This window comes from Kitasatospora sp. NPDC096140, from assembly GCF_040303045.1.
Taxonomy (GTDB): Bacteria; Actinomycetota; Actinomycetes; order Streptomycetales; family Streptomycetaceae; genus Kitasatospora.
On record NZ_JBEOUW010000006.1, the window covers coordinates 154,953 to 270,295 of the forward strand.

Here is a 115,343-nt window from a genome sequence, read left to right on the forward strand (position 1 = left end):
GCGTCTGCGTAAGGAGTTGGAGCTGGACCTGCCGTTGTCGGTGTTCCTGCAGGCCACGTCCGTCGCCGATCTCACGGCGCGGATCGAGGAGCTCGGTGGCCCGGGCGGCAAGGCCCAGGCGCCGGCGCAGCCGGTGCCCCTCGCGGTGGCGGGCTGTGAGGGCCCGCTGAGCTTCGCGGAGGAACGTTTCTGGCTGGCCTACACGCTGGAGGATCGCTCCCCGGCCTACCACGTCCCGCTCACTCTGCACCTCAGGGGAGACCTGGACGTACCCGCGCTGACCGAGGCCCTCCGGACGCTGATCGACCGGCACGCCATCCTGCGCACGCGCTACCCGTTCGACGCCGAAGGCGACCCCGTCGCGGTCGTGGACGATCCCGAAGGGTTCCACCTCGACGTCGTGGACCTCGACGGGGACCTGCGGGCCGTCCTCGACCGCCTCAGCGCGGAGCCGTTCGACCTGGCGGACGGCCCCCTGTTCCGGCCCGTGCTGTTGAAGGCCGGGGACGACGAGCACTACCTCAGCCTGTTGATGCACCACATCATCACGGACGGTTGGTCGATCGGGACCCTCCTGCGGGAGTTTGCGGCCGCGTACACCGCGCTGGCCCGCGGCGGGCGCCCATCCTTCCCCGGGAGCGCCCTCCAGTACCGCGACCACGCCCGAGCGCAGCGCGGCCGGGCCGACCGGCTCGCCGGGCAGTTGGAGTACTGGGAGCGGACCCTGGAGGGGGCGCCGGCCGAGCTCGGACTGCCCACTGACCGGCCCCGGCAGGAGAGGTCGGAGGGACGGTTCTTCACCGTCGTCTTCCCCGGCCGGGATGCGCGCGAGCTGGCCCGGCGGACGGGATCGACCCTGTTCATGGTGCTGCTCGCCGCTTACTCGGCGGTCCTGGGCGGGGCCGCGGGCAGCGAGGACGTCGTCGTGGGCACGCCGGTCGCCGGCCGGGACGACCTCGCGACGGAGCCGCTGCTCGGTTGCTTCATCAACACCCTCGCCATGCGGACGGACCTGTCCGGGGACCCCACCTTCGAGCAACTGCTCGGCCGGGTGCGGGAGTCGACCCTGCGGTCGTACGACCATCAGGAGGTCCCGTTCCAGCAGGTCGCCGAGCGGGTGGTGGAGCGGGTAGAGGGTCGCAGCTCGCTGTTCCGGGTCTGGCTGGAGCTCCAGAACTACCCCGACTCGCCGCTGGACATGGCAGGGCTGAAGGCCGAGGAACTGGCCGAGGACTTGGAGACGGCCAAGTTTGACCTCGCCTTCCACCTCGCCGAGACCGGCGAGGAGCTGGAGCTCAAGGTCAAGTACGACGCCCTGCTGTTCGACGAGCGGACGATGCGCCGTTACGCCGACCGGTTCGTCGCCCTGTTGTCGGCGGCGGCCGGAGACCCGGCCCGACGGCTCTCCGGCCTGGCGGGGTGACGGCGCCCCGATGACCCCAGCGATATCAGCCGCAACGCTCATGCAACCGCAAGGGAGCCACATGTCCTTCCCCTACACAGCGTCGCTGTGCGCACGTCCGTTGGAGTGCCCGTGACGACCGCCGCGCAGAAGTCCCTGTTCCGGCACCGGAGCTTCGCCCTGCTCTGGTCCAGCCAGTCGATATCGATGTTCGGTACGCAGATCACGTACGTGGCGCTGCCGCTCACTGCGGCCGTGGTCCTGCAGGCCACGCCGATGCAGTCCGGTCTGCTGGTCGCGCTGGAGCAGTTGCCGTTCCTGCTGTTCGGTTTCGTCGTCGGCGTCTACGTCGACCGGCGGGCGCGCCGGTCGATCATGATCGGGGCCAACGCCGTCCGGTTCGCCACCCTCGCGTGGATCCCGGTCGCCTACTGGCTCGACGTCCTGTCGATCTACCAGCTGCTCGTGGTCGTCTTCGTGGTCGGGACGATGACCACGTTCTTCGACCTGGCCTACCAGTCATACATTCCCGGCCTGGTCGGCCGGGACCGGCTGATGGACGCGAACGGCAAGCTCCAGGTGTCCGAATCGGTTGCGGAGGTGGCCGGGCCCGGTGCCGCCGGGGCGCTGATCGGCGTGCTCGGAGCCCCGGTGGTCATCGCGCTGGATGCCCTGAGCTACGTGATCTCCGCGCTGGCGCTGCTCCGGATGCCCCCGGACGAGGCACCCGCCGCGCCGCCGGTCCCGGTCGGCTCGGGGGAGAAGGGGCCCTCGGTCTGGGCGTCCATGCGTGAGGGCTTCCGCCTGATCGGGCGGCACACCCTGCTGCGCTGGTGCACGGTCGCCGCCGTATCGGCCAACCTCTTCTACAGCGCCCTGATGGCCGTGTTCTTCCTGTTCCTCCTCCGGGAGGCCGGGATCGGGTCGGCCGAGGTCGGTGTGATCGTCGCGGTCGGCAGCGCCGGCGCACTCATCGGAGCGCTGTCCGCCGAGCGGATCACCGGCCTGCTCGGTGTCGGGCCCACGCTGGTGCTGTCGCTCGTGCTTCCGGGAATCGGCTACTTCGCACTCTCGACCGTTCACGGCAACTCACTGGTGGCCGTGGTCGCCGCGGGTGCCGCGACCTTTGTCGCCCTGTTCGGCATACCGGTCTTCGACATAACCGTCATCAGCTTCCGACAGATGGTGACGCCGGACCACCTGCTGGGCCGGGTCAACGCCACCGTGCGGACGCTCGCCAGGGGCAGTCTGCCGCTGGGCGCGCTGATCGGCGGTGCGCTCGGCTCGGCGCTGGGTCTGCGGACGACCATCCTCGTGGCGGCGGTCGGTCTGCTCCTCCCGGCGGTGATCCTTTTCCTCTCGCCGGTCCGCTCCGTCCGTCAGCTCGACGGTCTGGCCGCGGAGAGCGCGTCCGAGGAGTCCGCCGGCTTGTCGGAGGACGCGCCGAGTCTGCCGTCCGCCCACTGAGACAACCAAGGAGCGTCATGACAATCCCACCGTCCTCGGGTGTCCGGGCGATGCGTCGCCGGGTCGCCGTCACCGCCCAGCAGGACCTGGTTTCCGTCACGGACAGTCCGCACTCGATCTTGTCCGTCGTCCGACCGGCGGCCCCGTCGGTCGACCTGGAGCACTGGATGCGGTCCAACCGCACGCGCATTGAGGAACTGCTTCGCGACCGCGGTGCGGTGCTCTTCCGGGGCTTCCAACTGTCGTCGCCGGAGGAGTTCCAGAGCGTCGTCAAGGCCTGGTCGCCGCAACTCCTCAACTACACCTACGGATCCACGCCGCGCAGCCGCTCCTCAGCGGCGGGCGTCTACACCTCGACCGAGTACCCGGCCGACCAGACGATCCCGCAGCACAACGAGATGGCTTACGCGCGGATCTGGCCGGAGCACCTCTGGTTCTACTGCCACCAGGCGTCGCCCGAGGGCGGCGCGACGCCGCTCGCCGACAGTCACCTGGTTGCACAGCGGATCGACCGCGCGCTGCTCGACTCCTTCGCCGAGCGCGGTGTGCGCTACGTCCGCCACTACGGGACCGGCTTCGACCTGACGTGGCAGCAAGCGTTCGAGACCGACAGCCGGGCAGAGGTGGAAGAGCTCTGCCGTGCGCAGGGGATCGAGTACACCTGGTACGGCGAGGACAAGCTGAAGACCTCGCAGGTGTGCCAGGCCGTGATCGAGCATCCGTCGAACGGCAAGGAGCTCTGGTTCAACCAGGCCCACCTGTTCCACACCTCCGCGCTCGCCCCCGAGGTGCGTGACGAACTCCGCAGCGGCGGTACGGAGATTCCGCGCGAGGTCTTCTTCGGCGACGGCGAGCCGATCGCGGACGCCGTCCTGGAGGATGTCCGGGCTGCCTTCGTCGCCGAGACGATCCGGGAGCCGTGGCAGGACGGCGACGTCATGGTCATCGACAACATGTCGGTCTCGCACGGGCGGGACCCGTACCAGGGCCCGCGCCGCGTACTGGTGGCGATGACCGACGAGCGCAGCGGACACGTGGGAGGCCCCCGATGACCGAGCCCGAGCAGATCGAGGGCTACCAGCTCTCGCCCCAGCAACGAGCGGTCCACCTCCGCGAGGACGCGCAGGGCCGCGCCACCCACCGAATCTCCACCCCTTCGGTGCTCACCCCGGGTGAGCTGGCGGACCGGATGGAAGCCCTGGTGGCGGAGCACGAGGTCCTCCGCACCCGGTACTCGGCGCTCCCCGGCCTGCGCCTGCCCGTGCAGGTGGTCGACCCGGCCGGCCCCGTCATGGTCGAGGAGGACACCGACGGCCGCACCTTGCTGCGAGCCGGCGAGCTGACCGTGGAACACACCCGGAGCCAGGACGGCACGGTCCTGCTCATCGGACTGCCGCGCCTCAGCGTGGACCGGGAGTCGTGGAGCATCCTCACCGGCTTCCTGCTCGGCGAATCCGCGGAGCCCGGACCGGTGGAGGAAGAGCCGCTCCAGTACGCCGACGTGGCGGCCTGGCTGTGCGAGGAACTGGAGAACGCCGGATCCGCCGCTGCCACCGCCACGGATGAGGAGACCCGGACCGCCACCGGACTCCCGTTCCTTCTGCCGGCAGGCCGCCGGGACCCGGAGGCCGGACCCGTGACCGTTGTGACGACGCTGGACGGCCCGGTGCCGGCCAGGTTGCGCGCCGTCACCCGCGAGCTCGGGGTGGGCGAGGAGGCGGTGCTGCTCGCCGCCTGGCGGGCGCTGCTCGCGCGGTACAGGGGGAACGCCGACGACCGGGTGCTCGTGGTCACCCAGGGCCGCTCCGCCGAGGGATTGGCCGGCGCTCTCGGGCTGCTGGAGCGACCGGTGGCTGTGCGCCTGTCGTCCGAGCCGCAGACTCCGTTCGCGCAGGCCGTGCGGGACGCCGAGGAGGCACTTCGGGCCGCGGGGGAGCGGGAGAACCACGCCGATCCGGAGGCTCTCTCCACCACGGACGCCGTCTCCTTCCGCTACCTGGAGGACCGGTGGGGCGCCCTGGCCGAACCCGGTCCGGCGGGCGCGTACGAGCGCCCCGGCGTCATTCATCTGGACTGCGTGCTGGGCCCGGAGACGCTGCTCCTGACCTTCGCGTGCCACGGCGGCCAGGTCGCCAAGCCGGACCTGGCCGCGCTCGCCGAGGCGTTCGGGAACCAGCTGGCCGACGCGCTCGCCGGCCCCGCGCGGGCCGTCGGCGTGCTGCGCCTGCTCACCCCGGCCGAGCCGGCGGACGAGCCGGACGAGCGGCACGAGAGCGTGCTGCACCGCTTCCTGGAGCACGCCGAGCGGAACCCTGACCGCCCCGCTGTCCGCAGCGGGGACCAGGTCCTCACCTACGGCGAGCTGGCGCGGCGGGCCTCGGCCACCGCGGGGCTGCTGCGCCGCCAGGGCGTTCGCGCGGGCGACTACGTCGGCGTCGTGGTTCCGGCGGTGGCCGACACCCTGGTCGCCCTGCTCGGCACCTGGCTGGCCGGTGCGGCCTTCGTCCCGGTCGACCCGGCTTGGCCGCAGGAGCGCATCGAGACCGTCCTCGGCCTGGCCGAGACCGCGTACGCGCTCGTGCCGCAGGCCGCCGCCAGCCTCGGGCTGCCCGTCACACCCCTGCCGCTGCCGGCGGCCGACCCGCAGCCCGAGCAGGAAGCCGAGCTCGCGCTCGCCGGGGCGGGGGACGCCGCGTACGCCGTCTTCACTTCGGGCACCTCGGGGACGCCGAAGGGCGTCGTCATCGGTCACGGGCAGCTGGCCCACTACGCCGCGGCCGTGCTGAAGCAGCTCGGGCTCGGCGAGGGCGCCGAGTTCGCCGCCGTCTCCACCCTGGCCGCAGACCTGTCCTACACCGCCGTCTTCCCGACGCTGGCTGACGGTGGCTGCGTCCATCTGGTCGACGCCGACGTGGCGACGAGCCCGCAGGCGCTCGCCGACCGGTTCGCGGCGCACCCGGTGAGCGCGATGAAGCTGGTGCCCTCGCACCTCTCCGCGCTGCTCGCCGAGGCCCGTGACCCGGCCGCCCTGCTGCCGAGCCGGGTGCTGGTGCTCGGCGGCGAGATCCTGCCGCCGACGCTGCTCACCCGGCTCCGTGAACTCGCCCCGCAGCTCAGGGTGTTCAACCACTACGGCCCGACCGAGACCACCGTCGGCGCGTCCGTCCTCCCATTGGACGGCGGGACCGACGAGCGCTGCGCCTCGGTGCCGGTCGGCACCGGCATGGGGGACAACCTCCTCACCGTCGTCGACGGCGAGGGCAACCCGCTGCCGCCCTGGTGCCCGGGCGAGGTAGTGATCAGCGGACCGGGCGTGGGGCTGGGCTACCTCGCGCAACTGCGTGAGGGCCGCACCGGATTCGGGGAGCGCGGTACGACGCGGCAGTACCGCTCGGGTGACCTCGGCCGACTCGTGCCCGGCGCGGGTGTGGAGATCCTCGGACGCCTCGACGACCAGGTGAAGCTCCGCGGCTACCGGGTCCAACTCGGCGAGATCGAGGGTCTGTTGCAGCAGCAGGCCGGTGTGGCGGCGGGCGCCGTCGTGGCTCGGACGGACGACAGCGGCCTGGTCTCGCACCTGGACGCCTACGTCGTACTCACCGGGGATGCGGACGCCCCCTCGGTCAAGGACCTTCAGACGGCCCTCGGCCGCCGACTGCCCACAGCCCTCATACCGACCGGGTGGCAGGTGCTGGACCGGCTGCCGCTGACGCGCAACGGAAAGCTCGACCGGAAGGCCCTGGCCCCCGTCGAGACCGTCCGCGCCGAGGCTGCCCGGCCGCGCGACTCCGTCGAACAGCGGCTCCTGGTGCTCTGGGCCGAGGTCCTTGGACTGGACGCCATCGGACCGGACGACGACTTCTTCGAGCTCGGCGGGCACTCCCTGAGGGCCATCAAGCTGATGTCCCGCACCAATAGTGCCTTCGGCTGCAAGCTCCCGATGTCGTCGATCTTCAAGGCCCGGACCGTGGCGGCCATGGCCCGCCTGATGCGCGACAGCGAGACCCGGGACTCGAACCTCGTCCCGTTGCGTCCCGCCGAGGGGGGCTCGTCGGTGTTCTGCATCCACCCCGGTGGCGGCAGCACGCTCAGCTACTGGGAGCTCGCCCGGTTGCTGCCGACGGACCGCCCGGTTGTCGGCGTCGAGTCCCTGGGCCTGCACGGTCAGGAGCCGCAGCGAAGCTTCGCTGAGATGGCCGAGGGCTACGCGGCGGAGATCGCCGCCGCGACGGACGGGCCCGCCGTGATCATCGGCTGGTGCTTCGGCGGGATCATGGCACTGGAGACGGCCCAGGCACTGCGCCGGACCGGCCGTGAGGTGGCCAGGCTGATCATCGTCGACTCCTTCGCCCCCGGGTTCGAGGACGAGGAGGACGACGGGTCACAGGACGACCTGCTCTCGGAGTCCGTCCTGATCGGCCGTTTCGCCTGGCACTACGAGCTGGATCTGCCCGAGCCCATCCCCTCCGGGAAGGCTGCGTTCGACCTCCTGCTGGCAGAGATGCAGAAGCACGGGCATCTGCCGCCCACCGCGGGAGAGGACGACCTGCGGAAGCTGCTGGACGTCTACACCTGCAACATGACCGCGATCCGGCAGCACGCCGAGACCACCGACCCGGCGGGCTCGACGCCTGATTACCCCGTGCTCCTGGTCCGCGCCGAGCCGGCGGGTGTGCCGCTGGAGTCGGACCGCACCTGGGGCTGGCGCAAGCTGGTGGGCCCTGGCCTCGCCTTCGCCGCCGTGGAGGCGGATCACCACAGCATCATGCGCCCCCCGGCCGTCGCCGAGCTCGCGGAGCTGGTCTCCCGGGTCCTCGACGCCCCGGCGTAGCCGTAGCGGCTGTCGTCGAACACCACCGCTCCGGCCACTGCTCGGCGCGCACCCGGGCTGCCGGCCGGTACCCGCGTGCGCGCCGAGCGGATTGCACCCGGCCGACGTCGCCGCGCTCGGCCGGCAACAGCACCGCTGAAGACATCACCGAACGAATGGCTCGTGACATGGACGACGTGAAGGAATCCTGCCTCTTCCCCGAGCGGGACCGGGTGGCCCTCTACGAGGCCACCGCACCGGGTGTGAGCCCGGTGGAGTGGGCGACGGCGAACGCCGAACGCCTAAACGAGCGGCTGCTGACCGCGGGAGCCGTCCTCCTGCGCGGTTTCGACGTGCCGGACGCGTCAGTGTTCTCCGGCTTCGTCAAGGTCTTCGGCGAGGAGCTCGCCGAGTACACCTACCGGTCGACGCCCCGCAGCAAGGTGGGCGACGTCTACACCTCGACGGAGTACCCCGCCAGCGAGGTCATCCCGCTGCACAACGAGAACAGCTACACCAGCCGCTGGCCGCAGCGGCTCTGGTTCTACTCGGCGGTCGCGGCGCGGTCCGGGGGCGAGACCCCGCTCGCCGACAGCCACGCGGTCTACCAGCGCATCCCGGCCGACGTGCGCGAGCGCTTCGAGCGCCACGGCGTGCGCTACGTCCGCAACTACCGTGCGGGGATGGGCATCTCCTGGGAGGAGACGTTCCCCGGCATGGACCGCGCCGCCGTCGAGAGGTTCTGCGGCGAGCGGGGGATCGTCGTCGAGTGGCAGTCGGACAACGGGCTGCGGACCACCGAGACCTGCCAGGCGGTCGCCACCCATCCGGTCACTGGCAAGCAGGTCTGGCTGAACCAGGCGCACCTGTTCCACGTGTCGAGCCTGAACGAGGCGACCCGCCTCGCCCTGCTCGAACTCATGGCGGAGGAGGAGCTCCCGCGCAGCGCGTACTTCGGCGACGGCAGCCGCATCGACGACGCGGACCTCGCCGCGGTCCGCGACGCGTACGAGGCGGAGACGCTCGCCTTCCCGTGGCAGACCGGCGACCTCCTCACGGTCGACAACATGGCGATGGCCCACGGCCGGAACAGCTTCGAGGGGCCGCGCAAGGTCCTGGTGGCGATGACCGGCTCCCACGGCAGCCAGCAGACCGGCTGAGGACAGCCGCGCCGCCAGCCGTGCCCGGGACCGCCCTTCACCGGGCCGCTCCAACCCCCGGTCGATGCCGCGCTCCGGGGCTGACCGTACCGGAGCGCGGCAAGGGACAACGGAACGAGATGAATCAAAACATGCACCGTGGTGTGGACCTGACCGGCCCTCATGGCCGACTCTCCTACTGGAAAGACCGCCTGGCGGGGGCCCCGCCCGCGCTCGAACTCGTCACTGACCACGTGCGCCCTGCGGTCCGCCGCGCCGCCGCGGACGCGATCCCCTTCGCGCTCGGGGCCGGCCCGGCCGGTCGCCTCGCCGACCTGGGCCGCGAACACGGCGTGAGCTCGTTCACGGTGCTCGTGGCGGCGCTCCAGCTCGTGCTGGGTCGCTACGCGGGCGCCACCGACGTCAGCCTCGGCACCCTGGCGCCGGACGCCGGCCTGGTGGTCCTGCGCACGTCCTGGGAGGACGCTCCAGCCTTCGCCGACCTTCTGACTCGCGTGCAGGAGGCCGTGTCGGGCGCATGCGAGCACGGGGACGTGCCGTTCGAGGAGGTCGTGGCGGCCCTAGCGCCGCCGCGCGACCCGAGCCGCGCGCCGCTGGTCCAGGTCGCAGTGGCCAAGGGAGAGGCGGTGCCGCTGGCCTTCGCGCCCGCTTCGGAGGAGCCGAGCCACGCTGCCGTCCTCGACCTGTCGGTGACGTGGGAGGAGCGCGCGCGCGAGACCGGCGAGCTGTGCGGTTCGGTGGAGTACGACACCGAGCTGTTCGACCGGGCGACGGTCGAGCGGCTGGCGGGGCACTACCTGACGCTGCTGGAGTCCGCGCTCGCCGACCCCGGCGCCCGGGTGACGGACCTCGGGCACACCACGCCGGAGGAGCTGGCCCTGGCGGCCGCGTGGGGGACGGAGGGCGGCGAGGCCCGGATCGGCAACCTCGTCGACGCCTTCCGCGCCCAGGCGGCCCGGACCCCGGACAGCACCGCGCTGGTCTTCCCGGACGGCGCCTACACCTACGCCGAACTGCTCGCCCGCTCGGAGTACTTGGCGCACGCACTGGTCGAGCGGGGCATCACACCGGAGACCGTGGTCGGGCTGGCCATGGACCGTTCGGCGGCGCTGGTTGTCGCGATGCTCGCCGTCCTCACCGCCGGCGCGGTCTACCTGCCGCTCGATCCCGGCCACCCGGAGGCGCGACTCGCGTTCATGGTGGCGGACAGCCAGGCGTGCCTGGTGCTCGCCGACCGGGAGCTCGGCTTCGCCGGCGACGTGCCGCTCGTCCGGATCGAGGAGTTGACCCAGCGGTCCGGACCGGCCGTGGGGCCCTTCCCCGGGATCCACCGGGACCAGCGCGCCTGCGTGCTCTACACCTCGGGCTCCACCGGGCGGCCCAAGGGCGTCGAGACCACGCACGCCGGGATCGTTCGGTTGGTGCACGGCGCGGCCTACCTCGGTTTCGGCCCCGAGGACGTGGTGGCGCAGGCGGCGAACGTGTCTTTCGACGCGGCATCGCTGGAGATCTGGGGAGCGCTTCTCAACGGCGCCCGCCTGGTCGGCATCCGCAAGGAAGAGGTGCTCTCGCCCGAGCTGCTGCGCGCCCGGATCGAGGAGCACGGCGTGACGGCGATGTTCCTCACCACCTCCGTGTTCCACCAGTGCGCGGATGTCTCGCCCGCCACCCTGGCCTCGCTCCGGACGGTCTTCTTCGGCGGCGAGGAGGCGGACGCCCGGAGGGTCGCGTCGGTGCGTCAGGTCGCCCCGGACCTGCGCCTGGTGAACGGGTACGGCCCGACCGAGGGCACCACCTTCGCCAGCACCTTCGACCCCGTGGACCAGCAGCCGGACGCGGCCCGGGTGCCCATCGGCCGGCCCATCGCCGAGACCCGGCTGTACGTGCTCGACGCGTCCGGCCGGGAAACCGGCATCGGCGTCCCCGGCGAGCTGTACCTGGCCGGCACCGGTCTTGCCCGCGGTTACACCGGCCGGCCCGACCTCACCGCCGAGCGCTTCGTGCCGAGCCCGTTCGGCGTCGGCGAGCGTCTCTACCGGACGGGCGACCTGGCCCGCTGGCGCGAGGACGGACTGCTGGAGTGCCTGGGCCGGGCCGACACGCAGGTGAAGATCCGCGGCGTTCGGATCGAGCCCGAGGAGATAGCCAGCGTCCTCGGGACGTGCCCCGGCGTGCGCGCGGCGGTCGTCGACGTCCAGGGCGAGGCCGGAGACCGGCGCCTGGTCGCCTACGTCGTGCCGGAACCCGGCCAACCACCTTTCGTGGCAAGCAAGTTGCGCGCGTTTTTGGCCACCCGGATGCCCGAGGCGATGGTGCCCGCGTGGTACGTCGCGCTGCCCGAGCTGCCGCTCACCCCGAACGGCAAGGTGGACCGCCGCGCGCTCCCCGCCCCGACCGGGGCGGACGGGGTCCAGGCCGAGAACCACGTGCCGCCGACCGGTCCGACGGAGGAGCTCGTCGCCCAGGTGTGGGCGGAGCTCCTGGGCGTTTCGAACATCTCCGCGCACGACGACTTCCTCGCGCTCGGCGGCCACTCGCTGCTGGCCACGCAGGCCATGGCGCGCGTCAGCGCCCGGCTCGGGGTGGAGCTCGGCGTCCGGGACCTGTTCGAGGCGCCGACGGTCGCGGCCCTGGCGGCCCGCGTCGCCCACGCGCGGCGGGCGGGCGCCGCCGTCCCGGTCGTCCCGGCCGGCCCCGGACCGCACCCCCTCTCCTTCGCCCAGCAGCGGCTCTGGTTCCTCGACCGGCTGGCCACGGGTAGCCCGCTCTACAACGTGCCGCTGGTCCTGGCCGTCGAGGGAGCCCTCGACGAGCAGGCGCTGACCGAGAGCGTACGGGCGCTCGTCCGGCGCCAGGCGTCCCTGCGCACCCGCCTGGTCGGGGACGGGGACACCGCCCGGCAGGTGATCGACGACGACCCGGACGTTCGGCTGACGACCGTCGACCTGACGCACCTGTCCGAGGCCGAGCGGGCGGCGGAGGTGGAGGCCCAGGCCCTGCGCGAGGCGGAGTACCCGTTCGACCTCGCCACCGGCCCGTTGGTCCGGTTCGTCCTGCTGAAGCTCGCCCCGTCGCGCCACGAGCTCCTGCTCACGATGCACCACGCGATCTCCGACGGCTGGTCCGTCGGCGTCCTGGTGCGCGACCTGGGCGCGTTCTACGCGGCAGCTGTGCGCGGCGAGCACCCGGCTCTCCCGGCCCTCCCGGCCCAGTACCCTGACTATGCCGCGTGGCAGCAGCGCCTCCTCGACGGCGGCGCCCGCGACGAGCAGTTGGGTTACTGGAAGGAGCGCTTGCACGGCGCACCACCCGTGCTGGAGCTGCCCACGGACCGTCCGCGCCCGCCGGTGCCCCGCTACCGGGGCGAGGTCTTCCCGGTGCGGCTCTCCCCGGAACTCACCCGTCGGCTCGGCGAGGTGAGCCGCGAGCACGGGGTGACGCGGTTCATGACGCTCCTGGCCGCGTTCCAGCTCGCGCTGGGCCGCTATGCGGGCGTCCGGGACGTCAGCGTCGGCTCGCCGGTCTCCGGGCGCACCCGGCCGGAGTTCGAGGGGCTCGTCGGCTTCTTCGTCAACACGCTCGTCCTGCGCTCCCGGTGGGAGGACGACCCGACCTTCGCCGAACTCCTGGCCCGTGTGCGGGAGACCACGATCGGCGCGTACGACCACCAGGACGTGCCGTTCGAGCAGGTCGTGGCGGAGCTCAAGCCGCCGCGCGACCCCAGCCGCACGCCGCTCTTCCAGGTGATGCTCGCGATGCAGAACATCCCCGGCGGCACCACCGTCCTGCCGGGGCTGTCGGTGGCCGCAAGGGAGTCGGTGAGCCGGGTCGCCAAGTTCGACCTGACGGTCGTGTGGGAGGAGGCGTCCTTCGACGCGGACGAGCTGCGCGGCTCCGTCGAGTACGACACCGACCTGTTCGACCGGGCGACGGCCGAGCGGATGACGCGCCACTACCTGACCTTGCTGGAGTCGGCGCTCGCCGACCCCGGCGGCCGGGTGTCCGGCCTCACCATGACGAGCCCGGAGGAAGCTGGCGTCACCGCCGGCGGCCGGGCGGCCCCGGTCGCGCCTGCCACGACCCTCGACGGACTCGTGACCGCCGCGGCCCGGCGCCACCCGGACCGGCCGGCGATCCTACAGGGCGGCCGGACGCTCACGTACGCCGAGCTGGAGGCACGTGCCGACGCCGTCTGCGCCCACCTCCGCGCCCGCGGGGTGCGTACCGGGGACACCGTCGTCGTGCGGATGCCCCGCGTTCCGGAGTGGCCGGTCACCCTGCTCGGCGTGCTGAAGGCCGGCGCCGCGTACGTTCCGGTGGACGTCGGCGCGCCGCGCGAGCGGTTCGAGTACGTGGTAGGCGACTCAGGCGCCGTCCTCGTCCTGGGATCGCGCACGGACGGCCCGCCGGCGGGCGGGGGAGTGCCGTGGGCCGCCGTCGAGGACGCTCTGGAGAGTCCTGCGGCGGAGGTCGTGCCGGTCCACCCGGCGGCCCTGGCCTACGTCCTCTACACCTCCGGAACGACCGGACGCCCCAAGGGAGTCGGCGTCAGCCACGCCAACCTGGTGCACACCCTCACGGCCGTTGGGGAGCAGTACGGGCTCGGCCCGGACGACCGCGTCCTCCAGTTCGCCGCCCTCACCTTCGACGTGGCCGCCGAGGAGCTCTTCGCGAGCCTGGTGCGGGGCGCCGGCGTCGTCCTGCTCCCGCCAGGGCCGGTGCCCGGCATCGATGAGCTGATGGAGCTCGTCCGGGCGGAACGCCTGTCGGTGCTCAACCTTCCGGCGTCCTACTGGCACGAGTGGGTCTCGATGCTCGACCGCCATCCGGTGTCCGCCTGCCCCGCGTTGCGGCTCGTCGTGGTCGGCAGCGAGCGAGTGGACGGCGCGAAGCTCGCCGACTGGCAGGCCGCCACGCCGGACCGGGTCCGGTGGCTCAACGCCTACGGCCCGACGGAGGCCACCGTCACGGCGACTGTCCACGCGCCGACGAAGGCGGCCCCGCCCGGGTCGGCCATCGGGGCCACCGTCCCGATCGGCCGGCCGCTGCCAGGGGTGCGCGCCTACGTGCTCGACGACGCGCTCAACCCGGTACCGCCGGGCGCTGCGGGCGAGTTGTACGTAGCGGGCGGCGGCGTGGCGCGCGGCTACCTCGGGGACCCGGCGCGCACCGCTCAGAGCTTCCTCCCCGACCCCTGGGGCGGGCCCGGCGAGCGCATGTACGCGACGCGGGACCGTGCCCGCCGGATGGCCGACGGGGTGCTGGAGTTCCTCGGCCGGACCGACGACCAGGTCAAGCTGCGGGGCTTCCGCATCGAGCTCGGCGAGATCGAGGCGGCGCTCGGCTCGCACCCCGCTGTGCGTGAGGCTGTGGTGGTCCTACGCGAGGACACCCCCGGCCGGCCGCAGCTGGCCGGGTACGTGGCACTCGCGGGCCAGGCTTCGTCGGCCGATCTTCGGGCGCACGCCGAGGAGTGGCTGCCGGGATACATGGTGCCGGCCGCGATCGTCGTCCTTGACGAACTGCCGCGCAGCGAACGCGGCAAGCTCGACCGGCGCGCCCTGCCCGCACCCGGCCGTCCGGCCGGCGCGGCTGCGGCCCGGTTGCTGCCCACCGGCGAACTCGAAGTCGAGGTGGCCGCGATCTGGCGCTGGATCCTTGAGGTCGAGGACATCGGCGCCGAGGAGAACTTCTTCGAGGCCGGTGGCCATTCGCTTCTGATGGTGCGGATGCAGAACCGGCTGTCCGAAGTACTCGGCCGGAATGTCCCCGTGGTGGACCTCTTCCGCTTCCCGACGGTGCGCTCGCTCGCGCGCTACCTCGCCGCGGGCGACACGTCGACCGCCGGGGCCCGGGGCCGCAGCCGGGCCGAGGCACGAAAGACCCTGCAAGGGGCGCGAGCGCCGAGAAGGCGAGCGGGCGGCCCCACGACGTTGGAGACGAAGAACGATGACTGATGAGACGATGACCGACGAGAACGACCTGCCCGACAACGCCATTGCCGTCATCGGCATGGCCGTACGCGTCCCCGGTGCCCGGACCCTGGAAGGCTTCTGGCAGAACCTCCGCGACGGGGTGGAGTCCATCGCGACCTTCACGGACGAGGAGCTGCTCGCCGCCGGCGCCACGCCGGAGGAGATCGCCCGCCCCGGGTACGTCCGGGCGCGTGGCGCCCTCGACGGCGTGGAGGGCTTCGATGCACGGTTGTTCGGCTTCTCCCCGCGTGAGGCGCAGCTGCTCGACCCCCAGCACCGCCTCTTCCTGGAGTGCGCGTGGGAGGCGCTTGAACACGCGGGCCGCCCGTCGGAGGCTACCGACGCGGTGACCGGGGTCTTCGCGGGCGTGGGCGAGAGCTCCTACCTGGTGAACAACCTGCTTCGCCGTCAGGACCTGGTCGCACGGATCGGCGAGTTCCAGACCTCGCTCGGCAACGACAAGGACTTCGCGCCGACCCGCGTCTCCTACAAACTGGACCTGCGCGGCCCTAGCGTCAGCGTGCAAACCGGCTGCTCCACCTCTCTGGTGGCAGTGCACACCGCGTGCCAGGCCCTGATCAACGGCGAGTGCGACGTGGCCCTCGCGGGCGGTGCGACCGTCACCGCTGCGCAACGTCGGGGCTATCAGTACGAGGAAGGCGGCGTCCTCTCTAGGGACGGCCACTGCCGGGCGTTCGACGCCGACGCGTCGGGCACTGTCCCGGCCAGCGGCAGCGGCGTCGTGGTGCTGAAGCGCCTGGAGGACGCCGTCGCGGACGGTGACGCGATCCATGCGGTGATCCGCGGCTCCGCGATCAACAACGACGGCGCCCGGAAGGCGGGCTTCACCGCGCCGAGCGTCGAGGGACAGGCCGACGTCATCGCCGAGGCCCTCGGCGTCGCGGACGTGGATCCGTCGACCGTGACGTACGTGGAGGCCCACGGCACCGGCACGCCGATCGGCGACCCGATCGAGGTGGCGGCCCTGAAGGCCATCTTCGGCGATGCGCCGCAGCGTGTTGCCCTCGGCTCGGTGAAGACCAACCTTGGCCACCTGGACACCGCCGCCGGAGTCGTCGGGCTGATCAAGACAGTCCTCGCGCTGACGGCGCGCGAGCTGCCGCCGTCGCTGCACTTCAGCCGGGCGAACCCGCAACTCGGCCTGGAGGAAGGCCCGTTCCACGTAAATGCGGCCCTTGTGCCGTGGTCCGGCCGGGTGCTGCGCGCCGGCGTCAGCTCCTTCGGTATCGGCGGGACCAACGCCCACGTGGTGCTGGAGGAGGCGCCCGCACGCGTGTCGACGGTGGGCGGACGCCGTCTGCACGTACTGCCGCTCTCCGCCGCCACGGCGACGGCTCTGCGGGCCACCGGAACGCAGCTCGCCGCGCACCTGCGCGCCCGCCCGGAGGAGGGCGAGGGCCTGGCCGACGTCGCGTACACCCTCCAGCGCGGTCGCTGGACGCTGGAGCACCGCGGTTTCGTCGTGGCCGGCGGCACGGAGGAGGCTGCCGACGCCCTGGCCCTGCCGGCGTTCGACCGGTCCGCCACGCAGGAGACCGCGAAGGACCGTGAAGTCGTCTTCCTGTTCTCGGGCCAGGGCGCGCAGCGGATTCGGATGGGGCAGGCCCTCTACGAGAACGAGCCGGTGTTCCGCACAGAGGTCGATTTGGCGGCCGATGTCCTCGCGCCCGTCCTCAAAGAGGACGTCCGCCGTCTGCTGTACCCCGGGGCGACGGAGGCGGAGCCGACCGAAACGATCCACCAGACCCGTTTCGCTCAGCCTGCGCTCTTCGTGCTGGAATACGCGTTGGCCCGGCTCTGGATGTCCTGGGGCGTCCGCCCGGCGGCGATGCTCGGTCACAGCCTCGGTGAGCTGGTGGCCGCTTGCCTGGCCGGGGTCATGTCGCCTGAGGACGCGCTGAGCCTCGTCGCGACGCGCGGACGGCTCATGCAGGACGCCGCGGCCGGCGCCATGGTCGCCGTGCCGCTCCCGGAGAACGAGGTTGCGTCGCTGCTCGACGGCGAGTTGGACCTCGCTGCGGTGAACGGGCCCCGGGCCTGCGTGGTGTCCGGCCCCTTTGACGCGGTCGTCCGATTCGAGGCGCGCATGGCAGGACAGGGCGTGGCGACCAAGCGCCTGCGGACCTCGCACGCCTTCCACTCCCGCATGATGGAGGCCGCCGCGGCGGCGTTCGAGGCCGAGGTCGCACAGGTCCGCCTGTCGGCCCCGCAGATTCCGTTCGTCTCCAGCGTGACCGGCGTCTGGATCACTGACGAGGAGGCCGTCAGCCCGGCCTACTGGGCCCAGCAGATCCGTGCCACGGTCCGTTTCGCCGACGGTCTGCACACCGTGCGCCGCCCGGGCACGCTGCTGCTGGAGGTCGGCCCGGGCCAGAGCCTGGTGCGCCTCGCGGGCGCGGGCGAGGACGGCCGCGGAGCCGTCGCGTCGCTGCCGTCGAACGGACCGGACTGCGACGCCGAGGCCGAGCTGCTGGCCGCCGTCGGCGAAGTGTGGTGCCGGGGCGCCTCGGTGGACTGGGAGGCCCTGCACGGTGCCGAGGTCCCGCGCCGGACCGTGCTCCCCACCTACCCCTTCGAGCACGAGCGGTGCTGGGTCGACGCTCCCAACGGCACGGCGGCGGCCCCGGTCGTCCCCGGCGCACTCCTGGCGCGCGGCTTCCGTAGGCTGGGCCCGGTTGGCGTGCTGCGTGGCGAGGAGGCCCGGGGGGCGTGGCTCGTGGCCGCGGATCGGACGGACACCGTGGACGCGGTGGTGGACCGGCTGCGCGCCCATGGCAAGACGGTGGTCACCGCCGCGTCTGCCGCGGCCGGTGCGGACGTGCTGGCCTCGAAGGTCGAGGCGGGCGTGCCGGTCGAGGGCGTGCTGGTCGGGATGCTGGACGCACAGACGCTCGCCCCGGCCAGCCTGAGCGCCTGGGAGCAAGCACTGACGGAGCGCGGGGACGCGGACGCGCGGATCGTGGCGGTGACGTCGGGCGCGCTCGACGTCACGGGCGAGGAGCCCCTCGTACCGACTCGGGGAACACTGGCCGCTTGGGCGCAGGGCGGTCGCCGGCGGACCCTGGTCGACGTCACTGTGTCGGGCACAGCGGCCGCGGCGCGCCGCCTCGCCACCGCGCTGCTCGGGGAGCTGTGCGGCGCGGCCCACGCACCCGTGGTCGCGCTGCGCGGCGGGCACCGGTTCGCGCCGGTGCTGGAGCCCCTGCCGGATGCGCCTCGGGAGCCGAACGAGCGGCACCGAGGCGCCCACTTCACGCTCTGGGGCGACGAACCGCAGACGGCCCCGTTCGGCCGCGCGCTGACCCGGGTCGGCGCCTCCGTGCGGACCGGCCCCACCGCCGGCACGGACCTCGCCGGGCCGGCGACCGCCGTGGTGGTGCTGGCCGCGGATGCTGCCGAAGACGACGCCCTCGCGCTGCTCGGGAACGTCGCCTCCGCCGTGGCCCACGGGCACCGGGCGGTCGAGGTTCACCTGGTCGGCCGCACGGGGACCGAGGTGGGCGAGCCGCAGCTCGCAGGTGTGGTCGAAGCCTTCCTCGCGCTGGCCGCCCGGGAGTGCGAGACCCCGTGGACGAGCTACACCTGGCTGGTCGGCGACCCCGCGAGCGTCGAGCGCCGTGCGGCGCGCGTCGTGGGTGCGGTGTCGGGGTGCCAGGTCGTCGTGACGCCGGAGGACGAGCCCGCGCAGTCCCTCCCTTCCGGCGGCGAGGATGTCGCCGACGGTGAGCCGGCGTACGAGGACGAGACCGAGCGCGAGGTCGCGGTGATCTTCGAAGACCTGCTCGGTGTCCGGCACATCGCGCCCACCACCGGGTTCTTTGAGCTCGGCGGCCACTCCCTGCTCGCCGCCCAGTTCGCGACCCAGATGCGCGAGGTGTGCGGAGTCGAGCTGCCGCTGAGCACCCTCTTCACGGACCCGACGATCCGGGGCATTGCCGCTGCCCTGCGTGCCGCGCGCGTCCGGCCCGACGCTGCCGTCGAGCTCTGGCCCACCGTCGTGCCCGACCCCGCCGCCGCGGCGGAGCCCTTCCCCCTCACCGACGTGCAGCAGGCGTACTTCGTCGGCCGGACCGGCGTCTTCGAGCTCGGCAATGTGGGTATGCACGGCTACGAGGAGTTCGACGTCCCGGACCTGGACGTGCCCCGGATGGAGCGCGCGTTCCGGCGCCTGATCCGACGTCACGGCATGCTGCGCGTCATCGTGCTCCCGCAGGGCGAGCAGCAGATCCTCGACGACGTCCCCGACTACGCCATCGCGACCGAGGACGTGCGCGGCCTGACCGAGGAGGCGGCGCGGGAGGTTCTGGAGCGGACCCGTCAGGAGCTGTCGCACCAGGTCTTCGTCCCCGACTGCTGGCCGCTGTTCGACCTTCGCGCCACCGTCATGGACGGCGGCCGGGGCCGGGTGCACTACAGCGTCGACGGGCTGATCACCGACGCTTGGGCGTACGGCCTCCTGATGCGGGAGCTCGTCGAGCTCTACACCAACCCCGACGCCGAGCTTCCCGAGCTCGAACTCACTTTCCGGGACTACGTGCTGGCGGAGCACAGCCTGGAGTCGGGCGAGCGCTTCCGACGGGCCGAGGCCTACTGGCAGGAGCGCATCCCCGAACTGGCTCTCGCCCCCGAGCTGCCGCTGGCCCGAGACCCGCGCACCATCGACACCCCTCGCTTCCACCGCACGGGCGGGGAGCTGCCACAGGAGTCCTGGGCCCGCGTCAAGGCATCGGCCTCGCGGCGCGGCCTCACCCCCACGGCGCTGCTGCTGACGGCATACAGCGAGGTGCTCGCGACGTGGTCGAAGAACAGCCGCTTCACCCTCAACCTCCCCATGGCGAACCGGCTTCCGTTGCATCCGCAGGTCGAGGAGATCATCGGCGACTTCACCTCAGTGACGCTGCTGGAGATCGACGCCCTCAGCGAGGCGCCGTTCGAGACGCGGGCGGTGGCAGTGCGTGACCGACTGGTGGCCGACCTCGACCACCGGCTGTTCAGCGGCCTGCGCGTGATGCGGGAGATGAAAAAGGCCCGCGGTGACGCGGCGGCGGCGATGCCGGTCGTGTTCACCAGTCTGTTCGTCAACCACGGTGACGACGACCAGCTCGGCGAGGTGGTCTACAGCATTTCGCAGACGCCCCAGGTCTGGATCGACGCGCAGGTGTACGAGGCCGCCGGCGCCCTCGTCCTGGACATCGACGCGGTCGAGGGGCTCTTCCCGGAAGGCATGGTCGCGGCGATGCACGCCGCCACGCTGGACCTCCTGGAATGGCTCGCGCTCGACGACGACAACTGGGGCCGTCCGGTGCCCTCGCTCGTACCCCGCACGGACCTGGCCGCGTGGGAGGAGTACAACCGGACCGACGGGCTTCTGCCCTCGGGCCTACTCCACGAGCCGTTCTTCGCCATTGCGGCGCGCACGCCCGAGCGGCCCGCCGTCATCACCCCGAGCCGCACCCTGAGCTACGGCGAACTGGCCGCGCACGCCTGCGGCATCGCCGCCCGCCTCGGCGTCGTCGGGGTCGTCCCGAACGATCTCGTCGCGGTGGTCATGGAGAAGGGCTGGGAGCAGTGCGCGGCCGTGCTCGGCATCCTCGCCGCCGGTGCGGCTTACCTGCCCATCGACCCCGAACTGCCCGACGAGCGGATCCGGTTGCTGCTGGACCACGGACACGTCCGCTCGGTCCTGACGCAATCGCGCGTGGCGGAGGACGGGGCCGACCGCTTCGCGGGCGTGGACACCGTGCTGCAGGTGGACCGGCTCGATCTCGCGTCGGACGCCGAGGCCGCCGCTGCTCCGTCGGGAGCGATCCGTACGAAGCCGGAGGACCTCGCGTACGTCATCTTCACCTCCGGCTCCACCGGGCTGCCCAAGGGAGTGATGATCAACCACCGGGGCGCCCTCAACACGGTCGTCGACATCAACGAGCGGTTCGGCGTGGGCGAGGACGACCGGGTCCTGGCGCTGTCCTCGCTCAGCTTCGACCTGTCGGTCTACGACGTGTTCGGCCCGCTCGCAGTCGGCGGCGCGGTGGTCGTGCCGGACGCCCGGGCCCACCGCGACCCGGCGGCCTGGCTGGCACTCATGGGTGAGGCCGGGGTCACGGTCTGGAACTCCGTGCCGGCGCTGATGGAGCTGCTGGTCGAGCACATGAGCGTGAAGGGGCTGACCGGGGCCGGTACGAATGGCGGCGGGCTCAAGCTGGTGATGCTCAGCGGCGACTGGTTGCCGGTGACGCTCCCGGACCGCATTCGGCAGCTGTTCGCGGCGCCGGAGGTCGTGAGCCTCGGCGGCGCGACGGAGGCCTCGATCTGGTCCATCCTGTATCCGATCGGAGAGGTGCCGGAGCACTGGGCGAGCATCCCGTACGGCCGACCGATGCGGAACCAGACGTTTCACGTGCTCGACGAGGCGCTGCGCCCGCGTCCCATCGGCGTTCCGGGCCAGCTCTACATCGGCGGCGTCGGCCTCGCCGACGGCTACCTGCGGGACGAGACGAAGACCAAGGCCAGCTTCATCACCGACCCGGTGACCGGCGACCGGCTCTACCGGACCGGCGACCTCGGCCGCTTCCTGCCGAGCAGGGACATCGAGTTCCTCGGCCGCGAGGACTTCCAGGTCAAGGTGCAGGGTTACCGAATCGAACTGGGCGAGATCGAGGCCGCACTCATGCAGCACCCGGACATCCGCGCCGCCGTCGCCGTGGTGGACGGGGATCCGCGTGGCACCAAGCGCTTGGTGGCGTTCGTCGTCCCGCAGACCGGTGGCGCGATGCCCCAGGACATTCGGGAGTTCCTCGGGGAGAAGCTGCCGGCGTACATGGTGCCGACAGTCTTCCTGGAGATCGACGCCCTGCCGCTCACGGCGAACGGCAAGGTCGACCGGCGGGCGCTTGTGGTTCCGGAGAACGCGGCCGACGAGACCGCGCCCCCGTACGAGGCTCCCGGCACGCCCGTCGAGGAGGCCATCGCCGAGGTCTGGTCGAGCATGCTGAACGTCGAACGGGTCGGCATCCACGACAACTTCTTCCTGCTGGGCGGCGACTCGCTGATGGCGATGCGCGCGGTGGTCCACCTGCGCAAGGCGCTCGACCTGGACATCCCGATCCGCGTCCTCTTCGACAGCGAGACCTTGGGGGAAACTGCCCTCCTCATCGAGGACCTGCTGATCGCCGAGATCGAGGGCATATCCGACGAGGAAGCCCAGTCGCTCCTCGCCGACGACTGAGACCATCCTGGAGAACACACATCGTGAACCGCACCGCAGTCATCGCGGCGAAGCGCGCCCACGGCTGGATCGTGGGCGCGCGGCGCCCGGCCGCACCCAGCGTCAGGCTCCTGTGCCTGCCCCACGCCGGCGGCGGCTCCTCGGCCTACGCCTCGTGGGCTGCCGCCCTCGACGACACGATCGAGGTCTGCCCCGTCGAGCTGCCCGGCCGCCAGTCGCGCTGGCGCGACCAGGCCTTCACCGAAAGCGAGCCGCTCGTCGACGCGCTCGCAACGGCCATCGAGGACGAACTCGACACTCCCTACGCCCTGTTCGGCCACAGTATGGGGGCACTCCTGGCGTACGAACTGGCGCGGGCCCTGCGCCGACGGGGCCTGCCGGAGCCATGCGCACTCTTCGTCTCCGGTGGACCCGCGCCGCAGCTCCCGCGCGAACAACCCGGTGTCCACGACCAGCCCGACGATGTGGTGGTCGCGAAACTCCGGACACTGGGCGGCCTTCCGGAGGACGTTCTCGCCGAGCCCGAGTTGCTGGAAGTCCTCCTGCCGGCCATTCGTGCGGACCTCTCGGTGTGTGAGAGGTACCACCACCGACCGGAGCCGCCGCTCGGGTGCCCCGTAGTGGCGTTCGCCGGGGCCGAGGACGCCGAGGTGCCGCCCACGCGCATGGAGGCCTGGCGCGAGCAGACGACGGCAGAATTCGAGCTGCACGTTCTTCCCGGTGACCACTTTTTCGTAAGGAGCTCGCAGGCGGCGATCCTTGAGACCGTCCGGGTCGCGTTGGCATCAGTGTCTGGTCGCGGTCGCGCCTGACTGACTGACTGCCCGGCCCGGGCACGGCCCGGGCCGGGCACCCCTGCACCTGCCTGGCTCTGCACGGAAGGCGAAGGACGTCGCGGCACTAACTGATTGCGAGTCAAAATCGTTGAGCCGTAGTTGCCTCGCCGACCACTGCGAGGGCGAGGCGTTGCCGCGCCGTGGAAGATCGAGCGCGCGGATGCCTGCGGGGGCATGGGACAATCGGCATGCATCCCCAACCGTCACGTTGGTGCGGTGGCTGTGCGACTCCCGCGGTATGTCCGCGGAGCCCGCCCTCTCACAGAAGTGGTCCTTCGATCTATGCCTACGGTCCTCTCCATCGCCGACGCGCTGCGCGAGCGCTTCGCACAGGCGATCTCCACTGCGTTCCCCGACGCCGCGGACAGCGACCCCCAGCTGCGACGAAGTGACCGCGCCGACTTCCAGGCCAACGGCATCATGAGCCTGGCCAAGCCGCTGCGGACCAACCCCCGCGAGGTGGCTGCGCGCGTGCTCGAGTACCTCGGGGCTGACCAGGTGATCGCGAACCTGGAGGTCTCCGGGCCCGGCTTCATCAACGTCACCGTCACCGACGCCGCCATCCTCGAGCGACTGGCCGCCCGCGCGGCCGACGCCCGACTCGGTGTCGGCAGCAAGGCCGAGCCAGGCGTCACGGTGATCGACTACAGCCAGCCGAACATCGCCAAGGAGATGCACGTCGGCCACCTGCGCTCCACGATCATCGGGGACGCGCTCGTGCGCGCTCTCGAGTTCAGCGGCGAGAAGGTCATCCGGCGCAACCACCTCGGGGACTGGGGCACCCAGTTCGGCATGCTCATCCAGTACCTCATCGAGCACCCCACCGAGCTCGACGAGGGTACCGAGCCGGACGACTCCGGGCCGTCGATGTCCCGCCTCAACCGCCTCTACAAAGCGTCGCGCGCCAAGTTCGACAGCGACGCCGACTTCGCCGACCGGGCCCGCCGGCGCGTCGTCGAGCTGCAGGCCGGCCACGCCGAGACCGTCGCGTCCTGGCAGGGCATGGTCGACGAGTCGAAGGTCTACTTCGAAGCCGTCTACGCCCGCCTCGGCGTCCTCCTCGAAGACGTTGACGCCGTCGGCGAGAGTTACTACAACCCGATGCTCGCCGACGTGTGCGCCGACCTCGAAGCCTCCGGCGTGGCCGTGCGCTCAGATGGAGCCCTGTGCGTCTTCTTCGACGACATCAAGGGCCCCGACGGCGAACCGACCCCGCTCATCGTCCAGAAGAGCGACGGCGGCTACGGCTACGCCACCACCGACCTCGCCGCGATCCGCGACCGCGTCGGCATGCTCGGCGCCAACCAGCTCCTCTACGTCGTCGACAGCCGCCAGGCCCTGCACTTCCGGATGGTCTTCGAGACCGCCCGCCGCGCCGGCTGGCTCCCCGACGACGTCCGCGCCCTGCACCTCGGCTTCGGCACCGTCCTCGGCAAGGACGGCAAGCCCTTCAAGACCCGCTCCGGCGAGACTGTCCGCCTCATGGACCTCCTCGACGAAGCCGTCGACCGGGCCCGTACCGTCGTCGCCGAGAAGAGCCCCCAGCTCGCCACCGAGGAACTCGAAGACCGGGCCAAGCAGGTCGGCATCGGCGCGGTCAAGTACGCCGACCTCTCGACCTCCCGCACCCGCGACTACATCTTCGACGCCGACCGCATGGTCTCCCTCAACGGCGACACCGGCACCTATCTCCAGTACGCATACGCCCGCATCCAGTCCATCCTGCGCAAGGCCCCCGACGACGTCACCCCGACCGCCCACCAGAACCTCGCCCTGGAACCGGCCGAACGCGCCCTCGGCCTCCTCCTCGACGAATTCGGCACCACCGTGAACCTCGTCGCCGAGACGTTCGAACCCCACCGCCTCTGCGCCTACCTGCACAGCCTCGCCGCGGCGTACACCACGTTCTACGAGCACTGTCCCGTCCTCAAGGCACCCAGCCACGAGGTCATGGAGACAAGGCTGCTGCTGTGCCAGCTGACCGGCCAGACCCTCCGCCAGGGCATGGACCTCCTCGGCATCGGAACGCCCGAGCGCCTGTAGTAGATGACGAGAGCCTTCGAGTGAGCCGGCAGTAGATCGGCTGACTCGAAGGCTCTCGTGCGGTGGCAAATGTTGGTTTGCTCACCCGAGGTCAGCGCCCTGTCCAACAGCTGTGCCGCTACCCGTGGCGCGCATCAGGGTCCCGCTGCGGCGGCCTCGGCTCCCGATGACGAGGTAGGCGTTGACGAGGAAGGGAGCTAGTCTCGGGGTTGTCCGGTCGGCCCCGCCCAGGCCCGAGACGGGCCGCAGGTTGCTGTTGTGCCATGGAGATCGCCTCGGAGTCGTCGTCAGCCATTCCTCCAGTCCGCGCGGCGGGCGGTCAAGCGCCGTGAGTCCCCAGGCCGTCGCCACTCCTACCGCTTGTCGGCCTTCCCGGGAGCCCACCTGGCGAGCGGCGCCTCCACCGGCAGCCCGGACTTTTTGAGCGCTTCGGCGCACATACTGCCGGTAGAGCCGACGAGCAGGTGCTCGGCGACGAGGTGCGGCACGAGCAGCGCGACGGTGCCGGTCTGCCAGTCGGCCGCCACCTGGTACATGGCGAGGACGGCCGCCTCCCACTGCGTCATCGAATCGCGGGTACGACAGCTGTCGGTGTATTTCGGGCGAAGCGGTACCTTCACCGCTACGAGCCGCCGGGGTGCGCCACCGTGCTGCGCGACAACAGCGCGGGCCTCGCCGATCCAGGCGCTCAGCAGCTCATCGAGGGCGGCGTACGCCTCATCGCGGCCCTTGCGACGACGGTCGAAGGCGTGGTGGAGGACCAGCAACGCGGCGGACTCCTCATCCTCCGATGCCGTCCAGGACCGGGCTGCCTGATCGTGCCACTCCGACCAAGCACGGCGGAGGACGTGGGCCGCATCAGGCCCGAGGCCCGCGAACTCCGGACCCGAACGCACCCGCACCTACGTCGAGAGGCGAACCGCCGAAGGCCTTGCAAGAAGGGCATCATGCGATGCCTGAAACGCCACATCGCCCGCGAGGTCTACCGCGCCTTACTGCGGTCGATCCGCACTCCCGACACCACCCGAAAAACCATGCAAAGCGACCTCATTGAAGCCGCTCGACATCCATAGGAGCATCCCCGGGGCGGTTCACGGCGGAGGGATCGAAGCTGCTTCCCGGCGTCGGTGCCGGGGCCGGCGCGTCCAGCGCTCAGGTCCGGCCGGTGGTGCGGGCCGCGGGTTCGGGTGCCGACCAGCTGCCCAGCAGGCGCAGCGCGTGCGCGGAGGGGCTGCCGGGTTCGGCGGTGTAGAGGTAGAGGGCCTGGTCGGGGTCGTCGGGCAGGGTGAGGGACTCGTAGTCGAGGGCCAGTTCGCCGACGAGCGGGTGCCGGTAGCGCTTGGTGCCGTGGGTGTATTCGAGGACGTCGTGGTCGGCCCACCACTGGCGGAAGTCCTCGTCGTGGACGGAGAGTTCGCCGACCAGTTCGGTCAGCCGGGGGTCGTGGGGGTGGCGTCCCGCGTACAGGCGCAGGGCCGCGACCGTGCCGCGGGCCGCGGTGTCCCAGTCGGTGAGCAGGTCGCGGGCGGCCGGGTCGAGGAAGATGAACCGGGCGAGGTTGCGCTCGCGGTGCGGCAGGGTGTCGAAGTCGGTGTACAGCGCCTTGGCGAGGGTGTTGGCGGCGAGCACGTCCAGCCGGTGTCCCATGATCATCGCGGGGGTGTCGGCGAGGGAGTCGAGGAGCCGGAGCAGCCCGGGGCGCACCCGCTGCGGCGCCACCGGGCGGCGCCGGCCGGAGCCCGGCCGCGGGCGGACCAGGTCGAACAGGTGGGCGCGCTCGGCCGCGTCGAGGCGCAGTGCGCGGGCCACCGCTTCGAGGACCTGCGCGGAGGCGTTCGGGTTGCGTCCGCGTTCCAGGCGCACGTAGTAGTCCACGCTGATGCCCGCCAGCCGCGCCACCTCCTCGCGGCGCAGCCCCGGCACCCGGCGCCCGCCGCCGGCCGGACCGAGTCCGGCCTCGTCGGGGCTGACGCGGGCCCGGCGCGAACGCAGGAAGTCGCGCAGTTCGAGGTTGGGCTCGCGCCCGGCCGACGTGCTCATCCGTCCAGGCTAGGCCGCCGCGCGCCGCCGCCGCACCGCGTGAGGGGGTCCGGTGGACCCCCTGTACGTCCCGCCCCCGCTGCCGGTGCCCGCGGCGCTCCGGCCGGTGGTCTGCTGGATCACGACACACCGTTCGTACCGTCCGAAGACCGAAGAGGGACCGCCTTGTCCAAGCCCCTGATCGTCGTCACCGGTGCCGGCTCCGGCATCGGCGCGGCCACCGCCCGCCTCCTGTCCGCCCAGGGACACCCGCTGCTGCTGCTCGGGCGGCGGCTGGAGAAGCTGGAGGAGCTCGCGCTGCCCCGGGCCCTGTGCCGCAAGGTCGACGTCACCGACCGGGACGCGTTCGCGGCGGCGGTGCGCGAGGCCGAGGAGCGGTTCGGCCCGGTGGACGCGATCGTCAACAACGCCGGCGCCATGCTCCTCGGCCGGATCGCCGACCAGGGCGCCGAGGAGTGGGACCGGATGATCGACCTGAACGTCAAGGGCGTGCTGTACGGCGTGCGCGCGGTGCTCCCCGGGATGCTCGCCCGCGGCACCGGCACGATCATCAATGTCGGTTCCGTCGCCGGTCGCAAGACCTTCCCGAACCACACCGCGTACGTGGCCACCAAGTTCGCGGTCCACGCGATGTCGGAGAACCTGCGCGAGGAGGTGGCTGCCGCCGGTGTGCGCGTGGTCACCGTCGCCCCCGGCGCCGTGGAGACGGAACTCCTCTCCCACACCACTGACGAGCGGATCAGGCAGGACTACGAGGCCTGGAAGGAGTCCGCCGGCGGCGCCCTGGACGCGCACGCCGTGGCCGAGGCGATCGCCTACGCCTACCACCAGCCGCAGCACGTCACCGTCCGCGAGATCGTCCTCGCCGCCACCGGCCAGCAGGCCTGACCGGCGCCGCCGCGCCCCCGCCCGCACCGTCGGTCCCCGCACCCGGGCCGGCGGAACCGGACGTCACCCGGTGGGCAGCGCGAGCGCCAGCTTGCCGGTGGCGCGGCCGTCGAGGAGGTGCCGGACGGCTGCGGCGGCCTCGGCGAGCGGGTAGGTCCGGTCGACGACGGGGCGGAGCGTGCCCGCGTCGACGAGCGCGGTCAGCTCGCGAAGCCCGTCCGCGTGTTCGGAGGCGATGAAGGTGCCCAGGTGCTGGTCGGTGAACGGGGACAGCAGCTGGGCGCGGAGCTGGCGGTCGGTGCCGCCGAGCCAGCGGCCGTTCGTCTCACCGCCGGTGATGACGAGTCTGCCGCGGGGCGCGAGCGCGCGGCGCAGGTCCCGCAGGGTGCGGTTGCCCGCGATGTCGATGATGGTGTCGTAGCGCTCCGGGGCGGCGAGGAAGTCCTCGCGGGTGTAGTCGACCACGTGGTCGGCGCCGAGCGCCCGGACGGTGTCGAGCTTGCCGGTGCTCGCGACGGCCGTGACCACGGCGCCCAGGCCGTGGGCGAGTTGGACGGCGAAGGTGCCCACGCCGCCGGCGGCTCCGGTGATCAGGACCCGCCGGCCCTCCCGGACCCGGCCCTTGTCGCGCACCGCCTGGAGCGCGGTGAGCGCGCTGACGGGCACCGTCGCCGCCTCCTCGAAGGTGAGCCCGGCCGGCTTGGGGGCGATCCGGTCGGGGCGGGCGACGGCGTACTCGGCGAAGGCGGCGGGGGCCGTGCCGTAGACCTCGTCGCCGGGCGCGAACCCGGTCACCTCGCGGCCGACCGCCTCGACGATCCCGGCGAGGTTGCGGCCGGGGTTGGGGAGCTTCGGTCTGCGCAGCCCGCTCACGGGCCGGACGGCGTACGGCAGCCCGGCCATCATGTGCCAGGTGCCCCGGTCCACGCTGGAGGCCCGCACCCGGACCAGGACCTCGCCGGCGCCGATGCCCGGCAGGGGGAGCCGCCCCGTGCGCAGCACGTCCTCCGGCCGGGCGCCGTAGCGCTCCTGGACGACTGCCGTCATCGTCCCGGTCCCGTCGGTGGTCCCGGTCGACTTGCCCGTGTTCTGCATCCGCATCGTCACTGCTCCTGGTCCTCGCCCGCCACTTACGCCGTAAGTGCTGCACTTACGCCGTAAGTACAGCACTTACGGCGTAAGCTCGCAACGCTGGAGACCGAGAAACGCCGAAGGCCGAGAAACGCCGAAGACCGAGAGAGGACGTGACCACCCACCGTGACCCGACGTACCGCCCCCACCCCGCAGCCGGCCCGCGAGACGCTCACCCGACGCCGGGTGCTGGAGGCGGCCGTCGAACTGGCCGACGCCGGCGGCCTGGAGACGCTCTCCATGCGCAAGCTCGGCCAGGCCGTCGGGGTCGAGGCCATGTCCCTCTACAACCACGTGGCCAACAAGGAGGACCTGCTCGACGGCATGGTCGACCTGGTCTTCGACGAGGTCGAGCTGCCCGTGCCCGGCGACGACTGGCAGCGGGCGATGCGGCAGCGGGCGATCTCCGTCCGCCTTGCGCTGTCCCGCCACCGCTGGGCCATCGGGCTGATGGAGTCGCGCGCCACACCGGGCCCCGCGACCCTGCGCCACCACGACGCCGTCCTCGGCTGCCTGCGCCGGGCCGGGTTCTCCCTCGCCCTGACCGCCCACGCCGTCTCCGTCCTCGACAGCTACGTCTACGGGTTCGCCCTGCAGGAGAAGGCCCTGCCCTTCGACACGCCGGAGGAGACCGCCGAGGTCGCGGAGTCCATCCTGAGCGGATTCGACGCCGGCGAGTACCCGTACCTCACCGAGATCGCGACCGCCCACGTCCTGCGCCCCGGGTACGCCTACGGCGACGAGTTCGCCTTCGGACTCGACCTCATCCTCGACGGCCTCCGGCGGCAGCAGACCGGGTGACCGGCTGCGGCGGCGTCCTCGCGGTTGCCCGGGCGGCGTCCGGCGGAAAACCGGGTGCGCCGCGCAGACCGGCCGCACTACCCTGGGTGCCATGAACGTCACCGGCCTCGACACCACCACCGCGACCGCGCGAGCGACCAGCTCGCCGGTTGCCGCCGCCTGACGTCATTCCCGACTCCCCCCGGCGACCGGACACGGTCCGCCGGCGGTGGCCCGGAGGTGTTTCCTCCCCGGTTCCGACGATCGCGTGGGCCCGTTGTCCGGCGCCTCCCCGTCACACGCGAAGGAGCCACCCCGTGGACACGGACCAGATCGTCCGCACGTTCGTCGAGTACTTCGAGGACCGCGGCCACCGCCGGATCACCGGCTCGACCCTGCTGCCGCCGCCCGGCGACCCCGTGCTGTTCACCACCTCGGGCATGCACCCGCTCACCCCGTACCTGGAAGGACGCCCGCACCCCCTGGGCCGGCGGCTGGTCAACGTGCAGCGCTGCCTGCGCACCACCGACCTCGACGAGGTCGGCGACGCCACCCACCTGACCGTCTTCGAGATGCTCGGCACCTGGTCGCTCGGCGACTACGAGGGCCCGCAGAGCCTCGACTGGGGCTACGGCCTGCTCACCGAGGGCTTCGGCGTCGATCCCGGGCTGCTGCACGCCACGGTCTTCGGCGGCGACGACCGGACGGGCCCCGACACCGCCTCCCTGGAGCTGTGGCAGGGGCACGGGGTGCCGGTGGAACTCACCGTCGAGGACAACTGGTGGTCCAACGGGCCGACCGGCCCGTGCGGCCCCGACTCGGAGATCTTCCTGTGGACCGGCGACACCCCGCCCGAGTCGACACCCACCGGTGACGACCGCTGGGTGGAGGTCTGGAACCACGTGATGATGCGCCACCGACGGCTCGACGACGGCTCCCTGGTGTCCCTCCCGCAACGCAACGTCGACACCGGACTCGGCCTGGAACGGCTGGCCTCGCTGCTCCAGGGCCGACGGTCAGTGTTCGACTGCGACGTCTTCGACCCCTGGCGCCGGACCGTGCCCACCCTGTGGCAGCTGGACGAACCGTCACTGCGGCTGGTCTGCGACCACCTGCGCTCGGCCGTCGTGGTGATCGGCGACGGCGTGCTCCCCTCCAACACCGGCCGCGGCTACGTGCTGCGCCGGCTCGTCCGACGGGTGCTCACCGCGCTGCGCCGCGACCACCCGCAGGGCGGTCTCGTCGACCTGCCGGGCGAGCTGATCCGGCACACCCTCGACCACTTCCGCCAGGAGGGGGACCCGGACGTCGTCCGCCGGGTGCTGCTCGACGAGGAGCGCCGGTTCGGCCGCCTCCTGGAGCGCGGCCGCCAGGTGCTGGCCCGCCCCCGGTTCCGCGGCCCGCTGACCGAGGAGGACCTCCACTACCTCCACGACACCCACGGCCTCCCGCGCGACCTCGTCCTGAACCTGCGGCCGCAGTGACGGGTCCGGCCCGCGCCGACGGGGTCCGCGGGGTCCGCCCCCGCCGGCCCGGGCCGGGCTGCACCACCGGTAGGTGACCGCCACCGGACGGGTGGCGGTCACCTCGCGCTCGACCACGCCGTTGCGTTCCAGTCGGCGCAGCGTCCCGTGGCCGGCGGGCGGCCCTCCCGCACTCTCGGGCCCTCCGGTACGGTCCCGTCAGACCGCGGAGAGGTGCAGCTTGAACGGTGAACCGTCGGACCTCGGCGTCCAGCCGTCCGACAGCGCGGCCCGGATACCGGCGGCGACTTCGCGCGGCAGGACGAGCTCGGCGGGCACCGGGCTCGGTTCGAGGACGGCCCGCCGACCGGTCTCCACGACCAGCGTCGTTCCGGGCGAGGAAGCGTCCTCCACCCGGTAGCCCAGGGTGCCGCCGTCGTAGTCGCAGCACCAGTGCTTCCTGCTCACTCGCCAGCGGTACTCGACGCCGTCGACGACGATGCGACGGGAACCCTTCTTCGCCAGTGCCACTCTTTCCCCTTCCCCGTTGTGCCTGCGGACTTCCACTGCCCGCGACTGCCCGCGGATGTCTTCGGATGTCCGTCACCAGTCTCCCGGCACCGCACGTGTGTGTCACCGGGTTTGGCCCGGAGCTCAGGAGGCCGGCCTGCCGGTTCGGCGGACCGGTCGGGGCGGGTGTGGTTAGGGTGCCGGTCATGACCGGTGAGTTCCCGGGTAATGGTCCGGGTCGTGACGTTGTGTCGGTGGATGGGCGGTTGGCCGATCCGGAGTGGCTGGTGAACGGCGACCCGGAACAGGTCGTGGCGGCCCTGGACGGCGCTGTGGGACGGGAGGAAGCCGCGGCGGCGGCCGTGTACCGGACGTCAGGGCATCTGCACCGTGAATCCGGTGCGCAGCTGCGACGGCAGGTGCTGGCCCTGGACGCCGCCCGGTACGGACACCGGGAGTTGGCGCGGGGCATCGCCGCGGTGGCGGTCGGCGGGGACACCGGTGATCCGTGGGTCGTGCAGTGGGCGACCGGTACCGGCCTGGACTCCCGGCTGCGGTACGCGTTGCCCGCACCCGCCACGGTGGGTGCGGTGGCGACCGTGGTCGTGGCGGACCGCGGGCTCGCCGTCGCCGGCTGCGAGGACGGCACGCTGCACTGGTGGGACCTCGCCACGGGCCGGAAGCTCGGCACGGCCGCAGTCGGCGACAGCGGCGCGGCCGCAGCCGGTGACAGCGGCGCGGTGCGGGCACTCGTCACGACGGTCCTGGACGGCCGTCCGGTCGCCGTCACCGCGCACTCCGGCGGGTCGGTCCGGGTGTGGGAGCTCTTTGTGGGAGGGGGCGGAGGCGAGCCGGTCGTCCTGCACCCGGGGGAGGGCGGCTCCTGGATCAACTCGCTCGCCACCGTGCCGATCGAGGGCCGGCCGGTGGTGGTCGGCGGCAGCGTCGACGGGAGGGTGCGGGTGTGGGATCCGGCTGCCCCTGCCGGCCGCGGAGAACTGCTGAGCATACGCACCGGCACCGTACGCGCGCTCGGGACGGCGGTGGTGGACGGCCGTCCCGTCGTCGTCACCGGCCACGGCTGGGGCACCGTCCGGCGGTGGGACCTCATCACGGGACGGGAGTTCGGCACGGGGAGCGTCCCGGTTGAGGAGTCCCACGTCGGCACCGATCCGTCGTCCGACGCCGACGCCGATTCCGACGCCGATTCCGACGCCGACGCCGATTCCGACATCGACGGCGGTGGCGGCGGCCGCCAGTGCGCCACCATGGAGATCAATGCCATGACGCACGTCGTGGCGACGGACCCGGCGTTCGAGTCCCCGCTGGCCGTCAGCGCCAACGCCTACGAGACCTGCATCCGGGACCTGGCCACGGGAGAGCAGGTGGGTGAGCCCGGGCCGGGGTCCGTGGAGGCTGCGGCCGTGAGCGTGCTGCGGGGCCGCCCCGTCGCCCTCCTCGGAGGCAGCGGCGGGCCGGTCCACGTGTGGGACCTGTCCGCCTCCCGGCACCTGCGCCCGCCGCTGATCGGCCACCGTGGGACGGTGCGGGCAGCGGCGACGGCCCTGGTGAAGGGCCGTCACTTCGCCGTGACCGGAGGCGACGACGAATCGGTCCGTGTCTGGGACCTCGACGGCGAGAGGGACGAGCGGGTCGGGAGCTGGGCAGGCACCAGGCCGGCCGGTCATACCGGGCCCGTGCACCGGGTCACCACGGCCGTCGTGAACGGCCGTTCCGTCATCGTGACCGGTGCCGAGGACGGAACGGTCCGGGTCTGGGACCTCGACGGCGGGGAACAGCTCGGGGAGCCCCTGGCCGGGCACACCGCCGCCGTGATCCAGGTGAGGGTGGGGACGGTCGAGGGGCGGCCCGTCCTCCTCACCCGCGACCGGTCGAGGACGGTGCGGATCCTGGATCTCACGGCCCGGGAGGAACTGCACGGACGGTCGACGCCGGAGTACTCCAGCTCGTTCATCGACTTCTTCGGCGCGGTGGAGGACCGCTTCGTCGCCGTGACCTGGGAAGGACGTGTGTGGGACCTGACCGCGAGCGCATGGATCGGCGTGCAGCCGAAGCAGCGCTGTGCCCTGGCCCTGGAATCACTCGAAGGCCGCCACGTCATCCTGACCGGGTGCGCGGGCGAACCGGTCCACCTGTGGGACATGGCCACGGGTGACCGGATCGGTCCGTCCTTCGTGGGACTGACCGGCCGGGTGCGGGCGGGGGCGGCAGGGATGCTGGACGGCCGCCCCGTCGTCGCCGCGGGAGGGGACGACGGCACCGCGCGGGTGTGGGACGCCACCACGGGACGGCAGATCGGCGCCTACGCGTTCCCCGCCGATGTCCGTGGACTGGCCCTGACCCCCGACGGGCGGCTGGTGGTCGCCTTCGGCACGGACCTCACGGTCCTGGCCCACCGCGTCCGGCGGTGACAGCAGCCCTCCGGCCGCCCGCCCCGGCGGCTCGTCGCGGCCGACCGCCCCGGCGGCTCGCCCCGGCCCGCGGGCCGCTGCTCAGCCCTCGTCTCCGAGGCCTCGGTCGGGTGCGCTCATGTCGCCGGTCCGGGGGGTGCCGTCGGCGAGTCCGTAGAGCAGGCGCACGGTGCCCTGGGGGCCGGCTGCCGGGGGCTGGAGGAGCGTGAGGTTGGTGGGCACCGCGCCGCCGTCGAACACCTTCTTACCGACGCCCAGCGTGATCGCGTGCACCCAGAGGTCGAGGCGGTCGAAGAGCTTCTCGCGCAGGAGGGTCTGGACGAGGTCGAGGCTTCCGACGACCTTCACCTGCTCGTGCCGGTCCCGGACCTCGCGCACCGCGGCTGGCAGGTCCGGGCCGAGCTGCGTGGAGCCGGCCCACGGCAGCTCGGGCGTGCCGCGGGAGGCCACGTACTTCGGCACCCGGTTGAACAGCTCGGCGATCTCGCCGTCCTTCTGGTGCGGCCAGTAGGCGGCGAAGATGTCGTACGTCCGCCGCCCGAGCAGCAGGGCGTCCGTGCCCTCGTACGCGGCGAGGATCTGCGCCCCGGTGACCTCGTCGATCAGCGGCGCCTGCCAGCCACCGAAGGGGAACCCCACCGGGTCCTCGTCGGGGCCGCCGGGCGCCTGCCCGACGAGGTCGAGGGTCGTGAACAGCTCGATGTCGATGAGGCCCATGGCCGACTCCCGTGCGTGCGTCGATTGTCTCCGTTGTCTCCGTCAAGAGATAGACCCGCCGTGGCCCGAAAACTCATCGCCACGACGGAATCGGGTTTCCCCACCCGGACGGACGACCCCGGGCACCGCGCCGCCGTACCGATCCCGCCGTTACACGGGCTCCTCGGGCTTCGTGGGCCCGACGCGCAGCAGTGCGTCCGCGAGTTGTCGGGGGCGGCTGAGTGCGGCCAGGTGGCCGCCGGGGATCTCCTCGATCTCCAGGCCCAGCCGGTCACGGGCGATCCTGCGCTGGAACTCCAGCGGGAAGAAGCGGTCGTCCCGCCCCTGGAGGAACCGCGTCGGCACGTTCGGCCAGCGGGTCAGTGGCCACGGCTGCGCGAACAGCGCGGAGGGCGGCTGCGAGGCGCCCAGGGCGAACGCCTCCTCGGTGACCTCGGGCGGGACGTCGTGGAAGAAGTCGGCCCGCAGGTCGAACTCGGGATCGGCACCACGCCCGGTGGCGGCCGCGTGGTCCGACCGGGCCTCGGCCTGGCCGGTGTTCTCCCACCACTGCCCGGCCGTCTCCCCGGGCGCCGGGACCATCGCGTTGAGCAGCACCAGCTCGGCGACCGGCACCGACAGCCGCCCGCACACCAGCGGAGCCGAGAAGCCCCCGAGCGACTGCGCCACCAGGACCAGCGGCCCGCTGAGCTCGGCACGCCGTTCCACCGCTGAGACGACGGCCTGCGCCGTCTCCTCCAGACCGGCGGAATCGTCGCTCGGCAGGTCCATCGTGACCACGTCGTGCCCCCGGGCCCGCAGCTCGGGCTCCAGCCGGTGCCAGAACCAGGCCCGGCCGTCGGCACCGGGAACGAGCGTGAAGGTCGCCATCCTCGTCCTCCCTCTGCGGGTTGCCGCCCACGTTTCCTCCCCGCGCCCTCCGACGCTAGCGGGTGGCACTGACACTCCGCGCCCGGGAGGCGAGGGCCGGGGCCCTCTGGAATCCTGACGGCGAAGCAACCGTCGGGAACCCCGCGAGGAGCCGTCATGTCCGGACAGTTCGAGGCCGCTGTGGAGGTCGACTGCCCCGTGGAGGAGGTCTTCGCGTACCTCGCCGACGGTCGCCACGACCCCGAGTTCAGCCCCCGGGTCCAGGAGATCACGAAGACTCCGGACGGCCCGACCGCCGTCGGGACGGTCTTCCACAGCACGGTGAAGGACGCCGGGATGAAGACCGCCCGCCGGTTCCGCATCACCACCCTGGACGCGCCGCGCACGATCCGCTGGAGCGAACAGAGCAAGAACCTCATCACGGCCGAGGGCGGCTACGACCTCGAAGCGCTGCCGGACGGCCGTACCCGGGTCCGGATCTTCAACGTGCTCGAAGGCCACGGACTCGGCAAGCTGCTGCTCGGTGCGGCCCTCCGCGCGGCCCGCAAGGACGCCCCCGCCTTCGGCGGCCGGATCAAGACCGCCGTCGAGCGGTCCTGCGCCTCGCGGAAGGGCCGGTGACGCGGTGACGTGGTGACCCGCGGCCGGCCCGCCGGCCCGACCACTGGCGCTCCGGGAACAGCACCGCAGCACCGAAGTCCGCCCGCCGCACCACCGAGGAGTCTCCGATGGACCTGCGTCTCTCGGGCAAGGTCGCCGTCGTCACCGGGGCCAGCAAGGGAATCGGTCTCGCCGTGACGCAGGCGCTCGCCGCCGAGGGCGTGAACGTGGTCGCGGTGGCGCGCGGCATCACGAGCGCCCTGACGGACCTCGCCCCGCAGGTGCACCCGGTGGCCGTCGATCTCACGACCGCGGACGGCCCCGCATCCGCGGTCGACCGTGCGGTCTCCCGGTTCGGCGGACTGGACATCCTCGTCAACAACGTCGGCGCGGTGCGTCCTCGGCTGAACGGTTTCCTGTCCGTCACCGACGACGACTGGATCCAGGGGCTGACGGTCAACCTCCTCGCCGCCGTCCGCACCACCCGGGCGGCCCTGCCCCACCTGATCGACCGCGGCTCCGCCTCGATCGTGACCGTCAGCTCGGTCAACGCCTTCCTGCCGGACCCGACGATCATCGACTACTGCGCGGGGAAGGCAGCGCTCACCAACTTCTGCAAGGCCCTCTCCAAGGAGGTCGGGCCGCAGGGCGTGCGCGTCAACACGGTCAGTCCGGGGCCGGTCTCCACGTCGCTGTGGCTCGGCGACGACGGTGTCGCCGCGACGGTCGCGAAGGCGGCGGGCGGTACGCCGGAGGACGTCGCCCGGAGCGCCGTCGCACAGTCCGCGACCGGCCGCTTCAGCCTCCCGCAGGAGGTCGCCGACCTCGTCCTGCTGCTGGCCAGCGACCGGACGGCCAATGTCACCGGGAGCGACTTCGTCATCGACGGCGGTCTCGTCCAGACCCTGTGACGGCTGAGGGCGGGCCCGCCGGTGGGCCCGTGCCGGTGTTGCCGGCTGCGGGCCGTTGCGGAAGGAGCGGTGATGACCCAGGGGATGACCCAGCCGGCGGTCCAGGTGGCGGTGTGCGGGCCCGCGGAGTGCAGTGCGGCCGAGGCGGCGGCGGCCCGGGAGGTGGGTGCCCTGCTGGCACGCTCGGGTGCGGTCGTGCTCTGCGGGGGCTACGGCGGTGTCATGGCGGCCGCCGCGCAGGGAGCGGCAGGGGCGGGTGGCGTCGTCATCGGCATCCTGTCGGGCGCGGACCGGTCCGGGGCTTCGCCCCACCTGACGGCTGCCGTCGCGACCGGCATGGGCCAGGCCCGGAACAGCGTCCTGGTCGGTTCCGCGGACGCGGTCGTGGTCGTCGGCGGGTCGTGGGGAACGCTCTCCGAGGTGGCGATGGCCGTACGGCAGGGCGGCAAGCCGGTGGTGGGACTGGGGACCTGGCAGATCGTCGATGCGCGGGGCGAGGCCGTCCCGGGTGTCGTCGCGGCGGACGATCCGGCCACCGCCGTGGCACTCGCCCTGGAAGGCCGCGACTGACCCGCCGGGGGCCTGCACGACGAGCCCGGTGAGGTTCCTCCGGCGGTTGACGGCGTACGGGCCGGCGCCGGCGGCGGCGTTGATCGGATGTCTACGTGCGCCTGGTGCACTGTGAGCCGCGGTCCCACCGGCCGCAATCACCGATCACCCACCACGTCGTCAGGGCTCGACCATGATTCCCACGCAGATACCTCCGCTCACGACACTCCCGGTGCTGGAGACCGCGCGCGTCCGCCTCCGGGACCACCGTGCCGACGACCTCGACGCCATGCGCCCGGTCTGGGGCGACGAGGACGGCATGCGCCACCTCTCGACGGGCGTCATGGACGACGCCCGGATCCGGCGCAGGCTCGACGAGGCCGTGGCGACCGCCGCCGCGGTGCCGCGCCGCCACTACCAGCTGGCCGCGTGTCTCCGGGGCGACGACCGCCCCGTCGGCGGCATCCGCCTCGACGTCGAGGACGCCACCACCGGGTACTCCGGCGTCTTCACCATGGCCCGGCACCTGCGCGGCTCCGGCTGCGCGCCCGACATCGGGTGGCTGATGCTCAAGCTCGCCTTCGCCGAACTCGGCCTCGCCCGGGTGTGGAGCATGACGTCCGTGGCGAACATCGACGCGGTCCGCGCGATCACCCGCTTCGGCTTCACCCCCACCGGCGAGACCGAGCGCTACTTCGCCGAGGCCGACACGACCATGCGCCTGGTGACCATGGAGGTCCTTGCCGACACCTGGCGCGCGATGCCCGTCCCGACCGGCCCCGGTCCCGCCTGACTCCGGCGCTCGTGTTCGCGGTCGTGGTCGCGGTCCGACCTCGGCCGAGGGAGCCGAGGCCGCCGGGTGAGGTGACGGCGCGTTTGAGTACGGCGTAAGCTTACGGTGTACTCAAACGCGAACGCCCATGACCCACAGGGGGATGCTCCATGCGCACGATCGCCGTCACCATGCCGCTCGTCTGGCTGGCCTGGCTGGTACTCACCGAGTGGGTGCCGCTGTTCCCGCTCAACGACCTGAGAAGCGACAACCGCCGGGAACGCCTCGGCGACGCGGCAGTCAACTACCCGATCCCGCTGCTCATCGCCGGCGGCGTCGCCCTGGACCACCCGGTCTCGCGGATCGCCGCCCTGGTGCTGTGCCTGCTGGTCCTCGTCGGTCACGTGGCCAGCTGGTGGCTGCCGTACGCCGGGATCAGCTCGGCGGCGCAGCGGGAGTCCTACGCCCGGGACTACGCCCGCACGCTGAAGGTCCTGCCCACGCAGGGGCGCGCGGTGGTGCCGGACGTCCAGCACATGGTGGTCGGCGTCCTGAGCCTGGCCATGGCGGGCAGTACCCTGGCCGTCACGCTGACCGGATGAGTCTGACACCCTGAGGGCATGAAGCAGGCATCACGACCCGGCCGCGGAGGTCGCCCCGCCCAGATCAGTGTCGAGCAGATCACGGCCGCAGCCGTCGACCTGCTCGACCGCGAGGGGCTGGAGGCACTGACGATGCGACGGATCGGCGCCCACCTCGGGGTGGCCGCGATGTCGCTGTACCGTCACCTCCCCGGTCGTGACGCCATCCTGTCCACGGTGGTCAACCACCTGTTCGCCACCGCGCTCGCCGACCTGGACGCCGGACCGACCTGGACCGGGGCGCTGACCCGGTTCGCGGTCGCCTACCGTCGCATGCTGCTCGACCACCCGAACGCGGTGCCCCTCCTGGCCACGCACCCGGTCGACCCCGCCACGGCCGTCCCGGTCCTGGCCGGGCTGCTGGAGAGTCTCACCGCCGCGGGCGTCGACCAGGACGACGCACTGATCCGGATCCAGTCCGTCGGGGTCTTCACGCTGGGCCACGCCCTGGCCCAGGTGGGAGCGCACCCGGGCGCCGCCGATGCAGATGCGGATGCGGATGCGGATGCGGACGCGGATGCCGACGATGCCGCCGGTGCTGACACCGATGCCGCCGATGCCGGGCAGGACCCTGACGCGCTCGACTACTACCAGCGGTGGTTCGACGCCGGCCTGCAGGCGCTGGTGACCGGCTTCGACCGCCGCGACGCGCCCGCGTAGCGGAGGCCGGACAGCGGAAAACGGGGCCCGTACCGCGCGAACGGTACGGGCCCCGTTCCTCACCCGGGACCCACCGGGGTCAAGGGCGACTCACGACCAGGCGGTCGGGTGGGTCAGGGCTTGGTCGGGAGGACCGAGTAGCAGTACGGGTCGCTCAGGTGGAGATGGGCCCAGTACAGCAGGTCGCCGGTCTGGGGGCCGACGACCCCGTCGGGGTCGAGGTGCTGGGCGATCTGGTAGGCCTTCAGCACCCGCAGGGTCTCGTCACCGAACTGCCCGTCCACGTCCAGGCCCATCTCGGGGTGCGGCATGCCGCTGCGGTTGGAGGTCCAGTGGTTGAGCGCGAGCTGGACGCACGTCACGGCCGAGCCGCGGTTGCCGTAGCGGACGTAGCTCGCGCCGGGCTGGGCGCTCGCCGCCGTGGCGCCGATGCCCACCAGCAGGAGGGCGGCGGAGACGGTGGCCGCGCCCCTGCGCAGGGCCGCCTTGGTGTTCAGCTTCATGGTGCGTTTCCCAACTTCTCGTACAGGTGTGGCGAGCGCCGGACCGCGGGACCGACGCATCGTCAACCGTAGGCGCAGGCAAACCCGTCGAACGCCCGTGAGACGCGGCCGGAGCCGTCCCACAGCTGTCTCACGGCGCTGGTCTGGGCTTTGGGAGAGCCGGGGGCGGGACTTTGGAGACGATCCGTCGGCTCCCGCCGCGCGCGGGCCGGGGCTCCGCCCGCTCCACCGGGGTTCGACCGGGTGCCGGACGGGCCTGATCCGGCCGCCGACCAGTCGATCGGGTGAATCGGGCGACGGCCGCGGGCCGGGCGACGTCCTCGCCCCCGAACGCCCCTGCCACCGCCTCGTACCCGGCGCCGCCGAGGCTCTCGAACGCGCGCTCGCCGCCTGCGCACTGGGCTCCGCTGCACCCGCCGGGCGTGTCCCCGCCCGGCCGGTGACTGCCCCGGGCTGGGCCTGAGCCTGCCCGGAAAGTCCCTCTTTGTCCCGGGATCGCCTGGAGGTAATCCACTTGAACGCCGCATTCGAACAGCACCATCATCGGACGCCGCTGACCCGAAACGTCGTGGCCAACTCGCCTGGGAACAAGGCTATTTGAAGCTTTTTTGCGGGACCGGTTCGGCGCTTCCGCACGTCCGCACACCGCTCTGCCTGCTCCTGCCCGCTCTGCCCGCTCTGACCGCTCTGACCGTTCTGCGTCTGGAGGATCTGTGGCCTGTCACCCCGCCCCGGAGGCCCACGTGCCGCACGAGGAGGCGCACGCATGAGCGCCGCGACGACGTCGGCCGAGAGCGCCGACGAGGAACTGCAGTGGCTCGCCGACGGGCGCCGCATCGAGGCGATCGAGGCGATCAGCGTCAGCGCGATGGCCCGCCGCCTGCCCGCGCTCGTCGTCCGCGCCTTCCGCCTCGGCTGGGGCATCGACCGTGCCTCCGTCGCGCTGCTCCTGGCCTGCCAGGCCGTGTCCGCCGTGCTCGGCGCGGCCGGCCTGCTCGCGACCACCGGCACGATCTCGGCCCTGTTCGGTCCCGGCCCGGTGGGTGACAAGCTCGCCCACGCAGCGCCGTCCATCCTCCTCATTGCGACGGCGGCCGGCGCCCGTTCGCTGCTCGGCATCACCATCCGGACCATCACCGTCCACCTGTCGCCGCGCATCTCCCGGGCGGCGGAGGCCGCGGTGCTGCGTGCCACGGTCGCGGCCGAGCTGACCGCCTACGACCACGCGGGCTACAACGACGAGCTGGAGGCCGCCGACCGCGGCGCCGAGGTGTGCGTCGACATCGTCGGGGAGGCGCAGAACCTGCTGGCCTCGCTCGCCTCCCTCGTCGGCGCGGCCGGCGTGCTCACCGTGCTCCACCCGGCCCTCCTCCCCCTGCTGGTGTCGGCCGCGCTCCCCCAGGGGATCGCCTCGGTGCACGCCGCCCGGGTCCAGTTCCTGGCCAACCGGGCGGCGGTCGGCGACCGCCGGATCATGGCGAACCTGCGCTGGTACATCCACCTCAAGCGCAACGCCGACCAGGTCCGCTCCGACACGATGGGCGGCTTCCTGCTCGACAAGTACGAGCAGGTCGGCCGGCGGCTCGACGCCACGTCGCGGCGGGCGGCGATGCAGAGCGCCCGGGTGTCGGTGATCGGGGCCGCCGCGTCCGGCCTCGGCACCGCGCTGGTGTGGGCGGCGATGCTGTGGCTGGTCGGCACCGGCCGGATGAGCCTGCCGCGCGGCGGTGCGGCGGTGTTCGCGCTCGGCGCGGTCGGCACGAGCCTGCGCGGCATCGTCGGCTACGGCGCGGACCTCTTCCGCACCGGCATGTACCTGGACGACTGGTCGAGCTTCCTGGACACCGCCGGCGGCCACCGGCCGAAACGCGGCACCGAAACGCCGCCGCCGCCCGGGCGGATCAGCGTGGAGGACCTCAGCTACGCCTACCCGGCCTCCGAGCGGAAGGCCCTCGACGGAGTGAACCTGCACGTGGACCGCGGTGAGATCCTGGCCCTGGTCGGCGAGAACGGCTCCGGCAAGACCACGCTCTCGAAGCTCCTGGCGGGGCTCTACGTGCCCGACGGCGGATCGGTGCGGTGGGACGCGCGCGACACCCGCGACCTGGACCCGCACGCCCTGTGGCGGCAGGTCGCGGTCGTTCCCCAGGACTACGCGCGCTGGCCGCTGACCTGCCGGGAGAACATCACGCTGGGCCAGCCCACCCGCGACGGCGACGAGGCGGTGATGCGCGCCGCCGAGGCCTCCGGCGCGGCCGACGTCGTCGCCAAGCTCCGCCGCGGCCTCTCCACCCTGCTGGCGGTGGAGTGGATGGGCGGCGAGGAACTGTCCGGCGGCCAGTGGCAACGCCTGGCCATCGCCCGGGCCTTCCACCGCGAGGCCGGGCTGCTCGTCCTGGACGAGCCCACGGCGGCCCTGGACCCGCGGGCCGAGCACCGGATCTTCCGGAACCTGCGCGCCGTCGCGCGGGAGCGGGCGGTCGTCCTGGTCACCCACCGGCTCACCAACGTGGCCGTCGCCGACCGGATCGTCGTCCTCGAAGACGGCCGGGTCCTCCAGGAGGGCACGTTCGCCGAGCTGGTGGCCGACGAGGGCGGCCGGTTCAGGGAGTTGTGGGACCTCCAGAACGAACGGACCGGTGTCCCCGCCCAGCGGACCCCGGCCGCGGAGGAGAACGCGGAGGAGAACGCGGAGGGGAGCGCGGCGGAGATCGAGGAGGCCGGCCCGTGACCGACTCCGTGGCCCCGGGCCCGCTCCACCGGTTCACGCTGGTGGCACGACGCGGTGCCGCAGGGTTGCCGAGCTGGGCTCGAAGTCGGGGTCCCCCGAGTGCGTGAGCGTGATCTCGTCGTCGCCTGCCGCGAGGACCGTGGTGCTGAAGGACGCCGCGCCGTGTCCGTCGAGCTGCGCGCTGCCCAGGGCGGTCGCCCCGTCGGCGAACGTCAGGGTGCCCTGCAGCGTGCCCGCTCCGGGCGGGGCGGCGCGGGCGACGGCCCGGAAGGTCACCTCCTGTCCGGCCGTCGAGGGGTTCGGTGACGCGGAGAGCGCCACGGTGTAGCCCCCGGGCATCGGCGATCGTGCGGCGATCGTGCCGTCCAGCTGGAGCTGGAAGCCGAAGCCGTCGGCGAAGGTCCCGTTAGTCGTCTGGGGCAGGTATTCGTACGTCCAGGATGTGGGACACCAGGCAGGGAGCAGTACGGCGAGGATCGCCCGCGGGCCGATTCCGGTCACCCCAGGGGGACCGGAGAGACAGGAGGTTGCCGATGCCCACCAGGTCGCTGTCCGCCCCGGTGGCGTCGAGCACGACCGGGTACCCGTGGAGGACGAGGGTGTTCCCCCGGGCCGTCGCGAATTCGGCGCAGGTGGGATGGAGGACGACCTGTCCGTCCGGGCTGACGCCGAACATGGGGGACGCGCCCGAAGTGCCGGACTTCGAGCCCAGCAGGTACCCGTGCGAGATCGGGGCGGGAAGGAGCGTCAAGGTGTTCACCTGCGTGCGGAGCAGCTGCCTCCCGCCTTCGGGCTCGACGGCATCCTCGCGGTGGCGACCGAGCTGCCGTACGAGATCGCCTTCGCCACCCGAACCTGAGAGCACCCCGCCCGCCCGTAAACGACGGATGCGCCGGGCCGCCCAGGCTCTCGGCATCACACGGTTCGGCATAAAAGTAACCACTGCCACCCGAAATATCCGACTACAGGCCAATAATGGGAACTTACGATCTCATAGTGAAAATATCTAAATGCAACTTCCGGAAGATCACTTACCGTATTTATATGATTGACGGATAGTTGTTGGTGCTGATACGTTTCATTGCGCGGGGAGTGGAAAGCTCCGCCGAGGCGATCCGCAACAACCACTCTGGGGGGTATTTTGCGCAGCTACATGAAGGCATTAGGACTCAGCGCTGCAGTCATCGGCTTGACTGCAGCAATGGGATCGACGTCGATGGCGAACGCCAGCGAAAAGACCGGCACCAAGAAGCTGGTTTCCGAGGCATCGGCGCCGATGAAGGTGTTCGGCTTCGACGCTGCTGTGGCAGAGCAGAACGGCTACAAGATCGTGACTTTGCCGAACGGCCAGAAGGCCTCGGTTCCCAAATCGGCCCCCGTTCAGCAGACGCGGACGGCGTCATGAGCAATCCGGTCGTCGACGGAGACTACGGTGAGTCTCACGTCCACTTCTGGGCCACCGGTGGTGACTACTACGGCGAGGTCGAAACCGGATACAATGTCAGTCATTCAGTCGCCCATTTCGGGTGGACCGTCGACGTCACCGACAGGTTTGGCGTAGGTTCGCTCAAGAACTCTGAGAACTTCACGCCCGCCAAGTACTCGATGACGTTCTTCACGCACTCTGGAGGGAATGGATATGCGTCCGCCCAGCTGGAGGCGGGTAGCTACGTAGTGCTCATCGACGGCGAGATGTGCCACTCCGGTGCACCCTGGGACGACACGTTCTACTACAAGGACTGATTGTCTCCGGTCATGTGTCGGCAGTAGGTTGCGAGACCAAGGCTCAATGGATGCTACCCCGCCGGAAGAGATGATGCCCAATAACCCCCTCTCTCGAGAAATCGAGATGCTGGCTCACGAGTTCTGTGGGGCAGTGTTTGGACTGCCACAGCAGGACCCGGTGGGGCTGAGGTCGGTCAAGACTGAAGATCTCTATGAATCGGCCTCGATCTCCTATCGCGTGGGTGGCAAGCTGATTACTGTCGGTACTCTGCTGGACGACGTTGATCCCAGCTTCGCATACAGGTGGCTGGCGACTCATCGAAAAAACGACTCGCCGGAAGCGCCTAGTCTGAAATCGGTCGATATCCGAGTCGGACGCGGCGCCATTGATCCATCGGGTCGGATCCCTGGCCATCTCGCAGCATATGGTTTGGGGGGATACTGCGCCCTTACTCCCCAGCTGCGGCCTGTGAACTGGATCATTGCAGGAGACCTTGAAGTAGTGATTCGCTGGTGCGTGGCGGTAGCCACTGTCGCAGGAGGTTACTCCACCGAGGTCGACTGAATCCGAAATAGCCGAGATGATTTTGCGCGCATGGATGTCGGATCAGAGTCTGATGCGACAGGTAGTTGAGACTCGCAGGTCGTGACGGCCGCTCGGTTGAGTGAAGTCATCAAGGTGTGCCCCCGTCGGCGTGTCGACGGGGGCACCGTGCTGTGGACCGGTGCTCTGCGCGTTGTCGGCCTGACCTAGGAAATGCCAAGAATTTGAGACTGAACCCGGCTGACACGGCGTGAGACAGTCGGAGGAAGCCTGGCATGTTTCCCCCTCAAATGCGCGTGCGACCGCGAGAGATGCATCGATGCCCACCTCGTCGTCCTGCGACTTGATGACCTCGGTCACGGCGGGCGAGTCTGCCACATGGCCACCTGAGGCTCGACCAATTTTCTGCTTGCTGGCCGAGATCGTGCCTAACATGCCTGCGGGCAGCCGTGCCGTCCGACGTGGACAGATACTTGGCAGCTATGGATAACCCTCGACCCGCGGGCCGAGCACCGGATCTTCCGGAACCTGCGCGCCGTCGCGCGGGAGCGGGCGGTCGTCCTGGTCACCCACCGGCTCACCAACGTGGCCGTCGCCGACCGGATCGTCGTCCTCGAAGACGGCAGGGTCCTCCAGGAGGGCACGTTCGCCGAGCTGGTGGCCGACGAGGGCGGCCGGTTCAGGGAGTTGTGGGACCTCCAGAACGAACGGACCGGTGTCCCCGCCCAGCGGACCCCGGCCGCGGAGGAGAACGAGCAGGCGGACGAGGAGGCCGGCCGGTGACCGACCACCGGTTCGCGCAACGGGAGGACGCGGCACCGCGGGCGGCGTCGGCGTCGGCGTCGGCGTCGGTGTCGATGTCGGGGTCAGCGGAGGGCGAGGGCGATGGCGCGGGCGATGGGTTGGCCGGTGTGGGACTCGAAGTAGGTGAAGGCCGGGCTGGGGTTGACCTCGAAGCAGTAGACGTCGCCGTCGTCGGTGAGCATCAGGTCGATACCGGCCAGGTCCAGGCCCAGGGCGTCGGCCAGGCGCAGGCACCGGTGGGCCAGGTCGTCGGGCGGCTGCCAGGGGGAGAGTTCGGCGCGGCCGCCGTCGTGGTGGGCGTAGCGGTAGTCGACGCGGTCGGTGGTGATGCGGGTGGCGAACACCTCGTCGCCCACGGTGTGCACGCGGATGTTGGTACCGCGGACGCGCTGCTGGAACTGGACCGGGCAGGAGCGGATGAGGGGCAGTCGGGCGGTGGCCTCCCGGTCAAGGGCGTGCACGACGGACCGCTGGCAGCTGATCGACTTGTAGACCAGCTCGCCGTGGCGCTCCCCGAAGTCGTGGACCAGCTCGGGGTCGTTGGTGACCAGTGTCTCCGGCACGAGGAAGCCGGTCCGGCGGATCAGTTGGGCCTGGTGGGGCTTGGAGGCGTTCGACGCCGATGCGGCCGCCCGGTTCATCACCCGGCCGGGAGCGACTTCGATCCAGCTGCTCAACGCCTCGTGCCAGGCCCGGCACCGCTGCAGGACGTCCTCGTCCGGGTGGCGGGCCTCGGGGAGCCGCCGCCAGTCCATCAGGCGGGCGTAGATGCCGGTCACCTCGGCGCAGTCGACGGTTCCGCTGTCCGCCGTCAGCCGGCCCCGGACGCCCGTGCCGGTGGCTTCCAGCTCGAACGGCAGCTCCAGGAAGCGTCGTTGGTGGAGGACGGTGTAGGGCAGGCCGAGGTCGTCGAGCGCGGCGGTGACCCGGGCGATCGGCGTCTCGCTCGCGATGCCGCAGACGGCGATCATCGGGCTGCCTCGGGGAGGGCGCGGAGGGCGGGGAGCGCGGTGAGGTGGTCGAGCAGGTGGTCGAGGAACGGCTCGCCGCCGGAGCGGAGGTCGGGCAGCGGGCTCGCGCCGCCGAAGACCGGGCGCTGTTCGTCGTCCAGGTGCAGGTCGAGCCCGAGCAGGTCGGTGCCGGCGAGCCGTGCGAGGCGTACGCACGCCTCCTCGTCCTCGGCGGAGAGTGAGGCCGCGAGCGAGGGTGCACCGAAGACCCGATCGCCGAGCACCAGGACACCGTCCGAGTCAGGAACGGCGGCCCGGTCCGGCTCGGGGCCGGGGCTGCTGGAGATCCGGGCCGGCGGCACCGGCAGTCCCGCCCTCGCCGCGAGCACCGTCCACTCCGCCGTCGAGCGCCAGGCTCCGCACAGCCCGGTCGCGCAGGGCCGGTTGACCGCGACCGGGGCGAGGCAGGTGAGCAGGCTGAGCAGCAGGGCGCTCAACTCCTCCTGGGCGTACAGGGCGTCGCCGTGCGTGTCGAAGGGCAGCAGTCCGAAGGGCGCCGCGGCCACCCGGTTGAGCACGCCCGAGACCTCCCGGCTGTCGAGGAGGCGGCCGTCCGGCAGGACGATCTCGAAGCCCGCCCCGTGCCGGCCGACGCGGTGCGCCGACCGGGTGGAGCCGAGCAGCGCCTGCGGGGAGAGCAGCTCCAGCGGCTCAAGTCCGCGTTCGCGCAGTCCCTTGTGGGCCCACAGCGCCGCCCGGTCGGCGGGGTCGCCGAGCACCAGCCACATGCGGGGCCTACCCCCGGCCCGGACCGGTCTCGGGGTCCTCGTTCCCGAGGGCGCTGTCCGCGAGGTCGGGCCGCTGGTCGGCCGGGATGAAGTGTCCGGCCGCCTGGCCGAGACCATGTCCGCCGACCGGGACGTGCGACTCAAGTTCCTTGCCGACGTGGTCCTTGTGCTCCTTGTCCTTGCCGTCCTTCTCCTTGTCCTTCCACTCCTTCCCCTCCTTCGTCACCTTCCGCCGTTCACGCGTGAGCTGGAACGTCTTCTCTCCCGCGACGGTGTCGTTGCAGTTCAGGGTGAAGTTCGCGGTCGCGGTGTCCGCGGCGAACTGGCCGCCGGAGGCGATCCTGATCACGATCCGGTCGCAGGTGTTGGTGGCCAGACTGGCGGGGAAGCTGTGCAGCACGAACCCGGCGCCCATGTCCGTGTCGGCGGATCCGCCGAAGGTCAGCGTGCCCGGTCCGATGTTCGCGACGGGCACCACCTGGTCGGCCGTCGTCTCCAGTACGTTCACGTGCAGCGACGTGGCCATCTGGATCCGGGGCTGCCGGCCTTCCGCGTCGGACGGGGCCGAGGTCCAGACGAAGCCGAGCTCCTGCGGGTCGTTGTTGGTGATGCGCAGGTTCCAGGTGGAGACTCCGGGATCGGAGATCTCCACTTGCACCGTGAAGACGTCGGCGGTGTCCCGGGTCCAGGACGCGGTCGCGACGGTCCTGCCGGTCTCGTCGGGGACGGCCGCCTCGGCGGGTTGCTGCGGTACGGCCGTGATCAGCCCCTGGCCTGCCCGGAGTTCGATGTCCGGGGCCCGGCCGCGCAGCGGCTGGCAGTTCGGCCCGACGGCCACCACGTGCAGGAACCACGGTGACACCGTCGGGTCCACGTCGAAGGCCACCAGGCCGGTGGTGGCCTGGTTCGCGAGCCTGACCTGGCCGGTGTCGGGAAACATCTGGAATACCACCGTGATCGCCTTCTCTGGTTCTCTGACTGTCTGAAGCTCTGCGGCCCGTGGCAACGACGGCGTCGGGCCGCTCACCACGTGCCGAGCGGAACGATGTCGAGGAACACCGGTCGTCCGGTCCCGTCGCCGCCCGCCGGAACGGGCTGGGTCTCGAACTCGCGGACGACCAGGCGCTGGGGCCGTTGCCCGGTGTCGGGGAGGCTGACGGGGGCCGTGTGCCCGAGGACGGCCGTGGTCGTCAGGACGGTGGACCAGCCCGCGACGTCGGCGGTCGCCGGCACGCCCGCGTCCAGGACCTGGAGTTCGGTCCGGACGGTGTTCCCCGCGCCACCGGGGCCGAGGCCGTCCAGGACGACGGTGGCCTGCCCGGGGCTGCGGGTGACGGTCAGCCGCCGGTCGGGCGGCAGCTGGACGGGGTCGGTCAGGGCCACCTGTGACACGGCCGGCACGTCGGTGACGGTGTGCGGCTGGTAGCGGGCCAGCGCGAGCCGGACGAACGGGAAGTAGGACGAGGACACCACCGGGGCGAGGTCGAGGTCGGCATACCAGCGGTCCTCCTGGTCGTCGAACTCGACCTGGTACAGCCCGGCGTCGAGGACCCGCTGCAGCTCGGGGAGCGTCACCTGCGCCCACTGCGGTGCGTTGACCTGGGAGCGGGTGAGGGTGCCGGGCGGCGCCCCGGTGCCGCGGATCGGGTCGCGTCCGGCGACGCCGACGTAGCGCAGGGCTTCGGCGGGGGCCGGCGCGGTGGGGAAGGCGAGCAGTGCCAGGGCCTCGTCGTCGCCCGACGCGTACCAGGGCCGTTCGAGGAAGACCCGCAGGCCGCCGCCGCGGCGCAGCCGGGTGAGCGAGCGCTGCCCGTCGACGGTCCGGCTCCAGCGGAACGTCGGCATGCCGTAGAGGAGTCGGGGTGCGGGGGGCCGGGCCGAGCTCGGCACGTCGGTGTCCGCGAGCGCTCCGGTGGCGAGGCAGGCGCGGGGATCGGCCGCGAGCGCGCGCCCGAAGCAGTCCTCGAAGCGGGACACCGCCGTGACGGTGTAGCTCACCTTGTGGTGGCGGGTGTCGCCGAACTCCTGGCGGATCACCGGGAGCGCGTCCTTCGGCGGCAGGTGCTGGACGTCGTACGAGCCGACGTGCGCCATCCGTTCGTGCACCGTCGGCGGGGCGGGCGGGGCGTCGTCGTGGTCGGACCACTCGGCGTGGAGGTCGATCCGCCCGGTGCTGGGGATGTCGATGGCGAGGCCGTCCGTGCCGAGGACGACGTCGTGGTCGCCGGGCTTGCGCTGGGCGGTCAGCTGTCCGCCCGGGTCGGTCAGCGGCCGCTGCACGGCGTGGACCATGGTGACCGTGCGCGGCGGGGTGATCAGCCGGTTCCTGCCGTGCACGACGTCCTGGAAGGTCGCCGGGTTCACCGGGTCGACGCCCAGCCACAGGGCGATGCCGAGGTAGTCGACGTGCTCGTACGGCATGCAGGACGGGATGTCGAAGGTCACCTGCTCCGCGGGGCCGAGCCCGACCGAGAGGTGGCGGCGGTCGAGGTTCCGCACCGTGCAGCCGCTCGCGGCGGCCTCCAGCTTCACGGTCGCGGTCTGGCGGTCGGGCCAGTTGCCCTGCCAGACGGCGATCACCGACCGGTCGGAGGGGACGATGGGCCCGGGCTGCCCGGTGGGGCCCAGCGGCCGGGGCCGCGCGTTCAGGGCGATGAAGGCGCCGCTCGGGTCGGCCAGCCAGGGCAGCACCACGTCCGTCTCGGGCAGGGTGACGTACGGTGACGGAGCGCCGGATGCCGGGTCGGTTCCGACGGTCTGCGCACCCGGGACGTCGGTGAGCCCGCGGTCCGCCCGCTTGGCGGTCCCGAAGAGCCGGGTCACGTCGGCGGCGGACGCGGTGGGGCCGAGGGCCTGGTCGAAGGCGCCGTCGTACTGCAGGGCCAGGGCGAGCGAGCACTTCGGCGGCAGGAGGTGCCGCAGGTCGTAGGCGCGGTACCCGTGGTGGGCGGCGTAGTCGGCCACCGACACCCCGCGGTCGCTGCGGATGACCATGCGGTCCTGGCCGTCGCCGTCGTCGAATGCCCGGGTGGGCACGAGTTCCGGTGGGGGCAGCGGTTCGAAGCGCCGGTAGACGAGGTCGTCGCTCTGCTCCTCGACGGCGCCGACCTCCTCGGCGCGCAGGCCGCCTCCGGCCAGGTCGGCGATCCTGACCCGCAGCCGGTAGGAGCGGCCGAAGCGCAGCCGGGGCAGCGAGCCGAGGTCGCACGTCACGGCCGCGTCGAGGGGCGGGGCGGCCGCGGCCGGCCGGGTGTCGCCGGTGGCCACGATCCGCTCGGGCCGCTGGGCGACCAGGCTCCAGCCGTCCCAGCGGGCCACCGTCTGGTGGAGGTACAGCACGTCGGCCGGGCCGGCGCCGGTGGCGGCCCCGCCGGGCCTGAGGTACCCCTCGTCCGGCAGCCCCGCCACGGTGGCGGGCCCGAGCGGCACGCCGCCGACGGTGTAGTGCACCCGGCGCCGGCACAGCGAGTGCCATGTCCTGCTGGTGCCGTCGTACACGTCCAGCCGGTAGCCGCCGAGGAGGGAGTCCGCCAGCAGCGCGGACGCCTGTAGGCCGGACGGTGTCGCGCGCTGCCGGGCCCGCTGGAGCTGCTTGCCGTGCTCCGTCTCCCGGCTCCGGTCGACGAGCGCGAACCCCATCGAGTGCAGGGCGGGCAGCGCGCCGGGCGGAGCGGTGTCGGCGACGGACGGCGGCGCGGACGCGGCGTCCGAGCGGGCGGCGCTCACCAGGCGCAGGGCGGCGCCGTCCACGTCGAAGGGCACGACTTCGAACCGGGCGTTCCCGGCAGACGCGGCCTCGCTTCCGGCTCCGGCTCCGGTTCCGATGCCGGTTCCGGACAGCGGGAGCAGCCCCTGGCTGAAGCCGGTGGAGGTCGGCCCGTCGACGGAGGCCGGCAGGAAGCGCGTCCCGTTCAGGGTGTAGGCCGTGCGCGGCGACAGGTCGGTCTGGGTGGCGCCGGTCCAGCCCGGCGGCGGGTTCGGGTCCGGGCTCGGCCACCGCGGCACCGCCCGCAGCTCCGCCGGGTCGGCCCCGCCCAGCCGGGACGCCGGCACGGCGAGGTCCGTCAGCAGGCCGAGCGCGCGCAGCACGACGGGGTGGTCGGCGAGGTGCGCGACGGTGTCGTGGAACTCGCGCTCGGGCGGCGCCGCGAGCCTCTCCGGCGGGCTGAACTCGGCGGCGCTGCGCCGGTAGAAGGCGTACGCCCGGGCGAGGGCCGGCTGGTCCTCGGCGGCGCGTGCCGCCCCGTCCCCGGGCGGCAGCAGGCCGGTCTGCCACAGGTCGGTGATCTCCCGCAGGGCGGCCCGGAGCCCGGCGTCGCCCTCCGGCGCCACGCCCCGGTGCACGGCGTGGGCCCGGGCGGTGGCGGTGTAGATGCCGCGGACCTCCGCGCCGGCCTCGCCCGTGGGGAACGCCCGGGTGTCCCGGCCGTCGTAGAACGCGGCCCGGTACGGCTCGACCAGCGTGCCGCCGCCGAACAGCGCCTGCCAGGCGGCGAGTTGCTCGGCGGGCGAGAACCGCACGACCGTCCCGTCCAGCGCGGTGTACGGGACCGGCGACGCCGGCACGGACGTCCCGGCGCGGAACACGTCGAAGTGCAGGGCGGCGGACCGCTCCGGCCAGCGCTGCATGCCGAAGTCCGCCACCGTGAGCCGGCCCGTCCCCGGGCCGATCAGGCGCGGCGTCAGCAGCACCGAGAACACCGCCATCGGCTCGGACCCGGCGGCCGCCGGCGTCACCCGGCCGGCCGGGACCACCGTCCAGACGAACTGCCGCTCCAGGCCGGTCGACGACATGCGCTACTCCCCTGCGAACGCCTGGCAGTACGTCTGCCAGGGGAACGACGGCCCCTGCGGCCCGAGCGCCGCCTCGACCGACGACGGGTCCGGGCCGGCCGCCAGGGCCGGACCGGCGTGGGCCGCCGGTGCGGCGAGGTGCGAGGAGCCGCCGAAGCTCTTGTGACACTCCAGCGTCACGGTCTTGGAGAAGAACGTCAGGTCCACCGTGATGACGAGCCTGGCCGAACCGCTCAGCACATTGGTGTCGGTGTCGTACGTCAGGCTGAGCGTCAGCTCGATCGACACGCTGATCAGCCCCAGCACGGAGACGCTGCCGCCGATCCGCAGGTAGCCGGTGATCTCGGTGTCGCGGCCGTTCTTGGCGAAGACGACGCCGCCGAAGACGTGCACCTCCGCCGACGCGATGGCGAAGTCCATGGTGACGGCGGCGCCGAACTCGATCCCGCCGGTGAGCCGCTGCAGCCCGCTGTCCGGGCCCCCGGCGCCGATCCCGAGTTCCAGGTACCCGCCGCCGCCGAAGCCGGAGACCGTGACCAGGAACGGCTTCTCCCGGGTGCCGAAGGCGAAGTCCACCGCGATCGGCCGGTTGGTCAGCGACAGCGTGACCGCGATCCGGATGGTGAGGTTCTGCAGACTGAACACCATCAGGCCGGCGGTCGGCACGGCCAGGGTGTACGACGCCGTGATCGCCGTGGCCGACACGTCGATCCGCGGGCCGCCGCGCCCCGCCTGCGGGATCAGGTCCTGCAGGGTGCGCAGGAACTTCAGCGTCCCGTCGAGCTCCACGTCGGACAGGGTGACGTCGAGGTGCAGGCTCCGGCCGGCGTCGGCGGTGAAGACGACGGACGCGAAGGTGAGCGTGACGAGCGCGCCCGGGCCCTGCGCGGGGATCACCAGCCTGAACCTGTCGATCGTCCCGGTCGCGTGCATCTGCGGCTTGCCGCCGACCAGTTGCGCCAGCGCCTCGATGGACACCGACGACCCGGCGTCGGGGTAGAACGGCGCCAAGGCCTTCTCCAGCGGCTGGCGCCACGTGAGCTTCGCGGACGGGGTGTCCGTCCCCTCGCCGAGCCACAGCAGCTTCGGCTGGTCCCTGACGACGGCGATCAGGTCGCGCAGCGGGACGACGCCGAACAGCGTCGCGTCCGGGGCGAACAGCTTCGTGGGATCCTGCGGGAGCGCGTTTCCGACGGTGGGCCCGAGCGTGCGCGAGATCTGCGTCACGGTCATGTCGGGGGCGGCCAGCGACCCCGCGCGGGCCCCGGCCGCGCCGAAGTCGAGCGGCCTCGGGGTCACCAGGTCCAGCAGCGCCTCCGCCGGCGGCTGGCCCGGCGGGGTGTCGACGAGCGCCTTGGAGAGCGTCGCGGGCAGCGCCGGCAGCGGGCCCAGCAGCTGGCGGGCCGCCGGCAGCCCCACGGCCAGCTGGGTCACCTGCGGGTAGAAGCCCACCCCGGTGGGGGAGTGCCCCGCGCCGAGCCCGCCGAAGGTCATCGACTGCACCTCCTGCACCGCGCCCGCCGCCGCCTCGGTCCGCGACACCATGGCGAGCGGGATACGGCTGCCGACGTCCGAGACCGGCCGCCCCGGGCCCGCGAAGGCGCCCGAACCGGGACCGCCGCCGTAGATCCCGTCGAGGGCCGCGGCGTGCGCGGCGTCGGCCGCCGCGTCCTCCACGAACAGCAGCGGCAGGTGCAGTTCCACCTCCTGCTGCCCCGCGCCGGCCCGGAGGGTGAACATCACGGGTCCACCGCTGCGCCGCGGCCAGAAGCACCGCGGGGCGCCGGGCGACGCGCCCAGCGGGATCCAGGAGGCGTCGTCCAGCTCCGAGGCCTGACCGGGGTCGATCGTGACCCGCTGGAAGGGGAACCGCCGCTCGTGCGAGCCGCCCGCGCCGACGCCGTAGTCGTCGCGGACGGGCTCGGTGACGATCAGGAAGCTCTGCCGGTGCAGCGCGGCCACGGCGGGATCGGTGCCGTCGAACCGCCGGTCGGTCACCTCCACGTAGACCGCGCGGTGGCCGAACGGGAACAGCGCGCCGGTGGCGGCGACCTTGACGTGGAAGTCCCGGCCCAGCGCGGCGTCGTGGGCCCACTCCAGGTGGGGCCAGTGGGCGGAGGCGGAGAACCGGGCACCGTAGGCGCTCAGGATCAGCCGGTCGACCGCCACCGGGATGCCCGGGTTCTGGACCGCGGCCGCGACGATCTGGTCCAGCCAGGCGTCCAGGGGCGTGCCCAGGTTCGTACCGCCGGGGACGGCGCGCAGGGGGCGCGCCGTCAGCCCGCCGGCCGGGTCGTGGACCCGGCTGTGCCAGAGCTCGGTGCCGCCGCCGGTGCCGGTGGCGGGCCGGCTGCGGTGGGCGCAGCGCGGCTGCCCCTGCAGGGCGAGGACGAGGCGCCAGGGGAGTTCCAGCCGGGTCACCTCGTCCGCCGCCGAGGCCGCGGTGGTGACCAGGGGGAGGCGCTCCATCGCGTCGAGCAGGCCCTCCACGGTGAGGACGACCGGGTCCGGGCCGACGGCGAAGGACAGGGTGGACGGTCCGGAGAGGTAGCCCTGGGGCGGCATGCCGGACTCCACCACGGTCTCGGCCAGGTGCTGCGGGGGCACCTCCACGATCAGGCGGCCGCCGCCCGGGTCGGGCACCAGCTGCACCGTGCCGTCGGGCCGGGTCTGCTCGTGCAGGCCCCGGCCCCGGAGGGTGAGGGTGACGAGGTCGTCGGGGCGCAGCACGGCGTAGCTGGTCGGGGCTGCGCTCGGGGCGGTGCCCGGGGCGGTGCCCGGTGTCGCGCCCGGTGTTGTGCCCGGTGTCGCGCTCGGCAGGTCGACCAGGTGCCACGCGGACCACGCGGTGTCGAACCGTCGGTGCATGAGCGCGGCCCCGGCCCAGACGGCGAGCACGTCGATCCGGCCGTCCCCGGACTCGACGGCGGTCAGCAGGGGAAGCCCGGTGTCGGGGGCGGAGAGGTCGCCGCCGAGGTGCTCCCAGCCGAGCCACGGCTCCAGGGCGGAGTGCCACAGGCCGCGGTCGCCGCCGAGGAAGACGTCGTGCTCCGTCGCGGCGATGCAGGTGGGGGAGGGGTCGAGCCCGTCGGGCAGTTCCCCGAGGTCCTCCCACGTCGGAGCGTCGTGGGCCGGGGCTTCGTCGGTTGGTGGTCCGTCGGTCGGTGGTTCGTAGGCCGGGGCCTCGTAGGTCGGTGGTTCGGTGACCGTGAAGTGGCCGCGGAGCAGGCGCCGTTCGCGGGTGTCCGCGACCAGGAGCACGCCCCGCGCGGCGTCCGCCACCGCCGCCTCCGCCACGGCGGCGACCAGCCCGGAGGCCCGGCCGCCGACGGGCAGCACGACCGCCCGGCCGGACGGACGCCAGTGAACGATCTGCCGGTCCGGCGCGCCCGTCCACAGGAGGACGTGGACGTCGCTGCCCCCGGTCGTCACGACGGTGAACCCGGTCGGCGCGGAACCCTGGGGGAGCAGACCACGGGGCAGCACGCCGCATGACATCCACTCCGGCCGGTCCCTGCCCCGCCCCTCGTCGTCCAGGCGCAGGCGTCGCAGGTCGCCCTCGGCGCCGAGGGCGAAGACCTCGACCGCGCCGCCCTCGACCGCCGTCGCGTCCAGCCAGCCGGATCCGAAGCCCGCGGGCGTCCCGGTAACCCCGGGACGCGGCTCCCCGGGCGAGGACCAGGGACTGCCGAGATCGCGCCACGCGCTCCAGGAGCCGTCGAACGTCCGGTGCCGCACCACGCCGTTCTGCGCGCCGACGAAGAGGTGCAGGTCGCCGTGCCCCGGGGAACACAGGGCCAGGGCCCGCGTCGAGTGATCTCGCATGGGGTGCCCCCAGCATCCGACCGGCGACAGTCGGGGGTGCCGCACCTTCCGGCACCCGCCGGCCCTCGGTCTTTCCAGGCTATTCCTGCTTCGCCCACGCATCAACGTCGGTGACCGTGCGTAGGCTCACCCCCCGAACGGCCCGTTCTTCCTGACAGACCGTAGCGGGAGCGGCGTCGGTCGGGGGCGGACGGCCCCAGGTGCGGGTGTGGGTGCGGCCGGGGGCCGTGCCCGCCGGTGCCGTGCCGCCCTCGTCCGGTGTACGCTCACCCGAGAGAGAAACGGGGACCATTCCCCGTTTCTTGTGGTCGGAGAGTCGGGGAGAGGAACGCCATGCATGGGACGGCACTGGTACTGGGCGGCGGCGGACCGGTCGGCGGGGCGTGGCTGACCGGCGTCCTCGCGGGCCTGGCCGACGGCGGGATCGACCCGACCGCCGCCGACACCGTCATCGGCACCTCGGCCGGAGCCGTCTTCGGCGCCCGGCTCGCCGGCGGCGAAGCCGCCCGCGAGCTGTACGAACGTCAACTGGCCCGGCTCGACCGGGTCGAGATGGGCGTCACCGTCGCGCAGACCCTGCGCTACCTGTGGGCGGCCCTCGGCACCCGCGACCCGGAACGCTCCGTACGGCGCCTCGGCCACGCCGCCCTGACCGCCCGGCCGGCCCCCGCCCAGGACCTCCACGACACCGTGCGCACCCTGCTGCGCGACGCCACCGCCTGGCCCGCGCAGGCGCTGCGGATCACCGCCGTGGACGCGGAGACCGGACACGTCGAGGCCTTCGACGCGCACTCCGGGCTCGACCTCGTGGAGGCCGTCGCCGCCAGCTGCGCCGTCCCCCTGGTCTGGCCGCCCGCAGCCGCCCTCGGGCGGCGGTGGATCGACGGCGGCACCCGATCCACCGGCAACCTCCAACTCGCCGCCGGCCACCGGCAGGTGCTGGCCCTCTCGCCCGTCCCCGCGGCCGTCGGACCGCACCCCGGCGCCCGGCAACAGGCAGCGGAGCTCCGGGCCGCCGGCACCCACACCACCCTGATCACCCCGGACGCCGACGCCCGCCGTGCGATGGGACGCGACCTCACCTCCGACAGCCGGCGCCCGGCCGCCGCCCGGGCCGGCCACCGGCAGGGCGCGGCCCTCGCCGCCACGGTCGGCCGCACCTGGCCGGTGCAGGGCACGGCCGGAGGCTGAGCGGCGGTCCGGGCGGGCCGTCACCCCTCCGTGCCCCACCCCGCCCTGCCGCTGCGCGCACTGCCGTCGCCCGACCGTGATCGGCGAGCCGTAGCCGTCGTGTCGTCACCGACCGCCGTCGGTACCGGAAACCGGCCCGGGCCGTCCCGGCACTGGGCAACGGCCCGGTGCTGCCCTACCGTCGGCCCCATGACGCCTCCCCTGCTCCACCGGCGCTGGCCGGAGCTGACCGGGACGCTGCCGTACCTCCGGCTGGGCGACACGCCGACTCCGGTGCGCCCGCTGGCCGGGCTCGGCTGCCGGTCCGCGGTGTGGCTGAAGGACGAGAGCGGGTACGGGCGCGGCGGCTGGGGCGGGAACAAGGTCCGCAAGCTGGAGTGGCTGCTGCCCGAGGCCCGCCGCCGGGGTGCCCGGACGGTCCTCACCGTCGGCGGGCTCGGCACCAACTGGGGCCTCGCGGCCGCCCTCTACGCCCGCGAACTGGGCCTCGACGTCGCCCTCGGCCTGATCGACCATCCGGTCGACGACCACGTCCGCGCCCAGCTGCGGCGGCTGCGCGCCAGTGGCGCGAGGCTGCACTTCCTGCACACCAGGACCCGGCTGGTCCTCGCCGCGCCGTGGCTGTTCGTCCGGCACGCGCACGGCCTCACCCCGCCCTACTTCCTCCCGGCGGGCGGGTCCTCGCCGCTCGGGGCGCTCGGGTACGTCGAGTGCGCGCTCGAACTGGCCGGGCAGGTGGCGGACGGCCTGCTGCCGGAGCCCGGATGGATCGTGACGGCGGTCGGCTCGGGCGGTACCGCGGCCGGTCTGGCGCTGGGGCTGCGGCTGGCCGGTCTGCGCACCCGGGTGCTGGGCGTCGTGGTCAACGACACCCTCCGGCTGGACGGTCCGACGCTCACCGCGCTGGCCCGGAAGTCGCTGGCGCTGCTCCGGGCCCGGGGCGCCCGCCTGCCGGGGGCGGAGCCCGGCCCGGCGGACGTGGTCACGGAGTACGGCTGGCTCGGCGCCGGCTACGCCCACCCCACCGCACCGGGGGCGGCGGCGCTCGACCGGGCGGCGTCCGGGGCGGGCCTGGAACTGGAGCAGACGTACACCGCCAAGGCGCTGGCGGCGCTGCTGGAACTGGACGCCGCCGGGCGGTTCGGCGGAGAACCCGTGGTCTTCCTCAACACCTTCGGCCGCAGGTAGCCGCCTGACACCCGATGCCCGTCGGCCCGGCGAACGGTCGGCAGAACGCGGACGAGGCCCGGCACCCGTAGGGGCGCCGGACCTCGTCCGACTGTGGAGCGCCAGGCCCGGGTTGCACGGACTCTTCCTACTGAAAGTAGGACGTGCTCTGGTAGCACCGCTGACGCCTGGCGAGGAATGATCTCCCTCGCGACGAGAAGAACATTAGCAGGTCATCGGCCTTCTGATCGACCGCCATCGCCACCGCCACCGCCACCCCCGCAGCCACCGCCGCCGCCATCGCCCCGGGCGGGGGTGGCGGCGGCGGGAGCCCGGCGCGAGCCGGCTACAGGACGGCGGGCGCGAGCTCGTCGCCCAGCGGCCGGTCCCGGTCGATGTCGCCCATGCGGCGGTCGGGTCGGCGCACGAGCAGGTAGGCGAGGCCGGCGAGGGTGACGGTGGCGACGCCCAGCGGTGCCGCCCAGATCTGGTACCAGGGCGCCCCGGCCGGGGCGAGGGCGGCGCGCGGCCAGCAGATGTTGACCAGCTCGAAGCCGGTCCACAGCACCGCGAGCAGGTTGACGGGGGTGCCGAGGCGCCCGTACCCGACCGCGCCGGCGGGCGTCCACGAGCCGCGCAGGCGGGCGGCCAGGGCGACGAGGCAGATCAGGAAGAACGGTGCGAAGATCGCCGCGCTGCCGAAGGTCATCAGGCTGCCGATGGCCGAGGTGCTCAGGCCCAGCGGCAGGGCGGCGCAGCTGATCAGCGTCGCCGCGACCAGGCCGCCGATCGGCGCCCGGCGCCCGTTGACCCTGCGGACCTGGCGCGAGAACGGGAAGACGCCGTCGCGGGCGAGGGAGTAGAGCCCGCGCGCCGCGCCGCCCTGGGAGGCCATCAGGCACGCGGTGAAGCTGATCAGGACGACGAGGACGAAGGGCTTGTCGGCCCAGCCGCCGAACGCATGGGTGACGGCGGTGGTCACCGGGTCCAGGTCCTGGCCGGAGACGACGTCGGCGGGGCTCGGGTGCGCCAGCTCGACCGAGACCGCGTTCAGGATGACGACGAGCCCGACGCTCAGCAGGGACCACCACATCGCCCGGGGCACCTGCCGGGCCGCGTCCTTGGTCTCCTCCGCCGTCGACACGCAGGCGTCGAACCCGACGAACGCCCACCCCGCGATGGCCAGGGCGGCGAGCAGCGCGCCGGTGCCGCCGATGCCGCGCCCGGTGGGCGCGTGCAGGAAGTCGGTCAGCAGCGAGAGGCCGTGCTGCCGGAAGACCAGCAGCAGGGTGAAGCCCACGAGGACGGAGGCGACCGCCTCGGCGGCGATGCCGAGGCTGACGAACCGGCGCAGGAGGTCGATGCCGTAGGCGTTGACCAGGGTGCAGAAGAGCACGAACCCGACCGCGACGAGCACCTGCTCGGTGGGCGTCGGGACGGCGCCGAAGAGCGCGAAGAGCCAGGGCGAGGCGAGGTAGGCGACGGTGGTGTTGCCGAACATCACCGCGAACTGCCACATCCAGCCGGTCAGCCAGGCGAAGGCCGGGTCGGCGAGCCGCCGGCCCCACTGGTAGGCGCCGCCGGCCAGCGGCCACTGGGAGGCGAGCTCCGAGTAGACGGCCACGACCAGGCACTGCCCGAGCAGGCACAGCGGCAGCGCCCAGACCCAGGCGCCGCCGGCCACGCTCATGCCGACCTGCACGGCGGCGTACAGCCCGACGACGGGGCTGACCACGGCGAAGCCCATGGAGACGTTGCCGAGGACGCTCAGGCTGCGTCTGAGCTCCTGGCGGTAGCCGAGCGCGGCCAGCGTGTCGTCGTCGGACGGGGTGTTCTCGGCCATGCGGTGCGCCCTCCTGATAAAACTAACTTTGTTAGCAACCGCTGCTGGTCTGGCACGATAGCCGCAGGAAACGCAGAGCGGAAGAGGGGATTCCCCAGTGGGTCGACCGAGCAGGGCGCTGCTGACCGGCGAACGGATCGCACAGGCCGCGCTCCAGGTGGTGGACGAGGAGGGCCCCGACGGCCTGACCATGCGAGCGCTCGCGGAGCGGCTCGGAGTCAAGGCGGCCTCGCTCTACAACCACATCCAGAGCAAGGACGCCCTGGTCGACGCGGTCTCCGAACTGGTCAACGACGAGATCGACCACGCCCCGCTCGCCGACCCCGACTGGCGGGCCGGCCTCGCGGCGTACGCGCGCGGCTACCGCGCGGTCTTCCTGCGCCACCCCAACACCATCGCCCTGCTGGCCCGCCGCCGCGTCGAGGCCGACCGCGCGCTGCGCGGCTACGACACCCTGCTGGCCACGCTCGGCCGGGCCGGCCTCGACCCGGCCGACGCGGCGGAGACCGCAGCCGCACTCGACTACCTGGTGCTGGGCTCTGCGCTGGAGACCTTCACCGCCGGCTTCACCCGGACACCGGACGCCTACCGGCCGGACTACCCCGCCCTCGCGGACTCCCTGGAAGCCTCCCGCGCCCGCGACGGCGCGTCGGACCTCGACGACCGGGGCTTCGAACTCGGACTCCGCCTCCTGCTCGACGGCGTCGAACACCGCGGACGCACCGCACCCGCCGGAGCCGCACCCGCCGGTGCCGCACCCGCCGTCCGCATCCCCGACCCGACGGGCCGGTAGCGCCGGTAGCGCCGGGACCGCCGGTGGGCGGCGATGGGCGACCACGATCCGTCAAGACGCCTTCCGTACAAGGCTGTTGCTGTCAGCGGACGCTTCCGGGCCGCCGCAGCGGGAAGACTCGCGGGGAGGGCGACGGGGGAGGCGCGATGCTTCGGACAGCGCGGGTGGCGGGGTGTGCGGCAGGGGCGGTGGTGCTGGCGCTGGGGGCCGTGGCCTGTACGGGGCAACGCGGTGGCGACGCCGAGCTGCCGTTCCCGACCGTCCTGGATCCGGCACCGACGGAGCCCGGGGTGACGCTGTCGCAGCCGGCCCCGGCCTCGGCACAGTGGATCGTGAATGCCCTGATCGGACGGCACCTGGTCCCGGAGGTCTGTCCGGCGCCCTCCCTGACGGACATGATCGTGCTCGACGACGCGGCCGGGCACAGCCGCGCGGTCGTGGTGTGGCTGGGGGAGGGCGAGGTGACGTGTGTGGCCGCGATCCGGAACGGCGGTGGCGCGGCCCTTGGCGGCCAGTCGCTCGCCTCCCTCGCGGACCAGCCGTTCGCGACCTGGTTGACAGAGTGGGACATCATCGCCGTCTTCCCCGGCGATGCGGGAAAGGTCGTGCTCAAGGACGACGTCGACCACGTCTACGGGCCGCTGCACCAGCGCGTGGTGGACTTCGGCGGCGGCCGGAAGTTCACGATCGTCGAGTACGCCTACCTCCCCAGGATGTCCGGCGCGCCGGCCCCACAGCCCTCGAATCCCCCGTCCGCCCGCGCACGGGTGTGCCCGTCGGACACCACCCAGTGCCGCCCGGTTCGCTACGAGATCCGTCCGAGCACACCGACCCCGGACCCGTCGGCCACCGTCAGCCCCTGATCGCGGGCGCCGAGCACGCCGCAGCGGCCCCGGTCCCGCCCGGCTGCCGGGCCCGCGATCTCAGCGGACCGGGCCGAGGAAGGAGTCGACACCCTCCGCCGTGACGGGCAGCCGCAGGCGCCGAAGGTTCCCCTCACCCTCCAGCTCGACGACTCCCTCCGGGGTGACGGTCATGGTCAGGACGTACGTGGTCCGTGTCCTGGTCCGGTACACCCATCGGTAGGCGTAGGTGCGCCGGGCCTTGCGCCAGTCGACCGGACGCGCATCCCAGTCCGCCGCCTCCCACCGGACTTCCTCGTACTGGCGCTCTGCGCCGCGCCAGATGATCAGCTGCGGTTCGGTTCGCCAGACCTGCTCGTCGAAGTACGCGCCGAGCGTCGTGGCCAGCTCGTCCCTGGCAGCCCGCAACAGCCTCGCCGAGTGCAGTCCGGTCTCCACGGCCGACGCCGAGACGAGTTTGCCCTCGAACGGGCGGTCGTCCGGCTGCGGTTGCGGCTCCGTCGGCGGAACCACCGGTCGCTCCCGAGCCCCCTTGGCCGCCGTTGCCTGCTGTGCTTCCTGTGCTTCCTTCGCCTTCGCGCGTCGACGGCCGAAGCGTCCGAACATGCGCCTGCACCCCTCCCCACGGCAGCCGGAACGCCATCGTGCACCGCCGCCGTGACCGGGACAAGACGGCACGGCCTGCCGGGCGTGCGGGGGCGGTCCCGTGTCGTCGGTGGACGACGACACGGGACCGCCCGGCTGCCGGCGGTTGCTGTCAGGGGTGGTGGACGGTGAGGTCGCCGTAGGTCCGCAGGGCGCCGGGCAGGTCCCCGGGCGCGGCCCGCAGCGTCGCGTCCAGGAAGGCCAGGGTGGCTCCGGCGACGACGCGCGGGCTCTCGGTGCGGCCCAGGGAGCCGACGATCGAGGGCACGGGCGGCAGGTACAGGGGGCCGTCCATGAAGGTGAGGTGGGCGGCGCCGGGGACGGTGAGCCGGTAGCTCGTCGCGGTGTCGGCGTCGAGGGCCGCGGTGAGCCGGGGCAGGTAGCGCGGGTCGGTTCCGGGGGTGACGGCCTGGGTGAGCGCGAGGGTCGGCTGGACGAGGGCGGGCGAGGCGGGGCCGTGGGGGAAGCCGTCCAGGTCGATGACGGCGTCGAACCGGTGGTCCTGCCGGGCTGCCTGCAGGGCGGCGGCGCCGCCCATGGAGTGGCCGGCCACCGCGACCCGGCCGGTGTCCAGGCGGCCGGTCAGCGGGTCGGCGCCCTCGCCGCGGTCGACGGCGTCCAGCCGACTGAGGACGAAGCCGAGGTCGGCGGCCCGGACCGCCGTCCAGCCGGCCGCCAGTTCCTCGTCCTTCTCCGCGTCACCGCTGGAGGCGGTCTCGCCGGTGATCGTCCGGCCGTCGGCGAGGACGACCGCGGCGGAGTCGTACGGGTGGTCGAGCGCGGCCACCACGTAGCCGTGGCTGGCCAGTTCCTCCGCCCAGGCGGTGTTCTGGGTGCGCACTCCGCCCGACCCGGGAGAGAACAGGACGACCGGGAACCGGCCCCCGCCGCCGTCCACCGGGGCGTCGAAGACCGAGCGGCTGCGGGCACGGGGGACACCGTCGACCAGGAACCCCGGCAGACCGACGCCGCGGGCCAGCGCCTCGGAGACGGTGCGCGCCTCCTGCTCCGTGCGCCCGAGGTACTGGGCCCGCCGCGCGCCCGCCGGGCTCTTCTGCGCGGGGTACCAGAGCTGGACGACGACCGTGCGCAGGTCGGTCGGATCGGCGGTGAAGGTCTCGGGGCGGCCGGGGTCGGTCCACTGCACCACGCGGGTGCCGACCGCGAAGCCGCCCGTCGGCTCGGGGAACACGGGTACGGGGAAGGCCCAGGCGGCCACCGGGCTCGTGGCGATCAGGCCGGCGCAGGCCACCGATCCCGGCAGCGCCAGCCACCAGCGGGCCCGCCACGCCGGCCGGCCGGTACGGCGGCGCAGCAGCGGAGCGAGGGCGAACGGCAGCGCGAGGGCGGCGCCCGCGAGGACGGGCAGCAGCTGCCAGCGGATCCCCGTCACGCCGAGCACGATCGCGGACGGCACGAGAACCGCTCCCGCCGCGATCGTGACACGCGGTCGGGCGGCGGGGGGAAGCCAGCGCGCCACCACCAGCGCGACGGCACCCAGCAGGGCGAGGATTTCCAGGGGGGACATCTGCGGTCCCTCGATGATCTCGGTCACCCGGTCATGCTCGGCGCCGGGCGTGCGCCGTCGCATCGGCCCCGGGTCGTCGCCGTGTGCGACCGCGGTCGCCATGCGTGGCGGCTCCGGTGCGACCGGAGCAGGGTCCGGGAGCCCGGATCGGCGGCCGCGTTGCGACCACGGGAGGTAGCGGGGCTCCTCCTGAGGTCGTATCCGGGCGCGGGGCGATCAGTCGGTGGGATCATGCGCTCCGCTGGGCGCGCGGCCTACCGTGACCAGGCCGCGACGTGCCGGGGAGCGGGTAACGTGCCGGGCAGCGCGAGCGCGGGGCGTACGGACCCGGACTCGACTCGGATCCGGCGGTACGCGGTGTCGGCCCCGTCCGGGGCAGGCCTGACGCCGGATCGACAGGGACGTGTGATGACCGAGGCGGCCGCGGAACCCGGCCAGGCCCGCCGGGTGCGGGTGCGGGAGTTGGCACGGGTGAGCGAGTGGGGGCGGTGGGCGGGGTCGGCCCCGCCGTCGGCGGGGTACGCCGGCCCGGCCTCCGCGCGAGCGGCCCGGCTGGTCACGGCCGCCGGGCGCTGGAGCACCCGACTGCCGCCCGTGGTGTGGGACTCGCTGCTGCCTGCACTCCTCCTCCTCAACGTCCTGACCACCCGCACACCGCGGGAGCTGCCGGTGGCCGCGGCCCTCACCGCCGCCCTCGCGCTGCCCCTGCTGTGGCGGCGCCGGGCCCCGCTGACGGTGTTCGCCGCCGTGGCCGCCGCGGCCTTCGTCCAGTGGCTGATGGACGTCCAACTGCCCGCGGACGTCGCCTTGTTGGTGGCCCTCTACACGGCGGCCGCGCACTCCGGCCGGCGCGGCGTGCTCGTCGCCGGTGCCGTCGTGGAGGCAGGGGTCCTGCTGGCCTGCCTGCGCTGGGCGACGGACGGCGCGTTCCTGACCCCCTTTGCTGCGGTCACCGCGATGGCCGTGGCCGCCGCCGTCCTCGGGGTGAACGCGCGGACCACCCGGGCCTACCTCGCGGCCCTGGTGGAACGGGCCGCACGCCTGGAGCGGGAGCAGGAACAGCAGGCGCGACTGGCCGTCGCCGAGGAGAGGACGCGCATCGCCCGGGAGATGCACGACATCGTCACCCACAACCTGTCCGTCATGGTCGCGCTCACCGACGCCGCCGTCTACGCCCAGCACCGGTCGCCCGACCGGGCCACCGCCGCGATGCTCCAGATCTCCGAGACGGGCCGCCAGGCCCTGACCGACATGCGGCGCTCGTTGGGCATCCTGCGCACCGACGAACCGGACGCGGAGCGCCACCCGTTGCCCGGCCTCGCCCAACTGGACGCCCTCGCCGAGCAGATGTGCGCCACCGGGCTGCCGACCCGCCTCGACCTCCACGGCGGCCACGGCCACGTACCCGCCACCGCCCAACTCACCGTCTACCGCCTGGTGCAGGAAGCCTTGACCAACACCCTCAAGCACGCCCCCGCCGGCACGCGCGCGAACGTCCGGATCCGGTGCGCGGCCGAGACCGTCACCGTGGACGTCACCGACAACGGCCCCTGCCCGCCGGCCCCCGGCGCCGCACCGTCCGGCCGCGGCATCCCCGGCCACGGCATCCCCGGCATGCGCGAGCGCGCGGCCGCCTACGGGGGGACGCTGCGGGCCGGCCCGCTCCCGGGCGGCGGCTGGGGCGTGCACACCCGCCTCCTCCTCGGCAGCAGCGGAGCGGTGTCCGCATGACGATCCGCATCCTGATCGCCGACGACGAGGCGCTGCTCCGCATGGCCTTCGGCACGGTCCTGGACGCCCAGCCCGACATGACGCCGGTCGGCGAAGCGGCGGACGGCAGCCAGGCCGTACGCCTCGTCCGGGAGCTGCGCCCCGACGTCGTCCTCATGGACGTCCGGATGCCCGGGACCGACGGGATCGAGGCGACCCGACAGATCGTCAGGATCGCCCCGCAGAGCAAGGTGCTGATCCTCACCACCTTCGACCTGGACGAGTACGCCTTCGCCGGGCTCAACGCCGGCGCCTCGGGCTTCCTGCTGAAGAACACCAGGCCCGAGGAACTGCTCACCGCGATCCGCAACGTCGCCGCGGGCGACGCGGTGCTCTCCCCACGGATCACCCGCCGCCTGCTGGAGGACCTCCGCCCGCACATCCCCGACGGCGGCGGCACCCACCACGACGAGCGGCTGGAGCGGCTCAGCGGCCGCGAACGCGAGGTGCTCGTCCAGGTGGCCTGCGGCCTGTCCAACACCGAGATCGCGGCCACCCTGCACCTCGCCGAGGCGACCGTGAAGTCCCATCTGGGGCGGATCCTGCACAAGCTCGAACTCCGCGACCGGATCCAGGCCGTGATCTTCGCCTACGAGAACCGCCTCGTCCATCCGGCATGACCCCGCCGCCGGGAAGAGCGCCGGTCAACCGTGCCTCCCGGCAACGGCGTTGTCGGGGGTCCACGCCGTCCTTCCCAGTGACAGTTCAGTCCGGAACTCCCGTTTCCGTTTGGCGTGTCCACGCTGCCGGAATCCCTGTGCCTCAAGAGGGCCGTGAGGCCCCGTAGCGAAGGGAACCGCCAGCGTGCGCCACGTCATCCGGACGACACTCGCCCTGCTCACCGCCACCACCGCGACGACGGCCACCGCGGCCCTCCTCCCCGCCCCGACCGCACACGCCGTGCCCCGGCAACCCGGCGCCGTGGCCTTCGGCATCCGCTTCGACCCGGACGGCGACCCCGCCCAGTGCGGCGGACGCCAGGGCGACCAGTGGCACGTCAGCGGCGAATGGTCCGACGAGATCCGGCTCGACACCGACGACCGCCCGGGCGGCTGCCGGCTCGCGTTCGGCATGTTCGACCCGCAGAACGTGCTCGGCTCCGTCTCCGTCCGGTACGCGTGGCAGTCCGCCCCCGGTACCGGCCCGGGTCAGTGCGGCAACCAGGGCGACTACCGGATCCCGACCTCGACGACGGACCGCACCTTCGGCCCCGCGATCCGCATCGACACGGACAGTCGACCGGGCGGGTGCACGCTCACCTTCCTCGTGTCGAACACCGAGCACGCCGTCACCCTCGACATCCGGTACGCCGGGGACGGCGACGTCACCCAGTGCGGGGGCTCGCTCCCGAACGACCAATACACCGCCTCCCCGGGCCACCCGGTGGCGCTCGCCGTCGACACCGACAACCGCCCCGGCGGTTGCCGCCTGCAGCTCCGGCTGAACACCTGACCGCCGACGGCCCGATCCGCAGAGCTCGCCGCGCTCGGACCGGCCGACGCGGCTGGTCCGGCCCCGGCCCTGGCCCCGGGCCGACTCCGCCGCCGTCAGGTGTCCTTCGGCGACGGCCCGGGGTCGGCCCCGGCGGCGAGGTCCTCGATGAAGCGCTTGAAGCGGCGCAGGTCGCCGCGGACCTGGACGCCGAGTACGCCGAGCTTGTCGGCGGCCTTCTCGGCGAAGCCGGTGGGCTGGAAGTCCATGGTCATCGTGACCCGGGTCCGGGCCGCGCCGAGCGCCTCGAAGTCGACCGTGCCGGTGTGCTTCACGCTCTCGCCGGTGGTCCGCCAGGCGATCCGCCCGTCGGGCACCCGCTCGATCACCTCGGTCTCGAACTCCCGGGACAGCCCGGCGATCCTGGTCCGCCAGTGCGCGTGGCGGTCGTCCAGCTGCCGGACCTCCTCCACTCCCTCCATGAACTTCGGGAAGTCCTCGAAGGTCGCCCACTGGTCGTAGACGACGCGGACGGGCACCTCCACGTCGATCGATTCCACCACCGTGCTCATCGGGCCTCGCCTCTCCATGCCGTCCTGTCGGCCGACCCACCGAGCGGCTGCCGAACGGCGGCGAACGCGCAGGCGGTGTCCCTGCCAATCTGGGCCGTGAGCCCGGTGGCGGCAACCGGCGCGCCGCCGGCAGGCCGGGCCGGGGCGCCCGGGCCGGGGCCGCGCGAGGGCGCCGGGACGCGCGGAAATCCGGTTGACCCGGGGGGAAGGATGGGGCCGTGATCTCCGAGAAACGAGCGGTCGAGCTGGTCGAGTCCTACCTGGCGCGCGAGCTGCCGAACTGGTCGTGGGCGAGGCTGATCCCGGAGCTGGCCGTCTACGCCGTCGAGGAGCGGACGGTCGGGTGGCTCGTCCACTGGACGTCGGCCGAGGGCGCCCGCGACCCCGCCAAGCGGGGGTTCCTCCACGGCGGCCCCTACCTGGTCGACCGGGAGGACGGGAGCATCCACTTCGTCCCCGGCTGCCGCTGGACCGACGACTGGGAAGAGGACTACCTCCGGGAGGTCAAGGGCTTCAGGGCGCCCGATCCCCTCGCCGCGGACGTCCGCCGGCTCGCGAACACCGTCGGGACCGCCGCCGCCATGCAGCACCTGCGCAGGCAGGCCCCGCGGGTGAGCCTGCAGGAGGCCAGGACCTTCGTGGCGGCCGTCAGGGACGGGAGCGAACCGTCCGAGGAGCTGGCGAGCCTCACCCGCCCGCCCAAGCAGGACGTGGGCCCGATCGAGACGCTGGCCGGCCCGGTCCGGTAGCAGCCCGGCCCGGCCCGGCTGTCGCGCTCGCCGCGACGTCGCCCCCGTCCCGCCCCCGTCCCGCCGCCGCCCCGACGCGGCCCCGCCGCGTCAGACGTCGGCGGTGCGGCCGGCGTTCACGGCCAGGTCGAGGTGGCGGGCGAGTTCGGGCAACTGCCGGACGGGGTCGCCGGCGGTGATGGTGCGGGGCATCGCGAGGGCGATGGCGCCCACCGCCGCCAGGGCGAGACCCTCGCCGGCGGTCAGCCCGGGATCGTCGAGCAGCACCGCCCCGCTGAGCACCCGGGTGACCTCCTCGGGCACGCCGCCGTCGAAGCCGTCCTCGTCGTCCAGGTCCCGGCCGCACGCGAGGACGGCGGCCGCGTACTCGGCCACCTGCCGTCGGCCGGTTCGGGCGGCCAGCTCCGCCACCCACACCGCCGCGCGGCCGGCGGCGGCCGCCGCGATCACCGCCGCGGCCGCCACCTGTGCGCGCTGCCGCACCGCCGTGCGATCCGCCCCGGCACACTCCGCCGGGTCCTGCTGCGCACGGGCGACGCGGGCCGCCGCGTAGTCGGCCCGGTCGGCGGCGAACAGCACCAGCCCCGCGTCACCGCCGTCGCCGGGCCGCCTGCCGTCGTCGTGCGTGTCGTCATATTGCGTGTCGTCGTACTGCCTGTCGTCGTACTGCCTGTCGTCGTGCTGCTCGTGGTCGTCGTCGGGCCGGCCGCCGGGCAGGGGAGTCACATGCGTCATACCAGGGTGAACTCACCAGCACCGTCGAGGTCACGCTCCGGCCGTTCGGACCAGTGACGAACTGCCGTACGGCAGCGGGCCGCAGGCCCGGGTGCCCGTACGCACCGGGGTGCGCGAGGCCCGGGCGTCGCCGAACCGCGCCCTACGCCGGGCCCGGCCCGCGTCCGGTCGGCTGGGCGGCCGGTTCCTCGGCGGTGGTCTCGGTCTGCACGCCCGGACGCAGGCCCACCACCGCCACCACGGCGGCGACCGCCATGATGACCGCCATCCAGTAGAGGACCGTCTGGGTGGCGTGGGCGAAGTCGACCCGGAAGAACTGCGGGATGTTCGCGGTGCTTCCGCCGCTCTGCGCCTGGACCTGGGAGAGGTGGGCGGCGGTGGAGACCGCCTGGTCGTGTGGCAGGCCCTGGGCGACCAGGGAGTCGGTCAGCTGGGACCGCAGATCGGTGACCAGGACGGTGCCCAGGACGGCCAGCCCCAGGCTCGCCGCGTAGTTGCGGACCGTCTGGGTGATGCCGGTCGCCTCGCCGTAGGACAGCCGCGAGGCGCGGTTGACGGCGTCCGTGCTGGAGGGGCTGAGCATGAAGCCCATGCCCGCGCCGGCCAGTACGACGTCCCACTGCTGCTCGCTGAAGCTCAGCGTCGTCGCGTCGCCCGCCCACAGGTAGAACCCGACCGCGGCCAGGACGCACCCGGTCACCACCGGCCGCTTCGCGCCGCCCCGGTCGAGCATGCGGCCGCCGATCTGCGAGGCGATCACGAACCCGATGAAGAAGTAGAGCAGGAAGACGCCGGCTTCCGAGGAGGAGTCGCCCAGCGCGATCTGCGCGTACTCGCTGGAGAAGAAGAACACCGGGACGAAGACCAGCATCGAGATGCCGAGCACCAGGTTCTGCACGGAGAACGCGCGGATGCGGAAGATGTCCACCTGGATCAGTGGCGAGGCGGTGCGCTTCTCGACGAGTACGAAGACGACCAGTAGCAGGACACCGGCCGCGATGCACAGGCCGATCGCCGGGTTCGACCAGCCCCAGACCTGCGACTGCTGGAACCCGAAGACGCTCAGCCCGACACCGCCGGCGATCAGGGCCAGGCCCCGGTAGTCCATGGGGGCCGGCCGGATGTCCGTCACCGGCTTGGAGACCGCGATCAGCACCAGTGCGATCGCCGCCACCGGCAGGTTCACCCAGAAGATGGCCCGCCAGGTCCATTCGGTCAGGTAGCCGCCGAGGACGGGGCCGATCGCGGTCAGACCGCCCGCGATGCCGAAGAACAGGGCCAGTGCCCGTCCCCGCTCGCGCAGCGCGAAGCTCTGCACCACGATGGCCAGCGCCGCCGGGAACATGATCGCGCCGCCGAGGCCCTGGACGGCGCGGAAGGTGACCAGCCACGCCTCGGCCGCGCTCCCGGTGGGGGTGAGGCCGCAGCAGGCCGAGGCGCCCGCGAAGACCAGCACCCCGAGGACCACCATCCTGCGGTGGCCGGCGGTGTCGGCGAGCCGGCCGCCGAAGGCGAAGAACGCGGCCAGGGTGAGCAGGTAGGCGTTGACCGCCCACTGCACCCCGGTACTGGTCAGTCCCAGCTCGTGCTGGATGTTCGGCACGGCGATCGACACGATGGTCTGGTCGATGAAGGTCATCGCGACGGCGAAGATCATCGCCGCCAGCACCAGGTAGCGGGAGGATCCGCCGGCGGGAGCAGTCTTCACGGTTCGCTCTCCCTCCGGGGTGCGTCCGCGGCGGTTGCCGGCGGACCACCTGTGGGGCGGGCCCGCTCCCTGGGGGAGCAGGCCCGATTCCTGCCGTTCGTTCGGCGGCCCCATGCTAGCGACCGGCCCCGGAGGACGCCCGACGGCGCGCAGCGTGGCGGCCTCCGCGATCGAATCGCCCTGCACGCCCCGGGGCCGTCGGGAGGCCGCGTCGCTACGCGGGTCCCCGGCGTGCGAGGTGGACGATGATGTCGGCGTCGATCTCGACCGTCTCCGGCAGGGCCCGGGTGATCGCGTCGTAGGCCTGCTGTCGGGTCGACCGCGGCAGTTGGAGGTAGGCCGAGACGGTCGACAGGTAGCCGACGTACTCGGGAGCGCGCATCGTCAGGCGCCGTGGGACGACGGTCTGTCGGACGTCGACGAACAACGGGGAGCGCTGCAGCTCCGTGCCCGGCCACTGCAGCTCCGCATCCGGCGCCGTCCCGTCGGGAGACGGTATGTCGTCGCTCTCCAGGAACGGCGCCCGGGCCGCACGCACGGACTCCTCGACGGCCGGGTCGGCGAGCTGGACCGGCCCGCCGAACGAGGCGAACACGCCCTCCGGTTCCAGCAGCGCGGCCACCCTGGACCACCGGCCCTCCGGGCGCGTCCAGTGCAGGGCCGCCGCGGCGTAGACCAGCCCGTACGCCTGACCCGGCTCCAGGTCCTCGAACGCGGCCCGCACGGTCGTCACGTTCCCGGCAAGGTGCTTCCCCAGCTCGGCGAGCATGGCGGCGTCCGGCTCCGTCGCCGTGACCGCGACGCCGTGCCGGGCGAACAGCCGGGTCGCCTTGCCCGTCCCCGCACCGATCTCCAGCGCCGTCCGGACCGGGCCGCCCGCGTACGCCGTCACCACGGCGGCGAGCTCGTCGGGATACCCGGGCCGGTACCTCTCGTAGGCCTCGGCGATCGCGCCGAAGCTCAGTGCACGGGCAGCAGACATGCCGAGCATCCTGGCACGGCCGGGACGGACGGCGCTCGGCAATACCTACGCAGGCTCCAGCAGGACGGCCGGCAGGGTGCCGTTCACGACCGTGTCCTGCGGCAGCGAGAGCCCGAAGAACGCGTCGACGACGCCCAGCGCGGTGCGGTGGACCTCCCGGCGGTTCCGTTCCGCGTCCGGCAGGCCGGCCGCGGTGAGCAGGTCCTGCAGCGGGGCGGCCGTTGCGGGCTCGCCGTCCACTCCTTCGTAGCCCCAGGAGCCGTCCAGGTGGAGGTTGAAGGCGCTCAGCAGCCGGCCGTCGTGGAAGGCCGCGAACTGCGGCGGCACCGGCTTGCCGTTCTCCTCCTCGTACTCCAGGACGAAGACGTGCGCGCCGCCGTGCGACACCGGGGCCGCCGAGCCGAACTCGCCCGGCCAGCCGCCGTACGCGACCGCGTACGTCCAGTCCTCGAACCCGCCGAGGCGCAGGCCTATGCCGTCGAAGGTGCCGCCGTAGGTGTCCTCCATGAGGTCCAGCAGGGAGTCCCCCGTGTGCTCGCCGACTGCCACGGCGACGTGCTTCACGCCGTGCACGACCGCGGCGAGGCGGTCGGCGAGTTCTTCCCCGGAGAGCCCGCGGGCGAGCACCACGTGGTAGCCCCCGAAGGCGATGGCCTGCGGGGCGGCGAGCCAGGTCGTTCCATCCGTCATGGCGCCCATCCTGCCCGGGCCCACTGACAATCCGGGCTCCGGTCCGGCGAAGCGGGCGTCCCCGTGCTCCCGGTACCCCGGCGGCCGGGCGTTGCGCGCACGGTCACGCGGTGGTGAGGTGGCGGGGTGACCGACCATGATGAGGCCTCTGCCGTACGGACGTTGACACTGGCGTGGGTGGGCCGGCACCTGGAGCCCGGCGAGCGGATCGTCAGGACCGCGGCGCTGCACGGCGGGATCACCGCCGAGGTGCGCAGGCTCACCATCGGCACGCGGGACGGCGGCACCCGTCACCTGGTGCTGCGGAGCTTCGTCGGCCCGTCGTCCGCCGCGAGTGCCGAGGACTGGCTGAGCCGGGAGGCCGGCGCCCTGACCCTGCTGGCGGGGACCGACGTGCCGGCCCCCGCGCTGGTCGCGGTCGATCCCACCGCCGAGCACTGCGAGCATCCGTCGCTCCTCATGACACGGCTGCCCGGCCGGACGGTCCTCGACGACGCCGGGGTGCGGACGCGCGTGGCGCTGCTGGCCCGCCAGTTGGTGGCGATCCACGCGGTGCGGCCCGCCGAGCGCCCCCGGGCGTACGTGGCGTTGACGACCGCCGAGACCGTCGTCGTCCCGACGGGCGCCGACGCGGCGGCGTGGGCTGCGGCGATCGACGTGATCCGCGGACCGGCGCCGTCGTACGAAGGGCGGTTCCTGCACCGGGACTTCCAGCCCGGCAACGTGCTGTTCGACGTGCCGCCCGGACGGCCGGAGGGTGCGCGGATCACCGGTGTCGTCGACTGGGCGACCGCCTCCTGGGGCCCGGCGGACCTCGATGTGTCGCACTGCTCCACCAACCTCGCGCTGCTGCACGGCCCGGCGTGGGGCCGGCGCTTCGCCGAGGCCTACCAGGAGGCCGGCGGCGTGTTGGCCGCGGCCGCGAACGAGCGGCTGTACTGGCGGGTGCGGGACGCCCTGGCCTGCTCGGAGGAGGTGCGGGTGGTGGCACGGCCGTGGCGGGAGGCGGGCAGGACGGAGCTGACGACGCGAGCCGTGGAGGCGCGGCTGGACGCGTACGTCACCGCGCTGATGGACGGGTCGGGCTGAGCGGGAGGCGGTCCGGGGACCGGGGACCGCGGGACGCGCCCGCGACGGCGTTCCCCGGGCCGCCGGAAACGGGGGAGCGCCGGGCCGGCCGGTTCCGGCAGGATGGCCCGATGAGTTCTCACCGCCGGCACCGACACTCCCGCTCGCGCCGCAGCGCGGGCACCGTGGGGGTGTGACGCGTGCTGCCGTACGTCTACCAGGTCACCAAGTACGATCCCGCGGACCGCGATGAGCGGGGTTCCTACACCGGCGCCGAGGAGGCCGTCAGCGACCACGGGCCGGTCGAGGCCGCCTACCTGGCGGCGGTCGCCGCCTTCGCCGAGGACACCGGGGTGCGCCAGCTGGCCGTCCGCGAGCCCCAGGTCGCGCCCGGCTTCGTGCACTTCGGCCTGGAGCCGGCGATCGAGGGCGGCGGCCTCGCCGGACTCTTCCCGCCCGACCTGACCGGCTACCACGACGGGGCACCCGTACCGCTGACGGTCGGCCTGGAACTGGTGCGGGCGATGCTCCGCGACAACGGCGCCTGGTGCCGCCTGGAGGTCGAGGACACCTTCGCGGTGCACGTCGGCTGGGACCAGTACGTGTACGTGGGCAGCGCCGTGCCCTGCGAGGCGGCCCTCGCGCGCACCCGCGAACTGGGGCTCTTCCCCGAGCCGCTGGAGGCCTCCCCGTACGACATGGAGCTCGACGAGTCCGGTGTGCAGCGCCCGGCCGACGACGACTTCTGGGCGCGGGTGCGGGCGTGCGTGGCGACGGGCGAGGCGGCGCTCCTGGAGGAGATGCACCTCGGCAACGCCTCCCGCTGGCATCGGCTCGACGAGGGCTCCCTTGCGGCGGTGCGGGCGCGGCTGACCCCCCGTGCCCGGCTGGAGGTCTGGCCGGACCTCTCCACCGACGTCGGCGCCGTCCTGGCCGCGCTCCCGGAGGACGGCCTGGTCGAGTTCGTCTGGGAGGAGCAGGACGGCCGGATCACCAGCGTGGTCGCCGACGAGGACGACTTCCAGGCCGTGGCCGCCCGGGTCGCCGGTGCCCGGGCCGCCGCGCTCCTGTCGGTGTACGTGGACGAGCGCACCCCGCTGTTCACGGCCGTCCTGCCCGACGACGACGGCGTCGTCCGCGCCCGGTGGGGGACCGAACCGACCCCGAGCGACCGGGCCTGGGCCTTCCTGAGGACCCTGCGCCGCGGTCAGAGCGTGACCGGCACCGTCACCGGGATCGCCGACTCCGGCGTCACGTCCGTCGACATCGGCGGCTTCACCGCGACGATCGACCTTCCCGAGCCGTCCCGGCGCCCGGTCGACCACCCCGGCGACGTCGTCGCGGTCGGCCGGCAGGTCACCGCGGTGGTCCTCGACGTCGACCTGGTGCGGGAACGGGTGCCGCTGTCGCTCAGGGCACTGCAGGAGGACCCGACGGGGCAGGACGCGTAGCAGGTGCGCCGGACCGTCCCCCGGAGGGGGTCACCGGGCCCGGCCGTCCCGAATCCGAAGCACCAGCGTGGGATCGAGTTCCTCCGCGCCCGTGAAGCGCGGGGTCGGTGTGGCGCGCGGGCCGCGCGGGCCAGCAGGGCCCCGTTGTAGGCGACGGCCAGGCGCCAGTCGTACGGGAACGGCGCCACCGCCTCGGGGGCCAGGGTGACGCCCTGCAGGGCCTTGCGCAGGTCGGTGTAGGGGTCGAGGCCCTGGAAGAACGGCAGCCAGCACGGCTTGGTCAGCAGTGCGGTGGCGCCGACGCGGGTCAGCGGGCCACGCCGGGCGGTGTCGGCGTCGGCGGCCCGCTCCCGGGGATCGGCGTGCAGCGCGGCCAGGCGCTCACCGCCCGTCAGCAGGTCGGTGAGCATCGCCGGGTCCACGCCCCACAGCGGGCGGCCCGTCACGGTGTCCTGCAGGACGCTGCCCATGATGCCCGGCACGATGACGCACGCGTCCCTGGTCCGGTCGTCGAACACCGGCGGTGTCATGGCACGGCGGTACAGGTCGAAGCCGTCCCCCACAGTCCCCATGCCACCCGACCATAGAGCAGCACACCCGCCGCCCGCCGGGGCTTGGCGGAGAAAGCCCGTGGCGCTCTGGCCGACCGCGCGCGGTGCCGGTGAGCCCGGCCCGGGGGCGGGGCGGTACACGCTGCGGACGGCGCCGACCAGGTGTCTGGCATGTTCTTGACGTTCTGTCGAGGTGACCCGCCCGGGGCGGGGCCGGCTGGGCGAGAATCGCTCTCCTCGGCACCAAGGTGCCATGTCGAAGCACCACTTGACTGATTGTTCACCACTGTGAAAGGCGAGGTTCAGAGATGAGTCTCAAGGCCAAGCTCGTTGCTGCCACGACCCTGACGGCCGCGGTCACCGCCGTTCTTGCCACCCCGGCCGTCGCGGCCCCGGCCGCCCCGGCCGCCGCCCCGGCTCCCGTTGCTCCCGTTGCGTCCGTCGCTGCGGAGGCGAGCAGCAGCTCGGTGACCGAGGAGCAGTGGCTGGCCGACGTCGCCGCCGCGATCGCGCCCGCCCGCGCCTACGTCGAGCAGCGTGTCTCCCAGCCCTCGGGCGGAAAGCCCGCGATCGTCCTCGACATCGACAACACCAGCCTGGCGACGCACTTCCACCCGCTCGCGATGCCGGGCATGGCGCCGGTGGTGGAGCTCGCGCAGTACGCCCACTCGCGCGGGGTCGCGATCATCTTCGTCACCGCGCGGGTGGACTTCATGGAGGCCATCACCCGGTCCAGCCTGCAGAGCGCGGGCTACACCGTGGACGAGCTGCACGGGCGCGGCATCGGCGACCTCTTCAAGTCGGTGCAGCAGTACAAGACGGATGAGCGGATCAAGGTCGAGAACGAGGGCTACACGATCATCGCCAGCATCGGCAACAACTGGACGGACCTGAACGGCGGCCACGCCGAGCGGACCTTCAAGCTGCCGGACTACGACGGCCTGCTCTCCTGACCCACCTCGCCGGCGCGCTGCCCGGCCGGGGAGTGGGAAGTCGGCCCGGCCGACTTCCCACTCCAGGGCGCACGACGGGACCGGGGCCCCGGGGCCCGTACCGGCTGCGCCCTACTCGGCGACGCGCCTGATCCGGCGTACGTTCTCCCGCCCGCAGGTCGTGCAGACGATCCACTCGCACAGCCAGCCGTCCCAGGCGAAGGCCTCGCTCGCCCGGTTGCAGTCCTCCCAGCCGCAGAAGACGCAGTCCGCCTCCTCGCCCTCCGGGTACCGGAACGGGTGGAGGATCGGGCGCCCCCCGAGGTCGGGACGCCCCAGGAACCCGCAACCGGGGCACTTCCACCACTCGTTGGTGCCCCCGTACGCCCCGGCGCGGGTGGTCTCCCGGACCAGGTCCCGCGCGCACTGCGGGCAGGACCCGGGCAGGGCCCCGCCCGTCCGGTCCGTCCCGCCCGTTCCCTCCGGCTCCTCGACTCCCACGCCGCTCTCCCCACCCCGGGCCGACACGCCTGCGGCGCCAGCCTAGTCCGCGGGCGTCGCGGCGAGCCCGGTGCGGACGGGCGGATGGGTGGGCGGGTGGATGGGCTCATGAGCGGGCGGGCGCACGGGCAGATGGGCGGACGGGCTCAGCGCCGCCAGCGGTAGACGGCGTCCCATTCCTCGGTGATCCAGGTGCCGTCGCCGACCGGCATCACGGTGTCGACCTCGGCCATCGGGTACTCGATGCGGCCGTGCAGGGCACCGGTGGCGGGGTCGGCGAGCCAGTGGCTGTGCTCCCTCCAGCGCTCGTGGCCGAACACGTACACCGCGGCCTCGTCGTACGGGTTGTAGAGCGTCACCATCGCCGTGTCGTCGTCCACGAACCCGCTGAAGGTGGAGATCTGCGGGTCGTTGTGCACCGAGCAGTCGCCGGTGCCGGGGGCCGGGAAGTCGCTCAGGCCGAGCGTGGCGGTGACCCGGTACGAGGGGAGGCTGTGCCAGCTGACGTCCTGTCGCCTCCGGTCGACGGTCATGCAGCGGGCGTTCCGTGAGTCCGCGCCCAGGTACTCGCGCTCGTTCCGGAGCAGGTCGCCCCGGCCCGGTGGCAACTGCCGGCCCAGGACGATGCCACCGGACTCCCACCGCGCCTCGAAGTGCGTGGCCGCCGCCTGCCCGCCGGACACGGTGACGCCGCTGACCTCGTCGTTCTCGTCCCAGAGCAGGCTGACGAACCGCTCGTAGCCGCCGCACGGGAGCACGCTCCGCGCCAGCACCGCCCCCGCGGCGTCCAGGGTGAGGATCAGGGTGCTGTCGGACAGCCCGGAGGGGAGCCGCAACCAGATCCGGAGCTCCCGGTCGGCGCCGCCGGTCGAGCCGGAGAAGTCGAGGTAGCCCCAGCGGCTCACCTCCCACGTGCCGTACGGCTGTTGCCACAGCCTGGTGCCGTCCGGGGCGACCGCGACGTACTCCGTCCCGGCGCCGAAGACGGCGAACGAGAGGTCGGGAGCCACCCACTGCCGCGACCACCGGTTGGGCGTGGGGGCCGGGAACTCGGCTCTCAGCTCGGCCTGTTCCCGCAGTTCGTAGATGCGCAGCGACTCCGGGCTGCGGACCTCCAGCCGGGGAACGGGGCCGGTGGGGTCGAGGTAGGTGTGGGCACCGTCCCGGTCCGGGATCGCGTACTTGGCCACCAGCCGGGGTGTGATCGTCATACCCGAATCCTCTCGCGTCGGGCCGGTCTGAAGACCGGCGCGCCCGCGTGAGCACGGGTCCCGGGGCCCGGCGTCGGTCGACCGGTGCCGGACGGACACCGCCGCCCAGGTGTTTCACCGCTGGGCCTGAGCCGGTCCGGTGGGCTCCCCGACAGCCGTCCGCACGGGGGCGTGGACGGCCCGCGCGGGCTCTCCAGGTCGCCTACCACAGGCGAGGGACGCGTGGGTGGCGGGTGGTCGCGTGTCGGCGTTCGCGCGCCGGATGGCCCGGCAGATGGCATGGTGGTGCGTCACAGGTGGGCGGTCCGCCGCGCCGGACCGGTACCGTGTCGGCCGGTGGGTGGCACGACCTGCCCACCGGAAACGACTGTTGAGGAGAAGGCACCCCAGTGGCAACCGACTACGACGCCCCGCGAGACACCGGCGACGGAAGCAGCGACGAGAGCATCGAGGAGCTGAAGAGTCAGCGCGAGGACAAGCAGAGCTCCGTCGTCGACGTCGACACCGAGGGCGCCGAAGGCCTGGAGCTCCCGGGTGCCGACCTGTCCGGTGAGGAACTCACCGTCCGGGTCGTGCCCATCCAGCAGGACGAGTTCACCTGCATGACCTGCTTCCTGGTGCACCACCGCAACCAGCTCGCCGGCGAGGACAGGAACGGTCAGCCCATCTGCCGCGACTGCGCCTCCTGACGGCCGCCGGGCCCACGAGGCCCGGAGCGCCCGAAGAGGGCCGAGAGGGCCGGTGAAGGCCGGTGAAGGCCGGTGAAGGCCGGTGAAGGCCCGAAGAGGCCCGAAGAGGCCCGAGAAGGCCCGTACGGGCCCGAGCGGCGGCCGCGGACGGCGGCATCGAAAACCGGACCGCCCGGGTGCCGGCTCAACAGAGTCGGCACCCGGGCGGTCCGGGGCGTACGCGGGGGTCCGGGGGGCCGGACGCCCGCGTACGCGCGGTCAGGCGCTGACCCGTTCGGGCTGCTCCGCACGGAGGCCGGCGGGCTGCTCGGCGGTGGCGGGGGTGTTCTCCCGGGGCGTGGGCAGCACGGCCATGATCAGGGCGGAGACCACGATGGTCGCGGCCCAGGCGAGCCCGTACCTGCCGACGAAGGTGTCGGACAGCGGGCCGGCGAACCAGTCGCAGCTGGTGAAGGCGAGGCCGATCAGCAGCGCGAGCACCCACGACACCATCGCCTGCCAGCAGAAGCCGCCGACGTACCAGTAGCGGCTGTTCCGGCTGGTGTCCATCAGCGCGTCGGCGTCGTAGCGCACCGCGCGCGACCGGCGCCGGAACATGTCGACGGCGTAGACGCCGATCCAGGCCGAGAAGGAGACGGCGAGCAGGATCAGGAAGGTGATGAAGGAGCCCAGGAAGCTCTTGGCGACCAGCATCAGCAGCAGGCCGCCGACCAGCGAGATCACGGCGTTGATGCTGACGGCCAGGGCGCGCGGGAGCTTGACGCCCATGGTCTGCGCGGTGAAGCCGGCCGAGTACATGGAGAGGCTGTTGATCAGCAGCATGCCCACGATCGCGGTCAGCAGGTAGGGCACGGCCAGCCAGGTCGGCAGCAGGTCACCGAGGAAGGAGACCGGGTCGGCGGCCTGCGCCAGGCCGGGGGAGGCCACCGCCATCACGGCGCCCATCAGCACCATCGGCACCATGACCAGGCCGGCGCCGGAGACCGTCACGCCGACGATCTTCTTGCCGGAGGCGGCGTGCGGCAGGTAGCGGGCGAAGTCCGGGCCGGTGGGGACCCAGCTGATGCCGCCGGCGGCGATGGTTCCGATGCCGGCGATCATCATCGCGGTGGTGCCGGCGGGCTTGGCGAAGACCTCGCTCCAGTCCATGGTCGCGACCAGGTAGCCCAGCACCAGGATGCTGAAGACGCCGAAGAGGTACGTCGACCAGGTGTTGCAGACGTTCAGCGCCTTGCGGCCCATGCCGGAGACCAGGAAGGTGCAGGCGACGAAGAGGAAGAGCGTGATGACGATCAGCGCGGTGTTGCTCTTCACGCCGAACATCAGGTCGAGGACGGTCAGCACGGCATAGGCGCCGGTGACGGCGTTGATCGTCTCCCAGCCGAACCGGGCGATCCAGAGGATCGCGCCGGGGAAGAGGTTGCCGCGCACGCCGAAGGTGGCCCGCGAGAGGGTCGCGCCGGGCGCCCCGCCCCACTTCCCGGAGACCGACAGCACGCCGACCAGGCCGAACGAGACGAGCGCGGCGCACGCCGCGACGATCAGGACCTGCCAGAAGTTCAGCTGGTTGAGCACCACCAGGGCCGCGCCCATGGTGAGCAGCAGCACGCTGATGTTCGCGGCGACCCAGGTCGGGAAGAGCTCGCGGACTCTGCCCCGGCGCTCGTGGTCCGGGACGGGTTCGATACCGCGCGTCTCTATCGCGCCGTCGGCGGTGGCGGCGGTGGACGTGTTGTCCATGAGGGTGGCTCCGTGCGTGTGAAGCGGGAGATGAATCGGGCAAATGGAACATTTATGGAAGTCTCCGCGCGTAGCGCGGAAGTTGAGTTATCCTACCTTTGTTCTGGAGTGACCTGATTGATGCGGTTGGCCGCTAGGGATCGAGGGCGATCGGGCAGGGTTTCGGACGGTCGTGGGGCAGTCCGTCCGACTGGCGGGATCTTGGCGACCTCAGGCGTTCACGCCACTCGTGGGGCGGTCCCGCGGACCGGAGGATGGAGCCGTCGCCGACCGGGGGAACCGGGAACGGCGCGCACCGAGCCCCGTCCCGACCAGCCGGAACACGAGGTACCCGCATGTCCGCCACCGCTCCCGCCGTCGCCGCTGCCGCTGCCGCTGCCGCTGCCGCTGCCGCCACCGCCACCGCTTCCGCCGCGACTACCGGCGCCGTCCTGAGCGTGCCCGCCGCCGCCCCCGCCGAGGCCGCCGCCCACTTCGCCGCCCGGCTCGCCTTCGAGGCGGACGTCTCCGACATCCACGCGGACCTGGTGTCCGGCGCGCCCGGTGTCGTGGTGGTCGACACCCGCAGCGACGCCGCCTGGGACCAGGGCCACATCCCCGGCGCCCTCCACATCCCCACCGCGCGGATCGCCGAGCTGGCGCCGCAGCTGATCGACCCGGCCCTGACCGTGGTCACCTACTGCTGGGGCCCCGGCTGCAACGGCGCGACCCGCGCCGCGCTGGCCTTCGCCCGCCTCGGCTACCGGGTCAAGGAGATGCTCGGCGGCTTCGAGTACTGGGCACGCGAGGGCTTCGCCTACGACTCCGCCACCGGCACCGAGCAGCGCCCCGTCGACGACCTGACCGCCCCGCGCTCGGGCATCTCCTGCGCATGCTGACGGACCCCGCACGGCCGGGCGGCGCGATCCGCCCGGCCCGTGACCTCCGCCCGGCCCGTGACCTCCGCCCGGATGGCGCGATCCGCCCCGCCACCGTGGCCGACCTGCCGGCGGTGGCCCGGCTGTGCGCCGCCCACGCCGCTTTCGAGCGCGCCGAGCCCGTGCCCGCCGATCTCGCCGTCCGCCTGGAGCCCGTGCTGTTCTCGGCACGTCCGAGAGCGTGGTGCCTGGTCGTCGACCGGGGAGGTGAACTGATCGGCTACGCCACCTACTCCCTGGAGTTCTCCACCTGGCGGGCGGCCGACCACCTCCACCTGGACTGCCTGTTCGTCACCGAACCGCACCGCGGAGAGGGCTGGGGGAAGGCCCTGCTGGACGCCGTGCAGGACGCGGCAGCGGCCCTCGGCGCGGCACACATCGAGTGGCAGACGCCGGACTGGAACGCCGACGCCATCCGCTTCTACGGCCGCGCGGGGGCCCTGGCCCGGCCCAAGGTCCGGTTCTCGCTGACCGCCGACCCGGCGGGCGTCCCGCCCCGGGCGTAGCCGCCGCCCGTAAATCCGCCGACGGGTGCCGGGGCGTTGCCGGCGCACTGCCAGCGCTCTGCCAGCGGTCTGCCCGCGAGGTGCGGAACGGTCGGACGTGCCGGGCGGTACGCCGCGACCGAGGAGCGCGTTCGACCGCCCGGCCCGTTGACGAAAGGGCACCGGCATGACTCCTACCTCCCCTCTCCCCGGCCCCGCCGCAGGACCGCGCCCGCACCGGGCGTCCCGCACTGCGGCGCGGCGTACGGCAGCCGGATGGCGGCTCGGCGCGGGCGCCGCCGCGGCCGCACTGCTGGCCGCGGTGTGCCCGGCGACGGCCCTGGCGGCGCCGGACACCGGACCGGTGCCCCGCCTGACCTGGGAGAAGTGCGCGGACGGCTTCGAGTGCGCGACCGCCCGCGTCCCGCTCGACCACCACGACCCGCACGGCGCCGGGATCGACTTCGCCGTCATCCGGCACCCCGCGGAGGACCACGCGCACCGGATCGGCTCGCTGTTCTACAACCCCGGTGGCCCGGCCGTGTCCGGCGTAAAGGCCCTGCCCGCGATGCTCGGCGGGTTCCCCGAGGAGGTGCGCAAGCGCTTCGACATCGTCAGCTTCGACCCGCGCGGCACCGGAGCCAGCGCTCCCGTCCAGTGCTTCGACGACCCGCAGGACGAGCAGGCCCTGCTGGCGGGCACCGCCGTCGGCTACCCCGAGGGCGAGGACCAGCAGCAGGCCTGGAGCGCCGCCTACCGGCGGCTGGCCCGGCAGTGCGCGGACCGCAACCCCGCCCTGCTGCCGCACGTCTCCACCGCGAACGTCGCCCGGGACATGGAGCTGCTGCGCCGGGCGGTCGGCGACCGGCAGCTCACCTACCTGGGCACCTCGTACGGCAGCTACCTCGGCGCCACCTACGCCAACCTGTTCCCCGGCCGGGTCCGCGCCATGATCCTCGACAGCGCACCGGACCCGGTCGCCTGGTCGACCGGCCGCGGCGGGCAGGGCGCCACCACGGGCACCCTGCTGCGCAACGGCAGCGACCTGGCCGCCGGCCGCGTCCTCGACGCCTTCCTCGACCAGTGCGGCCAGGCCGGCCCCCTGACCGGATCCCAGGCCGGCCCGCGGCCCGGATCCCAGGCCGACTCCCGGAGCTGCGCCTTCTCCGCCGGGACGGCCGCCGCCACCCGGGCCAGGTACGGCGAACTGCTGGCGCGGCTGCGCACCCGACCGGTCGCCTTCGGCGGGATGACCTTCACCGCCGGCTCGACCCTGGAGGCCACCATCCTCTCGCTCTACGCCGCCAACCCCGTCCCGGGCATCCCCGGCACCGGCTGGACCCAGCTGGGCGCGACGCTCGGCGCACTGTGGGCCGCCACCGAAGCGCCCGCCGCGCCGACCGCACTGCCGCCCGTCGTCCACCCGTCGCCGGACCAGGTGCTCGCAGTGGCGTGCTCGGACAGCGCCGACCCGCCGGCCCGGGCCGACCACGCCGCCCTGGCCGCGCTCGCCCGAGCCCGCTCCGGCGAGGTCGGCCCGTACTTCGCCTGGGCCGACGAGCGCTGCGCCGACTGGCCCGCCCGGGACCGCGACCGGTACGACGGCCCCTGGAACCACCCGACCGCCCAGCCGGTCCTGGTCGTCGCCAACACCGATGACCCGGCCATGCCGTACGAAGGCTCCCGCGCGATGGCCCGCTCGCTCGCCCGCGCCCGGCTGCTGACCGTCGACGGCTACGGCCACACCGTGCTGGCCAACCCCAGCGACTGCGCCGCCCGGCACGAGACCCGCTACCTGGTCGAAGGTGTCCTGCCCGCCCCCGGGACGGTCTGCGCACCGGACCAGCAGCCGTTCGGCGGCTGACCGGGCAGCGGCGCACTGGCTGACCGGGTACGCGCGCCCGCCGGTTGACCGGGCACCGGCGCGCGCCGGTTGACCCCTTACCCGCTCCGCCGGGCCGCGCGTCCGGCGGAGCGGGCGACGCGGCACGGCCGTCGTCCTCCGGAGGGCCCGTCAGCCCGCCTCCAGGGCCAGCGACTCCGGCCGCGGCAACGCCAGGCCGCGCTCCCAGGCGGCCCGGAACCCGGCCTCCCCGAGGGCCTCGGCGCAGCCGTCCAGGACGGCCCGCAGTTCCGGATCGCCCGCGTCGTGGGCCCCGCGCAGGCTGTGCGCCGCGCCCAGCGCCGCGGCCCCGCGCGCCGCGTCGCCGCCGGCGAGGCTGTACTCGGCGTACCCCTCCAGGACGTCCGCCCGCACCGGCCGGTCGCCGCTGTCCGCGGCCAGCTCCAGGGCGCGCAGGTGCAGCGCTGCGGCCGCGTCCGGCGCGCCGAGCCGCCGGCGGGTCCGGGCCAGACCGGTGTGCAACAGGGCGAGCAGGTGCAGCCGCGCCGGGGCGCCGGGACCGGTCGCGGGCAGCTGCTCCAGCCGCCGCAGCGTCTCCTGAAGGCCGTCCGCCGCCGCGTCCAAGTCGCCGGTCCGCCGGGCGAGTTCACCGAGTGCGTAGCGGGCGGCGGCCTGCAGGTGCGGGTCCCGGGCGCGGTCGGCGGCGGCCAGGGCGCGCTCCAGGTCCGCCCGGGCCGCCGCCGCCTCGCCGCCGCGCGCCCGCAGTCGGCCCGACAGCAGCAGGAGCAGGGGCGCCTCGCCGCGACCGCCCATTTCGACGTCCCGTTCACCGGCCTCCGCCAGCGCCGCGAGCGCCTCGTCGGCCGCGCCGGTGACGGACAGCAGCGCGGCCAGCGTGACCAGGGCCATGGCCAGCCCCCAACGGTCGCCCAGGGCCCGGAAGTCGTCCACCGCGGTCCGCAGGCAGTGCTCGGCGCGCCCGATCCGGCCCGCGCCCAACTCGACCCGGCCGAGCACCAGCCGGGCGGCCGCCCGGACCCACCGGTCGGGATGCCCGCCGTACCGCTGCGCCGTCGCGCCCACTGCGTCCGCCGGGTCCGGCGGGCTCGCCTCGCCCGGTGTGTCCGCCCCGCCCGCCGGGTCCGGCACGTCCGGCGGGCTCGCCACGGCGAGCAGCAGCGAGGCGGCCAGGGCGACGGGGTGGTCGGACTGCTGCGCCGTGACCAGGGCCGCGCCCATCGCCTCGGGCGGGATCACGGCGTCGCCGGTCTCCCGGAGCGGCGCGGTGAGCTGCGCCAGGATCACGCACCGGGCGTGCACCTGCTCCAGGCCGGGCGGCGGGACGCAGCCGTGGGCGGCGAGGACGGCCGCCGTCCACTCACCGGCCTCGCGGCCCTGGCCACGCATCAGCCACGGCCAGGCCCGTGCGGCCGCCAACCGCAGCGCGAACTCCGGTGGGCCGACGGCGACCGCCCGGCGCAGCGCCGCGTCCAGGTTGCCCTGTTCCGCGTCGAGCCGGGCCAGCAGGCCGGTCTGACCGGCCGTCCGCAGTCGGGGTTCGGCGTCCTCGGCGAGTTCCGTGAAGCAGCGCAGGTGGGCGGCGCCGGTCCGGCCGTCCTCGCCGGCCTCCACGAGCCGTTCGGCCGCGTACGCGCGGACCGTCTCCAGCAGCCGGTAGCGCACCGCCCCGGTGCCCCGGCCGGCGACCGTGGCCAGGGACTTGTCGACCAGGGACGCCAGCAGGTCCTCCACGGCCGTCGGGTCGGGCGCCGGCCCGCCCGGCCAGTGCCCGGCGCAGACCAGGTGCGCGTCCGGGAGGGTCGCCCCGCCGGCGAACACCGAGAGCCGGCGCAGCAGGACGCGCTCGTCCTCGTCGAGCAGCTCCCAGCTCCAGTCGATGACGGCGCGCAGCGTGCGGTGCCGGTCCGGAGCGGTGCGCGGGCCGCGGTCCAGCAGCCGGAGCCGGTCGTGCAGCCGCGCGGCGATCTGCCCGGGGCTCAGCGCCCGCAGCCGGGCCGCCGCCAGTTCGAGGGCCAGCGGGAGGCCGTCCAGCTCCCGGCAGATCCGGACGACCGGCTCGACGGTGTCCCGGTCCACGGCGAATCCGGGGCAGGCCGCGGCGGCTCGCTCGGCGAAGAGGGCGACGGCCGGGTACGCGAGCGCCTCCTGCACGGTGGCGCCGGGTTCGGGCACGGCGAGCGGCGGCACCGGCCACAGCACCTCGCCGGTCACGCCGAGCGGTTCGCGGCTGGTGGCCAGCACGGTGAGCCGGGGCGCGGCGGCCAACAGGCGGTGGGTCAGCCGGGCGGCCTCCTCGATCAGGTGCTCGCAGTTGTCCAGGACGAGCAGGACGTCCCGGCCCTCCAGCGCCCGGACGATCCGGTCGACGGGGTCCCCGGCCGGCTCGCCGGTGGGCAGGCCGCCGGACAGCACCCCGGCGTCCGCCGGGTGGCAGACCGCCGTCAGCACGGCCCGGGCCGGCCCGTCCGGCCCGGCCACGGCCGCGAGTTCGGCGACCCGTACGTCCGGTGTGTTCGGTACATCCGGTACGTCCGGTGCGCGGCGTGCGGCGTGCGCTGCCGGTACGGTGCCGGCGTGTGCTGCCTGCGCGGCCGTTGCGGCGGCGACGGCCAGCCGGGTCTTGCCCACGCCTCCCGGCCCGGTCAGCGTCACCAGGCGCGACCGGCGCAGCCGTTCCGCCACGGCCGTCAGCGCCTCGTCGCGCCCGATCAGGGCGGTGATCCAGCCGGGCAGCGCGGTGCGCCCGGCCACGCTCGCGCCCGACGCCCCGGCCGGCCCCGGGGTGAGCGGCTGCGCGCCGGACAGCACCCGCAGGTGGACGTCCTTCAGCTCGGCGGACGGGTCGGCACCCAGCTCCTCCGCCAACGACCGCCGGGTTCGCTCGAACACCTCCAGCGCCGCCGCCTGCCGCCCGGTCGCGTGGAGCGCGCGCATCAGCCTGACGGCGGTCCGCTCGCGCAGCGGGTGGGCGACGCACAGTCCGGTGAGCTCGGCGACCAGACGCGCGGGCGCGTCGGTCCCGCCGAGCGCGAGCAGGGCGTCGGCCCGGTCCTCGACCGCCGACAGCCGCAGCTCCGCCAGCCGGGCCGCCGGCGCCGCGGCGAACCCGACGCCTTCGGCGTCCGCGAACGGCGCGCCGCGCCAGAGTTCCAGCGCCCCGTCCAGCAGCGCGACCGCCTCGGCGAGCCCGCCCGCCGTCAGTGCCGCCCGTCCCGCCGCCGCCTTCTGCTCGAAGTCCCAGGCGTCCACGCTCCCGCGGGGCAGGTCGAGCAGATACCCGGCGGGGTGCGAACCGATCACGGCCCGGTCGGCCCCCAGTACCCGCCGGAGCCGGGAGACCAGGGACTGCAGGGCGCCGGCCGGCTCCTCCGGCGGGGTGTCCCCCCAGAGGTCGTCCACCAGGCGCTCACGGGTGACCACGCGCCCGGGGTCGAGCGCCAGCCGGACCAGCAGCGACCGAAGCCGGGCCCCGCCGACCTCGAAAGCCTCCCCGTCCGCACCCCGTACGACCTGAAGCGGCCCCAGAACGTTGATCCGCAACCCCGTCTGCCCCTCGTTCAGCACCGGCCGACATCCAAGATCATTGTCCCGGTGGCCGGCAGCAGTGGCCCCACGGGGGTCCGACTCCCGCCCGGTGCCGTTCGAGGTGCCGGTCTCCAGGCGGACTGCCCACGTCGGCCGGGCGACGTGGCCGGGCACGCAGACCTGCCGGGGCCGCCCCCGATCGGCGGTCCGGGAAAACGGACTGCCGGGCGGTCCCGTGGGCACCTACCATCGGCTCCGTGATGTCGAAGCCGTCAGGGTCGAATGCCGCGTAGGCCCCCGCGCCGGGTGCGTGCCGAGGGCGTCGCCGATCGCCAGGAGCGCGACCCGGTCAGCACGCTGCTGGTCAGCGTCTGTCCCGGACCGCCCGTGTGCCGCGCCGTCCACACCTACCTCTTCGTCGACGGCCTCGACGTGATCGCGCGCAGTCACGACGGCGCGGCCGGCGGTCATCCGAGCCGGCTGCTCAGGCCCGGAGGTCCGCTCCATCCGGCCGATCAGCCCCGGAGCGCGGAGCTCGGTACCCAGGGGCAGGGCCCCGACACCGCCCCGGCGGTCCCGATCCGGGTCCGGCTCCGGGGGCGGACCGTGTTCTGGAACGACCTGATGTACCCGGGTGCCGGCGGCCGGGTCATCGAGGAGGTCCGCTTCGACCTGACCCAGTACCTGGCCGAGATCGAGCGGGGCTACGCGCGGTGGGGCCGCGGCGCGTGACGCGTACGGGCGCGCTCCCCCCGGCGGCCCGGCCGCGCCCGTCAGCGCGCCTGTGACGCCTCGGTGGGGTGCGTGCTCGCCGCGGTCGGCTACGGCCGGCTCGGCCTGGATACGGTCGGCCTCTTCCCGCAGCCCGTCCACGCGACGGCGAGCAGCGAGCTCTCGCTGTTCCAGAAGCCCCATGACCGACGGCATCCCGACCTCCAACCGAGCGACGACACGACGCCACTCCCCGGGGCCGCCGCCCCTGTACCTGACCAGCGAAAACGCAGTCATCAAGCACGGAAGGACAACAGCCGCTCACCAGTGGCACCAGTTGTGGCACGAGGGTGGAGTCGAGAAGTGCCTGACAAGACCTGAGGCTGATGGCTAACCTTGGCATGCTCTCGGCATCGGAGAACTCTTCGAACTGGCACCGGACTTACCTGGGAACCAGGGCTGGAGGGCGGGCCAGGGCGGCACGGTGCGACTCGGACCACCGCGATCACCGGCATGGGATCGCGGCCACCGCAAGGCACAGGAGATGATCTTGACAGTTCGCAGGAAACTCTCGGCCGTAGCCCTCACCGGCGGCATCCTGGCCGGCGGCGTGGCGATCGCCACGCCGGCCAGCGCCATCGGCGGCATCGCGTGCCCCACCCAGAACGCCAACGGCCCCATGAGCCACGGCCTGGAAGTCTGGACCCATTCCGGCAACTTCTGCTACGCGGGCACCGCCGGCACGGTGAAAAGCGTCAACCTGACCGGCGTCTACAGGATCACGGCCGACTGGAATCACGGGAGCTTCGAGACCACCGTCGGCACCATCGACATCGGGCCGACCGGTACGCGGACCAACAGGGTCGACTTCAGCTCCTCCGAGTCCGTGTACAACGTGACGATCCTCAACGGCTAGAGCCAGCCCTGGTGACGACCCGAGGACGAGCCTGGCGCTGCCACGGGCAGCGCCAGGCAGCCCCGCGACCTGATGCACCGTCCGCTCCCGGCTGTTTCTACCGTTGCGGCATCAGGCGATCGGGGTCACGTCCGCCCGGCTTGACGTCCTGCTCGAACAGCTCGGCCGCCCACATGCGCAAACCGGTGAGCCAGGCAGTCACACGCGAGAGTGGCCGAGAACTGGGACAGCCGGAGGCGTACTGCCACCGTGTGACAACAGCCACTCGGCCTCTCCAACGCTGTGGCCGCCATGGCCCTTCCCCTCCGACGCGCGAACGATGCCGGGTGGCATCCTGCCCCCGAGGGCTGACACTCCCGCGACGGTCCTCGCCGTTCGTCGACCCGCGCAGCGATGGGCGGTCCCGATCGAGGCGTCCTCGTGTCCACCAGACAGTGGCTCGGCCCGGATCCTCGGCTCGGTGATTGAACTCCAGGGTGGGCCGGATCGCACTAGCCTGTCGGGGTGACTCGGACCGGTCGGTATCGATGGCGTACCCGTCTGCGCAGGCACCTGTCCTGGTACCTCGTCGAGCGAGGGCTCGGCGGCAAGGGCAGCAAGGATTGCGGAGCCCACGAGTGGTACAACCACGACGGTGCTGTGGCACGTTGCTGCCACTGCGAGGTCGGTGAGCGTCCCTGGGCCGGAGCTTCCGGCAACGCCTGACCGCACCGGCCGGCATGGTGGAGGGGCGGCTTCAACGGGCCGGCTGGACCGTCGAGTTCGCGGCGCTTCGCTGCTTCGCTGCTTCGCGCTCAAGTCTGATGTCGCGGAGCGCTGCGCGGCCGCCCGGGCGTCAGGTCCGGGGCCGCGGCAGGGTGGGCCGGGGGATGCGGCTGATCACCGAGCCGATGAGGGTGCCGATGGAGACCCCGAAGACGGCCGACACGGCGGTGAGCAGGGCGTGCGCCCCGTTGGCGACCTCGATCTGTGCGGTGTTGAGCAGGCCGAAGGAGCCCGGCACCACGACCCAGAACGCGGGCAGGTAGAGCACCTGCCAGGACGAGCCGCGCCGCAGCCAGTGCGCGACGGTGGCGGCGGCCGCGGCGGTGACCGCCCCGGCCAGGCCGCCGATCGCCGCGCCGTTGGCCGAGGTCACGGTGACCTGGACGGCGGCGGTCACCGCGATCACCGCGACGATCCACGGGATGGCCGGCGGCGGGGTGTGGACGTTGATCACGACCCCGGCCACGGTGAGCGCCAGCCCCAGGCAGATCAGCCACCAACTCGGTGTGGCCACCTGGGTGTTGGCCAGGGCGGAGGCCGGAACTCCGGTGACGGTGCCGGCGGCCACCACGCCGGCGAGGAAGAGCGCCAGCTGCACGGAGCCGGACGCCAGCCGAGCGGTGCCGGCGCTGGCCGCACCCGCGGCGATCTCCGACAGTCCGGTCACCAGGAGGCTGCCCGGCAGCAGGATCGCCAGCGTCGCGACGATCGTGCGCAGCGGCCCGTCCAGCAGCGAGGCGCGGGCGGCCCCCAGGACGAGGACGGAGACGAGGAAGCCGGCGGTGACCGGCAGCAGCGGCCGGAGCAGCGGCATCCGGCGGGCCGCCATGGTCAGCCCCACCACGATCAGGGAGCCGATCCCGGCGGTGACGACGTTCGCCGCCACGGGTTGCAGGTAGAGGCACAGCCCCACGCCGACCGGCAGCATCCCCAGGTCCGCGACCCAGCCGGGCCAGCGGGCCGGCGCCCGGCGGATCGCGTCCAGGTCGCGCAGCGCCCGGTGTCCGTCCAGGTCGCCCGCGCGCAGCCGGTGCACCACGTCGAGGAGGTCGGCCGTCTGCTCGAACCGCAGCGTGGGGCCGACGGGTTCGAACGCGGTCGCGTCGTCCGCGCTCAGCGCGACGAACAGCCCGGTGGTCAGGGCGGCCACCCGCACGTCGGGCGCCCCCAGCGCCCGCCCGAGACCGCGCAGCTCCTCCTCCACGTCGTGGACGGGCAGGCCGCCGCTCAACAGTCCTGCGCCGAGTTCGAGCAGGAGGCGGCGGCGCGGGTCGGCCGGGGCGTCGGCGCCCCGGCCGGGCGGAAATGTGCTGGACATGGCGGGTATGGTCGCATACCGCCCGCTTTCCGCCGCGTACGGGGGCGGCTGTGACGGCGGGGGTGGCCGTGACGGTGGGGGCGGCCGTGACGGCACTGCGGACCCCGTGGTGGCGCAGCCGGCCCGAACGCCCGAGGCCCGGACCCCGGATGGCCCGGACGGCCGGTCCTGTCAGTGGCGGTTGTTAGCCTGCGGTGAGTCCGAGAGGTCGGCGAACGGGAGGGTTCTGACGTGGGCGGAAACGGGTGGGCGGCGACCGGGCCGTACCAGGAGGACCTGGGGGCGGCGTTCCGCAGGGCCCAGCAGCAGGAGCTGGCGGAGGACGACCACGGCTTTCCGGGGCAGGGCATCGTCGAACTCTGGGAGGACGAGGACTGGCGGGAGTACATCCTGACCGGAGGCACCGGCACGGTGCTGGACTTCTACGCGCTGATCGACGCCGGGGCGGGCGACCAGGAGGCGATGATGCGCCCCCTGACGGACGGGGAGATCCGCAGCTGGGCTCCCGACGGCCGGCCCACGCGGGAGCAGTGGGACGCTTCGATATCGCAGCTGCTCGCCCCCGTCGGCCGCGCGATCGGCCGGTGCACGGTGTTGTACCGGGACGGCGAACCGGCCGAGGTCGCCTACTGGGGCTGCACCGCGGACTAGTGCAGCGCCGCGTTGATCCTCCGGGGGTCCATGCGGTTTCGAGTGGGCTGCCGTCGGAGGTCCGGTGGTAGGGCTTGGCGTCGTGTTCGTCGTAGGCCAGGGCGAAGGCGGCGCTCGACGAGGCCGGCGAAGGGAACTCGCGCCGCACGACATACTCCCGGCGGATTACTCCGGTACCTCGCCGGGGCTACGAACGACATCGGAATGTTTGCATCCGCGGGCTGATTCGATGCGGAGCTGCGGAACCTAGCGTCTCCCCCATGAAACGCAATCGCCGTATCAGCGCCGTCGCGGCCCTGGCGCTCGCCGCCATCGTCACCGGAACCGGCACCGGGTTCGCCGCCACGACCACATCGGTGGCCACGCACGCGTTCGACACCGCCACGGCCACGGCCACCGCGCCCACGCGGTCCTTCCAGGGCGCGCTCCCCGCGCCGACCGGGCCCTACGCCGCGGGTGAGGACGTCATCCACCTCACCGACACGAGCCGTCCCGACCCGTGGGTGCCGTCGTCCGGCCCCCGCCAACTGACCGTCACCATGGTCTACCCGGCCGTCCCCGGGACCGGGACCCCGGCCCCGTACATGACCCTCGGTGAGGCAGCCGGAGTCCTCCAGCGCCGGAAGCTGCCGACGAGCTCCGGCGTCACCCCGCAGAACCTCTCCAGCGTCACCACGCACGCCTTCGACGGCGCGCGGCCGCAACACGGCAAGCATCCGCTGGTGGTCCTCTCAGCCGCGTACGAGAACCCGCGCATGACGCTCACCTCGCTCGCGACCGACCTGGCCAGTCACGGCTACGTCGTCGCGCTCGTCGGCCACACCTACGAGGACAGCGGCGAGACGCTGGCGAACGGCCAGACGTCGCCGTGCGCGATCTGCGACGGCCCAGCGGGGCTCGACTTCGACGCCGTCGCCGCCGGCCGTGCGCTGGATGTGTCCTTCGTGATCGACCGGTTGACGCACGGCAACAGCGCGTGGCCCCTGGCACACCTCATCGACAAGCACGAGATCGGCATGGCCGGACACTCCATCGGCGGAGCGGCGGCCGCCGCCACGATGATCGCCGACCCGCGCGTACGGGCCGGAGTGAACATGGACGGCTCCTTCCACCCCGTCCCGATGCCCGGCCAGATCGACCGGCCGTTCCTCATGCTGGGCGCGGCCGACAACCTCTCGGCCGACGGCGACAACTGGGGGCGGACCTGGCCTGCCCTCGGCGGCTACAAGAAGTGGCTGACGGTCACCGGCGCCGACCACTTCAGCTTCAGCGACCTGGACCTGCTTCTGGAGGAGGCCGGGTTCCCGACGGCGCCCCTCTCCCCGGAACGCGGGGTGGCGATCACCCGCGAGTACGTGACGGCGTTCTTCGACCAGACGCTGAAGGGGATTCACGGTCCGCTGCTGGACGGGCCCTCGCCCACCAATCCGGAAGTACTCTTCCAGCACCAGGACGAGTCCGATCATTGATCTTTTGACCCCCGCAAGCCCGTGACCTGCGGGTTCAACCAGAAAAGTGCCGCTGGCCAGGCGGAACCACCTTCAGTGGTTCGCACTGGTCGGCGGCACTCTTGGCCTTCGTGTGCCCCGGATGTGCCCTGCAGGGCACCTGGGCGGCATCGCTGGTCAGCGCCCGCCGGGCACGTCCGGGGCGATCCTCAAGCAGCCGATGCCTGCGTCGATGAGCCACTCGGCGATAGCACTGTCCAGTTCCCACGGTGCCCGCATGAGCGCCGCACGTAGTGCGCTCCGATCCTGCATGCCGGCTGGCTCGGGTCGCAGTCGCTCGTACTCCTTGGGCCCATAGGGATGGTCTGCCGGGTTGTCGAGCACGGCCACGAACTGGTCGACTCGCGTCGGCCAGGAGGGGTGCCCCCACCATTCGGTGCAGGCCAGTGCACCATGGGCAGCCGAGAACAGCAGGCCGAAGCGGACGCCGTTGTTCTCCATCTGCGCGACGAAGCCCCGCAGATTCCGGTCCGCCTCTTCCACGTACTCGTCGAGGTCCGCCTCGGTCCGCGCGAGATCGCGGAGCGTCGCACCAGTCGGGAGTTTGCGCTCGGGGTTCGTCAGCCAGCGGAAGAGCCGGTAGCCGAGAGCGTCGGCATCCTCGACCGTGAGCCCCGCCAGCCCTTCACGAGTGCCGGTACTGATGCCGTGCTCCCTCGCCCATCCCCGCAGCCGCTGGCGCACACCGTGGGTGATGTGGCTGTTGACCCGCATCATGTCGCCGTCAGACAGGCGTCCCTCGCCATGCCAGTCCTCGACGCAGGTGTTGCGCCATGCGCTGTTGGTGATGCCGATCGCGAGGACATCCAGCAGCGCGGTCAGGTCAACAGGGTCGATTCCGGCCCTCGACCGCAGCATCTCCTCGACCGTCTCTTCGGTCATCATGGCCTGCGCTCTGTCGATGCTGCTGGCCCCGCCCATGGGGCTCCTTTCGCCGGCGATCCTGTGTACCCGGTTGATCCTAGGCAGTGCAGGGGCGGCTCGGCGGCCGTATCCGAGGCTCCGGCCGGCCTACCTCGCGCCTGCTCCGGACGTACCACGTCACCCGCCACACCAAGGTCCCTTTGCCGCAGCGGTCTTGATCACATCAAGGTCTGTCGCTTCTCGGTGGAGCCGTGTGCGGTGACTGTCGTGGTCTGCACATGGATGTCGGGTGACCGAGCTGCCCCGGCCGCCCTTACGGTCAGCGGGCGGCGAGGAGTTCGCCGCGTTCGACGGCCCCGCGCAGGACGGTGGCGAAGTCCTGGGGCAGGAGGTTGACCGCGTCGAGGGCGTCAGCGGCCAGGGGGATCTCTTCGAGGATGTACTCGCCTCGGCCTTCCTGGCTGAACTCGGGGCCGGTGCGGTCCTCGAAGCTCCACTTCTCGATGGTGGCGAGGTAGAAGTCCTGGCGCTCGTCGGCGGTCTCGATGGTGTGGAGGAGGCTGACGATCCGGGCCTCGCCTGCGATCTCCTCGCGGACCTCGCGCAGGAGGGCGTCCTCGGGGCCGGCGTCGGTCGGTTCGATCTTGCCGCCGACGATCACCCAGTACGGGTCGATGCCGGGGCGGATGCGCTTGATCAGCAGCATGGTGTTGTTCGGGGTGAGGAGGACGGCGCGGACGCGGTGCTGCATGGTGGTCTCTTCCTGTTCTCGACGGTCTCGGTGGTGTGTGGGCGGGTCAGTGGAGGAGCCGGCCGCCGTCGACGTGCAACGACCGGCCGGTGATGAAGGACGCGCCGGGGCCGGCGAGGAAGGCGACCGCGGCGGCGACGTCCTCGGGGCGGCCTCGGCGCTGGACGCACCGGCGGCGGATCTGGTCCACGGGTCGATCCGGAGCGGCCGGTTGCGTGCCACCCCTTCGAGGGTGTCGCGTCGGGCCGCACCTGTGACCGCCGGCGGCTCCAGGGCGCCGGACACTATCGGCCGGCCGGCGGCGCGTCGAACTGTTCCGGGCCGCCCTGGCGGGCGAGGGCCACCGTCCACTGCGGGAACTGGGTCACCGGTACGGCGGACGCGGTGGACGGGACGGACGCGGCGTTCGGGGCGATGGAGCCCGGGCGCTGGGCTGCGGCGGGGAGGAACGCGACGCGGCAGCGGCGGCACAACCAGGCTGCCCGCCACACCTGGTGGAGCTGTTGCCACTGCTCGTAGCTCTGCGGCCACCGGTCCGCCGTGGACGTGCGGCGGCTTCGGTGATCGAAGTGGACGGTGAGTCCGATGCCCAGCAGGACCACCGCGACGAGCAGGGCGCCGTAGTGGTAGCCGACCCGGTACGCGGCGTCGGAGCTGCCGCCGTCGTCACCGGAGAGCAGGGCGCGCAGGCCCAGCAGGCCGAAGAGGCCGGCCAGGACGAAGAGGGTGATCGCGGCCCCGGTCGTACCCCCGGGCTCGGGCGGCATCGACAGCAGCTCCCGGGTCGGCGGGTCGAGCGGCCGGTCGGCGTCCAGCAGGGCGTTCCGTACGGCGGCGGTTTCGTCCGCGGCCGCGCACGTCGGGCAGGTGGTGCTCATCGAGAGGTGACTCCGGGGGTGATGCGCGGTGCGCGGAGGAACACGTAGGACAGCACAGGGAACTGACTGATCATATGACCGGTCCCCGAGGTCTCACCGCGCCCGGCCCACCCGCCGGACGCCGGTGCCTCAGCTGGTGGCGCCGTCGGTGAGCTCACGGACGATGTCCAGGTGTCCCGCGTGACGGGCGTACTCCTGGAGGACGTGGAAGAGGATCCAGCCCAGGGTGGGCCGGGGGGTGCCGTCGTCCGGGAAACGGCCGCCGGCCGCGGCGACGGTCGACAGCGGCGTCCCCGACACGATGGCCCGGGTGTGCTCGCCACCCGTGTGCAGCGCGGCGAGCAGGTCGGCGGCCGTCTCCTCGGGGCCGACGTGCCAGCGGTCCGCCGGGCCCCAGTCGCCCCAGGGCGCCTCGACCTGCTCGCCCCGGAAGCCCCAGCGCAGCCAGCGCTGCTCCATGTGGACGAGGTGCTTCAGCAGTTCGAGCAGGGTCCACCCGGAGGGGAGCCGGCTGGTCCGCAGCTCCGGGTCGGACATGCCCTCGACCTTGCCACTGATCACCGACCGGTAGTAGTCCAGGTAGTCCAGCAACAGCGTGGTCGGGTCGGACAGTTGCTTGTCGGGCTCGGGCAGCGAGAAGGTCATGGACCGAGTCTGCCACCGCGCCGGCCGGGCGCGCCGAGCGGCACCGTGGTGCGGAGTGGGCGCCGGGTCGGACGACGGCGAGTCACCGCCGTCGTGCGCGAACGTCCACGAACGTTCACGAACGTCCGCGAACGTCCGCGAACGTCCGCGAAGCTCGGTGAGTTGCCGCGAAGGATAGGCTGCCGGGCATGATCCGGAACGCGACTGCTGCACCGACCCCAGGAGAACTGGTCCTCCTCGACTCCGCGGCGCTGGCCGAACGAGCGGGCGCGGACGGGGAGTTCGCGGCCGCTGCGCACCGGATCCTGGCGGAGCTGGTGGCGGCGGGCGCCGCGCTGGGGTGGTTGGAGCCGCCGTCGGCGCAGGAGGTCGCGGGCCTGGTCGACCAGGTGCTGGCGCGGTCGCGGGCCGGGGACGGAGCACTGCGGGCGGCCTACGTGGACGGGCAGTTGGCCGGGTTCGGCTACTGGCTGCGCCACCGGCGCCCGACCCACCGCCCGCACGCGGACCTGGAGAAGCTGGCGGTCTCCGCCGCCGCCCAGGGCCGCGGCATCGGGCGGGCGCTCACCGCGGCGCTGATCGCGGACGCGCGGGCGGCAGGCATCGAGGTGCTCACCCTGGACGCCCGCGGCGACAACGCCGACGCGCTGCACCTCTACTTCTCCCTCGGCTTCACCGAGTACGGGCGGTTGCCGGACTACGTCGCCGTCGGGGAGCGCCGGTACGACAAGGTGTTCGCCATGCTGGACCTGCGTCACGCCTGACCGGTCGCGCCTGGCCGGTCGGCCCCGGCCGGTCAAGCCGCCCGGCGCGGTGCTCCTTCCGCGGACGTGTGCAGCGCCAGGAGGTGGCGGGCCAGCGCGAGCGCGGCCAGTACCGCGACGAGCCCGCAGACGCCCCACCAGCCCGCCCGGCCCCAGACACGCACCCCGAGCCAGGAACCCGCGCTGCCGCCCAGGTAGGCGCAGGTCATGTAGGCGGTGTTGAGCCTGCTGCGGGCGTCGCCGCGCACGGCGTAGACGCGGACCTGGTTGGCGACCATGCCGGACTGCATCGCGGTGTCGAGGAGCAGCGTGCCGAGCGTCAGGGCGGCCAGCCCCACCGTGCCGCCCCCGCGCCGGGGGAGACGGAGGAGCACGCTCGGCGACCGGCTCACCATGACCGCCACCGGGCCGCGCTCCCAGGACGGTTGAGGAACGGGGGTCTGCCTCCTTCGCGCCGCGTGGTGACGGCTTCTGCTTCGGTGTCAGGGCCGGGGCCGGAGCCGGACCGCTCGGCGGCCGGGGGACGGCGGCGAGCGGTCCGGCTTCGGGTCAGCGGCCGAACAGCCGTCGCAGACCGCGGCGTTCGGGCTTGTCCTGCCCGGGGCCGGTCGGGGCCGGGTGGGAGGCCGCGTGGACGGGCTCCGCTTCGGTCAGCAGCGTCACCACCGCACTCAGGAAGGCGGACAGGTCCGGTGCCGGGCCCGAACCGAGGTTGAGGTGGCTGCCGTTCGCCCACTCACCGAGCACGGTGTAGGGCTCCCCGGTGAACGGGTTCACGGCGTGTTCCAGGGTGAAGTAGCGGCAGTGGTCCGCGCCGCCCGGCTGGACCACGGCGGTGTAGTACGCCTCCGCGGGTGCGATGGGCCGCGGCATCACGATCACCAGCAGCCGGTGCGGGCCCAGCGTGATCAGCTCCGCCTTCAGGCCGTCACTGGGCAGCTGCTGTCCGTCGGGCAGCCGCCCGCCGACGTCGTTCCAGAGGGAGGCGAACCCGGCGCTGAAGCCGTGGTCGGGTTCGTGGGCCAGCATCTTCGGCCCGAGGTCCCGGGCGAGGCCCGCGAGCACCCGGTGCGCGAACTGGTAGTGGTGCGGCCGGGGGTCGTTCTCCACGATGTCCATGCGCGGAAGTATGCCGATCACACCGGGATCGGTGGAACCGCCTTTCCCGGTCCGTGATGCGGTACCGCGCGAGCGGGTGGCCGCTGATCCGGGCGTCGGGAAAATCTTTTGCGCCGCCCCTGCAACCTCGTGGCCCGTCGCACGTCTTCGTTAGTGAGCGGCGGGGCCGACAGTCGGTCTTCCCCGTTCGCGTCGCAGTGCAGCCGCCCTGACGACGGTGCCCGGACGGCCGGGGCCGCCGGGGCGCGCTTCTCTTCCACAGTCATCGCCAGAGGTGGCTGCGGCATGCCCGCAGCCGTGTTCCGGGGGGAACCATGTCCGATCTCACCAGATCCTTCCCAGCTGACTCAGCTCAGCTGCATATGTAGATCACCTGTATATATAGTCACACGACACGAGGGTGCGTCCCGGCACGGGCCGCGCCGCGGTTCGGCACGCCTTCCGACGCCCCGGGCGCCGGGACGCCCGGCTGCCCGGGCATCCCGGCGGAGCCGAACCATCAGGGGAGGAAACAGAGTTCGATGCAGCAACACAGCGCACCCAGCACGTCCGAGCAGCCGAGCGGAGCTCCGGCCGCCACCGCCGTCCCACCGCCGACCACCCGCGCCGACCGACCCGCCGGCCGACCCGCCGGCCGTCCCGCCGGCCGTCCCGTCGACAGCCCCACCGGCCGTCCCACCGGCGGCCTCACCGACCGGCTCGCCGACCGGGCGGTACGGCACTTCGGGGAGCTGCGCCTGCGCCCCTGGTTCTGGCCCGCGGCCCTGACCGCCGGGTACGTCGCGGAGCTGCTCTTCCGGCTCGTCCTCGCCCGGCACCTGAGCTACCCGTCCGTCCACCCCGACGAGGACTCCTACCTCGTCCTGGCCCGCGTCCTCGCCGGCCGGTCGACGACCGAGATCCCGGTCGGCGTGGTCATCCCCGGCGGCTACCCGCTGCTGATCTCACCCGCACTGCGGCTGGCCGACGACCCGGTGACGGCGTACCACCTGATCATGGGGATCAACGCCCTGGTCAGCGCGCTGGTGTTCCCGCTCGCCTACGTCGCCCTCCGCCGCCTCGGCCTGCGCCGGCAACTCGCGTACGTCTTCGGCGCGGTGACCGCCCTGCTGCCGCCGGTGGTCTTCTACTCGCAGTTCGTGCTGACCGACGCCGTCCTGCCCGCGCTGATCCTCGCCTGGCTGCTCTGCCTGCACGGCTGGCTCGCCGACGGCCCGCTGCGGCGCCGCGCCTGGCACGCCGTCGGGGCGGGCGCGGCCGCCGGCTACGCGATGGCCACCCACGACCGCGGCGGCGTGGTGGTCGCCCTGACCGCCGTGGTGTTCGTCGGGGTCCTCCTGCTGCGCTGGGCCCCGTGGCGTGCGACCGCGGCCGGCCTCGGGGCGCTCGGCCTCGGTGTGCTGGGCGCCGAACTGCTGTCCGCCTGGCTGCACGCCCAGTTCACCGTCCAGAACAGCGACGTCGGCGGGTTCCTCTGGCGGGGCCTCACCGACCCGGAGGCCGCTCAGCGGACCCTCACCCGGACCGCGGGCCAGATCTGGTGCTTCATCGTCTCCACCTGGGGCATCGGCGGACTGGCCGTCACCGTCTGCCTGTTCGCGGTGTTCAGCCGCCGCTTCCCGCGGCCGCTGCGGATCACCGGCGGCGTGCTGGTGGCGCTGCTGGTCGGAACGGCGCTGGCGGCGGCGGCCGCCCTGCCGGACGACGGCCGGATCGACAACTGGGTCTACGCCCGCTACACCTCCTACCTCGTCCCGGCGGCCTTCGTCACCGGCTCCGCGGTCCTCGTCCGGTTCGGCCGCCGCACCCTCGGCCGGACGGCGGCGGCGACGGCCGGGCTCACGCTGGTCCTCGCCGAGCTGGTGGTCCTGTCGGCCGGCAGCAAGCTGCGGACCCAGGTCTTCGTGCTCTGGGGCATGCCGGACGTCTCCTTCCTGTCCACCGACTGGGGCCGGCTCGCCCTGTTCCGGTCCAGCGCCGCCGCCCTCGTCATCCTCGGCGCGGTCGTGCTGATCCGGGCCACCGGGGGCCGCCCGGTGCTCTGGGCGGTCGGCCTCTCGCTGGCCCTGTTCGCCGCCTTCGCCACCTCGACGATCACCGCCCAGGTCACCCAGCCGCACGCGAAGTGGCGCAAGGCCCAGGCCACCGGGTTCACCCGCGCCGCCGGACTGAAGCCGGACGACAACGTGGTGTTCGCCTGGGACCTCGACTGGTCGCTGCGCGCCACCCAGGCCTTCGAGGTCTACCGCGGCCGGGTCTGGTACCTCGACCCGCGGTGGCAGCCCGTCCCCGCGGCGGCGACCGTCGTGGTCACCCCGCTGCCGGCGCCGGGGCAGCAACCCGAGGAGTACTGGCCCGGCCACCCCGCCGACTGGTACGTCGAGCGCGCCGACACCGGACAGAACTGGGCGGTCTGGCACCGGCGTTGACCACACGGCCGGGCGGACCGGCGCAGACCTGCGCGCAGGCGGCGGGTGCCCCGGCCCGGTCCGCGCCGAAGCCCGCGCCCCCTCCCGCCGAGGGGGCGGTCCAGGTCAGTCCGTCGACCGGGGCAGCAGCCGGACCACGCCCACCGACGTGTACTCGTTCGGTGAGGCGTGGACGGCGTGGACCGTCCAGCTGCCGGGCCGGAGCGGGACGGGGGCCTGCTCCGGCCTGCCTCTGCCGTCCGGGAACTCGACACCCAGCTCGGCCCCGGCCGTCACCGAGTCCATGAGCACCGCCGCGCCGTCGGTCTCCCAGACGCCGCACTCCTCCCACGCGGTGCCGGGGTCGGCGAGTACCGCCCGGGCCGCGGCGATCAGATCCGCCTCGCTGTCGGCGCCCAGCCAGCGGACGAAGGCGTGGTGTTCCGGCAGGTAGCAGGTGGTGGCGGGCTGGTCCGCGAGGACGAGTCCGCGGGCGTCCTCCCCGCCGACGGCGATCACCCCGGCCGGATCCGCCACCTCGCAGGCGCGGTCGTAGTCGTCCCGATCGTCCCCGTCGCCGATGACCATGCCCGACTCCGTGCAACCGTGCCACCGGGGCAGTGCGGACACCGGAACGGCTATCAGCGGGCCGCCCATCGACTCGACCCAGAGGAGCGGTCCGGGTGAGCCGGCGGCCGCGGCCGCGTCGTTGCCGGCCGCGTCGTTGGTGGCGGTGGCGGTGGCGGTGGCGTCGGAGGAGGAGAACGTCATCACGACGCCAGTGTCCCCTCGGCCACTGACAACGAGCCTCCGCGGGCGCTCACCGGCCGTTCCGCTATTCGATGAGGTCGGGCCGCCAGATGGTGGGCCGGTCCGGGTACACGTTCGCGGTGGGGGAGACGTTGTAGGCGGCGTCGGTGGCGTCGGCCGCGACCACCCGGCCGAGGCCCTGGTACGCGAGGGGGATGGGCTCGCGGACGGTGGCGCAGTCGGCCGGCGGGGTGATCACGGTCGTCCCGGCGTCGAGGTCGATGACATGGGCGCCGGGCACTCCGGGGCAGGGGTAGACCTTCCCGGCCCGGGCGAACTCCAGCCGCACCTTGGCCCTGGTGGGCAGGCTCGCCCGGTTCGTCACCTTGAGGGCGATGGACACGCGGTCGGCCTCCACCCGCACGCAGACCCGCCAGGTGACGACCCCGGGCCCCGGGAACGGGGCGCTGCAGCGGCTGTCCTCGCCCAGCGAGCCCTTCTCGACGCCGGGGCGCTCGGTCGGCGGCGCGGGTTGGCTCAGCGGCGGCTGCGAGGCCGGGTCGGCGGGTGGGCCGGCCGCAACGGGCGTGCCCGCTACGGCGGGTGTGCTCGGCAAGGGCGGGGCGCTCGCGGACGCGATCGCGCTCGCGGAGGCCGTCGCGCCGACTGCGGTTGATCCGCCGGCTGCGCCCCGCACGGCCGGCGGGCTCGCCGCGGTCGTCGTACTGGCGGCGTCGGCGGAGTCCTTCGCGGTGGTGGGGTCGATGCCGTTGCCGGCCAGGTAGACGGTGAGGGCGGCACAGGCCACCGCGATCGAGGCCAGCCCCGTGATCCGGCCGGCCGAGCGTCGGGCGCGCCCCGGGGTCGGCGCCGGCAGCTCCGCAGGGGCCGGATCCGGTTCGTCCTCCGGCGGCCCGGAGGGCCGGTCCTCCCCTCCTCCTTCCGGGCCGCGAGGCGCCGTCGTGCCGGAGCGCCGGGCGGTGTCGATCCGGTCCAGGCAGTCGGCGGCCTTCTCCCAGGCCGCCACCAGTTCGCGGCGCTGCTCCGGTGTGAACCTGCCGCTGCCGACCATCAGATCGAGGACGGACGCCGAGGGCAGGGTGTGGCCGGACAGCACGCGGTGCCAGGTGCTCTTCCCGATCGGAGTACCGGCCTTGGCGGACCTGTTCTGCAGGGCGCGGCCCTGGAGGTCCAGCTCCGTCGTCAGCGTGGTCATCAGCTGCGTCCAGTCCTGGACGTCCGGCGGGTGCGGCACCGGGATGGCTCGCCCGCGCGTGGGCCTGGGGCCGGTCATCTGCCTCCTCCTCGGCAGCCCGGGCTGTCCCACAATCCCCGCGTTTCCGCAGGTCACGGGCGTGTGGGACAGCCCGTCGGGCAATGGGACAACTGGGACGGGCTCAGGCTACCGACGGGCCCGGACCGATGAGATCGTGAATGCCGTCGGCACTCGCCGACAGTCGCCAAGTTCCCAGCCCCGTCCGGGGTTTCCTCGTCATGCCCGGATCGGCGCATCATCCGAAGGAGTGAGCTCCCGTGAACCCGAGCCACCGCCGCGCCCTGCCCGTCGCCGCCAAGTCCCGCACTGCCCGCACCTCCTGGTCCCACGCGGCCGCCCGCACCGGCGCCGCGCTCACCGCCGCCCTCGTCGTCACCGGTGCTCTCGGCGCCGGCGCGGCCGGTGCGGCGACCCTCCCGTCCGTCGGCCAGCGCAGCGAACGGACCGTCGCCGACGCCTCCGCCACGCGGACCGCTACCGACGCCTCCGCCACGCGGACCGCCGCCGCGCTCCGCGACCGGATCGTCTCGGTCGCCCGGGGTGAGATCGGGGTGCGGGAGGGCACCGCGGAGTGCAACAAGTACTTCCCGAACAAGAGCCACACCTGCAAGACCGGGTGGTGCGCGGCGTTCGTCGAGTGGACCTGGCGCGAGGCGGGCGTCAAGGAGGTGCCGAGCGACCTGACCGGCCGCGGTGTCGGCTACTGGGGCAAGCAGCACGGCCTGTGGCACCCCGTCGGCTCGGCCCACCCGCAGCCCGGTGACCTGGTGGTCTACGGCGAGCCGGCCAAGGAGACCCCGGGTGGCCACGTCGGCGTCGTGGTCGCCGTGCACGGCGACGGCACCCTCGACACCGTCGAGGGCAACTACAGCGACAAGGTCACCCTCCGCACCCACCTCAACCCCCGGACCGCCCGCGGTGGCGCCGACGACCTGCGCGTCGCGGGCTACGTCACCCCGCCGAGCGCCTGACGGCCGCACCTCTGAACCTCTGACAGCCGTACCTCCGCCCCGCCCGGAGCCGCCACCACGGCGGCTCCGGGCTCCACCGCGTTCCGGGGGTCGCCGTCCCGCGGTCGTCGGGGTCGGTACGAACGGGCCGGGGGAAGGCTCAGCGCACCGGCAGCGTCAGCGTGGCCGGGTCGGCCGTGGTGGAGCCGAAGGTCACGCGGGAGCCGAGCGGGGTCTCCCCGCCGTACAGGGCGTCCCGGGTGCCCAGCACCAGCGCCAGTCGGTGGCCGGCCGGCAGGTCGTAGGCCGTGGCGAAGAGCGGGACGTCCATCGTGAACGGCTGCCCGGGCGTGCGGCCGGACCAGCTCTGCGGCGCGTGCGAGATCAGCCGGCCGACGCCGAGCGCGTCCACGTCGTAGAGGTAGGCGACGACCGTGCCCTGCGGGGCCGTCGAGGTGACCGTCGTGTGCACCCGGGCGACGCCGCGCAGCGACAGGCCCTGCGGGTACGGCCGGGACTGCCGGACGACGGCGGCCGGACGGGCCAGCAGCGGCACGACCACGGTCGGCGGCTGGTGCACCGCCTGGTCGACCATCCCGGACAGCAGGGCGACCCCGCCGCTCGCGCCGGAGGGGGTGTTGCCGAGCACGGTGGTCCGCCAGTCCGCCGACACCTGGTCCCCGGCCGTGTCGGCCCCGAGCGTGTCGGCGCCGACGGTGAGGTGTTCGGTGCGGGAGCTGACGGACTGCCAGTCAGCGTGGTCCTCGGGTGTGCCGGAGGGGCGCACTTCGAGGTGGACCGGTTGCGTCCGGCTGCCCGGGGCCGTGCCCGGGGTGGTGTCCGGGGCGGTGTCCGGGGCCGGGGCTCCCTTGACGTACCGGTCGAGCCACGAGCGCGCGCTGTTCCAGGTGGCGTTGTCCAGTCCGAGCAGTCCGGTGAACTCCTGGCTGGCGTGGTCGCCCGGGCGCAGTTCGAGGCTCTTGGGGACGGTCAGCCGCTGGTAGAAGTCGGTGACCTGGGTGGGGTTGAAGAAGCTGTCGCCCCAGGCGTTGGCCATCAGGACGGCGGTGCCGTTCGCGTTGATCCGGTCCAGGTAGCGCGCCGGGGAGCGGGTGTCCGCCCAGCGGATGACCTCGGGGAGGTCGCGGTCGGCGAAGAGGTCGTCGAGTACCTTGGCGAACTCGGGGCTCTTGCGGCCGGTCGGGGCCTGGATGCCGGCGAGCACGGCCGCGGCCTGCAGGTGCCGGGTCCGTCCGCTGTAGAGCGAGTCGGTGAGGTCGGCCCAGCCGCTGAGCGAGGCGACGGCCTTGATCCGCGGGTCGGCGGCGGCGCCGAGCAGGGTCAGGCCGCCGCCCAGCGAGAGCCCCACCATGCCGATCCGGTCCGGGTCCGCCGGGGTGTGTGCGAGCGCCCAGTCGATCACCGTGGAGATGTCCGCGACGTCCTTGGGCCCGGCGACGTCGACCTCCCCGCCGGAGCCCCAGAAGCCCCGCACCGTGTAGGTGACGACGACGTACCCGTCGGCGGCGAGCGCACGGCCCTGGGCGACGTACTCCAGGTCGTTCTGCCCCCAGCTGGCCGGCTGCACCAGCAGCGGGTGGCGCCCCTGCGGACCGGCTCCCGGCGCGCCGGGAGCGGGTGTGAACACGTCGGCCTTGAGGACGACGCCGTCGCCCATCGGTACGTCGGCCAGGCGGAACGATCCCGTACCCGTTGCGGCCGAGGACGGCGCCTGTGCGACCGCGGGTCGTGCCACGGCGGGTCCTGCCACGGCGGGTTGTGCGACGGCGGCCCCGCCGACGGTGAGCGCCGCCGCGAGGACGGCACTCGCCGTCCGGCGTCCACGGCTGGGGGTGGGTCGTTCCATCACGTGCTCCATCTGTGCTCGAACTGCTCGACTGCCGGAGCGTAGCGATCTGATGAACACTCAGAGGAGATGATGATCAGCCAAATTACCAGCCAGTAACACCCGTCGGGCCGTGGTGCGTGCGCGGGAGCGGCGGATCGCATCCGGCAGGGTCCGGCCAATCTTTCGGACTCCCGTGGACCGCGTGACCCATCCGTGTTGGTATGGGCATGCCATTGCACATCTTCCCCAGGAAGGGATCGACATGAGCAGGCTTCTCGGTGGACGCAGGGCGGTTCGCGCGGCCGGTGTCGTCGGCACCGTCCTCCTCGCCATGACCGGCGCCGCAGTGGGAACGGTCGTCCCCGCCACGGCCGCCCCCGCCGTGGCGGTGCGCGCCGCGCTCCCGGACGACGGTGGAATCAACCCGGGCGACCTCCTCACGGCCCACAACTTCATCATGCAACTCGACGGCCAGTCGGTCGAGTTCATCTCGGAGGTCAGCAGTCTCGACCCCGCCAACCACGCGGTGACCCTGTCCCGCGGCTCGTTCCACAGCCCCATCGTCCAGCGCTGGATCGACGACGCGATCGCCGGGCGCGAAGGCCGCCTCAAGACCATGACCATCGGCATCTGCGACTACGCCGGCAACATCGTCAAGCGGTACAACTTCGGTGGCGCGTTCGTGGAGAAGATCGTGCTCGACAACGTGACGCACGAACCGAGCGTGCTCACCGTCAGGTACTTCACGATCGCCGTCAGCTGACAGCCTCCCTCGCGGGCCTGAACACCCACCGCCGCACCTTCCGCGCCTGACGCGCCTGACGCGCCTGACGCTTCCGTGCGGAATCGTGGGAACCGCGGCCGGGACGAGCGGTGACCGCGCAGTACCATCCCAGGTCAGGACGGTGTGTGAGGCATCCGGAAGGGAAGGGCGGGCGCATGGCGGGCGGCGCGTGGTCGGAGCTCCTGACGCACTCCGGGCAGTTGACCGCGCTGTACACCGAACTGCCGCCCCTGGAGGGCCTGGTCCTCCGTTCGGTGCAGCTCGACCCGCGCGGGGCCGGCGTCACCTTGCGGGTCGAGTTCCCCCGCTTTCCCGATCTCGCCCCGCAGGCCTGGACGGACGCGGGGTGCGACCGGTTCGAGGCGCAGGTCGAGTTCATGGGCGTCGAGGAGGACCTGCGGATGCGGGGCGTTCCCGACGGCACCGTGGTCGACATCGGGTTGAGCCCGTTCCTGCGGGAGTGGGAGCGGCGGATCGCGGTCGGGGTGAGCGGTCGCGGGTTCTCGCTGGACTTCACGGCGCACGCCGCGCTCAAGGTGGGACACCTCAACGCCTACTGTTCCCGCGACGCCGGACCGTACGCGGCCGAGCGGTGGTTCGTGAGCCCGCTCGACCGGCGCCTGTACGGCAGCGCGCTGCCGCCCACGACCGCGAAGATGTTCTATGAGTGACCGCGACCGGCAGGGTGACCGCGACTGGTCCGCGGAGGTGGCGAACCCCGGGACGGTCCGCGAGGTGCTGGGCGCACCGCCGCCCCCACTGAGCGACTACGACCTGGACTCCGTCCTCGTCGACGAACGCGAAGCGTCCGTCACCTTGAGGTTCTCCGCCTTCGTCGTCCCGGCGGGCGCCGCGGAGCTGTGGCGGGAGCGCGGCCACAACGCCGTCGAGTTCGTGCTGGTCTGCACCGGCGTGACGGACTTCGCGGTGGACGCGTGGTCGGGCCGGCCCACGACCCGCGCCACGCTCACGGGCAGGAGGGTCGTGCTCTCCGGGCGGGGCAAACACGTCTCCTTCGCGGCGGCCGGGATCCGCGCCGAGCCGCCCGTCGGATGGCTCCGGAGCCGGTTCGAGTGAGATGCGGCGAGGGCCGAGGGGGACGCCCGATAGGCCGCTCCGCCGAAATGCGCAACCTTTGGTTGCGCCAAAGGGGTCCGGGGCGCGCCGGGACCCCGCCCGAGGCCGGCGCGGATATTCGACTGCCCGCTGTCGTACTCCCGTTCTAAGGTGCTCCCGACACGACCTGGGAGAACCCGTTGAGCCAAACCTTTCGCGTCGACCTGCGCGGGATCGTCGACCTTCTGAGCCATCACCTCTACACCAGCCCGCAGGTCTACGCCCGCGAGCTGCTGCAGAACGCCGTGGACGCCATCACGGCGCGCCGGACCGGCGACACGCACGCGGACGCCACGCACGCGCACACCACGCACGCGGGCGATACGGCCGACGCCGCCCCGCGGATCGCGATCGCCTCCAGTGACACGACCGGCGACGGCTCCCTGACCATCAGCGACAACGGCATCGGCCTCAGCGAGGCGCAGGTGCACGAGCTGCTGGCGACGATCGGCCGCAGCTCGAAGCGGGACGACCTGGGCTTCGCCCGGCACGAGTTCATGGGCCAGTTCGGCATCGGGCTGCTGTCCTGCTTCATGGTGTCCGACGCGATCGAGGTCACCACCCGCAGGACCGGCGAGCCCACCGTGCTGTGGCACGGCTTCTCGGACGGCGCCTACGCGGTGGAACTCGCGCCCGCCGACCGGCAGCGCGAGGAGACCGGAACCACCGTCACCCTGCGCCCCCGGCCCGGATGCGAGCACCTGCTGACCCGCCGCGCCGTGACCGGCCTGGTCGAGCACTACGGCGCCCGGCTGCCGTACCCGATCACGGTGGACGGCGAGCCGGTCACCGGCGGCCCCGCCCCCTGGGACCGCCCCGAGGACGAGACCGAGGCCGCCCGACGCGCCCGTCTGGAGGCGTACTGCGAGGAGGTCTTCGGCTTCGCGCCCTTCGACGTGATCGACGTGGCCACCGCCGAGGCGGGCCTGCGCGGCGTCGCCTTCGTCCTCCCGATGCCCGCCAACCCCGCCGTCCCGGCCGCGCACCGGGTCTACCTCAAGCAGATGCTGCTCTCCGAAGGAGCCGAACGCCTGCTGCCCGAGTGGGCCTTCTTCGTGCGCTGCGTCGTCGACACCACCGAGCTGCGGCCCACCGCCAGCCGCGAGGCGCTCTACGAGGACTCCCTCCTGGAGGCGACCCGCGACACCCTCGGCGACCGACTGCGCGGCTGGCTCGTACGGTTGAGCCGGCAGGAGCCGGCCCGGCTGCGCGCCTTCCTGCGCGTCCACCACCTGGGCGTCAAGGCCCTCGCCCTGCACGACGACGACATGCTGCGCCTGGTCGCCGAGTTCTGGCCGATGGAGACCAACGTCGGCCCGCTGACCCTCGCCGAGTTCGGCGAGCGCTACGGCCTGCTGCGCTTCACCCCGCTGCTGGACGAGTTCCGCCAGCTCGCCCCGGTGGCCGCCGCGCAGGGCCTGGCCGTCCTCAACGCCGGCTACGTCTACGACGCGGAGATCATCGACCGGCTCGCCTCGGCGGACCGCACCCTGGAGGTCGAGCAGCTGCGCGCCGCCGACCTCACCACCCACCTGCAGCGCCTGGACGCGGCCGACGAGCAGGCGATCGCCCCGTTCCTGGCCGTCGCCGACCGGGTGCTCGACCGGCTCGGCTGTGACCTGCTGGTCCGCTCCTTCGAACCGTCCGGGCTGCCCGCGCTCTACCTCCTGGACGAGGACACGGCCTTCCAGCTGGACGTCCGGGGCACCCGGGAGCAGGTCGACGACACCTGGTCGGCGATCCTCGGCAGCTTCCAGTCCGCCACCGCGCCCCGGCCCCGACTGGTGCTCAACCACCGCAACCCGCTCGCCCGCCAGGTCCTCGCGCTGGCCGATCCGGAGCTCCAGACGATGTGTCTGGAGGGGCTCTACGCCCAGGCGCTGCTGCTCGGCCACCACCCGCTGCGCCCGGCCGACACCGCGGCCCTCAACCAGTCCTTCCTCGGCCTGATCGGCCGCGCCGTCGCGGGAGGCGCACGATGAGCCGCACCGAGCAGGAACTCCGGCAGCTCTTCGCCGGCACCCATGGGATGCCCACCGGTGCGGCGAAGTTCGCCGCCCTGGAGGAGGTGATCCGGCACGCCGACGCGCTCGGGCTGGTCGAGTTCGCCTTCGACGTCAGGATGTCGGCGACGCGGACGTACCAGCACAGCTGGGCGCCGGCGAAGTCCTTCCTCACCTTCTCCTGGTGCCTCGCGGCCTACGACCGGGAGCCCGAGCGCTTCGCCCCGGGGCACGAGCGCAGCCTGCTGTGGCACTTCAAGTGGATGGTCTACAACGTCCACCAGTTCCCGGAGATCCCGTTGCAGCGGGCGAGGGACCTGGTGGACGACATGGAGCGGCGCTACCGCCGCGGCGGGCACAGCATGCACGCCGTCCTCCAGCACCGCGGTCTGGTCGCGGAGAGCATCGGCGAACTCGACGAGGCGCAGGACTTCTACGAGCGGATGGCGCTCACCCGCCGGGACGGCCTCTCCGACTGCTCGGGCTGCGTGCCCAGCAGCCAGGTGCGGACGCTGGTCGCGCTCGGCCGGGACGACGAGGCGATCCGGGTCGGGGAGCCGGCCGTCCGCTCCGGTTGCACCGAGCAGCCGCAGTGGATCAACTCCGAGTTGCTGCTGCCCCTCGTGCGCACCGGCCAGGGCGCGCGCGCCGTCGAGGCGCACCGTACCGCCTACCGCCGGATCCGCGACAACCCGCACCACCTGGGGGAGTTGGCGCTGAACCTGCTGTTCTGCGTGCGCAGCGGGAACGTCGGCCGCGGGCTCGACCTGATCGAGCGCCACCTGTCCTGGCTCGACCGGGCCCGTACACCGCTGACGGAGATGGAGTTCGCGGCAGCGGCCGTCGCCGTCCTGTCGCGGGCCCGGGAGCAGGAGGCCGGGACGGTCCTGCGCTTCCCCACCGTGGAGGGCAGGCGCCGCCCGGACGCGCGGGTGGCCGACCTCGCCGTGGAGCTGCGCGAGCGCGCCCTGGCCGTCGCCGAACGGTTCGACGCGCGCAACGGCAACACCTTCCAGAGCTCGCGGATGGAGGAGTGGATGGCCGCCGGCCCGATCGGCGAGCCCACGCCGCTGTCGGTCTTCGAGCGGGACCTGCGCTCGCGCAGCGGCGAACGCATCCACCGCCTGGTCGAGCAGGTCGCGGCCCGGACCGCGGCGGGCGACCTGACCTCCGCCGCCCGGGCCAGGGCCGCCGTCGCGGAGGCGCTGCTGGCCGAGGAGCGGCACGCCGAAGCGGTGGAGGCGGCCGAGGAGGCCGTCCGCGAACTCGACCGGCTCGACCTGACGGCGGACCTCGCCGCGTGCCGGTGGCTGCTGGCCCGCGCCTACCGGGCGGACGGTCAGGGGGAGGAGGCCGGCCGGGTGCTGGGCGAACTCCTGGACTCGGGGGAGTGGGGGCGGCCCACCGAGGGCCCGCTGGGGCAGTCGACCGAGGGCCCGGCGTCGTTGCCGCCGCGCCCGGAGCTCGAATCCACCCTCGGCGACTGGCTCGGCTACGGGCCCGCGGCCGCCGCCCGGTTCCTCGCCGCGGCCCGCGGCTTCGAGGCCGCCGCCCGGCAGGAGGACGCCCTGACCGCGCTCGCGTCGGCCCTCAACCGGCTTCCGTGGGCCGGGCAGGAGGCCGCCGACGGCCTGCTCGCCGAGATCCTCAAGGAGACCGAGGCCGCCCTCGGCCGTGCGCCCGGCGAGGGCCCGGCCGACTCCGCCGCTCCTGCCACCGCGACCGTCGGCCTGCTGTTCGCCTACGCCCGCCGACTGCGCGTCACCGGCCGCCCGGCGGAGGCGGCCGACCGGCTGCGCACGGCATGCGCCCTGCTCGACGCGCACGCGGCGCCGGGCGCCGGCTCGGACGCGGCCGTCGACACCGAAAACGACGCGGACACGGGCACGGGCACGGACGGGGACGCCTACACGGGCACGGACGCGGGGATCCGGCGGGGCGCCGTGCTCACCGAACTCGGCGCCGTCCACCTGGACCTCGGTGACCCGGTCGCGGCCGAAGAGGCCGCCCTCGCCGCCCTCGCCCTGCTGGACGATCCCGACGACGCCTGGGAGGAGCTGTTCGTCATCGCCAAGGCCCTGCGAGCCCGCGGCGCCGGCGACGAACTCGCCGCCTTCCTGGCCGACCACGACCTGACGGAGGAGGACCTCGACGACTGACGCACCGACCGGGCGGCGGCCCACCCCGGCCGCCGCCCGGTCGGCCGCCACAACCGCCGCCCGCCGTCTGCCGAAACCCCGCCCGCCGTACCCCCGCGCGCCCACGGCCTGAGGCCGCATCGGATGCGCGGCGGTCGGACATGTCCGGTTACGCACGATCATCAGCTGTGACATCAGTCACACTCGCCACATTGAGTGTCCATCAGTTTTTCTTTGCAAAACCCATACCTGCAGGCCACATTCACAACGCGAGGTCCCGGGCGGGCCCCGGCGCCGTCCGAAACGATCTGGCTACCAACCGAGGATTGGCCCTAGCCTGCCCGCCATGTCCCAGAACACGAACACTCCCGGCTTCCCCGGGCAGCCGGGCGCTCCGGCCGGCGACTCCGCCCGGATCCAGCGCCAGGTGCAGCAGCAGGCCGGCGTCGGACCGGTCCACGGTGGCGGCGGCACTCTCTTCTCCGAGCCGGTCCTGGTGGTGAACCAGAAGGCCAAGCTGATCGAGCTGACCAACGAGTACGCGGTCCTCGACCAGAACGGCGGCACGCTGGGCTCGGTGGTCCAGGTCGGCCAGAGCGGTCTGCGCAAGCTGATACGGCTGCTCACCTCCCTCGACCAGTACCTGACCCACAAGCTGGAGATCCGGGACGCGCAGGGCACCCCGGTGCTGCTGCTGACCCGCCCGGCGAAGCTCATCAAGTCGCGGGTGATCGTTCAGCGTCCGGACGGCCAGGAGGTCGGCCAGATCATCCAGCAGAACGTCATCGGGAAGATCAACTTCGCGCTGGAGGTCGGCGGCCGGAAGGTCGGCGCCATCAAGGCCGAGAACTGGCGGGCCTGGAACTTCTCCATCGTCGACGAGACGGACACCGAGATCGCCCGGATCACCAAGACGTGGGAGGGCCTGGCGAAGACGATGTTCACCACGGCCGACAACTACGTGCTCCAGATCCACCGCCCGCTCGCCGACCCGCTGCTCAGCCTCGTCGTGGCGACTGCGCTGACCGTCGACACCGCGCTGAAGCAGGACGCCCGCGGCCTCGGCTAGCCGCAACCCGCACGGCTGCACCGCGTACGGCTGCAGCCAGCACGTCGTCCGGAGCCCCACCCCCCCGACCAGGCCGTTTCCCGGGGGGCGGGGCCCTCCGGCCTCGCCCGAGCTCCCCTCACCCCTCACGCCAGGAAAGCAGTTCATGCTGTACGTGTTCCTCGCCGTGCTCGCGCTCGTCGCGGGCAAGGTCGTCACCTCGCGGATCTCCCGGGCCCGGCGGACCCGCCGGGAGGCCGAGCTGCGGCGCAGCCTCGTCCCCCGCGACCAGCTGGTGCTGCACGGCGACGAGCCGTCCGCCGAGTTGGCGGCCGTGCTCGACGCGGCCGGGGCCGGTGACTGGCGCCCAGTGGCCGCGTACCTGGCCGAGGCCGACGGTGACGGCGACGCGTACCGGCGCTGGATGCGGATGGCGCCGCTGAGCGCGGCGGCGGCGAAGGAGGACCACTGGCTGCGGGCGTGGCGCGAGGAGGAGCCGCGCAACGCGACGGCCGTCCTGGTGCAGACCGACGCGCTGGTGCAGCTCGCCTGGGAGATCCGCTCCGACCTGTACGCCTCCGAGGTGTCGCAGGAGCAGGCGCGCGGGTTCCACCGGGTCCTGCGCGAGGCCGAGCAGGTCGCGCTGGAGGCCGTCGAGCTGGCGCCGGCCGGGGACCCCAACCCCTGGGTGGCGCAGATCGCCGTCGCCATGGGGCTGGGCTGGTCGCACGAGGACTTCCGCGCGCTCTGGGCCGAGGTGGTGGCCCGTGACCCGCACCACCTGCGGGCGCACGAGGGAGCGCTGCAGTACTGGTGCGCCAAGTGGCACGGCAGTCACGAGCTGATGCACGCCTTCGTCGACACCGCGATCGCCGACGCACCGGCCGGCAGCCTGCTGACCGTGCTGAAGGTGCGGGCGTGCTTCGAACAGATCACCCGCGACAAGACGGGGGCGGCCGCCTACCGGACCCCGGAGTTCACCGCGGCCGTGGACGCCCTGCTGGCCGACCTGGCACAGGCCGACCCGGCGCACCCGCAGCTCCAGTCCGCCCGCGGCTGGGCCGCCTGGTCGCTGACCATGAACCTCCGGGTGGCGCAGGCGCTGGAGCTGTTCCGGCTGATGGGCCCCGAGGTGGCCGGCCCCTGGCGCTCCTATGACGATCCGCAGCAGGCCTTCGACCGGATGCGCGAGATCGCCGTCCAGGCGATCGCCCGGGCGAAGACCTGACCCACCGCGCGGTCACTCGGCCGGCCCGGGGCCGGCGAGCGCGGTTCCGGCGAGGTGCTCGAAGAACTCGTCGAGCAGGCGGAAGAGTTCACGCACGGCGTGCTGGTCCTCCTCCTCCGACCACGGCTCCGCCGGGCGGCCGTCGGGAAAGGCCACGTCCACGACCAGGGCCGGGTAGACCACGTTCCACCCCGATCCCAGCCGGCCGGCGAGCCAGTCCCGGAACCCGTCCAACAGGACTCCTCCGGCGGCGAAGTCGTAGCCGGTGAGGAACGCGGTCACCGTCCCGAAGGAGACGCGGCCGACGTACATGCCCGGACGCTTCTTGAAGCCGTCCCAGAACTCCTGGCGCGAGGACATCGGCTTCGTCCTGCCCCGCCACCAGGCGTCCGGCACCCGGGAGAGGTCGGTGCCTGCGCCCCAGGTGGAGTACGAGACGGCTTCCGGTCCCACCCCGAGCGCTGCGAGGAGACGGGCCACGCGCTCGGCCGAACCCGTCGGCCCGCCCTTCCTGGTCCAGACGTGCGTTCCGGGCGCATCGTCCTCGTGGTGGGTGACGACGAAGTCCGTTCCGTCCAGCACGAAGAACGCCGCCCGCAGCTGCCCGTGCCCGTCCCACGAGGTTTCGAGGGTCAGCCTGAGCCGCCGGGCCACCGCGTCCAGGTCCACCGAGAGCAAGGCCAGCGCACTCAACGGCCAGGTGGCGTTCTGGAACATCGAGGACTGCCACGCCGG

Annotated in this window: 89 protein-coding genes and 3 pseudogenes (1 of these 92 only partly in view); 54 read left to right on the plus strand and 38 right to left on the minus strand. The window is 73.2% G+C overall.

Features of this window, described 5'->3' with window-relative positions; translation table 11 throughout:
• The 9 genes from ABT048_RS08160 to argS form a co-directional block, all read left to right on the plus strand.
• Nucleotides 1–1,423, plus strand: a 1,423-nt coding sequence (locus tag ABT048_RS08160) for a condensation domain-containing protein (protein ID WP_350520487.1), incomplete at its 5' end; no start/stop codon positions are given.
• 111 nt (nt 1,424–1,534) lie between these two features.
• Complete coding sequence (locus tag ABT048_RS08165) at nt 1,535–2,869, plus strand: MFS transporter (RefSeq protein WP_350520488.1); 1,335 nt, start codon at nt 1,535–1,537, stop codon at nt 2,867–2,869.
• A gap of 17 nt (nt 2,870–2,886) precedes the next feature.
• Nucleotides 2,887–3,921 (plus strand): TauD/TfdA family dioxygenase, encoded by a 1,035-nt coding sequence (locus ABT048_RS08170; protein ID WP_350520489.1) that lies wholly within the window; start codon nt 2,887–2,889, stop codon nt 3,919–3,921.
• Nucleotides 3,918–7,700, plus strand: coding sequence for a non-ribosomal peptide synthetase (locus ABT048_RS08175; protein ID WP_350520490.1), 3,783 nt, complete (start codon nt 3,918–3,920; stop codon nt 7,698–7,700). The genes ABT048_RS08170 and ABT048_RS08175 overlap by 4 nt, the downstream gene beginning before the upstream one ends.
• 155 nt (nt 7,701–7,855) lie before the next feature.
• Complete coding sequence (locus tag ABT048_RS08180; RefSeq protein WP_350520491.1) at nt 7,856–8,839, plus strand: TauD/TfdA family dioxygenase; 984 nt, start codon at nt 7,856–7,858, stop codon at nt 8,837–8,839.
• A 131-nt stretch (nt 8,840–8,970) separates the two neighbouring features.
• Nucleotides 8,971–14,796: a non-ribosomal peptide synthetase gene (locus ABT048_RS08185; RefSeq protein ID WP_350520492.1), complete on the plus strand. Its 5,826-nt coding sequence runs from the start codon at nt 8,971–8,973 to the stop codon at nt 14,794–14,796.
• Entirely contained in the window at nt 14,789–22,060 is a 7,272-nt protein-coding gene (locus ABT048_RS08190) for a hybrid non-ribosomal peptide synthetase/type I polyketide synthase (RefSeq protein ID WP_350520493.1), read from the plus strand. The genes ABT048_RS08185 and ABT048_RS08190 overlap by 8 nt, the downstream gene beginning before the upstream one ends.
• A 23-nt stretch (nt 22,061–22,083) precedes the next feature.
• Entirely contained in the window at nt 22,084–22,872 is a 789-nt protein-coding gene (locus ABT048_RS08195) for a thioesterase II family protein (RefSeq protein WP_350520494.1), read from the plus strand.
• A 306-nt stretch (nt 22,873–23,178) separates the two neighbouring features.
• A complete protein-coding gene (gene argS, locus ABT048_RS08200) occupies nt 23,179–24,939 on the plus strand; it encodes an arginine--tRNA ligase (protein WP_350520495.1) in 1,761 nt (586 codons plus the stop codon).
• Nucleotides 24,940–25,292: 353 nt separating this feature from the next.
• On the opposite strand, the gene ABT048_RS08205 is transcribed toward argS, so the two are convergent.
• Both ABT048_RS08205 and ABT048_RS08210 read right to left on the minus strand, forming a co-directional pair.
• Complete coding sequence (locus ABT048_RS08205) at nt 25,293–25,706, minus strand: hypothetical protein (protein ID WP_350520496.1); 414 nt, start codon at nt 25,704–25,706, stop codon at nt 25,293–25,295.
• A gap of 385 nt (nt 25,707–26,091) precedes the next feature.
• Nucleotides 26,092–26,979 (minus strand): helix-turn-helix domain-containing protein, encoded by an 888-nt coding sequence (locus tag ABT048_RS08210; RefSeq protein ID WP_350520497.1) that lies wholly within the window; start codon nt 26,977–26,979, stop codon nt 26,092–26,094.
• Nucleotides 26,980–27,144: 165 nt separating this feature from the next.
• On the opposite strand from ABT048_RS08210, the gene ABT048_RS08215 reads away from it, so the two are divergent.
• On the plus strand, nt 27,145–27,867 hold the full coding sequence (locus tag ABT048_RS08215; protein ID WP_350520498.1) for an SDR family oxidoreductase: 723 nt from the start codon (nt 27,145–27,147) through the stop codon (nt 27,865–27,867).
• Between the two features lie 63 nt (nt 27,868–27,930).
• Here the strand turns inward: ABT048_RS08215 and ABT048_RS08220 are convergent, their stop codons facing one another.
• Nucleotides 27,931–28,914: an NAD(P)-dependent alcohol dehydrogenase gene (locus ABT048_RS08220; protein ID WP_502893984.1), complete on the minus strand. Its 984-nt coding sequence runs from the start codon at nt 28,912–28,914 to the stop codon at nt 27,931–27,933.
• Between the two features lie 210 nt (nt 28,915–29,124).
• Here ABT048_RS08220 and ABT048_RS08225 point away from each other — a divergent pair, with 210 nt between their 5' ends.
• The gene (locus ABT048_RS08225; RefSeq protein WP_350520500.1) at nt 29,125–29,799 is read left to right on the plus strand and encodes a TetR/AcrR family transcriptional regulator; all 675 of its coding nucleotides are present in this window, start codon (nt 29,125–29,127) and stop codon (nt 29,797–29,799) included.
• Nucleotides 29,800–30,095: 296 nt separating this feature from the next.
• A complete protein-coding gene (locus tag ABT048_RS08230) occupies nt 30,096–31,262 on the plus strand; it encodes an alanine--tRNA ligase-related protein (protein WP_350520501.1) in 1,167 nt (388 codons plus the stop codon).
• Nucleotides 31,263–31,328: 66 nt separating this feature from the next.
• On the opposite strand, the pseudogene ABT048_RS08235 reads toward ABT048_RS08230, so the two are convergent.
• Both ABT048_RS08235 and ABT048_RS08240 read right to left on the minus strand, forming a co-directional pair.
• Nucleotides 31,329–31,406, minus strand: a pseudogene (locus ABT048_RS08235) (winged helix-turn-helix transcriptional regulator); the annotation flags it as partial.
• Nucleotides 31,407–31,460: 54 nt separating this feature from the next.
• Nucleotides 31,461–31,772 carry a hypothetical protein gene (locus ABT048_RS08240; RefSeq protein ID WP_350520502.1) on the minus strand — a complete coding sequence of 104 codons (312 nt, stop codon included), beginning with the start codon at nt 31,770–31,772 and terminating at the stop codon, nt 31,461–31,463.
• A gap of 245 nt (nt 31,773–32,017) precedes the next feature.
• Between ABT048_RS08240 and ABT048_RS08245 the strand changes: the two genes are divergently transcribed.
• Nucleotides 32,018–34,183 carry a WD40 repeat domain-containing protein gene (locus tag ABT048_RS08245; RefSeq protein ID WP_350520503.1) on the plus strand — a complete coding sequence of 722 codons (2,166 nt, stop codon included), beginning with the start codon at nt 32,018–32,020 and terminating at the stop codon, nt 34,181–34,183.
• 81 nt (nt 34,184–34,264) lie between these two features.
• On the opposite strand, the gene ABT048_RS08250 is transcribed toward ABT048_RS08245, so the two are convergent.
• Nucleotides 34,265–34,900, minus strand: a complete 636-nt coding sequence (locus ABT048_RS08250) for a dihydrofolate reductase family protein (RefSeq protein WP_350520504.1) — start codon at nt 34,898–34,900, stop codon at nt 34,265–34,267.
• Between the two features lie 150 nt (nt 34,901–35,050).
• Nucleotides 35,051–35,770, minus strand: coding sequence for an alpha/beta fold hydrolase (locus tag ABT048_RS08255; RefSeq protein WP_350520505.1), 720 nt, complete (start codon nt 35,768–35,770; stop codon nt 35,051–35,053).
• Nucleotides 35,771–35,926: 156 nt separating this feature from the next.
• On the opposite strand from ABT048_RS08255, the gene ABT048_RS08260 reads away from it, so the two are divergent.
• The 6 genes from ABT048_RS08260 to ABT048_RS08285 all read left to right on the plus strand — a co-directional run bounded on the left by ABT048_RS08260 (nt 35,927) and on the right by ABT048_RS08285 (nt 39,903).
• Nucleotides 35,927–36,391, plus strand: a complete 465-nt coding sequence (locus ABT048_RS08260; protein WP_350520506.1) for an SRPBCC family protein — start codon at nt 35,927–35,929, stop codon at nt 36,389–36,391.
• Nucleotides 36,392–36,498: 107 nt separating this feature from the next.
• On the plus strand, nt 36,499–37,281 hold the full coding sequence (locus tag ABT048_RS08265; RefSeq protein ID WP_350520507.1) for an oxidoreductase: 783 nt from the start codon (nt 36,499–36,501) through the stop codon (nt 37,279–37,281).
• A 72-nt stretch (nt 37,282–37,353) separates the two neighbouring features.
• The gene (locus ABT048_RS08270; protein WP_350520508.1) at nt 37,354–37,851 is read left to right on the plus strand and encodes a TIGR00725 family protein; all 498 of its coding nucleotides are present in this window, start codon (nt 37,354–37,356) and stop codon (nt 37,849–37,851) included.
• A 172-nt stretch (nt 37,852–38,023) separates the two neighbouring features.
• Entirely contained in the window at nt 38,024–38,623 is a 600-nt protein-coding gene (locus ABT048_RS08275) for a GNAT family N-acetyltransferase (protein ID WP_350520509.1), read from the plus strand.
• A gap of 149 nt (nt 38,624–38,772) precedes the next feature.
• The gene (locus ABT048_RS08280; protein WP_350520510.1) at nt 38,773–39,204 is read left to right on the plus strand and encodes a hypothetical protein; all 432 of its coding nucleotides are present in this window, start codon (nt 38,773–38,775) and stop codon (nt 39,202–39,204) included.
• Nucleotides 39,205–39,222: 18 nt separating this feature from the next.
• On the plus strand, nt 39,223–39,903 hold the full coding sequence (locus ABT048_RS08285; protein ID WP_350520511.1) for a TetR/AcrR family transcriptional regulator: 681 nt from the start codon (nt 39,223–39,225) through the stop codon (nt 39,901–39,903).
• 113 nt (nt 39,904–40,016) lie between these two features.
• On the opposite strand, the gene ABT048_RS08290 is transcribed toward ABT048_RS08285, so the two are convergent.
• The gene (locus ABT048_RS08290; RefSeq protein WP_350520512.1) at nt 40,017–40,406 is read right to left on the minus strand and encodes a peptidoglycan-binding domain-containing protein; all 390 of its coding nucleotides are present in this window, start codon (nt 40,404–40,406) and stop codon (nt 40,017–40,019) included.
• A gap of 766 nt (nt 40,407–41,172) precedes the next feature.
• Here ABT048_RS08290 and ABT048_RS08295 point away from each other — a divergent pair.
• The gene (locus tag ABT048_RS08295; RefSeq protein WP_350520513.1) at nt 41,173–43,137 is read left to right on the plus strand and encodes an ABC transporter ATP-binding protein; all 1,965 of its coding nucleotides are present in this window, start codon (nt 41,173–41,175) and stop codon (nt 43,135–43,137) included.
• A gap of 33 nt (nt 43,138–43,170) precedes the next feature.
• Here ABT048_RS08295 and ABT048_RS08300 read toward each other — a convergent pair whose 3' ends face one another.
• The gene (locus tag ABT048_RS08300; protein WP_350520514.1) at nt 43,171–43,638 is read right to left on the minus strand and encodes an Ig-like domain-containing protein; all 468 of its coding nucleotides are present in this window, start codon (nt 43,636–43,638) and stop codon (nt 43,171–43,173) included.
• A gap of 220 nt (nt 43,639–43,858) precedes the next feature.
• Here ABT048_RS08300 and ABT048_RS08305 point away from each other — a divergent pair, with 220 nt between their 5' ends.
• From ABT048_RS08305 to ABT048_RS08325, 5 genes and pseudogenes are all read left to right on the plus strand, one after another.
• On the plus strand, nt 43,859–43,996 hold the full coding sequence (locus tag ABT048_RS08305; protein ID WP_350520515.1) for a hypothetical protein: 138 nt from the start codon (nt 43,859–43,861) through the stop codon (nt 43,994–43,996).
• Between the two features lie 282 nt (nt 43,997–44,278).
• On the plus strand, nt 44,279–44,542 hold the full coding sequence (locus ABT048_RS08310) for a hypothetical protein (RefSeq protein ID WP_350520516.1): 264 nt from the start codon (nt 44,279–44,281) through the stop codon (nt 44,540–44,542).
• A complete protein-coding gene (locus ABT048_RS08315; RefSeq protein ID WP_350520517.1) occupies nt 44,539–44,880 on the plus strand; it encodes a hypothetical protein in 342 nt (113 codons plus the stop codon). Before ABT048_RS08310 ends, ABT048_RS08315 begins: the two co-directional genes overlap by 4 nt.
• Nucleotides 44,881–44,926: 46 nt before the next feature.
• Nucleotides 44,927–45,427: a hypothetical protein gene (locus ABT048_RS08320; RefSeq protein ID WP_350520518.1), complete on the plus strand. Its 501-nt coding sequence runs from the start codon at nt 44,927–44,929 to the stop codon at nt 45,425–45,427.
• 471 nt (nt 45,428–45,898) lie between these two features.
• Nucleotides 45,899–46,189, plus strand: a pseudogene (locus ABT048_RS08325) (hypothetical protein); the annotation flags it as partial.
• An 83-nt stretch (nt 46,190–46,272) separates the two neighbouring features.
• Here ABT048_RS08325 and ABT048_RS08330 read toward each other — a convergent pair.
• The 5 genes from ABT048_RS08330 to ABT048_RS08350 form a co-directional block, all read right to left on the minus strand.
• On the minus strand, nt 46,273–47,181 hold the full coding sequence (locus ABT048_RS08330) for an MvdC/MvdD family ATP grasp protein (protein ID WP_350520519.1): 909 nt from the start codon (nt 47,179–47,181) through the stop codon (nt 46,273–46,275).
• Nucleotides 47,178–47,948 (minus strand): hypothetical protein, encoded by a 771-nt coding sequence (locus ABT048_RS08335; protein ID WP_350520520.1) that lies wholly within the window; start codon nt 47,946–47,948, stop codon nt 47,178–47,180. The genes ABT048_RS08330 and ABT048_RS08335 overlap by 4 nt, the downstream gene beginning before the upstream one ends.
• Before the next feature lie 7 nt (nt 47,949–47,955).
• Complete coding sequence (locus ABT048_RS08340) at nt 47,956–48,888, minus strand: hypothetical protein (RefSeq protein ID WP_350520521.1); 933 nt, start codon at nt 48,886–48,888, stop codon at nt 47,956–47,958.
• Nucleotides 48,889–48,971: 83 nt separating this feature from the next.
• Nucleotides 48,972–52,742 carry a hypothetical protein gene (locus tag ABT048_RS08345; protein WP_350520522.1) on the minus strand — a complete coding sequence of 1,257 codons (3,771 nt, stop codon included), beginning with the start codon at nt 52,740–52,742 and terminating at the stop codon, nt 48,972–48,974.
• Nucleotides 52,743–52,745: 3 nt separating this feature from the next.
• The gene (locus ABT048_RS08350) at nt 52,746–56,567 is read right to left on the minus strand and encodes a hypothetical protein (RefSeq protein ID WP_350520523.1); all 3,822 of its coding nucleotides are present in this window, start codon (nt 56,565–56,567) and stop codon (nt 52,746–52,748) included.
• 333 nt (nt 56,568–56,900) lie between these two features.
• On the opposite strand from ABT048_RS08350, the gene ABT048_RS08355 reads away from it, so the two are divergent.
• Both ABT048_RS08355 and ABT048_RS08360 read left to right on the plus strand, forming a co-directional pair.
• Nucleotides 56,901–57,758, plus strand: a complete 858-nt coding sequence (locus ABT048_RS08355) for a patatin-like phospholipase family protein (protein ID WP_350520524.1) — start codon at nt 56,901–56,903, stop codon at nt 57,756–57,758.
• Nucleotides 57,759–57,947: 189 nt separating this feature from the next.
• Nucleotides 57,948–58,946, plus strand: coding sequence for a 1-aminocyclopropane-1-carboxylate deaminase/D-cysteine desulfhydrase (locus ABT048_RS08360; RefSeq protein ID WP_350520525.1), 999 nt, complete (start codon nt 57,948–57,950; stop codon nt 58,944–58,946).
• A 325-nt stretch (nt 58,947–59,271) separates the two neighbouring features.
• On the opposite strand, the gene ABT048_RS08365 is transcribed toward ABT048_RS08360, so the two are convergent.
• Nucleotides 59,272–60,768 carry an APC family permease gene (locus tag ABT048_RS08365; protein ID WP_350520526.1) on the minus strand — a complete coding sequence of 499 codons (1,497 nt, stop codon included), beginning with the start codon at nt 60,766–60,768 and terminating at the stop codon, nt 59,272–59,274.
• 97 nt (nt 60,769–60,865) lie between these two features.
• On the opposite strand from ABT048_RS08365, the gene ABT048_RS08370 reads away from it, so the two are divergent.
• Nucleotides 60,866–61,561 carry a TetR/AcrR family transcriptional regulator C-terminal domain-containing protein gene (locus tag ABT048_RS08370; protein ID WP_350520527.1) on the plus strand — a complete coding sequence of 232 codons (696 nt, stop codon included), beginning with the start codon at nt 60,866–60,868 and terminating at the stop codon, nt 61,559–61,561.
• A gap of 146 nt (nt 61,562–61,707) precedes the next feature.
• Nucleotides 61,708–62,424, plus strand: coding sequence for a hypothetical protein (locus ABT048_RS08375; protein WP_350520528.1), 717 nt, complete (start codon nt 61,708–61,710; stop codon nt 62,422–62,424).
• 60 nt (nt 62,425–62,484) lie between these two features.
• Here ABT048_RS08375 and ABT048_RS08380 read toward each other — a convergent pair whose 3' ends face one another.
• Both ABT048_RS08380 and ABT048_RS08385 read right to left on the minus strand, forming a co-directional pair.
• A complete protein-coding gene (locus tag ABT048_RS08380; RefSeq protein ID WP_350520529.1) occupies nt 62,485–62,937 on the minus strand; it encodes a hypothetical protein in 453 nt (150 codons plus the stop codon).
• Nucleotides 62,938–63,181: 244 nt separating this feature from the next.
• Nucleotides 63,182–64,660, minus strand: coding sequence for an alpha/beta hydrolase family protein (locus tag ABT048_RS08385; RefSeq protein WP_502893985.1), 1,479 nt, complete (start codon nt 64,658–64,660; stop codon nt 63,182–63,184).
• Nucleotides 64,661–65,005: 345 nt separating this feature from the next.
• Between ABT048_RS08385 and ABT048_RS08390 the strand changes: the two genes are divergently transcribed.
• From ABT048_RS08390 to ABT048_RS08400, 3 genes are all read left to right on the plus strand, one after another.
• Nucleotides 65,006–66,328, plus strand: coding sequence for a sensor histidine kinase (locus ABT048_RS08390; RefSeq protein WP_350520531.1), 1,323 nt, complete (start codon nt 65,006–65,008; stop codon nt 66,326–66,328).
• Nucleotides 66,325–66,987, plus strand: coding sequence for a response regulator (locus ABT048_RS08395; protein ID WP_350520532.1), 663 nt, complete (start codon nt 66,325–66,327; stop codon nt 66,985–66,987). Before ABT048_RS08390 ends, ABT048_RS08395 begins: the two co-directional genes overlap by 4 nt.
• Nucleotides 66,988–67,171: 184 nt before the next feature.
• Entirely contained in the window at nt 67,172–67,819 is a 648-nt protein-coding gene (locus tag ABT048_RS08400) for a hypothetical protein (protein WP_350520533.1), read from the plus strand.
• A 95-nt stretch (nt 67,820–67,914) separates the two neighbouring features.
• On the opposite strand, the gene ABT048_RS08405 is transcribed toward ABT048_RS08400, so the two are convergent.
• Nucleotides 67,915–68,370, minus strand: a complete 456-nt coding sequence (locus ABT048_RS08405; RefSeq protein WP_350520534.1) for an SRPBCC family protein — start codon at nt 68,368–68,370, stop codon at nt 67,915–67,917.
• A 218-nt stretch (nt 68,371–68,588) separates the two neighbouring features.
• Here ABT048_RS08405 and ABT048_RS08410 point away from each other — a divergent pair, with 218 nt between their 5' ends.
• Complete coding sequence (locus ABT048_RS08410; RefSeq protein WP_350520535.1) at nt 68,589–69,119, plus strand: YrhB domain-containing protein; 531 nt, start codon at nt 68,589–68,591, stop codon at nt 69,117–69,119.
• 90 nt (nt 69,120–69,209) lie between these two features.
• On the opposite strand, the gene ABT048_RS08415 is transcribed toward ABT048_RS08410, so the two are convergent.
• The 4 genes from ABT048_RS08415 to ABT048_RS08430 all read right to left on the minus strand — a co-directional run bounded on the left by ABT048_RS08415 (nt 69,210) and on the right by ABT048_RS08430 (nt 73,234).
• The gene (locus ABT048_RS08415; RefSeq protein ID WP_350520536.1) at nt 69,210–69,854 is read right to left on the minus strand and encodes a hypothetical protein; all 645 of its coding nucleotides are present in this window, start codon (nt 69,852–69,854) and stop codon (nt 69,210–69,212) included.
• Between the two features lie 142 nt (nt 69,855–69,996).
• Nucleotides 69,997–71,511: an MFS transporter gene (locus ABT048_RS08420; protein ID WP_502893986.1), complete on the minus strand. Its 1,515-nt coding sequence runs from the start codon at nt 71,509–71,511 to the stop codon at nt 69,997–69,999.
• Nucleotides 71,512–71,776: 265 nt separating this feature from the next.
• Entirely contained in the window at nt 71,777–72,544 is a 768-nt protein-coding gene (locus tag ABT048_RS08425) for a class I SAM-dependent methyltransferase (protein ID WP_350520538.1), read from the minus strand.
• 45 nt (nt 72,545–72,589) lie between these two features.
• Complete coding sequence (locus ABT048_RS08430; protein WP_350520539.1) at nt 72,590–73,234, minus strand: DUF6461 domain-containing protein; 645 nt, start codon at nt 73,232–73,234, stop codon at nt 72,590–72,592.
• Between the two features lie 126 nt (nt 73,235–73,360).
• On the opposite strand from ABT048_RS08430, the gene ABT048_RS08435 reads away from it, so the two are divergent.
• The 3 genes from ABT048_RS08435 to ABT048_RS08445 all read left to right on the plus strand — a co-directional run bounded on the left by ABT048_RS08435 (nt 73,361) and on the right by ABT048_RS08445 (nt 77,257).
• Nucleotides 73,361–74,323 (plus strand): phosphotransferase family protein, encoded by a 963-nt coding sequence (locus ABT048_RS08435; RefSeq protein WP_350520540.1) that lies wholly within the window; start codon nt 73,361–73,363, stop codon nt 74,321–74,323.
• A gap of 179 nt (nt 74,324–74,502) precedes the next feature.
• Nucleotides 74,503–75,753 carry a S1 RNA-binding domain-containing protein gene (locus tag ABT048_RS08440; protein WP_350520541.1) on the plus strand — a complete coding sequence of 417 codons (1,251 nt, stop codon included), beginning with the start codon at nt 74,503–74,505 and terminating at the stop codon, nt 75,751–75,753.
• Nucleotides 75,754–76,612: 859 nt separating this feature from the next.
• A complete protein-coding gene (locus ABT048_RS08445; RefSeq protein WP_350520542.1) occupies nt 76,613–77,257 on the plus strand; it encodes an HAD family acid phosphatase in 645 nt (214 codons plus the stop codon).
• A 111-nt stretch (nt 77,258–77,368) separates the two neighbouring features.
• Here the strand turns inward: ABT048_RS08445 and ABT048_RS08450 are convergent, their stop codons facing one another.
• Both ABT048_RS08450 and ABT048_RS08455 read right to left on the minus strand, forming a co-directional pair.
• A complete protein-coding gene (locus tag ABT048_RS08450; RefSeq protein ID WP_350520543.1) occupies nt 77,369–77,737 on the minus strand; it encodes a hypothetical protein in 369 nt (122 codons plus the stop codon).
• Nucleotides 77,738–77,883: 146 nt separating this feature from the next.
• A complete protein-coding gene (locus ABT048_RS08455; protein WP_350520544.1) occupies nt 77,884–78,948 on the minus strand; it encodes a hypothetical protein in 1,065 nt (354 codons plus the stop codon).
• A 389-nt stretch (nt 78,949–79,337) separates the two neighbouring features.
• Between ABT048_RS08455 and ABT048_RS08460 the strand changes: the two genes are divergently transcribed.
• Nucleotides 79,338–79,637, plus strand: coding sequence for a DUF4193 domain-containing protein (locus ABT048_RS08460; protein ID WP_350520545.1), 300 nt, complete (start codon nt 79,338–79,340; stop codon nt 79,635–79,637).
• Between the two features lie 258 nt (nt 79,638–79,895).
• Here ABT048_RS08460 and ABT048_RS08465 read toward each other — a convergent pair whose 3' ends face one another.
• Nucleotides 79,896–81,377, minus strand: coding sequence for a purine-cytosine permease family protein (locus tag ABT048_RS08465; RefSeq protein ID WP_350520546.1), 1,482 nt, complete (start codon nt 81,375–81,377; stop codon nt 79,896–79,898).
• Nucleotides 81,378–81,712: 335 nt separating this feature from the next.
• On the opposite strand from ABT048_RS08465, the gene ABT048_RS08470 reads away from it, so the two are divergent.
• From ABT048_RS08470 to ABT048_RS08480, 3 genes are all read left to right on the plus strand, one after another.
• Nucleotides 81,713–82,255 (plus strand): rhodanese-like domain-containing protein, encoded by a 543-nt coding sequence (locus ABT048_RS08470; protein WP_350520547.1) that lies wholly within the window; start codon nt 81,713–81,715, stop codon nt 82,253–82,255.
• A complete protein-coding gene (locus ABT048_RS08475; protein ID WP_350520548.1) occupies nt 82,249–82,800 on the plus strand; it encodes a GNAT family N-acetyltransferase in 552 nt (183 codons plus the stop codon). Before ABT048_RS08470 ends, ABT048_RS08475 begins: the two co-directional genes overlap by 7 nt.
• Nucleotides 82,801–82,966: 166 nt before the next feature.
• On the plus strand, nt 82,967–84,643 hold the full coding sequence (locus ABT048_RS08480; protein ID WP_350520549.1) for an alpha/beta hydrolase: 1,677 nt from the start codon (nt 82,967–82,969) through the stop codon (nt 84,641–84,643).
• Between the two features lie 150 nt (nt 84,644–84,793).
• Here the strand turns inward: ABT048_RS08480 and ABT048_RS08485 are convergent, their stop codons facing one another.
• Entirely contained in the window at nt 84,794–88,183 is a 3,390-nt protein-coding gene (locus ABT048_RS08485) for an AfsR/SARP family transcriptional regulator (protein ID WP_350520550.1), read from the minus strand.
• Between the two features lie 291 nt (nt 88,184–88,474).
• Here ABT048_RS08485 and ABT048_RS08490 point away from each other — a divergent pair, with 291 nt between their 5' ends.
• Nucleotides 88,475–88,900, plus strand: a complete 426-nt coding sequence (locus ABT048_RS08490; RefSeq protein WP_350520551.1) for a hypothetical protein — start codon at nt 88,475–88,477, stop codon at nt 88,898–88,900.
• A 529-nt stretch (nt 88,901–89,429) separates the two neighbouring features.
• Complete coding sequence (locus ABT048_RS08495; protein WP_350520552.1) at nt 89,430–89,795, plus strand: hypothetical protein; 366 nt, start codon at nt 89,430–89,432, stop codon at nt 89,793–89,795.
• An 835-nt stretch (nt 89,796–90,630) separates the two neighbouring features.
• On the opposite strand, the gene ABT048_RS08500 is transcribed toward ABT048_RS08495, so the two are convergent.
• The gene (locus ABT048_RS08500; protein WP_350520553.1) at nt 90,631–91,878 is read right to left on the minus strand and encodes a threonine/serine exporter family protein; all 1,248 of its coding nucleotides are present in this window, start codon (nt 91,876–91,878) and stop codon (nt 90,631–90,633) included.
• A gap of 231 nt (nt 91,879–92,109) precedes the next feature.
• On the opposite strand from ABT048_RS08500, the gene ABT048_RS08505 reads away from it, so the two are divergent.
• Together ABT048_RS08505 and ABT048_RS08510 are read left to right on the plus strand one after the other, a co-directional pair.
• Nucleotides 92,110–92,529 (plus strand): hypothetical protein, encoded by a 420-nt coding sequence (locus ABT048_RS08505; RefSeq protein ID WP_350520554.1) that lies wholly within the window; start codon nt 92,110–92,112, stop codon nt 92,527–92,529.
• A 260-nt stretch (nt 92,530–92,789) separates the two neighbouring features.
• Nucleotides 92,790–93,998 carry an alpha/beta hydrolase family protein gene (locus tag ABT048_RS08510; RefSeq protein WP_350520555.1) on the plus strand — a complete coding sequence of 403 codons (1,209 nt, stop codon included), beginning with the start codon at nt 92,790–92,792 and terminating at the stop codon, nt 93,996–93,998.
• Nucleotides 93,999–94,154: 156 nt separating this feature from the next.
• Here the strand turns inward: ABT048_RS08510 and ABT048_RS08515 are convergent, their stop codons facing one another.
• The 5 genes and pseudogenes from ABT048_RS08515 to ABT048_RS08535 form a co-directional block, all read right to left on the minus strand.
• Nucleotides 94,155–94,958 (minus strand): hypothetical protein, encoded by an 804-nt coding sequence (locus ABT048_RS08515; RefSeq protein WP_350520556.1) that lies wholly within the window; start codon nt 94,956–94,958, stop codon nt 94,155–94,157.
• Nucleotides 94,959–95,220: 262 nt separating this feature from the next.
• The gene (locus ABT048_RS08520) at nt 95,221–95,652 is read right to left on the minus strand and encodes an NUDIX hydrolase (RefSeq protein ID WP_350520557.1); all 432 of its coding nucleotides are present in this window, start codon (nt 95,650–95,652) and stop codon (nt 95,221–95,223) included.
• 46 nt (nt 95,653–95,698) lie between these two features.
• Nucleotides 95,699–95,836 (minus strand): annotated as a pseudogene (locus ABT048_RS08525) (SDR family oxidoreductase); the annotation flags it as partial.
• Nucleotides 95,837–95,936: 100 nt separating this feature from the next.
• A complete protein-coding gene (locus ABT048_RS08530; protein ID WP_350520558.1) occupies nt 95,937–96,530 on the minus strand; it encodes a hypothetical protein in 594 nt (197 codons plus the stop codon).
• Between the two features lie 129 nt (nt 96,531–96,659).
• Nucleotides 96,660–97,175: a DinB family protein gene (locus ABT048_RS08535; RefSeq protein WP_350520559.1), complete on the minus strand. Its 516-nt coding sequence runs from the start codon at nt 97,173–97,175 to the stop codon at nt 96,660–96,662.
• 188 nt (nt 97,176–97,363) lie between these two features.
• Between ABT048_RS08535 and ABT048_RS08540 the strand changes: the two genes are divergently transcribed.
• Nucleotides 97,364–97,939, plus strand: coding sequence for a GNAT family N-acetyltransferase (locus ABT048_RS08540; protein ID WP_350520560.1), 576 nt, complete (start codon nt 97,364–97,366; stop codon nt 97,937–97,939).
• 32 nt (nt 97,940–97,971) lie between these two features.
• On the opposite strand, the gene ABT048_RS08545 is transcribed toward ABT048_RS08540, so the two are convergent.
• Nucleotides 97,972–98,313 (minus strand): hypothetical protein, encoded by a 342-nt coding sequence (locus tag ABT048_RS08545; RefSeq protein WP_502893981.1) that lies wholly within the window; start codon nt 98,311–98,313, stop codon nt 97,972–97,974.
• Between the two features lie 175 nt (nt 98,314–98,488).
• Nucleotides 98,489–99,058, minus strand: a complete 570-nt coding sequence (locus ABT048_RS08550; RefSeq protein WP_350520561.1) for a hypothetical protein — start codon at nt 99,056–99,058, stop codon at nt 98,489–98,491.
• A 521-nt stretch (nt 99,059–99,579) separates the two neighbouring features.
• Between ABT048_RS08550 and ABT048_RS08555 the strand changes: the two genes are divergently transcribed.
• Nucleotides 99,580–101,487, plus strand: a complete 1,908-nt coding sequence (locus ABT048_RS08555) for a phospholipid carrier-dependent glycosyltransferase (protein ID WP_350520562.1) — start codon at nt 99,580–99,582, stop codon at nt 101,485–101,487.
• 105 nt (nt 101,488–101,592) lie between these two features.
• On the opposite strand, the gene ABT048_RS08560 is transcribed toward ABT048_RS08555, so the two are convergent.
• Both ABT048_RS08560 and ABT048_RS08565 read right to left on the minus strand, forming a co-directional pair.
• Nucleotides 101,593–102,237: an Imm21 family immunity protein gene (locus ABT048_RS08560; RefSeq protein ID WP_350520598.1), complete on the minus strand. Its 645-nt coding sequence runs from the start codon at nt 102,235–102,237 to the stop codon at nt 101,593–101,595.
• A gap of 64 nt (nt 102,238–102,301) precedes the next feature.
• Nucleotides 102,302–103,510, minus strand: coding sequence for a hypothetical protein (locus ABT048_RS08565; RefSeq protein WP_350520563.1), 1,209 nt, complete (start codon nt 103,508–103,510; stop codon nt 102,302–102,304).
• A 239-nt stretch (nt 103,511–103,749) separates the two neighbouring features.
• On the opposite strand from ABT048_RS08565, the gene ABT048_RS08570 reads away from it, so the two are divergent.
• Nucleotides 103,750–104,463, plus strand: a complete 714-nt coding sequence (locus ABT048_RS08570; RefSeq protein ID WP_350520564.1) for a CHAP domain-containing protein — start codon at nt 103,750–103,752, stop codon at nt 104,461–104,463.
• Nucleotides 104,464–104,602: 139 nt separating this feature from the next.
• Here ABT048_RS08570 and ABT048_RS08575 read toward each other — a convergent pair whose 3' ends face one another.
• The gene (locus tag ABT048_RS08575) at nt 104,603–106,309 is read right to left on the minus strand and encodes a CocE/NonD family hydrolase (protein WP_350520565.1); all 1,707 of its coding nucleotides are present in this window, start codon (nt 106,307–106,309) and stop codon (nt 104,603–104,605) included.
• Between the two features lie 244 nt (nt 106,310–106,553).
• Here ABT048_RS08575 and ABT048_RS08580 point away from each other — a divergent pair, with 244 nt between their 5' ends.
• From ABT048_RS08580 to ABT048_RS08610, 7 genes are all read left to right on the plus strand, one after another.
• Entirely contained in the window at nt 106,554–107,054 is a 501-nt protein-coding gene (locus tag ABT048_RS08580) for a hypothetical protein (protein ID WP_350520566.1), read from the plus strand.
• 176 nt (nt 107,055–107,230) lie between these two features.
• Nucleotides 107,231–107,746 (plus strand): Imm50 family immunity protein, encoded by a 516-nt coding sequence (locus ABT048_RS08585; protein WP_350520567.1) that lies wholly within the window; start codon nt 107,231–107,233, stop codon nt 107,744–107,746.
• The gene (locus ABT048_RS08590; protein WP_350520568.1) at nt 107,739–108,152 is read left to right on the plus strand and encodes an Imm50 family immunity protein; all 414 of its coding nucleotides are present in this window, start codon (nt 107,739–107,741) and stop codon (nt 108,150–108,152) included. The genes ABT048_RS08585 and ABT048_RS08590 overlap by 8 nt, the downstream gene beginning before the upstream one ends.
• A 179-nt stretch (nt 108,153–108,331) precedes the next feature.
• A complete protein-coding gene (locus tag ABT048_RS08595; RefSeq protein WP_350520569.1) occupies nt 108,332–110,173 on the plus strand; it encodes an HSP90 family protein in 1,842 nt (613 codons plus the stop codon).
• Nucleotides 110,170–112,353 (plus strand): hypothetical protein, encoded by a 2,184-nt coding sequence (locus tag ABT048_RS08600; protein WP_350520570.1) that lies wholly within the window; start codon nt 110,170–110,172, stop codon nt 112,351–112,353. Before ABT048_RS08595 ends, ABT048_RS08600 begins: the two co-directional genes overlap by 4 nt.
• 304 nt (nt 112,354–112,657) lie before the next feature.
• Nucleotides 112,658–113,401, plus strand: coding sequence for an LURP-one-related/scramblase family protein (locus ABT048_RS08605; protein ID WP_396545756.1), 744 nt, complete (start codon nt 112,658–112,660; stop codon nt 113,399–113,401).
• A 145-nt stretch (nt 113,402–113,546) separates the two neighbouring features.
• A complete protein-coding gene (locus ABT048_RS08610; protein ID WP_350520571.1) occupies nt 113,547–114,608 on the plus strand; it encodes a hypothetical protein in 1,062 nt (353 codons plus the stop codon).
• A 12-nt stretch (nt 114,609–114,620) separates the two neighbouring features.
• Here ABT048_RS08610 and ABT048_RS08615 read toward each other — a convergent pair whose 3' ends face one another.
• Nucleotides 114,621–115,343 carry the 3' portion of a hypothetical protein gene (locus ABT048_RS08615; RefSeq protein ID WP_350520572.1) on the minus strand. It continues 78 nt past the right edge of the window, so the window shows 723 of its 801 coding nt (coding positions 79–801); its start codon lies off the right edge, out of view — the gene reads right to left on this strand; it ends in the stop codon at nt 114,621–114,623.

Coding starts and splice junctions, on each gene's coding strand:
- ABT048_RS08170 (WP_350520489.1), top strand. CDS start 2,887: ATGACAATCCCACCGTCCTCGGGTGTCCGGGCGATGCGTCGCCGGGTC.
- ABT048_RS08175 (WP_350520490.1), top strand. CDS start 3,918: ATGACCGAGCCCGAGCAGATCGAGGGCTACCAGCTCTCGCCCCAGCAA.
- ABT048_RS08180 (WP_350520491.1), top strand. CDS start 7,856: ATGGCTCGTGACATGGACGACGTGAAGGAATCCTGCCTCTTCCCCGAG.
- ABT048_RS08185 (WP_350520492.1), top strand. CDS start 8,971: ATGCACCGTGGTGTGGACCTGACCGGCCCTCATGGCCGACTCTCCTAC.
- ABT048_RS08190 (WP_350520493.1), top strand. CDS start 14,789: ATGACTGATGAGACGATGACCGACGAGAACGACCTGCCCGACAACGCC.
- argS (WP_350520495.1), top strand. CDS start 23,179: ATGCCTACGGTCCTCTCCATCGCCGACGCGCTGCGCGAGCGCTTCGCA.
- ABT048_RS08210 (WP_350520497.1), bottom strand. CDS start 26,979: ATGAGCACGTCGGCCGGGCGCGAGCCCAACCTCGAACTGCGCGACTTC.
- ABT048_RS08220 (WP_502893984.1), bottom strand. CDS start 28,914: ATGACGGCAGTCGTCCAGGAGCGCTACGGCGCCCGGCCGGAGGACGTG.
- ABT048_RS08250 (WP_350520504.1), bottom strand. CDS start 34,900: ATGGGCCTCATCGACATCGAGCTGTTCACGACCCTCGACCTCGTCGGG.
- ABT048_RS08255 (WP_350520505.1), bottom strand. CDS start 35,770: ATGGCGACCTTCACGCTCGTTCCCGGTGCCGACGGCCGGGCCTGGTTC.
- ABT048_RS08260 (WP_350520506.1), top strand. CDS start 35,927: ATGTCCGGACAGTTCGAGGCCGCTGTGGAGGTCGACTGCCCCGTGGAG.
- ABT048_RS08265 (WP_350520507.1), top strand. CDS start 36,499: ATGGACCTGCGTCTCTCGGGCAAGGTCGCCGTCGTCACCGGGGCCAGC.
- ABT048_RS08270 (WP_350520508.1), top strand. CDS start 37,354: ATGACCCAGGGGATGACCCAGCCGGCGGTCCAGGTGGCGGTGTGCGGG.
- ABT048_RS08275 (WP_350520509.1), top strand. CDS start 38,024: ATGATTCCCACGCAGATACCTCCGCTCACGACACTCCCGGTGCTGGAG.
- ABT048_RS08280 (WP_350520510.1), top strand. CDS start 38,773: ATGCGCACGATCGCCGTCACCATGCCGCTCGTCTGGCTGGCCTGGCTG.
- ABT048_RS08285 (WP_350520511.1), top strand. CDS start 39,223: ATGAAGCAGGCATCACGACCCGGCCGCGGAGGTCGCCCCGCCCAGATC.
- ABT048_RS08290 (WP_350520512.1), bottom strand. CDS start 40,406: ATGAAGCTGAACACCAAGGCGGCCCTGCGCAGGGGCGCGGCCACCGTC.
- ABT048_RS08295 (WP_350520513.1), top strand. CDS start 41,173: ATGAGCGCCGCGACGACGTCGGCCGAGAGCGCCGACGAGGAACTGCAG.
- ABT048_RS08315 (WP_350520517.1), top strand. CDS start 44,539: ATGAGCAATCCGGTCGTCGACGGAGACTACGGTGAGTCTCACGTCCAC.
- ABT048_RS08320 (WP_350520518.1), top strand. CDS start 44,927: ATGGATGCTACCCCGCCGGAAGAGATGATGCCCAATAACCCCCTCTCT.
- ABT048_RS08330 (WP_350520519.1), bottom strand. CDS start 47,181: ATGATCGCCGTCTGCGGCATCGCGAGCGAGACGCCGATCGCCCGGGTC.
- ABT048_RS08335 (WP_350520520.1), bottom strand. CDS start 47,948: ATGTGGCTGGTGCTCGGCGACCCCGCCGACCGGGCGGCGCTGTGGGCC.
- ABT048_RS08340 (WP_350520521.1), bottom strand. CDS start 48,888: ATGTTTCCCGACACCGGCCAGGTCAGGCTCGCGAACCAGGCCACCACC.
- ABT048_RS08345 (WP_350520522.1), bottom strand. CDS start 52,742: ATGTCGTCGACCGGCCTGGAGCGGCAGTTCGTCTGGACGGTGGTCCCG.
- ABT048_RS08350 (WP_350520523.1), bottom strand. CDS start 56,567: ATGCGAGATCACTCGACGCGGGCCCTGGCCCTGTGTTCCCCGGGGCAC.
- ABT048_RS08355 (WP_350520524.1), top strand. CDS start 56,901: ATGCATGGGACGGCACTGGTACTGGGCGGCGGCGGACCGGTCGGCGGG.
- ABT048_RS08360 (WP_350520525.1), top strand. CDS start 57,948: ATGACGCCTCCCCTGCTCCACCGGCGCTGGCCGGAGCTGACCGGGACG.
- ABT048_RS08365 (WP_350520526.1), bottom strand. CDS start 60,768: ATGGCCGAGAACACCCCGTCCGACGACGACACGCTGGCCGCGCTCGGC.
- ABT048_RS08375 (WP_350520528.1), top strand. CDS start 61,708: ATGCTTCGGACAGCGCGGGTGGCGGGGTGTGCGGCAGGGGCGGTGGTG.
- ABT048_RS08385 (WP_502893985.1), bottom strand. CDS start 64,660: ATGCGACGGCGCACGCCCGGCGCCGAGCATGACCGGGTGACCGAGATC.
- ABT048_RS08390 (WP_350520531.1), top strand. CDS start 65,006: ATGACCGAGGCGGCCGCGGAACCCGGCCAGGCCCGCCGGGTGCGGGTG.
- ABT048_RS08395 (WP_350520532.1), top strand. CDS start 66,325: ATGACGATCCGCATCCTGATCGCCGACGACGAGGCGCTGCTCCGCATG.
- ABT048_RS08405 (WP_350520534.1), bottom strand. CDS start 68,370: ATGAGCACGGTGGTGGAATCGATCGACGTGGAGGTGCCCGTCCGCGTC.
- ABT048_RS08415 (WP_350520536.1), bottom strand. CDS start 69,854: ATGACGCATGTGACTCCCCTGCCCGGCGGCCGGCCCGACGACGACCAC.
- ABT048_RS08420 (WP_502893986.1), bottom strand. CDS start 71,511: ATGATCTTCGCCGTCGCGATGACCTTCATCGACCAGACCATCGTGTCG.
- ABT048_RS08425 (WP_350520538.1), bottom strand. CDS start 72,544: ATGTCTGCTGCCCGTGCACTGAGCTTCGGCGCGATCGCCGAGGCCTAC.
- ABT048_RS08430 (WP_350520539.1), bottom strand. CDS start 73,234: ATGACGGATGGAACGACCTGGCTCGCCGCCCCGCAGGCCATCGCCTTC.
- ABT048_RS08445 (WP_350520542.1), top strand. CDS start 76,613: ATGAGTCTCAAGGCCAAGCTCGTTGCTGCCACGACCCTGACGGCCGCG.
- ABT048_RS08455 (WP_350520544.1), bottom strand. CDS start 78,948: ATGACGATCACACCCCGGCTGGTGGCCAAGTACGCGATCCCGGACCGG.
- ABT048_RS08465 (WP_350520546.1), bottom strand. CDS start 81,377: ATGGACAACACGTCCACCGCCGCCACCGCCGACGGCGCGATAGAGACG.
- ABT048_RS08470 (WP_350520547.1), top strand. CDS start 81,713: ATGTCCGCCACCGCTCCCGCCGTCGCCGCTGCCGCTGCCGCTGCCGCT.
- ABT048_RS08475 (WP_350520548.1), top strand. CDS start 82,249: ATGCTGACGGACCCCGCACGGCCGGGCGGCGCGATCCGCCCGGCCCGT.
- ABT048_RS08480 (WP_350520549.1), top strand. CDS start 82,967: ATGACTCCTACCTCCCCTCTCCCCGGCCCCGCCGCAGGACCGCGCCCG.
- ABT048_RS08500 (WP_350520553.1), bottom strand. CDS start 91,878: ATGTCCAGCACATTTCCGCCCGGCCGGGGCGCCGACGCCCCGGCCGAC.
- ABT048_RS08510 (WP_350520555.1), top strand. CDS start 92,790: ATGAAACGCAATCGCCGTATCAGCGCCGTCGCGGCCCTGGCGCTCGCC.
- ABT048_RS08515 (WP_350520556.1), bottom strand. CDS start 94,958: ATGGGCGGGGCCAGCAGCATCGACAGAGCGCAGGCCATGATGACCGAA.
- ABT048_RS08520 (WP_350520557.1), bottom strand. CDS start 95,652: ATGCAGCACCGCGTCCGCGCCGTCCTCCTCACCCCGAACAACACCATG.
- ABT048_RS08530 (WP_350520558.1), bottom strand. CDS start 96,530: ATGAGCACCACCTGCCCGACGTGCGCGGCCGCGGACGAAACCGCCGCC.
- ABT048_RS08535 (WP_350520559.1), bottom strand. CDS start 97,175: ATGACCTTCTCGCTGCCCGAGCCCGACAAGCAACTGTCCGACCCGACC.
- ABT048_RS08540 (WP_350520560.1), top strand. CDS start 97,364: ATGATCCGGAACGCGACTGCTGCACCGACCCCAGGAGAACTGGTCCTC.
- ABT048_RS08550 (WP_350520561.1), bottom strand. CDS start 99,058: ATGGACATCGTGGAGAACGACCCCCGGCCGCACCACTACCAGTTCGCG.
- ABT048_RS08555 (WP_350520562.1), top strand. CDS start 99,580: ATGCAGCAACACAGCGCACCCAGCACGTCCGAGCAGCCGAGCGGAGCT.
- ABT048_RS08560 (WP_350520598.1), bottom strand. CDS start 102,237: ATGACGTTCTCCTCCTCCGACGCCACCGCCACCGCCACCGCCACCAAC.
- ABT048_RS08565 (WP_350520563.1), bottom strand. CDS start 103,510: ATGACCGGCCCCAGGCCCACGCGCGGGCGAGCCATCCCGGTGCCGCAC.
- ABT048_RS08575 (WP_350520565.1), bottom strand. CDS start 106,309: ATGGAACGACCCACCCCCAGCCGTGGACGCCGGACGGCGAGTGCCGTC.
- ABT048_RS08580 (WP_350520566.1), top strand. CDS start 106,554: ATGAGCAGGCTTCTCGGTGGACGCAGGGCGGTTCGCGCGGCCGGTGTC.
- ABT048_RS08585 (WP_350520567.1), top strand. CDS start 107,231: ATGGCGGGCGGCGCGTGGTCGGAGCTCCTGACGCACTCCGGGCAGTTG.
- ABT048_RS08590 (WP_350520568.1), top strand. CDS start 107,739: ATGAGTGACCGCGACCGGCAGGGTGACCGCGACTGGTCCGCGGAGGTG.
- ABT048_RS08600 (WP_350520570.1), top strand. CDS start 110,170: ATGAGCCGCACCGAGCAGGAACTCCGGCAGCTCTTCGCCGGCACCCAT.
- ABT048_RS08610 (WP_350520571.1), top strand. CDS start 113,547: ATGCTGTACGTGTTCCTCGCCGTGCTCGCGCTCGTCGCGGGCAAGGTC.